Annotated in this window: 92 protein-coding genes and 1 riboswitch (2 of these 93 cut by a window edge); of the genes, 64 read left to right on the top strand and 28 right to left on the bottom strand. The window is 41.6% G+C overall.

What is annotated here, in order from left to right:
• From K7X70_RS09900 to K7X70_RS09890, 3 genes are all read left to right on the top strand, one after another.
• A protein-coding gene (locus tag K7X70_RS09900; RefSeq protein ID WP_222536903.1) for an alpha-L-fucosidase crosses the window boundary here: on the top strand, nt 1-1047 show its 3' portion. Its footprint begins 336 nt before the window's first position; the window shows 1047 of its 1383 coding nt (coding positions 337-1383); the start codon falls outside the window, past its left edge; its stop codon occupies nt 1045-1047.
• 101 nt (nt 1048-1148) lie between these two features.
• Nucleotides 1149-1487 (top strand): hypothetical protein, encoded by a 339-nt coding sequence (locus K7X70_RS09895; RefSeq protein ID WP_222536902.1) that lies wholly within the window; start codon nt 1149-1151, stop codon nt 1485-1487.
• A 389-nt stretch (nt 1488-1876) separates the two neighbouring features.
• The gene (locus K7X70_RS09890) at nt 1877-2170 is read left to right on the top strand and encodes a hypothetical protein (RefSeq protein ID WP_222536901.1); all 294 of its coding nucleotides are present in this window, start codon (nt 1877-1879) and stop codon (nt 2168-2170) included.
• A gap of 34 nt (nt 2171-2204) precedes the next feature.
• Here K7X70_RS09890 and K7X70_RS09885 read toward each other — a convergent pair whose 3' ends face one another.
• From K7X70_RS09885 to K7X70_RS09875, 3 genes are all read right to left on the bottom strand, one after another.
• A complete protein-coding gene (locus K7X70_RS09885; RefSeq protein WP_222536900.1) occupies nt 2205-2384 on the bottom strand; it encodes a hypothetical protein in 180 nt (59 codons plus the stop codon).
• Between the two features lie 79 nt (nt 2385-2463).
• Nucleotides 2464-2856 carry a response regulator transcription factor gene (locus tag K7X70_RS09880; protein WP_222536899.1) on the bottom strand — a complete coding sequence of 131 codons (393 nt, stop codon included), beginning with the start codon at nt 2854-2856 and terminating at the stop codon, nt 2464-2466.
• Nucleotides 2857-2942: 86 nt separating this feature from the next.
• Nucleotides 2943-3530 (bottom strand): YciE/YciF ferroxidase family protein, encoded by a 588-nt coding sequence (locus tag K7X70_RS09875; RefSeq protein ID WP_222536898.1) that lies wholly within the window; start codon nt 3528-3530, stop codon nt 2943-2945.
• Between the two features lie 269 nt (nt 3531-3799).
• On the opposite strand from K7X70_RS09875, the gene K7X70_RS09870 reads away from it, so the two are divergent.
• The gene (locus K7X70_RS09870; protein ID WP_255607057.1) at nt 3800-4735 is read left to right on the top strand and encodes a transporter; all 936 of its coding nucleotides are present in this window, start codon (nt 3800-3802) and stop codon (nt 4733-4735) included.
• A gap of 75 nt (nt 4736-4810) precedes the next feature.
• On the opposite strand, the gene brnQ is transcribed toward K7X70_RS09870, so the two are convergent.
• The 5 genes from brnQ to K7X70_RS09845 form a co-directional block, all read right to left on the bottom strand.
• Nucleotides 4811-6124 (bottom strand): branched-chain amino acid transport system II carrier protein, encoded by a 1314-nt coding sequence (gene brnQ, locus K7X70_RS09865; RefSeq protein ID WP_255607056.1) that lies wholly within the window; start codon nt 6122-6124, stop codon nt 4811-4813.
• 121 nt (nt 6125-6245) lie between these two features.
• Nucleotides 6246-7451, bottom strand: a complete 1206-nt coding sequence (locus K7X70_RS09860) for an FAD-dependent monooxygenase (protein ID WP_255607055.1) — start codon at nt 7449-7451, stop codon at nt 6246-6248.
• Nucleotides 7452-7574: 123 nt separating this feature from the next.
• A complete protein-coding gene (locus K7X70_RS09855; protein ID WP_222536897.1) occupies nt 7575-8243 on the bottom strand; it encodes a MarR family winged helix-turn-helix transcriptional regulator in 669 nt (222 codons plus the stop codon).
• Between the two features lie 93 nt (nt 8244-8336).
• Complete coding sequence (locus K7X70_RS09850) at nt 8337-9734, bottom strand: PAS domain-containing sensor histidine kinase (RefSeq protein WP_222536896.1); 1398 nt, start codon at nt 9732-9734, stop codon at nt 8337-8339.
• Between the two features lie 78 nt (nt 9735-9812).
• Complete coding sequence (locus tag K7X70_RS09845; RefSeq protein WP_222536895.1) at nt 9813-10259, bottom strand: BLUF domain-containing protein; 447 nt, start codon at nt 10257-10259, stop codon at nt 9813-9815.
• Nucleotides 10260-10506: 247 nt separating this feature from the next.
• Between K7X70_RS09845 and K7X70_RS09840 the strand changes: the two genes are divergently transcribed.
• From K7X70_RS09840 to K7X70_RS09810, 7 genes are all read left to right on the top strand, one after another.
• On the top strand, nt 10507-11097 hold the full coding sequence (locus K7X70_RS09840) for an RNA polymerase sigma factor (RefSeq protein WP_222536894.1): 591 nt from the start codon (nt 10507-10509) through the stop codon (nt 11095-11097).
• A 64-nt stretch (nt 11098-11161) separates the two neighbouring features.
• Nucleotides 11162-12418, top strand: a complete 1257-nt coding sequence (locus K7X70_RS09835; RefSeq protein ID WP_222536893.1) for a FecR family protein — start codon at nt 11162-11164, stop codon at nt 12416-12418.
• 186 nt (nt 12419-12604) lie between these two features.
• Nucleotides 12605-16261 (top strand): SusC/RagA family TonB-linked outer membrane protein, encoded by a 3657-nt coding sequence (locus tag K7X70_RS09830; RefSeq protein ID WP_222536892.1) that lies wholly within the window; start codon nt 12605-12607, stop codon nt 16259-16261.
• Nucleotides 16262-16269: 8 nt separating this feature from the next.
• Nucleotides 16270-17610, top strand: coding sequence for a RagB/SusD family nutrient uptake outer membrane protein (locus K7X70_RS09825; RefSeq protein WP_222536891.1), 1341 nt, complete (start codon nt 16270-16272; stop codon nt 17608-17610).
• 4 nt (nt 17611-17614) lie between these two features.
• A complete protein-coding gene (locus K7X70_RS09820; protein ID WP_222536890.1) occupies nt 17615-18829 on the top strand; it encodes a TlpA disulfide reductase family protein in 1215 nt (404 codons plus the stop codon).
• 29 nt (nt 18830-18858) lie between these two features.
• Complete coding sequence (locus tag K7X70_RS09815; RefSeq protein ID WP_222536889.1) at nt 18859-21789, top strand: M16 family metallopeptidase; 2931 nt, start codon at nt 18859-18861, stop codon at nt 21787-21789.
• Between the two features lie 259 nt (nt 21790-22048).
• Nucleotides 22049-23266 (top strand): GAF domain-containing sensor histidine kinase, encoded by a 1218-nt coding sequence (locus tag K7X70_RS09810; protein WP_222536888.1) that lies wholly within the window; start codon nt 22049-22051, stop codon nt 23264-23266.
• 67 nt (nt 23267-23333) lie between these two features.
• Here the strand turns inward: K7X70_RS09810 and K7X70_RS09805 are convergent, their stop codons facing one another.
• Nucleotides 23334-23792, bottom strand: coding sequence for a MaoC family dehydratase (locus tag K7X70_RS09805; RefSeq protein ID WP_222536887.1), 459 nt, complete (start codon nt 23790-23792; stop codon nt 23334-23336).
• A gap of 58 nt (nt 23793-23850) precedes the next feature.
• Nucleotides 23851-24312 carry a helix-turn-helix domain-containing protein gene (locus tag K7X70_RS09800; RefSeq protein WP_222536886.1) on the bottom strand — a complete coding sequence of 154 codons (462 nt, stop codon included), beginning with the start codon at nt 24310-24312 and terminating at the stop codon, nt 23851-23853.
• Nucleotides 24313-24486: 174 nt separating this feature from the next.
• On the opposite strand from K7X70_RS09800, the gene K7X70_RS09795 reads away from it, so the two are divergent.
• The 6 genes from K7X70_RS09795 (at nt 24487) to K7X70_RS09770 (ending at nt 29329) form a co-directional block, all read left to right on the top strand.
• Entirely contained in the window at nt 24487-24675 is a 189-nt protein-coding gene (locus tag K7X70_RS09795; protein ID WP_222536885.1) for a hypothetical protein, read from the top strand.
• 13 nt (nt 24676-24688) lie between these two features.
• A complete protein-coding gene (gene xth, locus K7X70_RS09790; protein ID WP_222536884.1) occupies nt 24689-25474 on the top strand; it encodes an exodeoxyribonuclease III in 786 nt (261 codons plus the stop codon).
• Nucleotides 25475-25521: 47 nt separating this feature from the next.
• Nucleotides 25522-27285 carry an ATP-binding protein gene (locus tag K7X70_RS09785; RefSeq protein ID WP_222536883.1) on the top strand — a complete coding sequence of 588 codons (1764 nt, stop codon included), beginning with the start codon at nt 25522-25524 and terminating at the stop codon, nt 27283-27285.
• Nucleotides 27286-27487: 202 nt separating this feature from the next.
• The gene (locus K7X70_RS09780; RefSeq protein WP_222536882.1) at nt 27488-27994 is read left to right on the top strand and encodes a hypothetical protein; all 507 of its coding nucleotides are present in this window, start codon (nt 27488-27490) and stop codon (nt 27992-27994) included.
• Between the two features lie 14 nt (nt 27995-28008).
• A complete protein-coding gene (locus K7X70_RS09775) occupies nt 28009-28536 on the top strand; it encodes a hypothetical protein (protein ID WP_222536881.1) in 528 nt (175 codons plus the stop codon).
• Nucleotides 28537-28540: 4 nt separating this feature from the next.
• Nucleotides 28541-29329, top strand: a complete 789-nt coding sequence (locus tag K7X70_RS09770; RefSeq protein ID WP_222536880.1) for a hypothetical protein — start codon at nt 28541-28543, stop codon at nt 29327-29329.
• 9 nt (nt 29330-29338) lie between these two features.
• Here K7X70_RS09770 and K7X70_RS09765 read toward each other — a convergent pair whose 3' ends face one another.
• A complete protein-coding gene (locus tag K7X70_RS09765; protein WP_222536879.1) occupies nt 29339-29596 on the bottom strand; it encodes a hypothetical protein in 258 nt (85 codons plus the stop codon).
• Between the two features lie 137 nt (nt 29597-29733).
• Here K7X70_RS09765 and K7X70_RS09760 point away from each other — a divergent pair, with 137 nt between their 5' ends.
• Entirely contained in the window at nt 29734-30021 is a 288-nt protein-coding gene (locus K7X70_RS09760; RefSeq protein WP_222536878.1) for a hypothetical protein, read from the top strand.
• A 23-nt stretch (nt 30022-30044) separates the two neighbouring features.
• Here K7X70_RS09760 and K7X70_RS09755 read toward each other — a convergent pair whose 3' ends face one another.
• The gene (locus tag K7X70_RS09755) at nt 30045-30638 is read right to left on the bottom strand and encodes a DUF4136 domain-containing protein (protein ID WP_222536877.1); all 594 of its coding nucleotides are present in this window, start codon (nt 30636-30638) and stop codon (nt 30045-30047) included.
• Nucleotides 30639-31134: 496 nt separating this feature from the next.
• On the opposite strand from K7X70_RS09755, the gene K7X70_RS09750 reads away from it, so the two are divergent.
• From K7X70_RS09750 to K7X70_RS09705, 10 genes are all read left to right on the top strand, one after another.
• Entirely contained in the window at nt 31135-34203 is a 3069-nt protein-coding gene (locus K7X70_RS09750) for a SusC/RagA family TonB-linked outer membrane protein (RefSeq protein ID WP_222536876.1), read from the top strand.
• An 18-nt stretch (nt 34204-34221) separates the two neighbouring features.
• Nucleotides 34222-35574, top strand: coding sequence for a RagB/SusD family nutrient uptake outer membrane protein (locus K7X70_RS09745; RefSeq protein ID WP_222536875.1), 1353 nt, complete (start codon nt 34222-34224; stop codon nt 35572-35574).
• 46 nt (nt 35575-35620) lie between these two features.
• Nucleotides 35621-38782, top strand: coding sequence for a SusC/RagA family TonB-linked outer membrane protein (locus K7X70_RS09740; protein WP_222536874.1), 3162 nt, complete (start codon nt 35621-35623; stop codon nt 38780-38782).
• A 5-nt stretch (nt 38783-38787) separates the two neighbouring features.
• Nucleotides 38788-40275, top strand: coding sequence for a RagB/SusD family nutrient uptake outer membrane protein (locus tag K7X70_RS09735; protein WP_222536873.1), 1488 nt, complete (start codon nt 38788-38790; stop codon nt 40273-40275).
• Between the two features lie 26 nt (nt 40276-40301).
• The gene (locus K7X70_RS09730; protein WP_222536872.1) at nt 40302-41081 is read left to right on the top strand and encodes a DUF4843 domain-containing protein; all 780 of its coding nucleotides are present in this window, start codon (nt 40302-40304) and stop codon (nt 41079-41081) included.
• A 16-nt stretch (nt 41082-41097) separates the two neighbouring features.
• Nucleotides 41098-42771, top strand: coding sequence for a PKD-like family lipoprotein (locus K7X70_RS09725; RefSeq protein WP_222536871.1), 1674 nt, complete (start codon nt 41098-41100; stop codon nt 42769-42771).
• A 62-nt stretch (nt 42772-42833) separates the two neighbouring features.
• Complete coding sequence (locus tag K7X70_RS09720) at nt 42834-45326, top strand: zinc-dependent metalloprotease (RefSeq protein WP_222536870.1); 2493 nt, start codon at nt 42834-42836, stop codon at nt 45324-45326.
• A 33-nt stretch (nt 45327-45359) separates the two neighbouring features.
• Nucleotides 45360-47882 (top strand): zinc-dependent metalloprotease, encoded by a 2523-nt coding sequence (locus K7X70_RS09715; protein WP_222536869.1) that lies wholly within the window; start codon nt 45360-45362, stop codon nt 47880-47882.
• 70 nt (nt 47883-47952) lie between these two features.
• Nucleotides 47953-49353 carry a TlpA family protein disulfide reductase gene (locus K7X70_RS09710; RefSeq protein WP_222536868.1) on the top strand — a complete coding sequence of 467 codons (1401 nt, stop codon included), beginning with the start codon at nt 47953-47955 and terminating at the stop codon, nt 49351-49353.
• A 34-nt stretch (nt 49354-49387) separates the two neighbouring features.
• Nucleotides 49388-51169 carry a TlpA family protein disulfide reductase gene (locus tag K7X70_RS09705; RefSeq protein WP_222536867.1) on the top strand — a complete coding sequence of 594 codons (1782 nt, stop codon included), beginning with the start codon at nt 49388-49390 and terminating at the stop codon, nt 51167-51169.
• An 89-nt stretch (nt 51170-51258) separates the two neighbouring features.
• On the opposite strand, the gene K7X70_RS09700 is transcribed toward K7X70_RS09705, so the two are convergent.
• Together K7X70_RS09700 and K7X70_RS09695 are read right to left on the bottom strand one after the other, a co-directional pair.
• Nucleotides 51259-52242: an AraC family transcriptional regulator gene (locus tag K7X70_RS09700; RefSeq protein ID WP_222536866.1), complete on the bottom strand. Its 984-nt coding sequence runs from the start codon at nt 52240-52242 to the stop codon at nt 51259-51261.
• A 213-nt stretch (nt 52243-52455) separates the two neighbouring features.
• Complete coding sequence (locus K7X70_RS09695; protein ID WP_222536865.1) at nt 52456-54141, bottom strand: tetratricopeptide repeat protein; 1686 nt, start codon at nt 54139-54141, stop codon at nt 52456-52458.
• Nucleotides 54142-54420: 279 nt separating this feature from the next.
• On the opposite strand from K7X70_RS09695, the gene acpA reads away from it, so the two are divergent.
• Both acpA and K7X70_RS09685 read left to right on the top strand, forming a co-directional pair.
• Nucleotides 54421-55767 (top strand): acid phosphatase, encoded by a 1347-nt coding sequence (gene acpA / locus K7X70_RS09690; RefSeq protein WP_255607054.1) that lies wholly within the window; start codon nt 54421-54423, stop codon nt 55765-55767.
• 6 nt (nt 55768-55773) lie between these two features.
• Nucleotides 55774-57636: a cytochrome-c peroxidase gene (locus K7X70_RS09685; protein WP_222536864.1), complete on the top strand. Its 1863-nt coding sequence runs from the start codon at nt 55774-55776 to the stop codon at nt 57634-57636.
• A gap of 101 nt (nt 57637-57737) precedes the next feature.
• Here the strand turns inward: K7X70_RS09685 and K7X70_RS09680 are convergent, their stop codons facing one another.
• From K7X70_RS09680 to K7X70_RS09655, 6 genes are read right to left on the bottom strand one after another with little or no spacing between them, the layout of a single operon-like run.
• Nucleotides 57738-58409, bottom strand: coding sequence for a cytochrome b/b6 domain-containing protein (locus tag K7X70_RS09680; protein ID WP_222536863.1), 672 nt, complete (start codon nt 58407-58409; stop codon nt 57738-57740).
• 50 nt (nt 58410-58459) lie between these two features.
• Entirely contained in the window at nt 58460-59680 is a 1221-nt protein-coding gene (locus K7X70_RS09675) for a DUF3570 domain-containing protein (protein WP_222536862.1), read from the bottom strand.
• Between the two features lie 8 nt (nt 59681-59688).
• A complete protein-coding gene (locus K7X70_RS09670; protein ID WP_222536861.1) occupies nt 59689-59919 on the bottom strand; it encodes a DUF4266 domain-containing protein in 231 nt (76 codons plus the stop codon).
• A 1-nt stretch (nt 59920) separates the two neighbouring features.
• Nucleotides 59921-60856, bottom strand: a complete 936-nt coding sequence (locus K7X70_RS09665) for an FAD:protein FMN transferase (protein ID WP_255607051.1) — start codon at nt 60854-60856, stop codon at nt 59921-59923.
• Nucleotides 60857-60862: 6 nt separating this feature from the next.
• Nucleotides 60863-61285 carry a thioredoxin family protein gene (locus K7X70_RS09660; protein WP_222536860.1) on the bottom strand — a complete coding sequence of 141 codons (423 nt, stop codon included), beginning with the start codon at nt 61283-61285 and terminating at the stop codon, nt 60863-60865.
• Between the two features lie 4 nt (nt 61286-61289).
• On the bottom strand, nt 61290-61715 hold the full coding sequence (locus tag K7X70_RS09655; protein WP_222536859.1) for a QcrA and Rieske domain-containing protein: 426 nt from the start codon (nt 61713-61715) through the stop codon (nt 61290-61292).
• Nucleotides 61716-61895: 180 nt separating this feature from the next.
• Here K7X70_RS09655 and K7X70_RS09650 point away from each other — a divergent pair, with 180 nt between their 5' ends.
• The 4 genes from K7X70_RS09650 to K7X70_RS09635 all read left to right on the top strand — a co-directional run bounded on the left by K7X70_RS09650 (nt 61896) and on the right by K7X70_RS09635 (nt 65368).
• The gene (locus K7X70_RS09650) at nt 61896-62738 is read left to right on the top strand and encodes an Fpg/Nei family DNA glycosylase (protein ID WP_222536858.1); all 843 of its coding nucleotides are present in this window, start codon (nt 61896-61898) and stop codon (nt 62736-62738) included.
• 236 nt (nt 62739-62974) lie between these two features.
• Entirely contained in the window at nt 62975-63286 is a 312-nt protein-coding gene (locus tag K7X70_RS09645; protein WP_222536857.1) for a hypothetical protein, read from the top strand.
• Nucleotides 63287-63467: 181 nt separating this feature from the next.
• Nucleotides 63468-64472, top strand: coding sequence for an aldo/keto reductase (locus tag K7X70_RS09640; protein WP_222536856.1), 1005 nt, complete (start codon nt 63468-63470; stop codon nt 64470-64472).
• A gap of 8 nt (nt 64473-64480) precedes the next feature.
• The gene (locus tag K7X70_RS09635) at nt 64481-65368 is read left to right on the top strand and encodes a helix-turn-helix domain-containing protein (protein WP_222536855.1); all 888 of its coding nucleotides are present in this window, start codon (nt 64481-64483) and stop codon (nt 65366-65368) included.
• Nucleotides 65369-65395: 27 nt separating this feature from the next.
• On the opposite strand, the gene K7X70_RS09630 is transcribed toward K7X70_RS09635, so the two are convergent.
• Nucleotides 65396-65563, bottom strand: a complete 168-nt coding sequence (locus K7X70_RS09630) for a hypothetical protein (RefSeq protein WP_222536854.1) — start codon at nt 65561-65563, stop codon at nt 65396-65398.
• A gap of 126 nt (nt 65564-65689) precedes the next feature.
• Here K7X70_RS09630 and K7X70_RS09625 point away from each other — a divergent pair, with 126 nt between their 5' ends.
• The 5 genes from K7X70_RS09625 to K7X70_RS09605 all read left to right on the top strand — a co-directional run bounded on the left by K7X70_RS09625 (nt 65690) and on the right by K7X70_RS09605 (nt 68305).
• Nucleotides 65690-65980: an inositol-3-phosphate synthase gene (locus K7X70_RS09625; protein WP_222536853.1), complete on the top strand. Its 291-nt coding sequence runs from the start codon at nt 65690-65692 to the stop codon at nt 65978-65980.
• Nucleotides 65981-66034: 54 nt separating this feature from the next.
• Nucleotides 66035-66430, top strand: coding sequence for a DUF1801 domain-containing protein (locus K7X70_RS09620; protein WP_222536852.1), 396 nt, complete (start codon nt 66035-66037; stop codon nt 66428-66430).
• Nucleotides 66431-66582: 152 nt separating this feature from the next.
• Complete coding sequence (locus K7X70_RS09615; protein ID WP_222536851.1) at nt 66583-66933, top strand: DUF2200 domain-containing protein; 351 nt, start codon at nt 66583-66585, stop codon at nt 66931-66933.
• A gap of 72 nt (nt 66934-67005) precedes the next feature.
• Complete coding sequence (locus K7X70_RS09610) at nt 67006-67236, top strand: hypothetical protein (RefSeq protein ID WP_222536850.1); 231 nt, start codon at nt 67006-67008, stop codon at nt 67234-67236.
• Nucleotides 67237-67390: 154 nt separating this feature from the next.
• Nucleotides 67391-68305, top strand: coding sequence for a carbohydrate kinase family protein (locus K7X70_RS09605; RefSeq protein ID WP_222536849.1), 915 nt, complete (start codon nt 67391-67393; stop codon nt 68303-68305).
• Nucleotides 68306-68388: 83 nt separating this feature from the next.
• On the opposite strand, the gene K7X70_RS09600 is transcribed toward K7X70_RS09605, so the two are convergent.
• Nucleotides 68389-68850 (bottom strand): Lrp/AsnC family transcriptional regulator, encoded by a 462-nt coding sequence (locus K7X70_RS09600; RefSeq protein ID WP_222536848.1) that lies wholly within the window; start codon nt 68848-68850, stop codon nt 68389-68391.
• A gap of 186 nt (nt 68851-69036) precedes the next feature.
• Nucleotides 69037-69228, top strand: a riboswitch (cobalamin riboswitch).
• Nucleotides 69229-69374: 146 nt separating this feature from the next.
• Here K7X70_RS09600 and metE point away from each other — a divergent pair.
• Both metE and K7X70_RS09590 read left to right on the top strand, forming a co-directional pair.
• A complete protein-coding gene (gene metE, locus K7X70_RS09595) occupies nt 69375-71681 on the top strand; it encodes a 5-methyltetrahydropteroyltriglutamate--homocysteine S-methyltransferase (protein ID WP_222536847.1) in 2307 nt (768 codons plus the stop codon).
• Between the two features lie 132 nt (nt 71682-71813).
• A complete protein-coding gene (locus K7X70_RS09590) occupies nt 71814-72788 on the top strand; it encodes a methylenetetrahydrofolate reductase (protein WP_222536846.1) in 975 nt (324 codons plus the stop codon).
• On the opposite strand, the gene K7X70_RS09585 is transcribed toward K7X70_RS09590, so the two are convergent.
• On the bottom strand, nt 72774-73949 hold the full coding sequence (locus K7X70_RS09585; RefSeq protein WP_222536845.1) for an adenylate/guanylate cyclase domain-containing protein: 1176 nt from the start codon (nt 73947-73949) through the stop codon (nt 72774-72776). The two genes, K7X70_RS09590 and K7X70_RS09585, sit on opposite strands and share 15 nt — an antisense overlap.
• Before the next feature lie 45 nt (nt 73950-73994).
• Nucleotides 73995-75410, bottom strand: coding sequence for an alanine/glycine:cation symporter family protein (locus K7X70_RS09580; RefSeq protein WP_222536844.1), 1416 nt, complete (start codon nt 75408-75410; stop codon nt 73995-73997).
• A 124-nt stretch (nt 75411-75534) separates the two neighbouring features.
• On the opposite strand from K7X70_RS09580, the gene K7X70_RS09575 reads away from it, so the two are divergent.
• The 6 genes from K7X70_RS09575 to K7X70_RS09550 all read left to right on the top strand — a co-directional run bounded on the left by K7X70_RS09575 (nt 75535) and on the right by K7X70_RS09550 (nt 84449).
• Nucleotides 75535-76089, top strand: a complete 555-nt coding sequence (locus tag K7X70_RS09575; RefSeq protein WP_222536843.1) for a sigma-70 family RNA polymerase sigma factor — start codon at nt 75535-75537, stop codon at nt 76087-76089.
• Between the two features lie 92 nt (nt 76090-76181).
• Entirely contained in the window at nt 76182-77204 is a 1023-nt protein-coding gene (locus K7X70_RS09570; RefSeq protein WP_222536842.1) for a FecR family protein, read from the top strand.
• Nucleotides 77205-77301: 97 nt separating this feature from the next.
• Nucleotides 77302-80751, top strand: coding sequence for a SusC/RagA family TonB-linked outer membrane protein (locus K7X70_RS09565; protein WP_222536841.1), 3450 nt, complete (start codon nt 77302-77304; stop codon nt 80749-80751).
• Nucleotides 80752-80763: 12 nt separating this feature from the next.
• Nucleotides 80764-82236 carry a SusD/RagB family nutrient-binding outer membrane lipoprotein gene (locus tag K7X70_RS09560; protein ID WP_222536840.1) on the top strand — a complete coding sequence of 491 codons (1473 nt, stop codon included), beginning with the start codon at nt 80764-80766 and terminating at the stop codon, nt 82234-82236.
• Between the two features lie 23 nt (nt 82237-82259).
• On the top strand, nt 82260-83546 hold the full coding sequence (locus K7X70_RS09555) for a purple acid phosphatase family protein (protein ID WP_222536839.1): 1287 nt from the start codon (nt 82260-82262) through the stop codon (nt 83544-83546).
• A gap of 66 nt (nt 83547-83612) precedes the next feature.
• Nucleotides 83613-84449 carry a glycerophosphodiester phosphodiesterase family protein gene (locus K7X70_RS09550; protein WP_222536838.1) on the top strand — a complete coding sequence of 279 codons (837 nt, stop codon included), beginning with the start codon at nt 83613-83615 and terminating at the stop codon, nt 84447-84449.
• Between the two features lie 83 nt (nt 84450-84532).
• Here the strand turns inward: K7X70_RS09550 and K7X70_RS09545 are convergent, their stop codons facing one another.
• Nucleotides 84533-84913, bottom strand: a complete 381-nt coding sequence (locus K7X70_RS09545) for a DoxX family membrane protein (protein ID WP_222536837.1) — start codon at nt 84911-84913, stop codon at nt 84533-84535.
• Nucleotides 84914-85218: 305 nt separating this feature from the next.
• Between K7X70_RS09545 and K7X70_RS09540 the strand changes: the two genes are divergently transcribed.
• The 17 genes from K7X70_RS09540 (at nt 85219) to K7X70_RS09460 (ending at nt 113721) form a co-directional block, all read left to right on the top strand.
• On the top strand, nt 85219-86952 hold the full coding sequence (locus K7X70_RS09540) for a DUF4091 domain-containing protein (RefSeq protein ID WP_222536836.1): 1734 nt from the start codon (nt 85219-85221) through the stop codon (nt 86950-86952).
• 410 nt (nt 86953-87362) lie between these two features.
• Nucleotides 87363-88202 carry a DUF6266 family protein gene (locus K7X70_RS09535; protein WP_222536835.1) on the top strand — a complete coding sequence of 280 codons (840 nt, stop codon included), beginning with the start codon at nt 87363-87365 and terminating at the stop codon, nt 88200-88202.
• A gap of 238 nt (nt 88203-88440) precedes the next feature.
• Nucleotides 88441-88854: a hypothetical protein gene (locus K7X70_RS09530; RefSeq protein ID WP_222536834.1), complete on the top strand. Its 414-nt coding sequence runs from the start codon at nt 88441-88443 to the stop codon at nt 88852-88854.
• Nucleotides 88855-88925: 71 nt separating this feature from the next.
• Complete coding sequence (locus K7X70_RS09525; protein WP_222536833.1) at nt 88926-89414, top strand: DUF3347 domain-containing protein; 489 nt, start codon at nt 88926-88928, stop codon at nt 89412-89414.
• A 110-nt stretch (nt 89415-89524) separates the two neighbouring features.
• Nucleotides 89525-91828 (top strand): multicopper oxidase family protein, encoded by a 2304-nt coding sequence (locus tag K7X70_RS09520; protein WP_255607045.1) that lies wholly within the window; start codon nt 89525-89527, stop codon nt 91826-91828.
• Between the two features lie 153 nt (nt 91829-91981).
• Nucleotides 91982-93799, top strand: coding sequence for a right-handed parallel beta-helix repeat-containing protein (locus tag K7X70_RS09515; protein ID WP_222536832.1), 1818 nt, complete (start codon nt 91982-91984; stop codon nt 93797-93799).
• Nucleotides 93800-94089: 290 nt separating this feature from the next.
• On the top strand, nt 94090-94683 hold the full coding sequence (locus tag K7X70_RS09510; protein ID WP_222536831.1) for an RNA polymerase sigma factor: 594 nt from the start codon (nt 94090-94092) through the stop codon (nt 94681-94683).
• Between the two features lie 121 nt (nt 94684-94804).
• Nucleotides 94805-95980: a FecR family protein gene (locus K7X70_RS09505; RefSeq protein ID WP_222536830.1), complete on the top strand. Its 1176-nt coding sequence runs from the start codon at nt 94805-94807 to the stop codon at nt 95978-95980.
• A 191-nt stretch (nt 95981-96171) separates the two neighbouring features.
• Entirely contained in the window at nt 96172-99624 is a 3453-nt protein-coding gene (locus tag K7X70_RS09500; RefSeq protein ID WP_222536829.1) for a SusC/RagA family TonB-linked outer membrane protein, read from the top strand.
• An 11-nt stretch (nt 99625-99635) separates the two neighbouring features.
• Nucleotides 99636-101081, top strand: coding sequence for a RagB/SusD family nutrient uptake outer membrane protein (locus K7X70_RS09495; RefSeq protein ID WP_222536828.1), 1446 nt, complete (start codon nt 99636-99638; stop codon nt 101079-101081).
• 18 nt (nt 101082-101099) lie between these two features.
• Nucleotides 101100-101858 (top strand): DUF4397 domain-containing protein, encoded by a 759-nt coding sequence (locus K7X70_RS09490; RefSeq protein WP_222536827.1) that lies wholly within the window; start codon nt 101100-101102, stop codon nt 101856-101858.
• 63 nt (nt 101859-101921) lie between these two features.
• The gene (locus K7X70_RS09485; RefSeq protein WP_222536826.1) at nt 101922-102845 is read left to right on the top strand and encodes an ABC transporter ATP-binding protein; all 924 of its coding nucleotides are present in this window, start codon (nt 101922-101924) and stop codon (nt 102843-102845) included.
• Between the two features lie 14 nt (nt 102846-102859).
• Entirely contained in the window at nt 102860-105169 is a 2310-nt protein-coding gene (locus K7X70_RS09480; RefSeq protein WP_222536825.1) for a Gldg family protein, read from the top strand.
• On the top strand, nt 105169-107838 hold the full coding sequence (locus K7X70_RS24410) for a MutS-related protein (RefSeq protein ID WP_255607041.1): 2670 nt from the start codon (nt 105169-105171) through the stop codon (nt 107836-107838). Before K7X70_RS09480 ends, K7X70_RS24410 begins: the two co-directional genes overlap by 1 nt.
• Nucleotides 107777-110629, top strand: a complete 2853-nt coding sequence (locus K7X70_RS09470) for a M16 family metallopeptidase (RefSeq protein ID WP_222536824.1) — start codon at nt 107777-107779, stop codon at nt 110627-110629. The genes K7X70_RS24410 and K7X70_RS09470 overlap by 62 nt, the downstream gene beginning before the upstream one ends.
• A 10-nt stretch (nt 110630-110639) precedes the next feature.
• Nucleotides 110640-112928, top strand: coding sequence for a Gldg family protein (locus tag K7X70_RS09465; RefSeq protein WP_222536823.1), 2289 nt, complete (start codon nt 110640-110642; stop codon nt 112926-112928).
• A gap of 1 nt (nt 112929) precedes the next feature.
• A complete protein-coding gene (locus tag K7X70_RS09460; RefSeq protein ID WP_255607040.1) occupies nt 112930-113721 on the top strand; it encodes a sterol desaturase family protein in 792 nt (263 codons plus the stop codon).
• A gap of 113 nt (nt 113722-113834) precedes the next feature.
• Here K7X70_RS09460 and K7X70_RS09455 read toward each other — a convergent pair whose 3' ends face one another.
• The 3 genes in view from K7X70_RS09455 to K7X70_RS09445 are tightly spaced (at most 34 nt apart) and all read right to left on the bottom strand, a layout consistent with a single transcriptional unit that may run on beyond the window.
• Nucleotides 113835-114326: a cupin domain-containing protein gene (locus tag K7X70_RS09455; RefSeq protein ID WP_222536822.1), complete on the bottom strand. Its 492-nt coding sequence runs from the start codon at nt 114324-114326 to the stop codon at nt 113835-113837.
• 1 nt (nt 114327) lies between these two features.
• Nucleotides 114328-115044: a carboxymuconolactone decarboxylase family protein gene (locus K7X70_RS09450; RefSeq protein ID WP_222536821.1), complete on the bottom strand. Its 717-nt coding sequence runs from the start codon at nt 115042-115044 to the stop codon at nt 114328-114330.
• Between the two features lie 34 nt (nt 115045-115078).
• Nucleotides 115079-115343: the 3' portion of a nuclear transport factor 2 family protein gene (locus K7X70_RS09445; protein WP_222536820.1), read on the bottom strand. Its footprint extends 182 nt past the window's final position; 265 of the gene's 447 nt are visible here — the last part of the coding sequence; its start codon lies beyond the right edge, outside the window — the gene reads right to left on this strand; its stop codon occupies nt 115079-115081.

Genomic DNA, 115343 nt, shown 5'->3' with positions numbered 1-115343 from the left:
AACCCCGATAAATGGGCTGATCTGATACAAAGATCCGGCGCAAAATATGTGGTGCTGACATCAAAACATCATGATGGCTTTTGCCTTTGGCCAAGTAAAGAGAGTCCGAAATGGAATAGTGTGGCCATAGGCCCCCACCGGGATATCATCGCTGAACTCAGCAATTCGGTACGAAATAAGGGATTGCATATGGGGTTGTATTATTCTTTACTGGAATGGAACAATCCGCTTTATAGCCCGGCTACCATGAATAAATGGGTAGATGAGCATATGATTCCGCAAATGAAAGACCTGGTTACCAGTTATAAACCAGAGGTGATTTTTGCGGATGGGGAATGGGATTACCCCAGCAATCAGTTTAAAAGTGAGCAGTTCCTTGCCTGGCTTTATAATGATTCTCCTGTAAAACAGACGGTGGTTGTGAATGATAGATGGGGGAAGGAAACCAGGAGTAAACATGGGGGTTATTATACGACAGAATATGATGTGGTACATAATGGAAAGGGAATTGCTGAAAAGGCGGAACATCCTTGGGAAGAAAGCCGCGGCATCGGGATGTCTTATGGATATAACCAATTTGAAACCGCTGATGACTATTCCAGCTCCAAGAAGATAATTGATTTACTGATCAATAAAGTTGGGAACGGCGGTAATTTATTGTTGAATATTGGTCCTGATGCTAAGGGCCTTATACCAGTAGTGATGCAGGAAAGGCTGATCGATATTGGTAAATGGTTAAAAGTGAATGGAGAGGCGATTTATGGGAGTACTGCATGGGATAAACGCCCTCAGTTAAGCGATAAATCTGTGTTTTTCACGGTGAATCAAAATCAACTGTATGTCATCTGTACAAAATGGCCCGATCAGCCGATTACAATTAGCGGGATAAAGCAGGTAGGGAAAGTTAGTATGCTTGGGGTAAATAACACGATAAAAAAATCATTTAAAGGGAATAGCCTGACTATTATACCACCGGTTTTAAGTCCTGGAAATTTGCCTTGTGAACATGCCTGGGTATTTAAAGTGGAAGGTTTTGTTTCCATGTAGTGGTTTAGTAGCACAAATCCTACCTCTGAAAAACTTCAGAAACTAAATCTTTTCTGGGCTGTTATTTATTGAGCAAGAAGGTATGGCTAAAAAAATAGCTTATGAAACCGTTTTATTTCTCAATCGAAGACAATGTGCAGGTGATGGTTATTCCTGATGCCAGTGCGCATATGGATGGTCATCCTGTGCTTACGTATAGCTATATCTTGTATAAAGTGCTTCATGGAGCTGAAAAAAAACCAACCGAGAACATTGATGCACTGCTGACGCCGGAAAAGAGAAAAGATCCCGATTACCTGGGTACGATTTTTTTTGATCAGCCTGATATGTTATATACCTATGCCAGTGATGGAGTGAACAAACTGAGCAGGGATCAGGTGGAGGAAATCATTGACAAAATCACTCACTACCGAAGTAACCCTACGTTATGGAGGGTCTGAGATGTACTTCTACTTTTTATTTATCAGTGGCGAATTCAAATCTTTGATCGAAATCCCTGGAAAAGTGTATGCTGTAATCTATTTTAGATTGATTGCTGAAATTTTGTGCCTGGAATATCAAAGAAAAGCAGTGCTTATATTAAACTAAATTTTCCGTAATTTGAGAATGAGGGAAGTTGAACCACCATTTGACCTGGAATTGGAAGGAGCTGCTATGATCAAGTTAGGCAGGATGGCCATGAGGAAAAATCCGAATTGGGATGAAGACTATAGAGCTCGAATAGATAATGGATCACAGTGCGTACTGAAAAACTTATATATATTTAGCCTTTAGTAATGACTATTGGAGAATACCAATCAAGAAGATTCTAAACGCTTAGTATTAATTTATGAAAAAACAGTTCTTCAATAACCTAACCATCTTCTATGTTTTAAGCCTGATCGCATTGCTGGGAATAATTGTCTCTTCCATAATTATGGTCAATCAAAATGGAATGAATCAAAGATTACAAGGCTGGGTGAACTTACTTTGGTTACCCTTACCGATAGTCACCTTGGTCATTGACAGAATTTGGCTGAAGAAATCCGGCCTAAAAAAGACAAACAAAATTCAACTCTATATTTTAGGTGCCTTCATCTTAATCGTTGTCTTAAATGTAATCAGAATACAAATACAAGTATAGTGCATCCTAAACAACAATCTTATACCATACGTAATTACATGGAGCCAATTAAATTCACTTTCTTTACTGGCTTAGGATTTAACAGTTCTGCAGATTTGGTTTTACCCCAAGTATGATCTTCTCTGAAATCTTCATCTGGATGAAAATAATAATTTCTTTTTTTGAACCCTCGGTTTGCCTTAGCACTGCTCTTTTCATTAAACTTCACTTCCATAGTTTTGAATTTAAGTACTCATGATCAGTAGTATAACATTTTGATCTACAACAAGTTTTGTTTATGGGTAATAATACTTTTATGCCGCTGGTAAATGGTGCTTGATTTTATCTATTAAATACGTTAAATCAAAAGGCTTGGGAATGAATTCGTCTGCATGGCAGGTTTGAACTGCGGTAATATCGGCATTGGCCGACATGATCAATACCGGGAGCTGTTTTGAGCGGATGTCTTTTTTGATTTGATCGCAAAGTTCAATTCCACTACCATCGGGCAGCATCACGTCCAGTAAGAAAATATCTGGTAATGCAAGATGGAAGGCCTTTGTGAATTCTGCTGCGGAACTGAGCAGTTTAACTTGAAATCCTTCTTCTGTAAGTACATATTCTAAGATAAAACCGATGTCCTGGTTGTCCTCAACTACGTAAATTTCGGGTCTTTGTTGCGATGGTCTGCTGCTGCTTAAGCTCATAGTTTCATGCATTTACATAACGAATAACCAATTAGATAGCAAATTGTTTAACGGCAAGGCCCAGTTACACTGAGCCTTGCCGCTTTTTATTCTGAAACTGCCTGCTCATTGATAAAGCTTTCGGCTACTTCGGTTAAAGCAACATCTGTTGCCTTTTCATTGTCCAACGTACTTTGCAGCAAGTCGGCAACTGCGGTATGACCCATGTTTTGCGCAAACACCACTAGTGTTCCGTAAGTGGCAATCTCATAATGCTCTACCTTTTGGGCAGCAAGGATTAATCCTGCATCGCGAATCATGGTTCCTGCATCGGTATCTTCAATGATACTATCTGCCTCTTTTAAGAGTCCTTCCATCGCATCACATTTTTTTGCTTGTGGTTTTTCTTCCAGTAATGCGAACGCCTGCTCCAACGTTGCAATGTGCGTATTGGTTTCTTCGGTGTGTTTCTCAAATGCGCTGGCCAGCTCAGGACTGGTTGCTGCTTTTTTCATTTTCGGTAAGGCCTTTACCAGGTGCTTTTCTGCCCAGTAAATGTCTTTGAGTTCATCAACAAAGAATTCATGAAACTCAGAGTGCTCCATTTTTCCAGTTTTAGCACTTGGCTTTGAACCTGTCTTTTTAGCGCTTGTTTTCTGTGCGGGCTTTGCCGCTGTTTTTACTGTAGTTGCCATAATTATTGTTTTTTATAGGGGTATGTAAATTGTAATCTTTTTTAAAAGGCTATTCTGGTAGAATCCATTCATAACCAGATGCTTTAAATTGTTCAATATGCTCGGAAGAACCGCCGGGAAGTTGGCTTTGTTTCACTAAGGCTTAATCTTTTTTAATTATTTTTTTTTATGCGAAACCTAAAACATTTTCCTGATACGGCTGGTTAATGCGTTGCTTCTAATCGGATATTTGATGCCCATTTATTCGAATATTATTAAAGATCTTGACCATGAGTAAAAGAAATAAAATACTGATGATGTTGTTTTTTGGAGCTCAATGCTCAATCCAAGGTTTCGCGCAGCAGGGAAATTCAGAGGAACAGAGAAATCCAGAGAAACTGAGGAATTCAGCGAAAGAGCGCAGTTCCAACCAGAACAAGACCGCTAATCAGCAGAAGAATTCTGATAAGTATTGGTTATTTCATCCTACACCAAAAGATCAGATGCGGGAAATGGAAACAGATCGGCCAGACGTAACTGAATCTCCTTTTACTGTAGATGCTGGTCACTTTCAATATGAAACGGATCTGGTTAGGTTGAACCATGAACAATCAGATGATAAGAAAATTCATACGATGCTGATTAACCAGGGAAACCTTAAGATAGGAATCACCGGATCTACCGCGATTCAGATTGGTTTTCAAAGTTTCGGTCGACAAGTGGAGCAGGATCAGGTTACAGGAGCGCGGAAAGTCAGTTACGGAGTCGGGGATTTGACTTTCAGGATCAAGCAAAATTTGATAGGGAATGATGCTGGTAATTTTGCACTGGCAATTTTGCCTTATATCAAGGTTCCCACTTCCAAATATGATGATCAAAGCAGATTAGAAGGTGGTTTAATCCTTCCTATGCAATTCAAATTACCGGGTGATTGGAAACTGGGAGTACAGGTAGAAGCCGACAGGCTTAAGGATGTAGATCAGCAGGCCATGCATACGGAGCTTTTACAATCTTTAACCATTAGTCATGAGTTATGGAAAGGATTAGATGGCATTGCCGAAACCTATTATACTTACGACTTTAAGGCGCATCAATGGTCAAACTTTATAAACGCTTCGGTTCAGGTCGATGTTGCCAAAGACTTTAAACTGGATGCAGGTTTGAACTATGGAATTCAGCACACTGCAGCCAAACAGTACTTTATCGGCGCTTCCTGCAGGTTTTAAAACAATAAACAACCAGGTTTCAATGGTCTGTCAAAACCGGTTTTCACTTACACTATTTAAGCTTTTTACTATACTTTATCCGAGAGGCTGTTCAATTTGCTGCTGCTTTCCTGAGCCACCAATTGCCCAGGTTGCAAAGAAGCATATCGCAGATGGGATCACCCAGCCTAATTCATATTGAAAAAAAGGAATGTAATTAAATGCTTCAATACTACTCTCGCTAAGCAGCGAGAAGTGCTTGAGTAAGTATAATACAGCAACGACCGTTGAAGCCAGTAGCGCATAAATATATGGTTTTCGGTTTTTGACAATGGCGCCAAAGAAAACTGAATAAAGCACCAGCGTGATCGTAATGGGATAAACGAAACTCAAAATCGGATAGGCGAAACTAATGATGTTATCTACCCCGGTAATGGAAAGTACACAAGAAGCTATACAGCAAACGGTCACCAATAGTTTATAGCTTAATTTTCCTTTGCTGAGCGCAGAAAAGAAGGTTCCAAAAGCCGCAACCAGTGCAATCGAAGTTGTCAAACAGGCCAGCGCAATGGAGATCGCAATGGCAATGTTTGCATATGGCCCTAAAATGGAATGTGAAATGAGCAGCAAGAGCTCAGAGCGCTTGATCGAAGTGTCTGCAATTCCCGAAGTGGTACCCAGGTAAATGAGTCCTCCGTAGACAATAAACAGGAAAGCGGAGGAAAGTGCGCCAGCGGTAATCACCACCTGCATTTTTGAGCGGCTGTTCTGATAGCCTTTTGCTTTAGAAGCGGTAATAATAATCCCGGCGAAGATTACGGAGGCCAGGACATCTAAGGTTTGATACCCTTCAATAAAACCTAATCTAAACGATTGTCCAGCGCTGAGTGCGGATTCATGATAGCTGGCCGTTGGTGAAAATATACCTGTCAGTATCAATACAATGAGTAAAATTAAGAGCAAGGGGGTAAGTATATTGCCGATAATATCTATGACGCGAGAAGGCCGGATGGTTAAAAGCCAGGTCACGATAAAAAAGATAATGGAAGTCAGGATTGGACCAGACGATGGAAAGGAGGGTAAAACACCAACTTCATAAGTCGTGGCCGCTGTTCTCGGAATGGCAATCAGTGGACCGATGCAGAGCATGATTACAGTTCCTAAAATGGGCGACAATAGCGGATGGATCCTGGCTGCCAGGTCTTCGAATTTGTCTCCTGCATTAACAACGGAAAGGATTCCGAGGAAAGGGAGTAAAATACCGGTTAGCCCGAATGCCAGGATGGTGACCCAGACATGGTCTCCTATCTGTATGCCGATATAAGGAGGGAGTAATAAATTACCTGCTCCGAAGAACATGGCGAATAAAGCAAAGCCTATGGTGAGGATGTCTCTTGTTTTTTTATTCAAACTCTTGTTTTTTAATTGAAGATTCGGTTCAAAAAGTTCGCAAAGTAGTTAAATTTTCGTTCCTTTTATAGCACCTTACCCTAAATATGCCCAAGAGGAAACCCAAAAGCAGAAGACTGACCTAGTTGTTTTTAAAGTCCGGCAATTCAATCCCATGATCTGTGGATTCCTTTTGTTTACCGCTAAAAAGCTTACTGATTTTTTTGACAAAATTGCTGGCTACAATTCCTGCTACCGCATTCAGCACGGACACCCCAAACTTTGTTTTTGGATGCGCAAGCCAAGGTACTCCTGGAGGAAGCTTCTGAACCTTTTCTACAAATGGACGCATGCGTTCTTCATAAGCTTTAAACGCATCTTCATGTTTTTCGTGCCTGGAGAGTTCGCCTGCAAGCAGGTAAGCACCAACTATCGCCAGCGTGGTGCCCATACCAGTAAGCGGAGTAGGACAGTAAGCTGCATCTCCAATCATACCGGCTCTGCCATTGAACCATTTTGGCGCATGTATCTGGCTGATGCCATCGAAATATACATCATCATTTTTATCAATTTCTTCCATCAAACGGTCCGCTTCCCATCCGGCTCCTGATAGTTTTTCTTTGAGAATGGATTTCTGTTCTTTGCTGGATAGGTTTTGATAACCTTTATCCTCGGAAAGAAAGCTGAACGATGCCCTTGTCGTCCCTTGATTATCCGGTCGGATTAATATTACTCTGGAGCCAACTGCCGTGTACCAGCGCGCCCATTTCGTATCTGTTTTTGCTTTTGGAATGGTATACCAGGCATTGTACAAGCCGGTAAACTTAACTTTCGGCTCCTCAGCAAACAGGATTTGCCTGGTCGTAGATCGTACGCCATCGGCTGCAATCAGCAGGTCGAAAACCTGGGTTTCGCCATCGCTAAAGGTGACATTCACGCTGTCTTTTTGCTGATCTATGCCAGTGATGTATTTCCCAAACACATATTTTACCTTATCTTTTGTGTGTTTGTAGAGTATATTGACCAAATCGCCTCTCAGGATCTCTGCCTCACTGGTAAAGTTGTTTGCGCCCTCCCTGGGAAAAGCAGCGGCTACTTCATTGTCCTTATTGACAAACTGAAGGCCGATTTCTCCTGTATTTGCGGCCAGGATTTCTTCTTCTATGCCCATCATCTGAGCAATCGTTCGACCAGCATCTCTAACATCCAGGTTTTGTCCACCCAGCCTCAATGCTTTTGAACGCTCCACAACGGTTACATTGAACCCGTATTTTGCAAGCCAGAAAGCCAGTGTCGGACCGGCAATGCTGGCTCCGGAAATCAGGATGTTTTGATTAGCGATTTTCATATTCTTTAATTATTTATTATTTAACCGTTGCAATTCAGGTATGGCATTTACCAATGCAATTCACCAATTGATTTGTAATGTATCTTGGTTTATCGAAACTGCCCTCCGGGAGAAATATTGTGCTTATTTATAATCCAGCCTTTCGCTGAGCGCTTCCAGACTTAAATTTCGATGATTTAAAAAGATATCATTGTGGTGATGGTCCAGCTTCCGCAATAGAAACGACAAAGCGGTGGTTTCTGCCTGACTGAGATTGCCTACAACTACGCTTCCTACCAAACCCATTCTTGGCAATAAATCCGATATTTCCTTTTTCCCCTTTGCGGTTATAGCCACCAACACACTTCTCTTATCGGTAGGATGAGCAAACTCTTCAATCATCTCTTGTTTAAGCAGACGTTTGATCACCTCCATACCGGAAGTTTTTTCCATGATTAGCTTATGAATCAACTCGGTTTTACTCAGAGACTGATAAGTCATCAATACGATCAAAAATGAAAACTCATCCAGCGTATGGATGTTTCCTTCCTTTAGTGCCTTTTTGAAATACATTGCTGCATAGCGATAGATAAAGACAAGCATGGTCGCTATTTGAGTATGGTCGTCCTGATGGTCCCGAACCCACTCTTCCTGATCGCCCGCAAGGTTTCTATGCTCAGAAAGCGGTCCGCCCTGGTTCGCGTTCAGATAGCCGACGAAGTCAGCCATTGTATAGCCCGTTTCAGCCTGATGCTGACTGTCAAAGGCGAACAGATGTTCGACCAATTCATGTAGAATTTCTTTCTTACCCATTGCATATGGAATGTTTTCGTATCAAAAGTAGGAAATAAAATTCTAAAACATCATAAATTTTGGCAATTTAAAATGTTTACGTACTAAATCTTATTAATCCAGCTCATTGCTCAGGTTTAATGGAATCTTAACTTCTATACTCGTTCCTGCTCCGGGCGAGGAGGAGATTTCAAAGTTTCCATTTAAAAGTGCCGTTTTTATACGGATTGAGGACAAGCCAATGCCGGAATGTGGCGGTTTTTCAGTTGAAAAACCCAGGCCATTATCCCTTACTCTCATAACAATCTGATCATTTTCAATCACAACTTCTATGGATAATACCGTTGCATGGGCATGTTTCATGACATTGAATACTAATTCCTGAACGATTCGGAAGACGGCAATTTCCATAAACTTATCCAAACTGACCTCATCCAATTCCACACGGCAGTCATAGCTGAACGGCTGGTTCATCTGACTGCATAAGTCTGATAAAGCTACTTTTAAACCAAATTCTGCCAGTAAGGTGGGCATAAGCTCATGGGAAAGTGTTCTACAAGCCTTAATTGCATCATTGAGTAAACTGTAAGTATAGTTTTTAGCATTATCAAATTTTTCAGGCGTATCATTGGCCATTTTAATGCTCAGGTAATTTATTGACAATTTAATCGCATAGAGCAACTGTCCCAATCCGTTATGAAGACTTTCTGAAACCCGACAGCGTTCTTCTTCCTGGGTATTTAATGTTACCCGGAGAATCTCCTGTTGCTGACGTGTCTCCAGACACCGGATTTGTCGTTCCGCTTCCCGGATTGCAGTCAGGTCTTTAGCCGTTCCAAACCATTCTATAATTTCACCCTCCTTATTCAAAACTGGTATTGCGCGAGAGCAGGTCCAGCCAATACTGCCATCTGCTACTAAAACTTCATGTTCAAGCTCGAAGGTAGTTTTATTGTCGATGGCTTCTTTTATGGCTTCTAAAACCCTGGACTGTTCTCTTTCAGGGATATAACGCTGAAGCCAGTCGTCGGTCACCTCTTTAGTATCAGTCAGAAATTCTTTGCCATCCAGCTGATACATCTGAGACCAGTCTGCACTCATCTCATAGATCATGTCAGAACTGGCATCAACGAACATTCGAAATCGTTTTTCCGATTGCTTCAGTTCCAGACTGTCGCCATCCAACTCCCCGGTGGGGACGAAAGGGCTGAATATTAAAATGATTCCATTTTCATCAGGCGCAGCGGTTAGCCTGACCCATTCAGACGTTGGAGCTGAAAAAAATTCATAAGTAGTCTGTTGTTGTTCAGCGAGGATGTTTTCCAGTACCTGGAACATTGGACTCGATTTCCAATCGGGGAATACCTCCCAGAAATTGAATCTCAATAGTTCCGTTCTTTTTATGACAAAAAGATGCTCTGCATGAAGGTTGACATAATCAATGCGTCCCTTTTCATCAATATGGAAACAGGCAACGGGAATAAGTTCTAGTATTTTTGATGATAATGTCATTTAATTGGAAAAATAATACAATTTAATAACAGTCCTAGAACTTTTCGGTTATAAATGGCAAGTATTTTTTTTCTGAGCTTAAATGTTCATGTCGTAAAAAGATTGTAAGAAGTTCAAGGTGTGGTTGGCATCCAACAACTCTCTAGGATGAGCAAAGATCTTCTCTGGGCTAATGTAATCAGGGTAAACGATATGCTCATCTAAACATCTAAAACCCATAGCCCAATTTTCAAAATATCTGTTTTTCAAAACACCTTCATTCAATACAATTAATCCGAAATGTCTTTCATCATTTTTGATGATATGATATACTTCAGTCACGTCTTTTTTTTTGCCTTCCAGAACTTGAATAAAGCGGCCTGCAAAGGAATCCAAAAAGAGACTTTCCAGGTAAAGCAGCATACCCGTGATATTTCTGGCTGCATTATTTCTTTTAGACTGATCAAGTAAAAAGATAAGATGATCTTGCTGCATCAATGATTTTGATTTACTTAAATACACTAAATAATAGAAGTCCTCGTCCATATATACCGTTTTTCTGTAAGGTATTTTAATTCATGTTAGGTGGTTAATGCCCAATTCATTAATGAAATTATACAACTTAATATAGGTATTATCTCTACCTTTCCGATACTTTAATTCAAATAATGTGAATGGCAATTTAAAAAGCATGCCATATCTACCAGAATGTCTGATTGCTGAGCCCTGGAAATTGGAATGGATTATGCGCCATCCAAAAGAATTTCATAAGTTTAGGGCTTAAAAAAAAGCATTGTCACTAAATTCTATTCCCAATGAAATCTTTTTACTCCGCAGAGTGGCTGCCGGAGACGAAGATGCTTTCTCGAAGTTATTTGATGCTTACCAGCAGCAGGTTTCGGGATTTGTATTTTCTATAATAGGCTCTAAGGAACTGACTCAGGAGATCGTACAGGACATCTTTATCAAGGTATGGCAAAAAAGAGGGGAGCTGCTGGAAATACAGAAATTTGATGCTTACCTTTTTGTGCTGAGTAAAAATTACACCTTAAACTGCATTAGAAAAATTCAGCGGGAGCAGAAAAAAGCAACAGCTTATAATATGTTATTGCCTGATGTGGAACAGGAGCAGAGCGATCTTGACCATGATGATTATTTGCAGCTGATTGAAAAAGCCACCTCAACGCTGCCTCCTCAGCAGCAGCGTGTATTCCGACTTCGCATGGAAGGACTCAAAAACCATGAAATTGCCGCTCAATTGATGATCAGTCCGGATTCTGTGAAAAAATACCAGCAATTGGCTTTAAAGAGTGTGGCTACTTTTGTCAAAATGCATCTTTCCTATCTCGCACTTTGGATGATGATGGGTTTTATGCAAAAATAATTTTCTGACCTGACATCCACTTTTCTATAATTTCGGTGTCTTTATGTTTAGATACCGACAAATAATGAATTTACGAATCGTTTATTTAAGGGCGCGACAACGCGCGAATACACTTAGCGACCTACAAAAAAAGGAACTGTTCAGCTTGCTGGCAGATCCCGCCAATGAATCCTCTTTTGAGGAGTTAACGGCCGAAACCTGGGCAAATCCCGAAGAAACAACGCCTGTTTTTAATGCGGAAGAAAGTCAGGCCATGCTCAGGAATATACTGTCAGCAGTCAGGATCGCTCCTGAAAAAGAACAGAAAACCATCCAGCTGAAGCCGAATTCAAGACCGTTATGGCTAAAAATAAGTGCTGCGGCAGTGCTGATCAGCTTGTCGACCATCCTGTTTATTTACGTAAATTCTTTAAATCAGCCCCAAAAACAAGAAGTCCTTTCCGTTGTGAAGCCTGGAACTGAAAAAGCTTTTCTGACCATGGCAAATGGTACCAGGTTTAGCCTGGCAGAGCTGGAAGCTGGAGATGAAGCAAAATATCGGTCAAATGGGATTTCTAAAACCAAAGATGGTTTTCTCTTATACCAACCTGTAGAACAGCAGCTCAATGCCCGGATCAAAGGTTCGAATGTACTGGTCACACCTAGAGGCGGTCAATATAAAATCATGCTGCCAGATGGCACAAAAGTATGGATGAATGCCGCCAGTACCCTCAGGTTTCCTTTGGCATTTGAGGGGAAAGTACGCATGGTAGAATTAGAAGGGGAGGCTTATTTTGAAGTGGCGAAAGACAAAAATAAAGCTTTTAAGGTGCGCAGTCTGAACCAGGTGGTGCAAGTATACGGTACACATTTTAACATTAACAGCTATCCGGAAGAGGCCAGGGTAGTCACCACATTGCTGGAAGGATCGGTGGGGGTAACGGATCTGAAATCCGGGAAACACCTGATGCTTAAACCCGGACAGCGCGCTTTGCTGGCCAATGCCAATACCAATCCAGATGCGAATTCCAATACCAACGCAGATGCTCAGGTAAATGCGAACAGTAATGGTTTATCGCTGGCAGCAGCCCAGATCGAAGAAGCTGTGGCCTGGAAAGAAGGCTATTTCCTATTCGAACATGAAGAATTGGGCAGCATCATGCGTAAACTATCCCGATGGTACAATATTGACACCAAATTTAAAAATGAGGCGCTCAAACGCGTACGTTTTGCTGGAACGGTAGACCGTTTTCAGGATCTGGCCGACGTATTAAGAATGCTGGAACTCACCGGAAATGTGAAGTTTAAAATCGAAGGAAGAACTGTTACCGCTTATAAATAATTATTAACCAAACCAAACAACAAATGACAGAAGAAATTAGCGAATCTGGGCCTTAAATGGTCGAGGCTAAACAGCTCTATAGAAACAGAGGCGCTTCCGACGCCTCCGTTCTGATGCTTGTTTAGCCTGATGGCTACGCGCCGGAAAAAATTACTGTAGAATTTTTCACGAAAAACAAGATTATAAATGTATAAAATTTATACTAAAATCATACTGCCCTTTGCGCCGGTTTTCCGGCGGCTAATGGTTGCAGATAAAACACAAATAATTATGCGCTTGAAGCTGATGAGCGTAATTCTGCTGGCCACTTTTATGCAGGTGAGTGCCAGTGGTTTTGCACAAAGGGTATCATTAACAAAGAACAACATCTCGCTGGAACAGCTGTTCACCGAGATTAGAAAACAGACGGGCTACAATGTGCTGTGGTCTGTGGAACAAGTAGATCAGCAATGGAAAATGAACGCCAATTTTAACAGTACGCCAATTGAGGAAGTGCTGGAGAAATCGCTTAAAAACTACGGGCTGACCTATGTGATTGACCAGAAAACTATTGTCATTAAGTCAAAACCAGGGGGGAAAGCTGATGTTGCTACTGTGCTTTTAGAAGTAAAAGGCAAGGTGACTGACGAGTCCGGTAACCCTCTGCCAGGTGCGGTTATTCGCGTGAAAAACAGCAGTATTGGATCAAGTTCGGCTACAGACGGTTCCTTCCTGCTGAAAGGTGTTCCGGAAAATGCATTCCTCTCCATTTCCTACATCGGTTATCAAAGCCAGGAAGTAAAAGTGGAAGGCTCAAAGTTCATTCAGGTCTCGCTAAAACCGAGCATGGTGAATTTGGACCAGGTACAGGTGGTTAGCAATGGTTATCAAACCATTAAACGCCAGCAATTGACTGGTGCTTTTGCGACTTTATCTGGTGATGATTACAAACAGAGTATTCCGGTAAACAGCAATGTCCTGGAAAACATGGAAGGTAAACTGGCCGGATTGGTAATGAATGTGAATGCTTCGGGCAGTGAAGACAGCAGTCCGATCAGCATTCGTGGCGTATCAACTTTCAATGCGGTAAAATCACCATTAATTGTGTTGAACGGCTTCCCAACTGAAATCAGTCTGGAGTCAATCAATCCATACGATGTGGTGTCGGTAACGGTGTTAAAAGATGCAGCGGCAGCGGCTATTTATGGGGTGCGTGCCTCCAATGGTGTGATTATCATTATGACCAAGAAGGGGATTGAAGGCGCTCCAAAGTTTCAGCTCAATTCTACCGTATCCTTTAAACCAAAACCTAATTTTAATAAGCTGGACTTATTATCTGGTCGCGGATTTGTTGATTTAGAAGGTAGTCTGGCGAAGAACAACATCGTCAATAACTTCATGACCAAGGAGAATTTTGACCTGGAAGGTGGAACTTATACGCCGGTATATGCTGCAGTGGATGATTTATTGAATGGGGTCATCACGCAGGAGGAAGCAAATGCGATCTTTAACCAGTACGCGGCTTACGACAATACCAAAGACTACCAAAAGCTATTTCAGCAAAACCGTTATTTAAGGGCATTGGATTTAAACGCCAGCGGCGGAACAAAAAATGCGACCTATTTCTTCGGTGTAAACCGTGTAGACAACGACCAGCTGATCAAAGGTGCGGCCTTTAATAAAACGACCTTAACCTATCGTGGTTCAATGGATTTCCTGAAAGTACTGAGCCTGGATGTTCAGGGAGTATATTCCAACACCAATGACCATAGTCCAAATGTTCCTGATTATATGGCGATAAAACCTTATGAAGGCTTTTTAGATGCTAACGGAACCCCAATTGCTACTTTTCTGAGACCTTACAGCAACAGTCCTTATTTCGGATATGATGGCAGTTATGGCAGTATAAACGCAGAGAAAAACCAGCAGAATATCGCAATGGGGCTATATGATGGTAACTATTACCCTTATAACGACTTTGTAGATTATTCGAATGAAACTAAAGGCAATAACTTCCGTTTTCAGGGTAACCTTAAAGCGAAAATTACTAAAGACCTGAATATCGAATTTGGTGGTGCCTTTGAGAAAGGTTTAAGTACCAATAATTTCATTTCTTCTGAGTCTGCGTATGAAAACAGAATGCGCTTAAACTATTTTGCTAAAGCCGGACAGAACGGGCCAGAATTTAGGATTCCTAAAGGAGGTTCTAAACAAACCAATAACTACACCACCGAGGCTTACACGATCAGGGCACAGGCAACTTACAACAAGTTGATCAATGATAACCATGATTTATCACTCCTGGCAGGTGTAGAACAGCGAAAAATGACTTACCGTACCGAGCGTAACACCTTATTCGGTTATGATGATCGCTCCCTGACCTCTAAACCTTTCGATGCCGGGCTATTAGGAAACTATAACTTTGCTCCGGATTACATGTATGAGCTGATTCCGCTTTCTGGTTACCTGAGCGACTATTCTTCTTACAGCGACTTTTTTAACCAGACTTATCGCGACGATCGTTTTGTGTCCGCTTATGCAAATGGCGCTTATACTTTTAATAAGAAATACAGTGTGACCGGTAGTTTAAGAATCGATCAATCCAATTTATTTGGTTCTGATCCAAAATTCAGATACACCCCATTATGGTCGGCAGGAGCTGCCTGGAACATCAAAGGAGAAGATTTTCTGCAAAATGTTTCCTGGTTAGATGAGCTTAAACTAAGGGTGGCGACTGGTTACAATGGTAACATTATCAAATTAAGCGGCCCTTATAACATTCTGAACAACAGGATTAATAGTCAGGCGCAACCGGAACCGATCCTCGGTTACTATGTACAGACCCCTGCAAACAGCGGTTTAAGATGGGAAAAGACGATCAACTACAACTTCGGATTGGATTTCGGACTGGGTACAAATCGCGTTTCTGGAAGTGTGGATTACTATATCAAACATGCGGAAGATGTGTTTTCTTACCTCGCTACCGATGCCACAAAAGGTTTCTCCAACCAATTGGTAAACAATGCGGAAATCATGAATAAAGGATTGGAGCTGAACCTGAGAAGTGTAAATATCTTGAACGACCGTTTCTCCTGGAGTACGCAGCTTACTGCTTCTTTCAACAAGAATGAGGTGTTAAAATATAGAGTAAATACTTCTCCAACTACCTTTAATCAGGTAAACGGCGGACAAAGTGTAGAAGGATACCCACTAAACGCCATCTTCACCTATAACTATAAAGGATTGAATGAACTGGGACAGCCGATGGTGGATGATGGAAATGGCAATAATGTAATCCTGAGAAACAATTTTGGGGATGTGGTGGATATTCCTTTATCTGCACTTCACTATGCAGGAACCACAGATCCTAAATATGTTCTGGGTTTAACCAACCAATTCAGACTGGGTAATTTTGACCTGTCGATGCTGTTCATGTACTATGGCGGCCATGTAGCCAGGATTGCTCCACCAAACTACAATGCCTTCAGGCCAATCAATGGCGCACAGGATTTCTGGAAGCAAGCAGGGGATGAGCTGAATACCCGTATGCCAGGTATCCCTGTTTACGGGACCGAAAACTATTTCGATTATGCGGCAATCAACGGCTATACCTATGCTGCTGAGTTTGTGAGAAAGATGGATTTCATCGCCCTGCGCAATGTAACCCTGACGTATAAACTGAAGCCGGAATTCTCTAAAAAATTGGGCTTAGACCAAACGAAACTGGCTATTCAGGTTCAGAATCCATATAAATATGTGTTTAGCGGAAACGACGTAGATCCTGAAACCATCGACTTCAGAAGTGGCATCCGGAACTTTGGTGTGGTCCCTGCTTATACTTTTTCTTTAACCACTAATTTTTAATGATCGCTATGAGAAAGATATATACTTTAGTGCTCTTTTGTACTGTGATGATCAGCGCCTCTTGCAGCAAGTTTCTTGATGTAAAGCCTGTAGGAATTATTATTCCTGAAAAAACCAATGATTATGAGCTGCTGCTGGATGATATTAACATTACCCGATCGTTTTATTCAAGTACGATTTTTACGTATGATGACATCAGCAATGTGACTTTTACTCCGCAGACGGAAACTTCAATAGATGCCAATCTTTATTTCTGGAAAACCTATTTAGATGTAAACTCACAAAGCAGACCTGCAGCATGGGCGGATTACTACAATAACATCAGCAACCTAAATGTGATTTTAGAAGGCGTCCTCAGTGCTACAGACGGTACCCCGCAAAAACGCAAGCAGATTTATGCGGAAGCATTGGTGGCGCGGACTTTCCCATATTTTCATTTGCTGAGCCTTTTTGCACCGGCTTATGATGCACAAACTGCCACATCAGACTTGGGATTGCCATTCGTAGTCTCTACAGATCAGAACGCTGCGCTGCCAGATCGTCCAACCTTAAAGGCTCATTATGATCAGTTAATTGAAGACATTCTGAAAGCAATCCCGGATTTACCAACTCAGAATATCAATAAAACCAGGATCACTAAAAATGTCGCTTATGGAATGCTGTCGCGCATTTACATGAGCATGCGCGATTATCCGAATGCCTTAAAATATGCGGATCTGGTGATTGCCAGTGGAAATGCAGTGTTGCTGAATTATAACGATTACGCCTCTTCTAATGACCTTCCACAAACGAATGTGAGCCCGGAGGAGCTGTTTCTACGCTACTCTACGAATTCCAGATATAGGTTTTCAAATGAGCTGTTGGCGAAGTTCGACCAAAGTGCAGACTTGCGCATGAAGCTTTTTACCGCAACTGATGCTGGTGTGGTTAGTTTTCAAAATGCCAATTATAATCCAAACCGAGGCATTACTTACGCTGAAATTTATTTGAATAAAGCAGAGTGCCTGATCAGAAGCGGAGCGATCGATGAAGGGATGGACATCCTGAATCACAGCATTCGTGTAAATCGCATTGCAGCAGAAGCTTACGAGCCACTGGAAGCAGCAACCCAGGAAGAGGCGCTGAATATGATTTTACTGGAACGCCGAAGAGAATTGGCTTTCAAAGGTTTGAGGTGGAGTGATATGAAACGCCTCGACAAAGAAAAAAGAATGCAGCCAGTGCTTCGCTATGCGCCAAATGGCACTACAGTATTTGAAACCCTAACACCAGGAAGCGGGAAATATACCTTCCAGATTCCTTTACAAACCCAGCTGTTTAATCCAAACATGAAGTTAAATCCAAGATAATAAAATGAAAAGAACGATCATATATAGTCTGTGTCTGCTGCCAATCATCTCAGCAGCACAGGCACCATTTACGCTTAAAGGAAAAATCGGGAATTATTCAGCGCCAGCTAAAGTATTTATCAGCTATGCTGGAGGACCTTCAGGAAATAAGTTGGTGAGAGACTCTGCAGTCTTAACTAATGGCGTATTTACCATCAAAGGACCTGTAATTAAAGAACCTAAATCTATAGAACTTCAATTCAGCCCTAAAGGTTATAGCAGAAATAAGTTGGTGATGGAGTCTTATAAGAAGTACAACGATCTGGAACATATTGATAAATTCAGGATGTTAGTGCAAGCTGGAAAGAATGAAATCAGCTCGAAAGATTCCTTGAAGAACAGTGTGATTGGCGAAAGTCAGATTGAATTGCAGCGCAGGAAATTTGAAGCTTTTATCAAGCCTGTCTCTGAACCATTAATGGAAGAGGAACGTGTGTGGACTGCGATGGCGGAATTAAGAGCTCAAGGTAAGGCAGTCGATGAGAAAGCTTTCCTGGCCTCACTGGAAAAAAGAATGGTTTTGGAGCGTGCCTATAAATTAAAATTAGCAGACTTTGTTCGTGCCAACCCGGACGATTATTTCAGTGCCGTTGCACTAACTAAATTGTTATCAGCAGGTACACAAGTAAGCGCTGTTGATCAGCAGAAAGCCGAAGATCTGGTATTTGTAAAGGAACTGGTAAAGGTTTTAACACCAAAAGTAAAGCAATACCAGGTTTTCGCTGGTGTTCAATATTATATCAGTGAACTGGAGAAAAAACCAGTGGATATCGCTTATAAAAACTTCAGTCAATTTACACCAGAAGGGAAGTCTGTCAGCTTAGACGACTTTAAAGGAAAATACCTGTTTGTGGATTTTTGGGCATCATGGTGCGGACCTTGTCGCGGGGAAAACCCAAATGTATTAAGGGCTTACAATAGCTATAAGCAAGATGGACTGGAGATTTTAGGGGTTTCTTTTGATGATAAAAAGGAAGCCTGGCTGAAAGCTATTGAAGAGGATAAAATGCCATGGACACAGATTTCTGTACTGAAAGGCTTCCAGAATGAAGCTGCAGACTTATACGAGATTCAGGGTATTCCTGCCAGTATACTCATCAATCCAGATGGGAAGATCATTGCCTATGACCTTCGTGCGGAAGATTTAGAAAGAAAATTACTGGAAATATTTAAACACTAGTTAACCTAACAGGTAAACCTGAAATTTACATGAACACACCTAACTTTAAAATTAGCCTGATTATCGGGCTAATTTTTTTTACGGCTTTATCGGCCGGAGCGCAAAATAAAACAAACAAATACCAGTGGAAAACAGCATCATCGGCTGGCTATTCTTATAAATACATTACAAATGATCCTGCGAAGGCCAGATTTTATACGTTAAAAAACGGCCTTACCGTCATCTTAAGTGAGAACAAAAAAGAACCAAGGATTACTTCCAAAATTGCAGTGCGGGCGGGCAGTAATACCGACCCGAAAGAACATACAGGATTAGCGCATTACCTCGAACATTTGCTGTTTAAAGGGACGGATAAATATGGTTCTTTAGACTGGAAAAAAGAGCAGCCCCTGATTCAGGAAATCGAAGAACGCTACGAACAATACAACAAAACAACAGATGTGGCGAAAAGAAAAGCCATGTACAGAGGGATAGACTCAGTGTCTGTATTGGCCTCAAAATATGCCATTGCGAATGAATATGATAAGTTGATGGGCGCAATGGGTGGCCAGGGCACGAATGCGCATACCTGGGTAGAAGAAACTGTTTACGAAGAGGATATTCCTTCCAGTGCGGTAGATAAATTCCTGACCGTACAGGCAGAGCGTTTCCGCAATCCGGTGTTCAGGTTATTCCACACTGAGCTGGAAGCAGTTTATGAGGAGAAGAATGAATCCCTGGACAATGATGGATGGAAAATCCAGCAGGCGATGCACCATTATTTGTTTCCAACGCATAATTACGGTCAGCAAAGTACCATCGGCACGATTGAACATTTGAAAAATCCTTCTTTGAAAGCGATTAGGAAATATTACAACGATTATTATGTGCCTAATAATATGGCGGTGATTATGGTGGGAGATTTCAAGTCGGACGAGCTGGTGAAAAAGATCGATCAGTATATGGGCTATATGAAAGCGGCGCCTGTTAAGGAATATAAGCCTGTAGCAGAAAAGCCATTGGCAGGACCGATTGTACAGGATATTTATGGCCCCACTTCTGAAAGTCTGGCTTTAGGCTATCGCATTGCGGCCAACGGAACCAAAAACGCATTGATGGCTGGTCTGGTGGCTGAAATCCTTTCCAATGGAAAAGCTGGTCTGCTGGACTTAAACTTGTCGCAGCCACAAAAGGTATTGCAGGCTGGAGCTTACACCCGACAGTATAAAGATTATGGGATATTCTCCATTTATGCAGCGCCGAAGGAAGGGCAGAGCCTAAAAGAAGTCAAAGATTTAGTATTGGCACAAATTGAGTTGCTGAAAACCGGAAACTTTAGCGACGCACTGCTGAAGGCCATCGTGGCCAATCAGAAGCTGACTGCCTTAAATAATATAGCAGATAACGCGTCAAGAGCAGAAGATTTGATGAGTGATTATATCAAGTCGAACAGCAAAAACTGGATTCAGGAAGTTTCCAGAATTGATGATTTAGAAAAAGTAACCAAGGCTGAAATTGTTAGTTTCTCAAAAGCGTTTTTCGCAGACAACTATGTGGTATTAAATAAGTATCAAGGAGAGGGACCTCAGGTGGATAAAGTAGAAAAACCACCGATTACTGCAGTAGAAACCAATGCAGGTTCACAATCAGATTTCCTGAAAATGGTTGGACAGATTCCAGCGGAAACCATTGCTCCGAAATGGCTCGATTTCCAAAAAGACATTCAGCATGGAAAATTTGGAGCGGCGGAAATTTATGCAGTACAAAACAAAGACAACCAGCTGTTTCGTCAGTATTTTCAATTCGAAATGGGGAAATGGAATAGTAAACTTTTACCAGTCGCAGCAGCGTACCTCAGCTTTTTGAGTCACGATAAAAAGTTCTATGAACTGGCTTGTAATTTCTTCCTGAATGTAGACAATCAGGTGACTACCATCGGCTTAACTGGATTACAGGAAAACTACAGCAAAGCGATGCAATTGCTGAAAGAAGTTTTATCAAATGGCCAGGTAGATCAGTCTGCATTTACTGCAATGAAAGAAAACCTGTTAAAAAATCGTCAGAACAACAAGCTAAACAAGGGAAGTATGATGCAGGCCATGTTAAGCTATGCGGCTTATGGCAAAAACAATCCTTATAATTTTACCATGACGGATGCTGAAATTAACAACCTGAAACCAGAAGAACTGATCGCGGTACTTCGGGATCTTTTTCAATATAAATACAGCGTAATTTATTATGGACCAGCAGGATTGCCTGAGTATAAAGTATTGCTTCAGGCAGATCATCAGGTACCAACGCAGTTTAAGGCTTATCCTGAGGCGATGGCCTTTAAAAAGCTGGAGCAAAATGAAAATAAGGTGCTGTTTACAGATTATAATATGCTGCAGGCCGATGTGAGCTGGTATCGCAATGCGAATGTATATGCACCAGCACAGGAAGTAACTGCCGACTTGTTCAATAACTACTTCGGTTTTGGCATGGGTTCTGTCGTTTTTCAAACCCTGCGCGAATCGAAAGCTCTAGCTTACAGTACGAGTGCGGTATATGGAAAACCAAGAAAAAAAGAAGACCAGTTTTACGTGACTGCGTTTATCGGCTGTCAGGCAGACAAGGTAGATGATGCCATTAAAGGCATGAATGCTTTACTCAACGATTTGCCTTATAATGAAAAGGCATTCCAGTCTGCAAAAATGAGTCTTGCCACTAACCTGGAAACAGAAAGAATCATGGAAGATCGAATTATATTCAGTTATATCGATGCAAAGCGCAAAGGCCTGGATTATGATTTAAGGAAAGAGGCTTATGCAGCGATTCCAAAGCTCTCCTTTTCAGCGATTAAAAAGCTGCACCAGGATTATTTTGCAAACCAGGCCTACACATATTGTATCGTAGGCTCGCAGAAAAACCTACCGCTTTCTCAACTGTCGAATTATGGAAAAGTGGAAAGCTTATCCTTAGAAACGCTGTTTGGCTATTAAAAAATTAAAAACCTCAAGGCTGGTGCAATGAAGTGCCCCCAAAAAGTTAGACACTTATTGGGGGCACTTCAGCAAACCGGCCTTTTTTTTCAGAATGAAGGACCAATATCTTTAACTTCATGCTCCAGTTAAGTGATCTGGAGGTCGGAGACATGCTGAAATGATGCATTTGACAGGATCTCTGGAATATAATAGGTAATTTTAGCTCTAAAACTTGATACTATTAGTAAGTATACTAATATTGTGCCGTTATAAAGAAATGATGCTAAAAGAAACTTTTCCCTTGCCTCAAAATGAGATGCAAAGACTATTGAGCTTATCTGAGCTTGACCTGGATTATTCCGAACTATCTAAAGAATTTAAAGATTTAGCCATGCTCGCTGCTAAAGTAGCGGGAACCGGAATTTCGCTGATCAACCTCATAGACTCCTATACCACATGGACGATTTCCGGTCATGGGCTGGAAATACAGCAAGTGCCTAGAGAAGAATCACTATGTCAATATACCATTATGGGAGAATCGCAATTTGAAGTCTGCGATTTATCAATTGATAAGCGATTTGAAGATAAAGATTTTACCAAGCCACCGATGTCACTGAGGTATTATTTGGGGGTGCCGATTACAGATCCTCAGGGGTATCAGATAGGTTCTTTATGTGTCGTAGACACTCAACCTAAAAATATGAGCCCTGAGAAGATTGAAATGCTGAAAATTATTGCCGATCAGGTGATCAACCGCATTCAAACTTATCAGGCAATAAAGGAATTGAAAGGGCAGGTGAAAAATGCCAATGAAATAAAAAGTAAAGTTGCGCATGATATTCGTGGACCACTGGCAGGCATCATTGGCTTGTCTAGCATCATCGTTCAGCAAGGCAATGAAAACAACCTGAGCGAAGTACTGGAATTTATTCAATTGATTCACAAAAGCAGCAAATCACTGCTGGAATTAGCCGATGAAATCCTGACAGAAGATGAGCAAGGGAAAAAATTGGCACAAAATGAAGTCAACCTGAATGTATTTAAATGCAAATTGGAAGACCTTTATGGCGGCCAGGCTAAAAATAAAGGCATTCGCCTGAACATACAGCTGAACGAAGGGGATGCCTTATTCGCTTTCCCGAAAAATAAACTGCTGCAAATTGCAGGTAATCTGATTTCCAATGCGATCAAATTTACTCCGGAAAGTGGCCTGGTTAAAGTAGATATGAGTTTAATCGAACAAGAAAACCAGCATTTACTGGACTTGATGATCTCAGACACAGGTGCGGGCATCAGCGAAGAGGCGCTTCAGCACCTCGAAGAGGGAAGCCTTTCCAGTACTAACGGAACCTGTGGTGAAAAAGGCTATGGCTTCGGACTGGATTTGGTGAAGCATCTCGTACGAGGTTTAGGTGGGACCATGCACATTTCCAATCTGGAGGGATCAGGCGCTTGTTTTAAGCTGAGCATACCTTTTCAAAAGATTCCCGCTTAACGGAATACAAAATAAAGAAAACCTCAAGAAATGCATTTCTTGAGGTTTTTTCATCTGTAACGCGTAATTAAATAAAGTGATAAAGAAAAACGACATTACCGTTATAAGCCGGCTTAGCCTGCCCATTTATGTTTAAGGTAGCCTCGATGACGACCTTGGTTACGCCTCTTAAATCCGCAATTGAAATTAGTTTTGCCTTTAATTGCACCTCACTATTTACCAGAACTGGCTGTCCAAACTTGAAACTCTCAATGCCATAATTGATTTCCATTTTGATGTTACGCACGTCGGCAATCTGCTTCCAGAGGTAAGGTATTAACGATAAGGTTAAATAACCATGGGCGATGGTACCCCCGAATGGACCGTCTTTCACCGCTTTCTCCGGATCTACGTGGATCCATTGATGATCAAGCGTGGCATCAGCGAATTTGTTGATCTGCTGCTGATCAATCGTATGCCAGTTGGAAATACCTATTTCTTTCCCTAGGTAGGATTTGTATTCTTCGAAACTGTTAATAATTTTCATTAAGTATGAGCGGTTTGTCTGTAATAATTATCAAAATTGTAGCATTAGCAATATATCATTATTTGCTGAGGTAATAGTAAAACATTGCCTTTACAATCTGGCTCATTGATCTTTTTCCTGATACCCAGTCTGCAATGCTTTCGCGATCTACACCGGTATCAAAAGCGATCTGCTTGATACGTACTCCTTTCTCTTCCATCTTTTGTTCCAGCCATTTAGGATTAACTACACTGGTTGGGGAGGGCATATAGGTTGCTGGAATGACCTGGATATCAAATTTAGGGAGCCATTTGTCAAAAACCTCATGGGTTCTTTTCACCAGGGAAGCCTCTTTGGCGTATTTTCCAGATCGGTTTTCTGCCTGACTGGTTTCAATTTGTATCGAATCCGCTTCCACAACAAGGATGCAGAAAGTAATGTTTGACTGCTGTTTGTGAATTTCGGCAGCCTGTTCTAATAAGTCGAGCTGCTGCTCATCTAACTGATTTTTAAGTTTTTCTATTCCAAGGATTACGCTCATTTTCTATCGTCTGAATGTTGGCTGATTAATAACAGCTAAATACAGGTCTTGTTTTTCAAAAAACCTCGCGGTTATGGATTTGCTTGATGCCCAGTTTAATAGTTTGTTTGTTATTACCTGGCTAATGAAAAACTATTGTTTCCCATGGGATGTTACAAGTTAAACAAATAAGATATGGAAGAGCAAAAAAATACGGGCAACAAGCCAGGGATCCCTGAAGAGGACAAACGACCAGGAGAAATCATTTCGGAGTTGATGCAAAAAGAAAATGTCGACGAAAAAGCAATTGCTGAAGCTCGTGGGATAGTCGGTGATGATGAGTTAAAGATCAAGGAATACCTGATCAACAACCGGGGCTTGTAACATTAATTTATAAATGAAGATTGCAACTTATAACATCAATGGCATCAAGGGGCGCCTGAGTAATTTACTTCGCTGGCTGGCTCAGGCGCAGCCAGATGTGGTGTGCTTACAGGAACTGAAATGTGAACAGCAGCATTTTCCGGAGTCCGCGATTCAGGAGGCTGGCTATCATTCGATTTGGAAAGGCGAAAAAAGCTGGAATGGGGTAGCGATCTTATCAAAAGAACCAATACGGCAATTGCGGGATGATTTGCCTGGAGCGGATGACTCCTTTACGCACAGCCGATACCTGGAGGGCTTCACATTCGGAATGGTCATAGGCTGTTTATATCTGCCCAATGGCAACCCTTACCCCGGACCTAAGTTTGAGTATAAGTTGCGATGGTTCAAGCGCCTTGCAGCGCATGGAAAAACCTTACTGGCGACAAAGTTACCTGTGATGTTAATCGGGGATTACAATGTCATCCCTACTGAATTGGATACCTATAAACCAGAAAAATATGTCGACAATGCATTGTTCAGAAAGGAGATCAGAGCTGCTTTTGCCAGGCTTGTTGCGCAAGGCTGGACAGATGCGCTTAGAGAGCTGTACCCTACAGAAAGGATTTATACGTTTTGGGACTACATGCGGAATGCTTATGGACGGGATGCCGGATTGCGGCTCGATCATTTTTTATTAAATCAGGCAGTGGCCGACAGGCTATTGTCAGCTGGCGTGGATAAAGAAGTGCGTGGCTGGGAAAAGTCAAGTGATCATGCACCAGTTTGGATTGAATTGCTGGAGAGCAGGAAAACGTAATTAGAACAAAATATATTGCAGCCTGTTATACATGAAATTTTCAACAGATGTTCAGCTTCTTCTTTAAAAGATATGATGCAATTTTAAGAATGGAGCACACGCTGCTCAACAGAGCAAGGATTGCGATTCTGGTGCAGTTACTATCTGCCTTTTCTATTTTAAGTGTACTGCTTTTTGCCTTGTACTTCTTCACAGAGCATAATATCCTGTTATATAGGATCAGTATTTTAATGATGCTTTTCATTTTCGGACTGGTGATGATCTTTATGAAAGTCCCCTGGAAAAAGGTTGGACATTATTTCATCTTTTGCTTAACGTGCTTCATTTTGTCGAACTTGCTTTTGCTTAAAAATGGGATCAATATTGTGACTGTTCAATATGTGATGATGATTGTTACTGGGGGATTTTATATCCTTGGTGCAGGCTGGGGGCTGTTCTATTCCTTGTTAAATACTTTGCCGCTGGTGATTTTATTTACACTCCAGCAATTTTACAGGCTTGAACTTCCCTTTGCTACACAGTCCATAAATATTTACTCTTATAATTTTTCCATCATCATTAATTTCCTGATGCTGATTTTTATCCATTACTTTTTTTTCAGGGCATTTAAAAGTACGAGCCAGAAAGAGCAGCTGCTGACCGCCAATTTGAAAAATGCTTTGGTGTCAGCGCAGAAAATTGCGGAAGATAAAACCAACTTCCTCTCCACCATGTCTCATGAGCTTCGTACGCCTTTAAATGCAGTGATTGGAATCACCAATGTGCTTTTGGAAAATGATCCAAAATCCGAGCAAAAGGAAAACCTTGACATTCTACATTTTTCCGCTGAAAACCTGATGTCAACTATAAATGATATTCTGAGTTTTAATCGTCTGGATTCAGGAATGGAAAAGCTAGAGCTCCATGCTTTCCGCCTGGATCAGCTATTGACAAATGTTTACGGGGCATTAAAATATAGGTCTTCCGCAAAAGGTCTTGATTTTTCCCTGGTGATAGATGATCGTTTGAAAGGAATTTTGCTTTTGGGTGATAAAGGCCGATTAACGCAGATCCTATTTAACCTTGCCGGTAATGCCATTAAATTTACAGCTCATGGATTTGTTAAAATCAATGTTCATCTCGAAGAACTGAACCAGGACGTCTGTACCATTAAATTTGAACTGAGCGATTCTGGTATTGGTATTCCTAAGAATCAAATTGGGTATATTTTTGAACCCTATTTTCGTGCAAAACATGATAATAACAGGCAATATCATGGCACCGGACTTGGGTTAAGTATTGCCCGCAGACTGGTGTTTCTACATGGTGGAGAATTGACTTTTCAAAGTCAGGAAGGACACGGGACTACTTTTAAGTTTCAGCTCAGTATGAAGAAGGTTGAAAATTCTAAGGAGCAGGAAAATCCAGGTTTGAAACCTGCGGATATCGACATCAGTCATTTGCGGATTTTAATTGCAGAAGACAATGAAATCAATGTGATGGTTTTGCAAAAAACACTGGCCAGGTGGAATTTGAAAGGTGATGTTGCCCAGGATGGCCAAAAGGCTTTGAGGGCTGTGGAAAACGGGAATTACGATGTGGTATTCATGGATATTAATATGCCGGTAATGGATGGGTTTGAAGCTTCCAGAAGAATCCGGCAATTAAATGATCCGGTCAAAAGCCGCAGTTATATCATCGCTTTAACGGCTTCAATTGATATTTCTGTGGAGCTGCATCCTGGATCCCAGTATCTTGATGATTTTATGCTGAAACCTTTTTATCCCGATGAGCTCAGAGAAAAACTGGAAAAGGTGGCCATGCGCCGTTGATTTAAAACCTCGATAAAATACACATTTCATCGAGGTTTTTGAATTGATATCCATTCATAATTGGCTGAACTAAATCTAGCGGTAACCCTGGAATTCAGGTATAAAATCTATAATAAATAGTACTTTATGAATGAATCTGGCATCAGGTGGTTAGATGATCATACTTAAAAAAAAATAACTATTATAGCGCAAGCATAAACTGATGATAAATACAAAATTACTAGCAAATTTTTCCACTCCAAGAAAGGTGATACTGATCGCAGGGATTTTTACCCTCCTCATCAGTACCTGCGTTATTTTCCCCATCCAAAAAGAAGAAAGTAATTTCCTGGAGGATTTTACCTATACCTTTCTCGGCCTATTCCTGGCGCTGTTGCTCCTGATGATTGGTCTGTTGGGTAAAGACTTTTATAAGGGATTTTTACTTCTTTTTTTAAGCGCTATTATTGCGCCTGTCGTGTTTTATCTGGCTTATCCTGCTGCCGCATTTGCGAGCATTATCGCTGTTTGGGTAGGTGTCCCTTCAGGTGTGATTACCGCGATCGTATTTATGCTCTTTAATTTTTTCTTTTTAAAGGAAGTCAAGAATTACAAGCTGCTTAAACAAATCATTGCTTATGCCATCATCCTGTTCATTGTTTGTGTGCTATTTGCTTATGGTGGAGATTGGATGTTTGAAATCAACCAATATTTTAATAATAAAAATTAGCCTGAACCATCAACATGAACAAGCTGCCCTTATTTCTTTTCCTGCTCGTCATTTTTGGATGTGGTGATACTCAAAAAAAGAACGCCACTACATTAGCAGATACATCAGGCTCAACTAATAACAATCAGGTAGAATCCATAAAAAGAGATTCCGTTAAGCCTGCTCCAACGAAAATAGAAAAAACTGAAGCGGATGTTCAAAATGAAATTAACGAAGAGTTTATTCAAAAAGCGATCATCTACAGAAGCGACAGTTCGTTAAATATTTTCGGAAATATCAGAGCCGACTATAAAATTTTTGGCTATCAGAAGCCCGATACGAATTCAAGGAAACTGCTATTGGTATCCGTGTTTACAAGTGATGTAAAAGACAATCCTTATCGCTGTGAGTATGGGGCTTATTATTCTTCTAATGAAATGGAAAATACACGCCTGAAATATGTTAGAAAGTCTGGCGACTTTATAGAGGCAAATTTAATAAAGGATGAGGTCATATTAACCCCCATTTTTTTTCATAAAAACTGGGTAGAATTTAAAGATTAATATCATGAAGAGATTGTTTTTCTTATTTGCTTTCCTCAGCATTTTAGGTGTAGTAAAAGCATCAGACAGCATTGGTAAAACCAATTTGGCAGAGGTCGATTTTAATAAAAATTTTATAGGTAGCATAAATCGTAAAATTGATGTTGTTTTTAGCTTGAAAAGCATAAACGGTAAAATAACTGGCTTCTATTATTATAATAAAATAGGCGTAGAGATCAACTTAATTGGAACTATTCATAATGGCGATGTGCTGCTATATGAGTTAGATGACCAGCAGAAAAAAAAGGCAAAAATTAGCGGGAAATTGATAGGTAATACTTTTCTTGGCAAATGGGAGGATCTATCCATAAAAAAAACCTTTCCAATCCAATTAAAGCAGACCAATAAAAGCATTCCCACTTTGCCTAAAACGCTGGTTGGCACCTATAAATTTGATGCTGAATCTGGTTGTCCATTAACTATAAAAATCTCAAAAGTTAATGGTTCGTATGTTTACCATTTTGTAAGTCCGGTCAGGACCTTAAAAGGAAAAGTTACTTTTAGCAGAAGCCTGGATGAAAAATTGGTTTATATAAATTTCAACGGAATTGAATGGGAAGACAATACGGGGGCAATCAGCGATGACGACCTTGATGCGGAGTCAAAAGAAACACAGGCGCTGCCGACATCCATTGGCGGCCTTTTAAGTGATGGAGAAATTACCATCCAGAATTCAGGTAATTCCATGAACGCTTATACCAAAATTGGAGAATGTTCGGCAAAGTTTATTCAGCTTAAAAGGATTGGTGGATAATCTTTTAAATTATCCATAATGTGCGTCAATAGCCAGGCCAACTGCGTTGACATCTTTTTGATCTAATTTGCCTTCCAGCTGCTGCCAGGAATGAGGCTGATCGGATTTAAGGATCGCCAATGTTTCTTTGTCTCTCGTGACTTTAAAACTTAATGCCCCTTTATTACTGAGCGAAGCATCATCTACAGGAATAATTGTGAAGGTTAATGGCTCCAATCCCTGATTGATTTCTACCGATATGTTAAAGCTTTCTTCCTGATGATCCATGATGAACGTGTTGTTTGATCAAATAAACAACCCGCAAGCTAAATTGTTAGTTCGCTAAAGGTTCCTTGCGCGTTTAATTTTGAGGTGCTGAAACTACTTGCTGCTAAGATTGTTTTTCTAGTACCAAAAATAATATCATGGATCCATTTAATATAATGATCACCATCGGAAATGAGAAACTGGATTTAAACATTCATCCAGAGGAAGCAGGCAGCTATAAAATAATCTACCATGGCGCACTTGTTGGAGAGATTTTTATGGGGCAGGGAGAAAGTTGGGAGGCCATCTCCGCGGATGACCTGGATCCCTTTCCGCATCCAATTTATAAATATGATGAAACCTCAGGACATGCGGGGATTTTGCTGGAACAGGACGTGGTGCAGCAAATCGGCGAGCAAATCAAAATTGCAACCAATAGAATATAGTAGGATGAATCAACTGCGGACGACTAACGAAATTCTGAGGGAAACTTCTTGAATATATTGCTGACTACTTGCGGCAAGTCATTCACTGCCTTCTCAGGATTATCTACCAGTCCCTCAGCCCAGCCTCTCCAGATGACCTTAGATGTTTTACGATCTATGAGATCAATGATAATGCTGCCTTTTTTTACAGTTATTCTTCTTGGACTGCTGCCAACATATATTGGAAAAGGGCTGTAGTAGTTGTAATAGTAAGCTGACCTGCCCCAGTAATAGCCCATTCTAGAACCGATTCCCCATGGGGAATAGTAATAAACAGGCTCGTCATATATCCTGGTTTCCCGGTTTACAATCGCTGTATATCGAACCAATAAGTCGGGTTTTTTATTGTTCATTGTTAAGCCCCTTTGGTTCAGTTCCTGACTGGCTGTTTCTACAATCCGGTCCGTAGCAATGTCGTTATTATAGACGTTTGTGGTTTTAGACTGGCCTTCAGGAATCCAGGCATAGGTTTTATAACCTGTGTTCAGTGGTTGATTACTCACTGAATAGTAGGTGTAAGGCGAACAGGCAGTCAGCACGGCCAACAATGCCAGTACTACAAATAGTTGCTTTTTCATTTTGATGTGTATTTAAATAAAGTAGAAAATACCCATGCCTGATTTTTACATTAATTTACGAAATTTTTAGGGCTAATTAGGAAGCTGAAAGTAGGAATTACATAGCAATGACGGTAGGGAAAACAAAAGGAAGGCCAGAAAAAAACGAGACCCATTTATAGCGGCTTCGTTTCTGTTGTAGGTCAAAGGATGTCCCTGCTGTTTTGTGCTTAAAATTATATGATAAAGTGTAATCGGTTGCCTCATAGTGTACTGAATATATCATATTGATAATTTCTGTAGATAAATTGGATTTTGAATAAATTCAGTGCTATTTATTGCTTTAAAGCATATTTGAGACTGCCGGTATAGCCTGTACTTTATCCACTGTTTTCAAAGTATAATCCAGTCATTTCCCGTGATTCTCCATTCCATTTTATTGTCTGGTAGTATATTTTTGGTATTTCAATAGTGTTTTAAAACCTATTCAAACTAACCTATACCAACCAACTATTCAATGAAACTAAAAGTGTTTGGCTTGTTCACTTTGGTAAGTATTTACCTGAGTCCTCAAACAAGTTTTGCTCAACAGCAAGATCCAAAAATCGCGAAAAAAGTTGTGGACAACTCTCCGCAAAATCCAGAGGTCGTTATTAGTGTGAAGGACCTGGACAACCTGACTTTAGTGGATAGCGTGAGGGTACGGATCGGTTTACAGACAAACTATACCTATAGCGGGATTACCGTTTTTGAAAATCTTGATAAAGATTCAGTCGTCGTTTTCAGTAAACCTGGCTATTATGGATTAGTGAAAAAGCTGAGCAGGGGCACGATGTCTGTTTTTCTGCAGAAAAGTACCGAAGCAGCAGATGGTTCCATTGTAAACACTGGTTTTTACAGCAGACCGAACGCCTTGTTCTCAGGAGCTGCAGTTACCATTAGCGGAGAAGAGCTGCGCAGGGTCAATGTCATTAATGTATTTGACGCCTTGAAGTATTATGTGCCCTCACTGGTGGTTTCCAGAAGTAACCTGCAGGGCGGAGATCCAAATGCAATTCCTGAAATTAGGTTAAGAGGCACAAATACCTTTCCATATGCGGCTGCTATTGTCAACAATGGAACGGCTAAGGCTGGCGTACAGCTAGCGCCATCTTCAGGGGATTACATCGCCGCAAATATACTTTCATCGGGTAGCCCGGTAGTGATCATGGACGGTAATCAGGTGAGCCTGCAAACTGCCTTGGATTATGACATCAACAGAATCCACAGTGTAACTGTGCTAAAAGATGCGGTGGCCACTGCAAGTTATGGGATGCGTGGAGGAAACGGTGTGATTGTAATTCAAACCCTAAAGCCTCAAAGAGGACTTTTAAATGTAGGCATCGTTTCGGAGCTGCAAATTGCCTCAGCAGATCTCTCTTCTTACAAGCTCCTAAATGCTAAAGAGAGACTTGAACTGGAAAATAGGGCAGGTTTTTATGCCGGCGACCTACAGCCACTGTATGAGAAACGCTATGATCAGGCCTATAATAAAGGGATAAATACCAATTGGTTGGAAATTCCATTACGAGAGGGGATTGGAATGAAACATTCCCTGAACCTTAGTGGTGGAAATGATGATATGGTATACAGTGTAAGTGCTGCTTATAATGATAAACAGGGGAGCATGAAAGGTTCCTTTAGAAAGACTACTGAATTGGGCGCTTACTTTGGAGGCCGTTTCAAATCATTCTCTTTTAATAATCAATTTTCTTACCTCTCTGCGTCGGATGCAAATTCAGCCTATGGAACTCTAGCTAACTATGCGAAGCTGAGCCCATATTGGAGTCCATATGATCCGGTTACTGGGAAAATGCAAAAGGTTTTAGAGCAGGTGGCCATCGGAAAGCTGGATACGAGTTATATGAATCCGGCATACAATACTACGCTTGCGACCACAGATGCCGCAAACTATTCCAGGATTAGTAATGTCACCAATATGAGTTTTGTGTTCAACGAAAAATTACAGTTGAATGGAGTGATTGGTATCAATAAACAATTAGATGAACTGAATCACTTTTTACCGCCCAATCATACTGCTTTTGCGGAAGTAGCGGTAGACAACCTCTTTACCAGGGGCTCCTATGATTATACCTCCAATGCATTTTTAAATGTAGAAGGTGGACTGCGCTTACAATACCATAATAAGTTTGGACAGCATGAAGTATTTGCAACCGCAGGTCAAAACCTAATCCAAACCTCGAGCGAATCTACCGGACTAATTGTACAGGGCTTTAATGTGGACCGATTAGCAGATATTGCTTTTGGAATTGGCTATTTAAACAAGAAACCTGATGCAGGTAAAATTGTAACGCGCTATGCTTCCAGCTTTGCCAACTTTGTATATAGCTATGCTGAGCGATATCAGTTAGACCTATCCGGAGCCAACGACATGCATTCGGCAATTGGGGGAAACAGCAATGCCCGCTTCTGGGCTGCCGGTCTTTCCTGGAATGTACAGCGCGAAAGCTTTATGGAACAGCTGACCTGGATCAACCGACTTAAAATCAGAGCGAGTCTTGGCCTGACAGGCAATCAGTATTTTCTTTCTTACCTGAATAGAACTACCTATAATTACTATACCAATCAGCAATACATCCCTGCTGGTAGTGGTTCAGGCATCATTGGTCGTGGTCTGGGCAATTATTTAACAGGTTATGCAAATGATAATTTGCAATCTCCACAAACGCTTAAACAGAATATCGGTTTAGACCTCGCGATGTTTGACAACAGGCTTGCGCTGAGCGTAGATATCTACCAGCAAAAAACAAGCAAACTGATTCTCCCTGATGTTTCTGCGCTTTCTACTGGTTTTGTAAACTATACTTACTATCAGAATTCCGGCAGCATCGCCAACAAAGGGCTGGAGTTTAACGCAGTCGCCAGGATTTATAAATCGACCGCAAACAACCTGAACTGGAACTTCCGCTTAAATGGAATGTGGAACAAGGATAAGGTAACCAAAGTTGCTCCTCATTTATTGCTGCTGAACAAGAATAACAATACCATTGCTGATCAAACCCAGCCTCAGGCTCAATACCTGATCGGTTATTCTCCAACGGCCATCTGGGTCGTAAAATCATTAGGCATCGACCCGCAAACCGGGCAGGAGGTATTCCAGAAAAAGGATGGATCAAGTACCACCATCTGGGATGCAAATGATAAAATCCTGGCAGGGGATCTGCTGCCTGAATTAACAGGTTCATTTGGTACCGATGCCACCTTCAAACAGTTTTCAGCAGGCCTCTATTTTAATTACCAATTGGGCGCAAAAGTATACAGCCAAACGCTGGCAGACCGGTTGGAAATGAAGCGGCCAACCCATGCAAGTACCAGAATGGTACAAAAGGACGACCGCCTTCAGTGTGGCTCCATCATGTTGGGTTACGCCTTGCCTAAAACGCTGGCAAATAGAATCAAAGCTAAAAACATTGGCCTTAGATGTATAGTAAACAATGCTTTTGAATTGGGCGGTGCAGAAATGGAACGCGGGATTTACTACCCCTTCCAGCGCAACTATACTTTCTCTTTAAATGCGAATTTTTAAATGTTCAACATCAGTTTCATGCAAAATTTAAGAACCAAAATAATAGCCATGGCAGGGGTATGTATCCTGCTCAGCACTGCGTCCTGTAAAAAATGGATCAGCAATACACCAGAGCCATTGCAGGTGGATGAATCTGTTATTTTTTCTACAGAAAAAGGATTTCAGGAAGCATTAAATGGAGTGTATCTGCAAATGGGAGCAGAATCCCTTTACGGACGGGATTTGACGATAGGCGTATTGTCCGTACTGGGCAGAAGTTATGACGCAAACCTCAATGAAAATATCGGTGATTTGTTTTATCAAAGTGCCCGCTATAATCTTCAGGATCCATCTTTAAAAGCTTATGCGACTAAGGTCTGGATAAATATGTACCAGTCGATTGCCAACCTGAATAACCTGCTGGTCAATTTGGAAAGTAAGAAAAGTCTGTTTACCGGAAATAATTACCAGAAAATTAAAGGAGAAGCATTGGCTTTGAGAGCGTATTTACATTTTGATTTACTGCGCTTATTTGCTGCAGCCCCGGCTGCCGGAACGCTTTCTGCAGTTGGGATTCCTTATGTCACCAGTATCAGCTCCACAAATATAGCAGCAGGGACAGTAGGGGCAGGATTGGATCAATGCCTGGAGGACTTAAATGCTGCCGAGACTTTGCTGGATCCTAAGGATTTAACCAATTATCGAATCAACAATCTGGTGGTGAAAGGATTGATGGCCCGATTATACTTGTATAAAGGGGATTATAAAAATGCAGCCGCATATTCCAATACGATCATCAAGAGCAATAAGATCGCATTTGCTAAAAATAGTACAGATCTGTTTTTTCCTACTGAACAGCTGTTTAGTCTCTACATTTCTCAGGCACAAACTTTTCATAAAGCCGTATTGGGTGGACAATTAAAATTTGGCCTTTCTGCTGCAGGGCAGACGGAACTATATGCAACAGGGAGTGGCGTAATTGCAGATTGGAGAAAGTCATTTGTGGATCCTTTAACCTCATTAGGAACAGGCTTCCCTTTCATGCCAAGGAAGTTTTCAGCGCTGGGCTCGAAAACCTCATTTCCCATGATGCGTTTAACAGAAATGTATTATATCGCTGCTGAATGTGCCGTAAACGCTACAGATGCAGTAACCGCTACCGCCTTGCTGGATTCGGTAAGAATCCATAGGAACTTACCGAAATACACCTTAACTGCATTGAACTTCGACAGTTTAAACGTAGAGATCAGGAAAGAATACCAAAAAGAGTTTATCGCTGAAGGACAACTGTTTTTCTTTTTCAAAAGGAAGAATATGCCATTCCGATCCTTGCCATTTACCACTGTTCCGGTAGATGCCAATGCTACTTATGTTTTTGTGAAGCCTGAGTAATTTTTCTAAGCCTAAGATTTCAAAAATAACCTGACAAACGATCCATATGATTCGCAATTCTAAAATATTAAATAACAGCTACAGCGCTAAAAATCTGTTCTTGCTGCTGTTGCTAAACCTGCTGTCGACAGCCATTTTTGCACAAAATGTGGCGGTACGTGGTACGGTAAATGACGAAACCGGAAAGCCAGTCCCAGGCGCAATTGTGCAGCTGATGGGGACAAATAACACCACACAGACGACAAAGGAGGGGACATTCGAACTGAAAAACGTTCCAGCGAAATCTACCCTGAGAATTTCATATGTGGGTCTCAAGGCAGAATATGTGCTCTTAAAACCCGGACAAAAAACAGTCACTGTAAACCTGAAACCTGTGATCACTAATTTGGCCGAGGTCACGATAAATAACGGTCTGTATAAAAGACCAACTGGAAACTTTACCGGAGCTGCCAAGGCTTATACTGGTGAGGAATTGAAAATGGTGAACCCCCGTAATGTAATACAGGCGCTGGCAGTTATTGATCCATCGGTTAGGCTGACTGAAAACAACATCCTGGGGAGTGATCCCAATCAACTGCCCATCATCCAGATCCGTGGACAAAATAATTTGCCGGTAACTGGTGCATCAGGTTCCACACCGGTATCTAACGGAGATATGATGTCCAGTTATTTGTCTAATCCAAATGAACCCCTGATCATTTTAGACGGCTTTCAAACCACCATGCAAACCATCTACGACATGGATATTAATTTAATTGCCAGCATTACCGTATTAAAAGATGCCGCTGCAACGGTTGTGTATGGTTCAAAAGCTGCAAATGGGGTCATTGTGGTAGAAACCAAACAACCGGTTTCAGGGAAAATCAGAGCCACCTATTCCGTGAATTTCAATATTGAATTACCGGATTTGTCCTCCTATAATTTACTGGATGCAGCAGGTGTCCTGGAAGCGCAGCGCCTTGCAGGGATCTATTCCGATGAAAATCATTTTAATGACCTCGCAAAGAAACAGTGGTACAATTACCGCTTAAATAACGTGAAAAGTGGTGTCAATACCGATTGGCTCGCCCAGCCTATACAGATAGGTGTAGGTACAAATCACAGTTTGTCGCTATCAGGAGGTGCAGGGTCCCTGCGCTATGGCCTGAGTCTGAACTACAATAAATCTGAAGGGGTGATGAAAGCATCCACCCGTAAGCGCTATTCCTTAAATTATAACCTTTCTTATTCAGTTAAGAAAATCAAATTTGACAATAGGATTTCCCTTGGCTATTCCAAAGGAAATAACACTCCTTGGGGAAGTTTTAGAGATTATACCACGCAATTTCCTTATTTCAGAAATAGAGATGAAGCTGGAAACCTGATCAAGATCCTGGAACCAACCGCTATAGATTTAGGTTTTGATGGTTCAGCACCAGGTGGAATTATGACCAATCCAATGTACAATTCTACACTGAACTCCAGGAGTTATTCTGCCAATCTGAACATCACCAACAACACCAATGTGGAATGGACAGTGACCGATGATTTTCAAATCAGGGGTAGTTTAGGCTGGACCAGGAACCTGCCGGAGTCAGAAACCTTTTACCCTGCAGACCATACTATATTTTCGGGTAGCCTTGCTACATTTCCAGAGTTAGGTACCTATACTCAATTGAGGGGGACAAATGATGCTATCGATGGTAAGATCAATGCGAATTATCATAAAACATTAGGTAAACATACCATATTTGCTTCCCTGGGCGGCGCATTACAGAAAACAACCAGTATAAGCACACAGGTAGGAGTGGCCGGTATCCCAAATGATTACCTGGACGAATTAGGAATGGCCAATGGCTATGGTTTATCCAACCTGAAGCCAACTTCCATTAAGAATCTTACCAAAAGTCTTTCCAACTACCTGAGTTTAAGCTATAATTATGCAGATCGGTATACTGCCGAATTTACGATCAATCAAAGTGGTTCTTCTCAGTTTGGTACCAATAATAAACTAGCGCCATTTTATGGTGGTGGTCTGGCCTGGAATATCGGAAAGGAGTCCTTCTTTAAACAGAATGACATCATTCAGTCTGCAAAATTACGAGCAAGTATCGGGATCACAGGGAACCAAAACTTTTCCCCTTACATGTCTCAGCAGGTGTATCAGTATAGCTTTACCAATAATTACCGATTGCAATTGGGTAGTTTATTGAACAATTATGCCAATCCTGATTTGAAATGGCAGCAAACCCTGAAGAAAAACCTAGGCTTATCATTAGGATTGTTGAATGGTAAATTAAATGCTTCCGTAGAGTTATACCAGGAAACAACAGACAATTTGATTTTGCCTCTAGAGGTGGCACCTTCCACAGGATTTGTGAATTATCAGGACAACCTTGGGGGGACAAAAAATCAAGGTTATGAGGTGTCAATTTCCGCACCGCTGATCAAGAATGTGAAAAGAAATATATTCTGGACCGTAGGGTTCAATACCGGACATTATACCAATGTCATTACCAGATTGTCGCCGGCTATTGATGCCATCAATAAAGCCAATAACATCACAAATGATCCTAAGATTTCTCAGAAATCACCATTGCCACGCTTTGTAGTCGGTGAATCCATGACCAGGATCTGGGCGGTTCCTTCACTGGGGATTGATCCGGCAACAGGTAAAGAGGTATTTGTGAAATTAGATGGCAGCAGAACTTTTGTCTGGGATGCCTTAGATAAAAGACCTATCGGTGATGCAACCAGCAAATTTAAAGGGGGCATGTCTTCCAACTTTACCTATAAAAATTTCGTGCTGAACTTCAACCTGCTCTTCCAAACGGGAGGCTATATGTACAATCAGACGTTGATTGACAAGGTTGAAAACGTTGATCTTTTATTTGGTAATGCCGATGCAAGGGTATTGACAGAACGCTGGAAACAACCCGGTGATCATGCCTCTTTTAAATCACTGATTTCTGGTCCAAATGCCGGACTTCAGGTCACCAATGCGACTTCCCGTTTTGTTCAGAAAAATAATTACCTGGAAATCTCCAGCATCACTGTAGGCTATAATTTCCCGGCAACTTTAAGCTGGGTAAAAGCATCGCGACTTTCTGCACCACGATTAATGATCACCCAAAACAATTTAGCCCGTTTTGCCACCATAAAAACAGAGCGGGGAACAGGCTATCCCTTCTCCAGAAGTTTCAGTTTTGGCCTTTCTACTAATTTCTAAATATTATGTCCAACCATATGATTACTCCACAAAAAGACCGTCGGAATACATTGCTGAATTACAGTGGTGTTGCTTTGTTGCTGCTCAGCTTATTGGGCATGAGCGGATGCGCAAAGTTTCTGGATTTACCTCCAAGGGATAAATTCCCTCAGGATGTGTTGTTTAATGATGAACAGGGATTTATTGATGCACTTACCGGAGTATATCTGGGCATGGATAAACCTAATAATGGGGGGACACAAGGTTTATATACCAATAACCTGAGCCTCGGAATGTTGTCGGTCATGGCAAACAACTATACCAATGCCCAAAATTCAACTTTAGCCAGTAGTCTTTATGCCAATACTTCCCGCTATAGTTATACCGATGCCGGAGTGAAAGCAGAAATTGCCGGGATCTGGGGAGGAATGTATAACAATATCGCCAATATCAATAATTTGTTGCTGCATATCGATAAAAAAAAATCATTGTTTACCAGGGATAATTTTTCCCGGGTAAAAGGAGAAGCATTAGCACTGAGGGCATTGTTTCATTTTGATCTGGCGCGTTTGTACGGTCAGCCGCCCCTAACAGGAGCAACAGAAAAAGCGATTCCTTATGTCACTGAATTCAATATTCAGTCCAAGTCATTTGTGACCTTGAATACCGCATTGGATTCCTGTATCGCAGACCTTCAGCAGGCAAAATCTTTGTTGGCTCAAACGGATACGACCGCCTTAAAAAAGGGGTCCTATGATTTGTTTTCTTCCTATACACAGAACCACATGAACTTTTGGGCCACGCAGGCCTTACTGGCCCGCGTGTATCAGTATAAGGGGGACATCCCAAATGCAAGAACAAATGCAATGGCAGTTATCGGAAGTGGCAAATTTCCTTTAATCGATAAAGATGTAGCGGGGGTTGGAAACGCAATCAGAGACCGTATGTTCTCTCAGGAACTGGTGTTCTCCCTATACAGTACCAGTTTGGCCAAGATAAATGTGAGTACGTTCGATTTACAGAGCGGTTCTTTGCAACTTTCTGCAGCAGGTAAAACCTCACTCTACCTGGGAACAACCGGAAGTGTAGAAGACTTTAGGTATAAATCCTGGTTTGATGCCAATGCTGCCGGCTTGAATGTGCCTTCTAAAATCTTTCAGGATGTTAATTTACCCTATGTAATGCAAAATATCATGCCCCTGATCAGGGTTTCTGAACTGTACTACATCGCGGCTGAATCTGCTGCAGACTTACCTACAGGTTTAGCTTACTTAAATCAGGTGAGAATTAGCAGGGGCCTAAAAGCTTTGACAACCGCCAGCATTACCGATGCGGAAACGCTTTCCAATGAAATCATGAAGGAATATCAAAAGGAATTTATCCAGGAAGGACAGACTTTCTTCTATTATAAACGATTGAATAAAAACCTTTCTGCAGTCACTGGAATCGCTATTGTGCCGCCAGGTGCCTATGTTTTTCCTATCCCGGACAAAGAACAGGAGTACAATCATTAATCGCTGACCACTAAATCAAACAAGATATGCAATCCTTAAAATCTTATTTATTATTATCATTTGTGCTGCTCTTTTTTTCAGGCTGTGAGAAAGATCCTGCTGTTTTTGTGGAAGAAGATGGGCTTTATTTCGCCGCAACTAATGGCAGCTTCTATTATACGTTTGCCAAATATCCCCGTAAACTGGTAGATACCATTCAGATTCCCCTAAATGTTTTTGGAAATGCTGCTCCGGTAGACAGAGTAGTTTCCCTGGAAAAGATAACCTCAGATGAGTTCAATGCGGTGGAAGGCAAACATTTCAAATTTGCTGATCAAGTGATCATCCCCGCGAATGCTTTCAAAGGCACAATTCCGGTAGTCTTTTACCGTACACCAGATTTAGAACTGAACAGCGTAAAGTTTAAGCTGTCGATCAATAAAAATGCTGCTTTTCCAGGTTCAGGTATTACCAGTCAGCAAAGTATAACGGTTAAACTGGGTTATCTCCAGCAGCCAGATACCTGGGGGACTTTAGCCGGGTCGCCTTTTGCAGGGTTTTCAGGCAATTTTGGAACCTGGACCAAAACGAAATATAAATTGATTCTCGATGCATTGTATGATGAGGAGAAAGGAGAGACGATTGCAGAATTTCCGGAAGGAAGTCGTTTTGTAGGTCAGCATCCACCTATTTATGACCAGTACGTAGCCATCGTCAGAAATTATATCCGCATCCATTACCCAGGTAATTATGGAGGAACCGGTGCGGTATTAAGAGATCCGGATGCCAATAATCAACTCATCCTAGTTGGTCCCGCAAACTATTAGTGAAAAAATGAAACACATGAAAAAGACAACCATCACGTTTTTGACTGCCATGATCGCCGCTGTATTTCTCCTAGGCTGCGCTAAAGATAAAGGGAATTATAAGTATCAGGAGCTTAATATACCGAAGATTTCTGCTGACCTTGAATATGTAGACCGGAATGTTTTCATCACCACCGACTCGATAGACCTGAATCAGAATGATAGCCTGAAAGTAAAGCTCAAACTGAGCCAGACCATTGGTACCGCTAATGATTTTGATTACCAATGGTTGATCACTCAATACGTAGCCTCAAATCCGAACCCTCCAGCTTACCACATTGGGAATGGTCCGGAACTCCGTACGAAAATCATTCTGCCCCCGAATTTATATCGGTTGGTGGTGCAGCTAAAAGACAAAAACACAGGTGTTTCCCATTTCAAACATTTTGCCCTTAATGTTTCTGCAGCGCCATGGGGCAATGAAGGCTGGGTCGTATTGCAGGAGCAAGCGATTGATGGTACTGCTGATATTTCGGTAATTACCACCAGAGATGGGGCTGTAAAGGGTAAGGTGTACGACAATGTTTATTCTTTATTTAATCACCATAAACTCCCAAAAGGAACTTTTAAAGTAAATGTAATCAATCATGCCACGGCAACACGTGCCCAAAAGGTGTCTTTTTTCTATCCAAATGGTGGTCAGGAGGTGAGAAATACTGACTTTGCAGATTCTGCTAAAGCGGAGAACTGGTTTTTTGTGGCACCAAATGCGATGAATTTTCAATTGAATGGTTCTGCGGGAGGCAGCGCTTCAGGATGGGAATACCTGATCAATAACAACCAGTTTTCGTACCGACAGGTTTCTGCAACTTCGCTGAAGAATCCGCCGATTTACTTTAATCCGCCTTTTCTCGGCAGCTTTACCTTAAGTCCTTTTGTGATCAATTCCGCCAACAGTGATTCCTATTTTACGCTGTACGACAAAGCCAACCGTTGCTTTTTCCTATTTCGTGTTGAAACCGGAGCATTTGTTCCTTTGCTTCCTGATGTACCTAATCAGCATTTTGTGAAATATACAGGTACAGCAGCTGATTTACACCCTACAACCGGATCAGGCTTTGATTTAAACAACATGAAGCATAATCTAATTTATGCAGAAAATGCACAGCCAATGACAAGTTCTAATGGGTATTGGGATTGCTTTTTCAGAAATGACACCAGAGATAGTACTTTTCTTATTCAGTTTCAACGGTCTACGGTCTATACCAATAATTTTAAAACCGGTCGCTACTTCCTGAAGGAGGCCAATTGCCCGGGCATCAACTCCGCCACTTTATTTGCCATTCCAACCTTTTTGCCGCTGCCCGGAGGCGCATTTTACTATGTGAATAAAAACACCATCTATACCTGTAATGTGAAAAATCTAGCCAGTTCCACTGCCAAGCTGGGATTAACCTTCCCTGCCGGGACGGAGATCAAGGTCATGAAAACATTCAACTCCGGATATGCTGCGGCAAATATCCCTTCCACAGAGGGTAAAGTGCTGATGGTGGCCACGGATGAAAGCGCCAGTGGAGGAGGGCATAAGGTTTATTTCTTTAACCTAAACTCAACAGGTGACATCACTGGATCTCCGGCAAACCCTGCAGACCTGTATACGGGTTTTGAAAAAATTACTGATGTCGTCTTTAAAAAAGCATTGGGCCGATAAATAATAAACACACGATATATAAAACCATAATTAGAATTATCACCATCAATAACTTAAAACTTATGAAGTTAAAATTTGTTCCTTTCCTTTTTGCGCTATTTGCATTTGAGACAGGCTTTGCGCAGGATTCTGCCGCAGTGAAGAAACCGGCAATCGCTAAATTGAAAGCATATAAAGATATCATTTCGGGCAAAGCCATCTCCAAATCAGGTCTGTTTAAAGTTCATAAGGTGGACGACCGCTATTATTTTGAAATTCCTGATTCGGTATTGAGCAGGGAGTTTTTATTTACTACCCGCTTATCGAAAGTGGCAACAGGAAGCCCAAGGTTTGGTGGTGAAATGATGAATGCCATGATTGTCTCTTTTGAGAAAGCACCAAATGATAAGTTATTCGTACGTGCCATCACTAACGTCGCACAAAGTAACGGAACGGATATGATTTCCCGCGCCTTAAGAAATGCGACGATTGATCCGATTATCATGGTGCTGGATTTGAAAGCACGTTCTGTAGACAACCAATCTTCTGTAGTAGAATTTACAGACTTTTTCCTGAAAGACAACTTGATTTCTGGATTCAATGCAGAAGCGAAAAAACAAATGGGAACAGGTGCGCCTGCAGCGGATAGGTCAATGATCCTGTCAATGGATGCCTTTCCAGAGAATATTGAGGTTAAATCCCTGAAAACCTATAGCATGGGTGCAGCAGCACCAAAACCTGGAGAAGGAGCGGAAACAGCAGCACCATCGGCAAGTGTTGGGGTGACTTTTGAAATTAGCAACTCCGTTATGGTGATGCCTAAAAGCCCTTTGGCAGTACAGGCTTTTGACCCCAGGGTAGGTTTCTATTCAGGAAGCTATCAGATCTTTGCTGATGACCAGCAAGAGGTAGATGTGAAGCGTTTTATTGTGCGCAACAGATTGGAAGTGAAGCCCCAGGACATGGCTCGCTATAAAGCCGGAGCCCTTGTAGAGCCAAAAGAACCACTCGTCTATTATATTGATCCGGCTACGCCTAAACAATGGCGCAAGTACATCATTGCAGGGATCAATGATTGGAATGAAGCCTTTAAATCAGCAGGATTTAAAAATGCGATTGTGGGTAAAGAATGGCCGGAAAATGATCCGACAATGAGTTTAGAGGATGCACGTTATCGAGTAGTACGTTATTTCCCCTCAGCCAGTCCATTTACGGTAAACCCTAGATTGAACGATCCCCGTACCGGAGAAATTCTGCAAGCTTATATCGGTTGGTCCCACAGTCAGATTAAAACTTTACATGATTGGTATATGGTTCAGGCAGGAGCCGCAGATCCTAATGGCAGGTCGATGAAGTTTAGTAATGAGCTGATGGGGGCATTAATTCGTGCGCAAATTTCTCGCAACATCGGTTTTACCCTTGGGCTGCGTGAAAACCTGGGCAGCAGTTCTACGATTCCTCTAGCCCAGTTAAGAGATAAAAAATGGTTAGAAAATCATCCGTTTAATCATTCTATCATGGATGTCAATTATTACAACTATGTGGCTCAGCCGGAAGATCAGATTTCAAGAAAAGGATTGATCCCTGGAATTGGCGACTATGATAAATGGGCCATCAAATGGGGCTATACCTATACCGGTGCTCAAGATTTTGAAAGTGACAAGAAAATCCGTCTGAAATGGATTCTTGACCATGTAAAACCTGGTGGTAAATTATGGTTTGGACCAGATCAGAATGTCAATCCAAGTGATCCTATCGATCCGAATGTACAATGGGAAGATTTAGGAAATGATCCGATTAAAGCCAGTGAATATGGCCTGAAAAACTTAAAAGTAGTGATGGCTAACCTGTTAAAATGGACCACCACCAATGACGCTACCTATTACAATACTTCGGATTTGTATTATACTTTATGTGATCAGTTCGCCCTGATCACCCGTCGCGTGTATTCAAATGTTGGTGGCGTTTATACGACCATTAAAAGCATAGAGCAGGAGGGTGATGTATACGCACCAGTGCCGAAAGCCACACAGAAAGCAGCCGTAGAATTTTTAAATAAAGAGTTGTTTAATACGCCATTATGGATTTTTGATCAGCATGTATTGAACAAATTTAGAAAGCCGGCTAAGCGTGAGCAATATCAAAAAATGCAGGACAATGCCTTGAGCTATTTAATCAGTCCTGCCCGTCTTTTCAGAATGAATAATGCAGCGATGCGTTATGGTAAAGCACAGGTATACAGCATCGATGAATTGTTCAGCGATTTAAACAAAGGAATGTGGGCAGAAGTTAAAAACCAACAGCCTGTGGATAGTTATAAACGTGCTTTACAGAAGGCTCAGATCGGTTATATGATTAAATCTGCTCAGGATGGCGATAAACTTCCGGATTTAACTAAACCAGGTTTGGAAGAGTTGGCAGGTACCGATGTACCGGTCATCTTGCGCGCGCATTTGAAAACCATTATGGACCAATGTAATGCTGCTTTACCTGCTTATAAAGATCCTGAAATGGTTGGACACTTAAAATACGTATCGGCAAGAATCGATAAGTTTTTAGATCTGGATAAGAAGTAATTAAATAGCTATTAGAACGATAATATACTGGTAATGAGAACAAAAATAATATATGTTGGCTTATTGGCATTGTGCTGTAATACCTTAATGGCACAAGAAGGCAAGTCCAAGCCTGCCAAGGCGGATACCCTGAAAACCGGGCCTAAGCCAATTAGCTCGATTGTAACGAAAGATACGGAGAGTAAAAATGGAATGATCAACATCCATAAAAACGGAGATAAGTATTACTTTGAGATTCCTGACGCCCTTTTAAAAAGACAATTATTGGTCACCAATTGGTTGGTGACCGTACCTGGTGGCAGTCCTAAGTTTGGCGGTGAGCTGATGAACACGAAGACCATTTGTTTTGAAAAAGGATTTAATGGAAAGTTGCTGCTGCGGGTGATCAGTAATGTGACCCCGATTGATTCGAGCAGCACGATTTCAACCGCAGTACTCAACTCCAATGTGAACCCTATTGCCATGGTTTTTGACATCAAAGCCCAAGGGGAAAAGGGTAAAAGTTCCGTAATTGATGCTACAGACTTTCTGCAAAAAGAAAACTCTTTTACCATGCTGAGTGCTGAGGTGAAATCCAAAATGTCGGTTGGTGCTATGGCAGCAGACAGAAGTTACCTGAAAAGTGTGGCTGCTTACCCTACCAATGTAGAATTGAAAATGCTGCGTACCTATTCGGCTACAGCGGCACCTAGTAAGCCAGGTTTACCAGCGGCATCAACAGAAGCTGCTAAAATTGGTGGAGCGATTACGATGGAGGTTTCTACGTCGATCTTCCTGATGCCAGAAAAACCAATGATGCCTCGCCAGTTTGACCTGCGCGTAGGGTATTTTGCAAACGTATATCAACCAATTTCTGATCAGCAGCAGGATTTTGGAGCGACGACTTTTATTGTGCGCTATCGATTGGAGCCAAAGGCCGAAGATATGGCGAAATACAAGAGGGGAGAATTGGTAGAACCGAAAGAACCGATTGTATATTACCTTGATCCGGCCACTCCAAAACAATGGCGTCCGTACTTAATTGCCGGTATTAACGATTGGAATGAGGCCTTTAAAGCTGCAGGCTTCAAAAATGCCATTATTGGTAAAGAATGGCCTGAAAATGATCCTACCATGAGTTTGGAGGATGCCCGCTATAAAATTCTGCGCTATCTGCCTTCAGATGTTCCTAATGCTTATGGACCGAATATCCATGATCCAAGGAGCGGTGAAATTCTACAAAGTTATGTAGGATGGTACCATAATGTGATGAGCTTAGTGCATGACTGGTACATGGTGCAGGCCAGTCCAAATGATCCTAGAGCTCGTAGCATGAAGTTCAGCGATGAACTGATGGGAGAACTGATCCGCTTTGTCTCTTCTCATGAAATTGGACATACCCTGGGTTTAAGACACAACATGGGCAGCAGCAGTCTGACTCCAGTTGAAAAATTAAGGGATAAAAATTGGGTAGAAGCTCATGGACATACCAATTCTATTATGGATTATGCCCGTTTTAATTATGTGGCTCAACCAGAAGATAATATAGGTCCGGCAGGCATCATGCCGCGCATCAATGATTATGACAAATGGGCCATCAAATGGGGATATACCTATACCGGTGCTAAAAATGACCTGGAGGATAAAAAAATTGTTTCCAAATGGGCAACAGACAGCCTGAAAGCAAATCCAAGGTTATGGTTTGGTGGTGAAGGATTCAACAATGACGGCCGCTGTCAGGCAGAAGATTTGGGCGACAATGCCATGAAAGCCAGTGAATACGGGATCAAGAACCTTAAATATGTATTGGCACATCTTGCGGAATGGACAAAAGAGGACAATGATTTATACAACAATCAAACGAAAATGTACCTGCAGGTGGCCAGTCAATATGGTCGTTATGCCAACCATGTGGTGAAAAATATTGCCAGTGTAGAGGAAACCTTTAAGAATCCTGAAGAGCCTGGTGATATCTATGCATCAGCCCCTGTTGAAAAACAGAAAGAAGCAGTGGCATTTCTAAATCAGCAGGTTTTTGAAACACCCTACTGGTTACTGGATCAAAAGCTGCTCAATAAAATCGGCAGCCCTATTCGTTCCGGTGGCGTGCACACGGTTCAGGATCGCGTAATGGCGCAGTTGTTAACGGATCGCGTGTTCAATACCCTGAACATGATGGAGCAGCGTTTTGGAAAAGAGAAAACCTATTCAGTAAGGGAATATCTGTCGGATTTGAAAGCAGGAGTGTGGTCTGAATTGAAAACAAATAAAGCGATTGATGCTTACCGTAGAGATGTACAAAAAGGATATGTTAATGGCCTTTTACGGTCAATTAAAGAAGCTGAGCTGGGTAATAATCTTTTGGGATTGTTATTTGGTGGCCCCGCTGCGGAAGAGCAGGCACCGGTAACGATCAATACAGATATCGGTTCTGTTTTAGCACTTCATCTGGAAAATCTACGCGATGAGATCTTAACTGCCGCTGAACAGGCTGCCGATCAGGATTCCAAAGCACACTTGTTGTATGTGGCCAATCAAATTAATAAAGGCTTGAAAACCCGTTTTGATGGGAAATAGTCTTAATCGATAACCGCTCAATTTATGCCCTGCCTTTTGGTAGGGCATAAATTAGCTAAAAGAAAATATCATGAAAAAATTACTAGTGTTTTTATTGCTTTGCAGCAGTTGTTTTCTGGAAGTTAAAGCCGCTCCTCCGGCTAAGGCAACTTTAAATTGTACGGTTTATGGGAACAAACAAAGTGGCCTGTTCTTATACGAACTGAAAGATGGCGAAGCACAGAGCCTGGGCTTTGTACGCCCGGATGAAAAAGGAGCGTGTAAATTTACAGTGGAGGTAAAAGAAGGGATTTATTTTTTAAGAAAAGCAGGAGGGAAAGGCTCTACCTTTAACCATAGCATTTACCTGAAAGCCGGAGACCAAAAAAAGGTGGACTTGTATGCCGGCCCACTTTCTTTGGATTACGACAGCTGTATCATTGCACAGCCAAATGCAGAAACACAAGTGCTGGGCCATTGGATGAAAGCATTTAATGACTATGAATACTCTATCATGAATAAAAGCAGGACAGCCGCTCTAAAGTACCGGAGTTTTGAGCAATTCGCAGCTTCTTTTTTGCAGAAAAACAAAACTTCAAACCCCTATTTTAATGCCTGGCTATCGGATAAAGTAGGCACAGATCTTCAATTCCTGAGGGCAGGGAATTTCTTTAATTTTGGAAAAAGGTTAAATGCAGGCTACGACAGCACTGCAGCAGTTCAGGCATTTTATCAGCCATTACAGGATAAAAAGATCATCAATAACCCCGCTTTACTGCGCTCAGAAAATGGAATGCAAATGCTCAATTATGTGTTTGCTTACTGGAAATTTAATCAGGTTAAAAGTGGCAAAGATTTAAACCCTTTCTATTTTGCCGAAAACACAAAATTGATAGGGAATGATGTTGTTAAAGTGGCTTATCTGGCATACATGATGAAAAACATCACGAAGTATGAGGATTTTGTAAAGAATGTACAGCCCTATAAATCGCTGTTTATATCTCCCGATAAGAAAGCGGCTTACCAGAAGCGCTACGAAGACCTTTACCTCTTTGCAGAGGGAACTCCAGGCTATAATTTCGAGCTGAAAGATGTCAATGATCAAGTCCATAGATTATCTGATTTTAAAGGGAAAGTGGTGATCATTGATATGTGGGCCATGTGGTGTGCACCTTGCTTACAGGAAAAGCCTATTATGGGGAAAATCGAACAGGGCTACCATGACCGAAAAGACATCGTATTTATCGGAATTTCTGTAGATGGTTTAAATCGGAAGGACATCTGGAAAGGATTTGTGAAGAAACAAGGCTGGACCAATTTAGAACTTTTGTCGGATGGTTCAAGCTCTATCCATCAGTATTATAAGATTGCAGGGATTCCTCGATTCCTGATTTTTGACAGGCAAGGGAAAATTGTAACTGTAGATGCACCAATGCCTTCAAATCCAGGGTTTAAAAAGTTAATAGATCAGACGCTCGCAGCAGCAAACTAACAGGACAGTCATGAACAGTATTAAAAATAGAATTATGAGACATTGTTTAAGGGAGGGACTCTTTGTCTTTTTTTTCCTGATGTTATCACTGAACGCTTCGGCGCAATCGGAAATGGTAAATATTGCAGGGCTACTTACTCAAAAAAAGAATGCAGAAATTTCCATCTGGACTAAGACTGCAACATCACAACGGATGCTGGCAAGCTATATGCTGGCACCTGAAAGTAACCAGTTTTCTTTTGCAATTCCCTATGATGCCCAGGTTAGTTATCAATTGAGAGTTACCATTTTGAAAATGGGGCATCTGCGGTTAGAAAAGGATTTTGTGGCCAATTTTCCAATCCAATTGAGCCCAAAGCAAAAGCTTCAGTTGAGTCTGAACCCAGCTCAGTTTGTAGATAAAACATCAAAGGGCCTGCTGATTGAAAAACAAAGTCCTAAGTTCTCTACCGCATCCCTTAGCGGAACGCTGACCAATTGGAAACTTGGCGGAGAATTGTCAATTGCAAAAGTAGAAGAAGGGGGGCTCAAAAAAGTTGCCGTCTTTAATGTAGAAAAGGAAAATCCGGCTTTTAGCTTTTTGATTCCCGTAGAAACCGCAGGGTTCTATTATCTGTCGACACCCAGATGGAATAAGCGATTGTACCTGAAGCCAAACGATCAGCTTGCTTTAAGTATTGATGGCGCATTGGGCCAGGAAACAGCATGGACAAAAAACACAGCAGAAAATAAGGTGTTATCTGATTGGGCAGAACTCCTACTTCCCGCTACCGGTTATGGTTATAATTTGGAACAACGACACAAAGCTATCGTTAATCCTGAGGCATTCAGTACCGCTTATCAAGCCTTACAGCCAAAAGTACAGCAGTTTCTAGCGGGTATAAATACCAATAATGCGCAGTTCAATAAGCTGTTCAAAACAGCCGCTCAAATGGACAATAGTTTGCTTGCCTTGCGCTCATTACTCAATCAAGGCGGTCGTAAGCATTTGTTCTGGATGGCTGCTAAAGAGTTTTCAAATGTACCAGCCAGTTACAGCCAGGTCTTGAATCAAAACAAAGTGAATTCAGTTGATTTGTTAGCATTAGGAGAAGGAAATGAATACCTGAACTTATATGCTAAATATAGTCTGAATGGCATGGATGAAGCAAAGAGACGGCAATTGGGCGATGAAGGGAAATTACAAGCCATGATGTCCGCGATTCCAAACGAAACCTTAAAGTCTTTTTTACTAAAGTCTCAGCTGGAAGAACTGAATGTTGCAAATTACAGTGAATTTAAGCGTGTTTTCGAACCCTATAAAAAATACGCTAAGCCACAATCTGTAAAATGGAAATACAATAACGTATTGGAGCAGTTTGCCCCTGATACCGCTTTTATTGGGAAATCAGCTTATGATTTTAGCTTACCAGATGTAAATGGTAAAACAGTATCAATGAAAGACTTTAAAGGTAAAGTGGTGCTGATAGATGTTTGGGCAACCTGGTGCGGTCCTTGTAAAGCACAGATGCCCTTCCTGAAAGAAGTGGAAGAAGCCTACAAAGGAAACAGCAATATCGTTTTTGTGGGCATCTCGGTAGACAGTGAATCTGTAAAACAAAAATGGCTGGACATGATCAAAGACAAAGGTCTGGATGGAATTCAGCTGTTAGACAACTCAGGAAAGTCTTTCGCTAAAAAATACAAGATTGCCGCAATTCCCCGTTTCCTACTGATCGATAAGAAAGGGAACTGGGTGGAAGTGCGCTGTCCTTTACCAGAAGATCAACTTAAACTGAAAGCTTACATTGATCGAGAATTGAATAAAGGAGTTTAATCCCTAATCATAAGCAGCGCTTAAAACAAATGGCCTATATCAGATCTTGATACAGGCCATTGTTTTTTATAGTAATTAGGGGAGGGTATTTAGTAGATCTGGTAATTCTGCTCGGTTTTGAATTTGGAGAGCAGGTCGTTAACAGACCAATTGGAATTGCTAAAGGCAGCAGCTGGTTTTGTGCTTTTAATCTTCAATCCTGCTTTGTATTCTACAGGCGATTTACCTGTAATCTTCTTAAATATTCTGGAAAAGTAAAAGGGATCATCATAGCCCACTTTTTGTGCAATTTCTTTAATGATTAAGGTGTTCTTATTTAACAGCTGACAGGCATACTGGATTTTTAGCCTAATAAAATAATCGATAGGGGAAAGACCAGTCTTTTGTTTAAAAAGCGTTGAATAATGGGAGGAAGAATAATTGAGCTCCTTTGCGATACTCTCCACTGTAAGTGACCTATGTAAATTATCCTTCATAAAGGCAATAGATTGTTCCAGTTGATCCTCATCCTTCTGCACGTTTTGATTCCCTTTATTGAAAAATAAGAGTAGAGAGATCAGGTGGTATAAATTGAGGTTGGCATAACCTATGTTTTCTAATGCGAAACCATCTGATAAACTGGCGTAGATTTTTTGCCAGGTGTTGGTGACCTGATCAGTAAAAGGAAGTGAGGTCGGCTTTTTATATTGCTTTAAATCGAAGTTTGTTTTTAATTCATTGGCCATATGTCCGCTAAAATGTAACCACTGGATAGCCCATGAATGTCCTTGCTCTGCCTGGAAATGATGGGATTGCTCAGGAGACAGCAACATGAACTGATTGGCCTGGAGGCTAAAGACTTCATTTTGTGTTTCACATTGTCCTTTTCCTGCCAGGCAATAAACCAGCACATAATGTGGACAATGGATATTGTTTATGTCATAAGGTTGGGTGCTGGTTGAAAGAGAACCTATTTCCGTAATATAAAGCGCATTCCTAAAAAACTTATTTTTAACATATTCATTGATCACTGTTTCAGGAATGGCAATATGTTTTTTCTCAAAGAAGTCATCTTCGTGTTTAATGTTTCCCATGGTTCTTGAATCTTGTTTGCTGTGGTTTGGTTGGATTTGCTGACCGCTAAATACGGGCTTTAATTTCTGAATCAGCAAAAAACGACCATTACAAAACCACTACAAAACCGCTTTTAATAGGTGTTTTGAGGTGATATTGACACTGCTGCTCGAATTTTCTGAAGAAAGTAGCAATAAAGCGTTCAAGGATGGAATGATATTTAGCGCGGGATGCTATGCCTGATCTAGCTGCGCTAAGAAGATGACTAAGTTCGTATCTGTCCCTGTTAAATTTAATTTTTTACGTAAACGGGTACGGGCAATTTCTATCGACTTTGGACTGATATTCGTAATTGCTGAAATCTCTTTAGTAGTCAGATTCAATTTTAAAAATGCACATAGCCTGAGCTCACTTGGACTGAGATTAGGGAATTTTTCATTCAAAGTAGTAAAGAAATCATTATGGATGTGCTGGAACCTCAGCTTAAATTCATTAAGCAGTTCAGGTTGTAAGTTAGACTGAAGATCCATAATTACTTTCTGAACAGCAGCATGTGACTCTATACCCAGGCTCTCTTTGATGTCTAGTAATTTTTCGGAAATCACATTGATGAGTTCATTTTTTTGAACTAAATGAAGCACCTGTGTGGTCAGCTCTTTGTCTTTTAATTCAATATCCTTTTCGAGGCTCTGTTTCTCTAATTGTAAATGAGCTTGTTTAAGCTGTGACCTCCGTGCTTTGTTTTTTTGCAGAAAATAAAGGAGGGTGATAATCACCAGAGACAATGCAAGGCTGATGGCTATTAGCCAGCTGTATAGGTCCTTCTCCCTTTGCTTGGTTTCCTGCTCGTTCTGCATACGGTCATATTCAAATTGCATTTCCAGCTGGGCAATTTTGCGCGTCCGGGCTTCGTTATAGAGGCTGTCGTTGGTTTCTTTATTGAGCTCTAGGGCAGCCAGTGCTTCTTTAAATCTTTTTTGTTCTTTATAAATCCTGTATAAGTATAAAGAGGATTGGCTGACCATATTCAATGAGCCTAAATTCTGATTTAAACTAGTGATTCTTTTCAAGTAGCTTTCTGCAGCGGCATAGTTTTTCTGGTGGTAATAGTATTGCCCAAGTCTGAAGTTAGAACCTATCAGACCTATCGTATCATTGCTTTTTTTTCTGATCTCCATTCCTTCCAGGAAATGCTGAAGCGCCAATTCATTTTTACCGGTTTTCTCATAAACCAGCCCTTGGTTGTTTAATACATTGGCAATAATTCCCTGATTATTGATTTGTCTACTCAACTTTAAAGCGTCGTTTAGATAAGCCATGGCCTTATCATACTCTTTTATCTCTTTGTAAGTGCCTCCGATGTTATTGAGTAAACCGGCTTTTCTTTCCAGGTTCTTTTTTGTATTTGCAGCTAAATACTCCAATGCCTTGGTATACTTTGCAATGCCATTTTTATAATCACTCTGCAGGATGTTGATATTACCAGCGTTGATGTAAGCGGTAAAAAGTAAGTCAGGATCTGGATTTTTTTGAAGATCATGAATCACTTTAAAGTAAAGCTGTAATGATTTAGGATAGTTTTCGAGGCGGAAATAAACAGTTGCCAGGTTTAAATTTGCCTTATTGATTAAAGAATCTGCGTTTATTTGATGTGCCAGCCGAAGTGATTCCTCGGCGTAGCTTAGTGCTAAGGTAGGTTTGGTCTTGTTGATGAGCTTGGTAAGCTCAGTGGTCATCCGGTATTGATCCTCAATTTTAACGGCAGATTTCAGCAATTTCTTTAGGCTGTCCTGCTTGGATATCTGTGCATTAGTAGTTAAAGAAATACAGGAGAGTATGGCAATAACAACAAAATACCTGCTGAACAAAAGCTGTAGTTTTTCTTTGAGAAAGGCCGTAGAGGGAATTGTAAAAGTCACTAAGTAAAGTTTGGAACTCCTAAAACTACGAATCTTAATTATATTATCCTGACAATAATTTCATTAGGCTTTGAAGTTTTTTGGTTTCATTGATCTCTTATTTAAATCATCTGTTTTTTTATCACATTGTTTTTTTACCTAAGATTCAGATCCCTAGCTAACGAAATTTTGACGGAAACATTGGCACTTAAAATCTTATGTTTGTAACCTAAATAGAGATTTTGAAGGCGATGAAAACCGCTTAAAAGGCTATTTAACTGAACCTTAAACACAAACAGAATGAATTTACAGCGATCTTTTTATATGTTTCTTACCGTTTTACTGATCAGCAGTTGTAGTGTCAGTAAAAAAGCGCAGCAGCAGACCAGCTCTTTTGATAATGGTATCGGGAAGGTGAAGCACTTGGTGGTGATCTATATGGAAAACCGCAGTTTCGACAACTTGTATGGAGAGTTCAAAGGGGCAAACGGTATTAAAAATGCTAAAAAAGGCAAGTTCATACAGGTAGATGAGAATGGGAAACCCTATCAGTACTTACCTGAGATTCCTAGAAATAACGCTTTCCCTACAAACTTGCCGAATGCAATGTTTAATATAGACCAATATGTACCTTCGGATAAGGCTACGCCTGATGTGACGCACCGTTTCTTCCATAACAAATTGCAGATTAATGGCGGAAAGATGGATAAATTTGCGGCCTATAATGATTCGAAAGGATTGGCAATGGGCTATTATAACACGGAAAAAATACCATTGTTCCCTTTTGCCCAGAAATATACCCTGTGTGACAATTTCTTCCAGAGCGTATTTGGTGGTTCCTATTTTAACCACGTTTATATGATTTCTGCTGCCGCGCCGGTTTGGCCGAATGCACCAGAATCATTGATTGCGAAATTAGATGCAGATGGCAAAATGATCAAAGATGGGATCGTTACGCCTGATGGCTATGTGGTGAACCACGTAAATTCAAGAAATGCGCCTTATCCTGCAAAATCGGATACTTCCAAACTATTACCTTCTCAGAACATGCCCACTATCGGCGACAAGCTCACTGAAAAAAATGTATCCTGGGCCTGGTATTCTGAGGGATGGGATGATGCAGTAGCTGGAAGGAAAAACAACTTTGCTTATAACCATGAACCTTTTCTTTATTTCACTAATTTTCAAGAAGGTAAAGAAGGCAGGACACACATGAAGGATCAAAATGATTTCATCAAAGCCGCTAAAGAAGGTGCCCTGCCAAGTGTTTCCTTTGTGAAACCAGGTGGTGGAAATGACGAACATCCAGGTGGTTCTGCAGTCTATTCTTCAGAGCAGCTTGCCGTAAACCTAATCAATGCAGTATTGGACGGTCCTAATGGAAAGGATGCCTTAGTCATCTTAACCTACGATGAGTTTGGTGGTTTTTTTGACCATGTAGCGCCACCAGTTATCGACAGATGGGGGCCAGGAAGCCGTATTCCTGCAATTTTGATCGGCCCATTCGCAAAAAAAGGTTTTGTAGACCATACGCAATATGAGACGGTGAGTATTCTTTCTTTTATAGAACAGAGATGGGGAATTAAACCATTGGCAGAAAGAGATAAAAATGCGAACCCATTCAGGAACGCTTTGACATTTAAATAAGTAAAATTGATCAGGAAGCACGTAGGGTATGTTAAGGTCAGCGGAATAATAGCATTGCTGTTTGCGGGGCTATTTGCTGCAGGTTTCACCTCCGCTGATTCGAATTCTACTAAAGATACATCCGCCAATTCCCGGGAAATAAAGATTCAAAAAGAAGTTTACAGTCAGCTGGTATCCTTCCAGAACTATGTAAAAGATACCCTCTTAATTGAGGTCGGTAAAGCCAGGCCCGACGAACAAAGTGTTCGCCAGGCCTTTTTAAAATCAAGGCTGCTGTTCAAAAAGTTTGAATGGGCTTCAGAGTATTTTACTGCCGACCTGAGCAGGAGGTTGAATGGTCCTCCAGTGGAGGAAATTGAGAATGCGGATTTATTAGATCCTTCTTTAGCACGTGCTATTGATCCGATTGGCCTGCAGGTGATCGAAGAAATGATTTATCCAGAATATGATCAGGAAAGTAAAGAAAAACTTCTTACTGAAGTCAGGCATTTAATCTCCAATACAGACTACCTGATTTCTTATTTCCATGACCAACAGTTTGCCGATTGGCGGATCTTAGATGCGAGTAAGCTAGAAGTATTTAGGATCATCACCCTGGGGATTACCGGCTTTGATAATTCGATTGCCTTAAACAGTATTCCAGAGGCTGCTGAGTCCCTAAAAAGCTTACGTGATGTCATTTCCCTGTATGCAAATAAAAAAGGAAACCGCGCTTTATTAAGCGATCTCGATGCTGCCATCACTTACCTTGACCGTCATCCCGATTTCAACTCCTTCGACAGGGCCGTATTCATTACACAGTTTGGAAATAAGGTCAGTGCCGGAATCGCAAAGTTGGAGCAGGATTTACCAGGTCCTAAGATTAAATATAACCGAATGCTGAGGCAGGAGGCAAAAACATTGTTTGATGCCAATGCATTTAATGCAGATGCATTTGCTCCGGGACCTGAATTTCAGCGTACAGCAGCAAAAGCCAGCCTAGGTGAAAAACTGTTTTTTGATGCCGCATTATCTGGTAATGGCAGCAGAAGCTGTGCAACCTGCCACAATCCTAATCTGGCCTTTACGGACGGAATAGCTAAGCAGACAGAGGTTAATGATCCAATAAAATTGCTGACGAGAAATGCACCAACGCTGCTCAACGCAGCTTTACAGTCCAACTATTTCTATGATATGAGGGCCTTAACACTGGAAGATCAGGTACGTGATGTCATCAGCAGTAAGCAGGAGATGGATGGTTCGATGGCCGCGATTATAAAGTATGTTGCTGCGGATAAATCGTACCCATCGTTATTTGCAAAGGCTTTTTCTGGAAATATAGAGAAGGGAATCAGCGCCGATCAGGTGACGAATGCCCTCGCTGTTTATATTCGAAGTCTGGTTAAACTCAATAGCCGGTTTGATGAATATATGAGCGGTAATGAAAATGCCTTGTCAGCGGAGGAATTGAAAGGATTTAACTTATTCATGGGAAAAGCGAAATGCGCCACTTGTCATTTTGCCCCTTTGTTTAATGGCGTGACGCCACCTAAATACATCACAAGTGAATCGGAAGTTTTAGGTGTCCCAGTATCCCCAGCAGATGCTACGCTGGACGCGGATGTAGGTTATTATGGGGTGATTGGGATTGAAGCCTATAAACATGCTTTTAAAATCCCTACGATCCGGAACATCAAAAAAACAGCACCTTATATGCACAATGGAGCATACCAGACTTTAGACGAGGTCATGGAATTTTATAATAAAGGGGGAGCTGCGGGACTAGGAATAAAACTACCAAATCAAACGCTTCCGGAAGAAAATCTCCAGCTCAGTGATAAAGAAAAAAAGGACATCATCGCTTTTATGGAGAGTTTAGAAAGTAAATAAGCTAGGCTTGGTGCGTTTTATGCATTGCAAAATAAAATGCCGTAGTAGCTATTAAGTAATGTATCATGAGGTAATCCATCAGGATGTTTTATTAAAAGAATTTAGGATTTCCCTCCATTGATCATGTCTGATACGATGCCTTTGCTTTCTTTTCTTTCGGCCAGGAACACACCTACAATATGTAACACAATAAATATAAGAATCAAATACATGCAGAAGCCATGGAATTCTTTGATACTATGACTGGTTGCCTTGCTGATTCCTAATTCCTGGTCGAAAGCCATAGATAATCCTGTGAGGGTCATGATGCCCAGGAGTAAGTAAAAGAAAAGGTATAATGATTTTACGGTAAGGTCATGCAGCGCTAAAGTTGACTTTTGACTTCTTGTACGATAAGTTCGGTAAGCACTTTTTAGTCTGGAAAAAAAACGCTGTCGCCCAGGCTGAAAAAATTCAGCAATTAATCTGAACACAAACAGCGCCGCCAGTGCATAACCAACATAGATATGGATCGCCCAGACCTGATCTTCCAGTCCAATTGCTACACTTTTAGCCTGCGCTGAGCTGAGGGATACTCCTGATTCCTGCAGCTGCTGCTGCACATACCTGGTATTGCTTTTTACGTCAAACAAGGTAGAGTTTAACAATACGGTCAATAAGGAGCCGGTGATGACCAGCAGATTTAACCAATGCCATAGCCTCAGGGCGGCACTATGTTTTTTAATTTCTCCTGGATGCTCAATATCTTTTCTTAGTGGTTCAATGGTAGCCATCTGTAAGCGTTTTAAAGCATCTGGAATTGATGTTCCAGATGCTATGGTTTTTATTTTACTTTTAAATTTAAACTAATAATGTCAGAAACCAATCCGGTAGATCTGCTGTAATGTCCGTACCTCAGTTCCAGCATGTTTAAATGCTGCCAGCCAAAAACGCCATGTGGTGGTGCGAGTCTGATGCCAGCACCATAGAAATCGCTGTTTAAGGTAGAGAGGTCATAATCGCTGCTGAAATATTGAGCTGATGGATCATGCTGCCCATAAGGAGCAAAATATTTTGTTCCAGTTTGGTGATTGTATCGGTAAAATGGGCTTAAAGAAATGAAAGAGGTCAGTTTTACCGGCACTTCAATTTCTGCAGTATGTGCCCTGATGCCCCAGTTGTCCATGAAATAGCGGTAATATGCGCGGATGATGACCTGATCGGTTGCAAAATAGTTTACTCTTGCTGCAATAGGCAGTTTGTAACGTTGGTCAGGTAAATTTTCTGCCCTTAAAGAGCCATCGGTAAAATAAACACGCTGATATTTGGTCGCCAATAGCCCTTTTTGGTAGGCGGGCTCAACAATGATCATGGCCTGCAGCTTCTGATTAATGACCTGCGAAAGGGAGAAGGATGCACTGAAGGAATTCCGCGGACTAGAGCCTTCGCTTCTCGACTCATGACCGTTGCCGAGACTGGCATTGGATCTCAATTCAATCGGGAGAATCACCTTCCAGGTATCTAAAAATGCCTGCAGTTTGAAATCAAACTGCGTGTTTTTATCTTTCGATAAACGGGTAAGGTTAAACCCTGCACCTAAAGACTGGTAATCATATTCTGTGGAATAAGATCCTGTAAAACCGAATGCATTTCCTGTTTTTTCATTACTATGTGTCCAGTTTAAAGAAGGGTAGACGCGCGTGTCTGCCATAGAAGCCGAGGAGATGGTACTCGGGTCTATTTTATCAGATGATGCAGAAGTATAATGGTCTACACCCAGCTCAAACAGAAAAGTGTTTTTATTTCCTGCCTTGTTCAGCTTAGACAATTGCAGGTCAATTGTGTTTGCAAAGTCGCTGAGTTTCTCTGTTCCAATTCCTCCGGTTACGGCAGAATTATTGCCATTCTGATGATAGTAAGCAGATACCAGATTGATTTCATCGATCTTTAGCTTGCGACTTTGGTAACTGGTCGTGTCTGAAGGTGTAGGTTTAATCTTAATTTGCCCTTGCGCGCCCAGGACGCCAGCGAACAGCATGAGTACATGCAGATAGATTTTTCTCATGATTTCAGTTAATTACAACCACAGCCACCACCACTTTTGCCACCATTGGCACCAGATCCGCCTTCCCGGTACAGCTGGAAGCTTTGCTCAAATTTCTGAACCTTTCGGGAGGACAATGCCATTTCGGAATCGTTCAGCTTGCTTTTTTGATAAGGTTTTACTGTAGCGCAGGCGCTCAGCAGGCTCAGGGCGAAAAAGCTTACACCCAGTAGTACTGTTCGGTCAAAGGACGTTTTCATATCAGTGTTTTACATTAATATTCTTAGAAGTAAATAACCTGTCCTGGTCGTCAATGATGATACAGGCTACTTGTTGTAACTGGTTGATCAGATCAAGCCCAACTTCAACCCCCATCACGATGACAGGAGTAGCGAGTGCATCCGCCAGTTCAGCGCTCGGACAAAGGATACTGACACTTTTAATTCCACTAACCGGCAAGCCAGTTTTTGGATCTATAGTATGCGAATACCTTTTGCCATTAATGGTGGCGTATTTTTCGTAATTACCGGAAGTAGCAATGGCCATATTGCTGATGTTAAGGGCAGAGAAAGGACGGTCCCTTTGATCCGGATCAGCTATGCCAATCGTCCAGTTTTTATCATCCGGCTGGCTGCCCCAGGTCACAAGGTCGCCCGCAGCATTAACAATACCACTTTTGATTCCAAGATTTTGTAGTACCTGTTTGGCCCGGTCTGCCGCATAGCCTTTTCCTATGCCACCAAATCCAATGCGCATGCCTTCGTGTTTTAACATCACAGTAGCATGTGAGGCATCCACAATCACATTCCGGTAGTCAATTAAGCTCACCGACCGGGCTGCAGTTTCGGCATCAGGCAGGGAAGTCATATTGGTATCAAAGTTCCATAGGCTTTTATCAATAGCGCCATAGGTGATGTCAAATGCACCTTGGGTAATTTCTGATATTTTTAACGCACGCTGAATCAGCTGAATCATTTCCGGATCAACCTTTACTGGTTTGATTCCTGCATATTGATTGATCAGACTAGTCTGGCTGCTTTCTTTAAAGGTGCTGAATAAGGCCTCGATCCGGCTCACCTCTGCTATGGCAGCATCAATGGCTTTTTGCCCTGAATCCTCCTCGTCAGCGATGACGGTGAATTCAAAACGGTTTCCCATCAGTTTTAACACGCGCCTATAGGCTCCCATGGTTTTCATAAAGCCTTACCTGTTTTTAATCTCCGATACAAATTTCTCGGCGGATTCATTTGGATAGCCATCCCATGTTTTGAGTACTTTTCCGTTTTCATCCAGCAATAGGGTGTAAGGGAATTTTCCATCAGGGTTATATTGCTCAGCCAAAGATTCATTCCTCTTGATTTGTGCAGCAGGTAACTGGTTTTTCTTTTGTCTGGGGAAATCCGCTCTTACCAATATCAGCTCCGCTTTGGCATAGGCTTCAAAAACTTCAGATTCCAGGATTTCTTTTCTTAAACGGATGCATGGCCCACACCAGTCAGATCCTGAAAAATTAATTAAGAGCTGCTTATGGCTGTCTTTAGCCTGTTGCTGTGCCTCATTGAAGTTTTCATTCCAGATTAAAGTGCTGGGAATAAATCCTAAGAAAAAAATTAATAATAGTTTCATCGTGTTAGCTGTAAATTCTGAGTGAAGTTCCTGTAAGTTGGGTATGATAAGTCATTAATGCCCTGGAAGCAGGGCCATTAGTAACGGTTCCACTCTCTGAAAAAGTAGAACCATGGTTGGCACAATAAAATCTGGAGGCACCGGGCTGATAGATTAACCCATAACTTTCATGGGTACAGGATCGCTGAACAGCTACAAATGAGCCTGATGTAGTACGTGCCACAATGACTCCATTAGCAACCAAATACCCACCATTATTACTGAGCACTGCATTTTCGGGTAAGTTCAGGTCTAAAGTAAAGTTAATGCCTGTAGGGCCTGAAGTGTCGCCCGAAGGTGCATTGGAACTTTTTGCACATCCTGCACAATTGATCAATGCAAATGTTGCTGCTGATAATCCTATGCTGGCTAAAAAATCTTTCCTATCCATGTGCTGATCTCTTTAAATGATCAAGCTAATATCCAGGGCAATTCTGAAGAAATTATGAAGATCGAGCTTAGGTTATGTTAAATAATGTTAATTTATTCAAATCGTCTGTTTATTTAGGGATTCTTTCCAACCAATTTAATGGCTTTCATTGATTTAGATCAATGCTGAATTACATAAAGCTTGAAAAGAACGTCCGAAGACAGCGTACCTTTAAGCCCTACCTCATCAAGTTCTGGTTCAATTATGTTCAAGCTACCTTATTTAGAGATTTGTGCCGATATCTTCGATAAAAGATATAGAAATAGAGTGCTGCAAAAGCTGGATATGAAGCAGGATAAATGCATTAATGTTGCTATTGGGACTTTAAACGAATATCTGGTTGGTCATGAACTGAAGAAAGTCTGGCGTGAAGGTTTTTCTTTGTGGTTTCAATTTAAGAATTATGCGGTTTTGGAAATCAATTTATCCGCTTCGGCTGAATTTCAGATGATCCTACAAAATCAGGAGGGTACTGCTGGTTTATTAGCGCTTAATTTTAGTGGGGGACAAATTCTTAGTGTTAAAGATTCTCAGAAGTTGAGCCGATTTAACCTGAATCCAGAGCCTTTGGCGATTCCTGACGTTTTATCTAAAGAAATGTCTATTGACTACCTTATGAACTTGTTTGCTGAGACAGAACAGGAGATCAAATCCCTGTTGATAGACCAGCGTGTAATCAGGGGAATTGACCCGGCTTATGCGGATGAAATTCTTTGGTTTGCAAATATTTCCCCTTTTTCAATCGTAAGTAGAATTCCAAAGGCTGAAGTCAAAGTTCTGCATAAAACAATTAGATATGTTTTACAGGATGCCATCAAGCAAGCAAGGAAACTGGATTTGTTGAACGATCGACAGAAAGCCCCTGATGTATTGATGATTCATCATGCCAGGAAAAAGTATAGCCCAACTGGGAAGGTCATTCAAATGAAATCAGCTCATAATATCACAACATATTATACCGAGGAGCAAATACTGTATGTGTAAAATGTTGATTTCAATCTAAGCTCAGCCTTGCAGAACGCAGGCAAAGATAATTTTAGAAAATAGCTAAAGGTTGCTTCCTTAAACCACAAAGTGTGGCACATCTCTACAGGTAAAATTACCGAATATTTCATAACTACCTCTTTTTCAGTTGGGTGCCAGAAATGATCATTCCTGGCACCATTATGAACCATCTCTAAACATAATTCACAAGAATATTTAACAGTAATATATAAGTTATGAAAAAGATCATTTTATCAGCAGCATTTTTAGCATTCGCATCCATCACAGCAGTAAACGCATCAGAAGTAAAAAATCCAGTAGCTATTACAGTGAAACAAGATAGTACTACTAAAGTTCCGGTTGAATTGAAAGATCTTCCAGAAGCAGTAAAAACTACTTTGCAAAGTGAACCAGTTAAAGCATGGACTCCAGTAGCCGCTTTCCTGGTAACAAATGCAGACAAAACTAAATATTACCAAATCGATGTGAAGAAAGAAGCAGAAGCGGCTTCTATCAAAATCGCAGAAGATGGTAAAGTAGTTCAATAGTCTTATTGAATCCCTAGTTGTCTAAAATAAAGGCTGTAAAGCCAATCAGGAGGCTGTATCATAAGTAATGATGATCAGCCTCTTTTTTTATTGATGCCTTTCTTCCTTTTTTCCTTGATTTGCTTACAAGCTTCAGGGCTTTGCATACATTCGCAGGATTTGTCTCACCGACCTTTGGATCATGGAAATAAAACAAATAGCATTGGGCAACCAGGGTTTGGTTGTGCCAGTGATCGGCCTGGGTTGTATGGGCATGACAGGTTTTGAAGAGGCCCACATGTATGGTCCTGCTGATGAGCAGGAAGCCATCGCAACGATTCAGCGTTCGCTGGAGTTAGGGGGTAATTTTTTAGATACTGCCGATCTGTATGGCCCATTTAAGAATGAGCAGTTGATCGCTAAAGCGATCCGTGGTAAACGTGATCAGTATATTTTGGCGAGTAAGTTTGGCTGGGAGATCGATGATCAAGATAACGTAACCTGGGCCATCAATGGTAAGAAAGATTACGTAAAGAAATCTTTGGAGCGTTCACTCAAAAATCTGAATACGGATTATATCGATCTGTATTACCTGCACCGCCTGGATAAAAATACGCCGATCGAGGAAACAGTTGAGGCGATGGCTGAGCTGGTTCAGGAAGGTAAAGTGGGGTATATCGGTTTGTCGGAAGTTTCGTCTGAAACGGTTAAGCGGGCACATGCTGTACATCCAATCACTGCCGTACAAAGCGAGTACTCTTTATTCGAGCGTGGGGTGGAAGAACGTGGGGTTTTGGCAACATTAAAGGAACTCGGTATTGGTTTTGTAGCTTACTCACCGCTGGGCCGTGGATTCTTATCTGGACAAATCAAAAGTATTGATGATCTGCCTGAAAATGATTTTCGCAGAGCAATCCCGCGTTTTCAGGGCGTACAGTTCGAGAAGAATATTGAACTGGTAAAAGCGATTGAAGTGATGGCTGAAGCCAGGCAGGTCAGTTCTTCACAGCTGGCTTTGGCCTGGATCATGAGCAAAGGCATCCTCCCGATCCCAGGAACGAAACGCCGGAAGTACCTCGAGCAAAACATTGCGGCAGCAGCTATTGTATTCAGTCCCGAGGATTTAATACAGCTGGAAAGTATTGTGCCTTTAGGTACGGATACCGGGGCACCCTATGATGAGTTTAGTATGGGTTTAATTGATTAATTTTGTTTATGAACGCCATTCACTCTGTATCGGAATTTCACCGTTTGCTATCCTTAACTGAACCTCGCCATCCGCTGGTGAGTGTGATTAATCTGGCAGAAAGTGTTTTTTTGGAAGACGAGATCTGGAAAGGTTTCGTTAACCGCTTTTATTGCGTGGCGCTCAAACGCGAGGCCAAAGGCAAGATCAGGTACGGGCAGCAGCATTATGATTACGATAAAGGAGTATTGAGTTTTACTGCGCCTAACCAGGTGCAGCAACTGGACCTGCATAATATGGAGTGCGGGTCCGGTTATCTCCTAATCTTTCACCCGGACTTTCTGTTGCAGCATGCTTTAGCGAACAGCATTCATCATTACGGCTTTTTCGATTATGCGGTGAACGAAGCGCTGCATTTGTCGGCGGAGGAAGAAGATGACCTGATCGCTATCCTCCATAAAATTGATAAGGAGTGCCAGCATATCGATAAGCATACCCAGGAAATCATTCTGACGCAAATCGAGAGCCTGCTAAAATACTCCAACCGTTTTTATGAAAGACAGTTTCTGACCCGTAAGAATAATAATTCAGCGTTGCTGATCAGGTTCGAGCAGTTGATTGATGACTACTTTAAAAGTGAGGTGCAGGGGTTGCTTACGGTACAATATATTGCTGAACAGATGAACCTGTCGCCGAACTACCTAACTGATTTACTTCGGGTGCATACCGGGCAGAACACGCAGCAGCATATTCATGAAAAACTGATCGCGAAGGCCAAAGAAAAGCTTTCCACAACCAGTCTTTCGGTCAGCGAGATCGCCTATGCTTTGGGCTTTGAGCATGCGCAATCCTTTAGTACACTTTTCAAAAAGAAGACGAATTTATCGCCGCTTGAATTTCGTCAGGCATTTGTTTGATGAACAGGTGTATAAAGCATTTTTCTGTTAGTACAGAAAGCCAAACAACCACAATGGGATTTTATTATTAATACCACTTTCCAGATTATCCATTGCTATATATCCTTGATGAACACCTTCAATCTGTTTATTGGTTTTGCCTTTCCCACCGACTTCAAACGTATAAGTATCGTCTATTAAAAAGTCGCCCTTCAAAGGCAGACTAATGATTATTGCTGTAAATAAATAGCATAAATATATGGGCTTGGAGCTCCTTTATGTACTATAAATTTTAACGCTTTGTTCTTATATTTAAGATAGGTTTGTCCTTATATTTGAGATATGATGGATATAATAAATTTCAAACAGTCGGTAATTGATCAGCATTTACCTGATAATTTACCCTCGTATTTGAAGGCGCTTTGGTATGATGGAACAGGAGATTGGAAAACTGCTCACGATTTAATTGACCATTTAACAGATCCTCGGTCTGCCCATATTCATGCCTATCTGCACCGCAAAGAAGGCGATATTTGGAATGCAGATTATTGGTATAAAAGGGCAGGGAAGAAAAGACCAGAGGTGTCATTAGAGAAGGAATGGGAAATGCTGGTCAAGGAATATGGTCAATAGCTAGGTAAAGCAGCAATTTCAATAAACAGGAAGATCAGCATCAAAATTACGGTCATGAATAAAGACATACAAGCTTATAACGATTCGCAATCGGCCGCAGAACGGGAAATCTGTGAGGTTTTATCAGCGGAAATCAACCGCAGACTACCGGAAGAAGAAAGTAAAATCTGGCATGCACACCCGGTTTGGTTTATAGATGGCAACCCAATTGCTGGCTATAGCAAACTGAAAGCGGGTATCCGCTTGATGTTCTGGAGCGGCGCTGATTTTGAGGAAGCACAGCTGAAAATAGGCAGCGGAAAATTTAAAGACGCTTCAATTACCTATACTGCTCCGGAACAGATCAACACAGCTGACCTGGGACGCTGGCTTGAAAAATCTAAAACCATACAATGGGACTATAAAAACATCATCAAAAGAAAAGGTGTTTTACTGCGTTTACCTCATTAAATCAATGTCAGCCCCCGCTTTAAATTACTGCTGTCGCCTCATCAAATTCAACAGCCATTAATTCAAAACTATCATATTCGAAAACCATTATATTCAACCATCCTCAAATTAAAAATCATCAAATTCAGTAATCATTAATAGAACCAGTCAGAATGAACAATACAAGGGTATTTAAAATGTCTTTTGCGAGTGTCTATCCTCATTACATTCAAAAAGTGGAGAAGAAAGGACGCACAAAGGAAGAATTAGATCAGGTCATATTTTGGCTGACAGGCTACGATCCCCAAAGCCTCCAGCAAATCATCGACAATAAAACAGACTTTGAAACCTTTTTTGCCCAGGCACCACAATTAAACCCTAATGTTTCAAAGATCACAGGTGTCATCTGCGGTTATCGTGTAGAAGAAATTGAAGACAAGCTAATGCAAAAGATCCGTTATCTGGATAAGCTGGTGGATGAATTGGCAAAGGGAAAAGCCATGGAAAAGATTCTGCGGAAATAAAATAAAGGAAATATATTCAGGTAAATCATCGGAAACACAATAAAAGCGCATTTCTTACGCTATAATTGCACTATGAATTTACCAATGCGCATCACTTTTGATGAAAGAGACTATACCTACGTTGTTTTAACGAAGGGAATAACGAAAGAAACTAATGCAATCCAGATTAACCTGAATGATACGGAATACGAATTGGTTTGCAATCCAAAAGGAGATTGGGATGTGGCTGATGCAACTGTAAACAATCATCCGGGACTACTTAAAGCGATAGGAAGAAACATCAAACTTCGTTATCGGTTATAAAAAAAACGCCAGGCCATCTTCCTGGGGCTTCGCTGTCTTTGTCGGCGCCCATGATATGGGCAATTCTTTTTCGTCCGTATCCAGCAAATGCTCGATCATAGGAGAACTTTTGTGTTTCCCGGCTAAAGACCTTATCAATTAAATCTTTAATCAAATGGAAATAAAGAAAATAAAAATAGCTTGTTTTGGAGAAGTCCTATGGGATGTTTTTCCCGGAGGTCAGCGAAGGGCAGGAGGAGCGCCATTTAACGTGGCGTATCACCTTTTCAAAATGGGCGTTGAAGTCAACATGATCAGTAGTGTTGGGCAGGATGCACTTGGCGAAGAGTTATTGACTAAAATTAAAAACTGGAACATTTCAACTGCGGGGATTCAGGTTGATCCTGACCATCCAACCAGTACGGTGATCGCTTCTTTGGACGCAAACAATGATGCACATTATGAGATTGTTGAAAACGTGACCTGGGATTTCATCAAAGTACGCCCGGAAGATCAGCAGATGTTAAGCACGACCGATGCCCTGGTTTTTGGAAGTCTGGTGACTAGAAATGAAAAGTCGAGGAATACCCTGTTTGAATTAATGGAAGCCAGCACTTATAATGTATTTGACATTAACCTCCGACCACCTCATTACGATGTAAATGTGATCAAAGACTTGCTGCACAAAACACAATTGGCCAAGTTCAATAAAGCAGAACTGCGCATGATGTTAGATTTTCTTGGTAAAAACTACAGCACGGAAAATGAGGCAGTCAGGTATTTGCAGGATACCTTTGACTTGCGGGAGATCATCATTTCTAAAGGGAGTAAAGGTGCGCTTTATGCCAATGCAGATGATGTCTACTTATGTCCGGCGATCGCAATTGAGGTCAAAGATACCGTAGGCAGCGGCGATTCCTTTCTGGCTGGATTTCTATCTAAAAGATTTGAAAAGGGTGCTGATGCGCAACAGATCATGCAGCAGGCAGTTTCATTAGGCGGTTTTATTACCGCAAGTGAGGGCGCTTGCCCTGAGTATACATTGGAAGATTTCTTGCTTTTCAGAGATCATCATGATGCGAAGAATTAATCAGCAACCACGTTTTAACAGGCTATTGCTGGAGTAGAGTAAACATAAATGATGCAGCCCGGTTTTCATACCGGGCTGCACGATTAAAAATTAATATTATAAGAGTTCTTAATCTCTGCCATGGCAAAAGTACTATGCGTACTGCCTATACTTTTAACCGATCCCAATTTGTTAAAAACAAAATCCTGGTAGTGTTTCATATCCCTCGCATAGACTTTTAATATGAAGTCAAAATCCCCGGAAATATTGTAACACTCTACCACTTCATCAATCTTCAAAATATCCTCTACAAAGCGGTGGCCTATCTTTCTGTCGTGCTGCTTGAGTTTAATATTACAAAAAACAATAAAGCCCTGGTTGAATTTCTCCGCATCAAGTACCGCAATGTATTTTTTGATATATCCTGTACTTTCCAGCCTTTTTATACGCTCAAAAACAGGGGAGGTAGAGAGGTTTACCTTAGCGGCAAGCTCTTTTACAGTATAGTTTGAGTTCTCACCTAATATCTTTAACAGCAGTAAATCCGTTTCATCCAATTCTTCCATAGCATATTTTTCTTTTATGCCGGTAAAAATAGGAACTTAAAAGTGTATTATGCTTTAAATTTTATATAAAAAAGCTGATTATGCTTATTTAATAATAATTATGAAGGCATATAGTCTGCATAAGTACATTTGTTTAGAATTTAGTCCCGGTATGGGGCTGGATCTTAAACAATAGTTCTTTTCTATACTTTATCTACCAGAAAAGGTTTTCGATGAAAATCGGAATTAAAAGGGAACCGTGTGAAAATCACGGACTGTCGCGCAACTGTAAATAACCTCCAAAGTTTCTGCCAAATTAGGTCCACTGTTTTCTAAAGAGATGGGAAGGACGGCAGAAATGTTATAAGTCAGGAGACCTGCCCATTCTGGAAAGACAATGCTTTCGCGAATTAATTAAAGGGTCTGATGATTCTTTCAGATGGGAAATCAGCCATCTGGAGTATACAGTATGCCTTTTTTTGTGAAGCATGTTGAAGTCTGGCAAAAGCAATTTAATAGTTTTTCTAATTAAATCTTTTTAAGAAATGTTAACACAAAACCTCGGCTACCCGCGAATTGGTAACCAAAGACAACTAAAAAAAGCCTGCGAACAATATTGGGCAGGAAAAATAGGTAAAGATGAACTGAATGCGGTAGCCCGCAAGATTAAGGAAGAAAACTGGCAGACCCAACTGGATGCGGGAATCGACCTGATCCCTTGCAATGATTTTAGCTTTTATGATCAGGTATTGGACACCAGTTTCCTGTTGGGCGTGATCCCTCAGCGCTACTCACCGGTACTTTCGCAAGTGAAATCAAACCACGAAATTGACCTTTACTTTGCGATGGCACGTGGTTATCAAAAAGATGGACTAGACATTACTGCCATGGAAATGACCAAATGGCTGGATACCAATTACCACTATATCGTACCTGAATTTACCGCCAACCAGGAGTTCAGAATTTTTAATGAGAATATTTTTAGTGAATACAATACGGCAAAACTGCAGCTTGGCGAAAAAGCGAAACCTGTACTTTTAGGCCCGGTAAGTTACCTTTTACAGGGTAAAGAAAAAGAGCAGGGATTTGAACGCATCGACCTGATTAAAAAATTAGTACCGGTATATGTCGACATCATCAATCGCCTGAGACAGCAAGGCGCGAAATGGATCCAGCTGGATGAGCCTTGCCTGGTACTCGACCTTTCGAAAAAAGAGAAAGAGGCCTTTGATTACGCTTACCGTGCGATTTCTAACCGGGTAAGCGGGGTTAAAATTCTGGTGGCTACTTATTTTGATGCCTTGCTGGACAATACACATCTGGCAGTAAACCTTCCTGTTGCTGCGCTGCACATTGATCTGGTACGTGCAGCAGAACAGCTGGATGAAGTACTGGCCTTGATTCCTGATGGACTTCAGCTTTCCCTGGGTGTGGTAGATGGCCGTAACGTATGGAAAAATGATTACAAAAAATCATTGGCCCTGATCCAGAAAGCCCTTGATAAGCTGGGCGCAGATAGGGTAATTATTGCACCTTCCTGCTCCTTATTGCACAGTCCGATTGACCTGGACCTGGAAACCGCTATCGATCCTGAAATCAAGAACTGGATGGCTTTTGCCAAACAAAAATTAACTGAAGTAGCAGAATTAAAACAGATTGCCGAAGGAAATGAAGCTTTGTTAAGCGCTAATCAGGCAGCGATTGAAAGCAGGAGATCTTCGAAAAAAGTGCACAAGCAAGCGGTTAAAGACCGCGTTGCTGGAATCACTGAAGCTGATGCCACACGTTTAAGTGCTTTCCCTGTACGCCAGAAATTGCACCATGAACGTTTCCAATTGCCTTCCTTCCCTACAACTACCATTGGTTCCTTTCCGCAGACGGACGACATCAGACAATTGCGGGCAAGGTTTAAAAAGGATGATTTAACACTTGAACAGTATGAAACCGCAATTGAACAAGCCACTGTAGAGAGCATCCGCTGGCAGGAAGAAATTGGCCTGGATGTGCTGGTACATGGCGAATTTGAGCGAAATGATATGGTGGAATATTTCGGCGAGCAGCTGGATGGTTTCCTGTTTACTAAAAATGGCTGGGTGCAGAGTTATGGCAGTCGCTGTGTAAAACCGCCTGTAATTTATGGTGATGTAAGCCGCCCAAGAAACATGACGGTACGCTGGAGCGAATTTGCTGCGGCGCAAACCGATAAACCAATGAAAGGAATGCTGACTGGCCCGGTCACCATTTTGCAATGGTCCTTCGTCCGCGACGATCAGCCTAGAGATGTGACGACCAACCAGATTGCTTTTGCCATCCGTGATGAAGTGGTCGCGCTGGAAAAAGCAGGCATTGGCATCGTTCAAATCGATGAAGCGGCCATCCGTGAAGGATTACCATTAAGAAAAGCCAAACACCCACATTACCTGGATTGGGCGGTGAAAGCTTTCCGCATCACTGCAAGTGGGGTACAGGATAAAACACAAATCCATACGCACATGTGCTATAGCGAGTTCAACCACATCATTGAGCACATTGCGGCAATGGATGCAGACGTGATCACGATTGAGACTTCGCGTTCACAAATGGAATTATTGGCAGCCTTTGCCAACTTTGAATACCCAAATGAGATTGGTCCAGGCGTATATGATATCCATTCCCCACGTGTACCAAGTACCGAAGAAATGGCTTCCCTGTTGGCAAAAGCAGCAGATTTGCTGCCAGCGCGTAACCTTTGGGTAAACCCGGACTGCGGACTTAAAACACGTAAATGGCCGGAAACTAAAGCTGCATTGGTCAATATGGTCGCCGCCGCTAAACAAGCGAGAGTGCAGATCAGTGTAGAAAGCATACTTTAATTCCTCAAACTACGGGTGTCATCAGCCCGTAGTTTTTCAGCTATTCCATCCGGGAGAGGAAGCTGGACTAAGGAAAGCAGCTATTAACGAATGAGGTAGGAAAACCAATTGTATACATAATAATCATAATTAATGTTCTTAAATAAAATCAAATCCGGCGCTTCCGGAATTTTAACCTACGGGATCACTCCTCCAAAATCAGAAACTACGAAGGAACGAATTGCCGAAATTGCGGAAAAGACGATGGCCAGATTAATCCCCTTAGATATTGATGCCTTAATTGTGTATGATGTTCAGGATGAATCTGCGCGTACCTGCGAAGAAAGGCCATTCCCTTTTTTGAAAGCCCATGATCCTTTTGATTTTGCGGCAGGATATCTTCAACAACTCGATCTTCCTAAGATTATCTACCGCCCTGCGGGGAAATTTTCTGGAGAAGAGCTGTCGGATTGGCTGGAGGACCTTCATCAGCATGATTTTTATCCGGTTTTTGTAGGGGTACCCGCACCTGATTTTCCGGTTAAAATCAGTTTACCACAGGCTTACGGAATTTGGAATAAATATAAAAACACTTCTGTTATGGGAGCGGTTACCATTCCTGAAAGGCATGAGGTATTAAAGGACGAAGACCAACGGATCCTGGACAAGGCCAGCTGTGGGGTGAGCTACTTTATTTCCCAATGTGTGTTTGATGTCAGTTACGCGAAAAAAGTTGTAGAAGACCTCTGCAAGACTTGTCTGGAACAGCAAAAGAATGCACCCACTATCATTTTTACGCTTACCGCCTGCGGATCTGCTAAAACCTTGTGTTTTATGGAATGGCTGGGGATTCATATTCCGGCTTCACTAAAGGAAGAGCTCAAACTTGCCGATAATATGCTGGAAAAATCAGTGAAGGTCTGCCTGGATATTGCCGCTGAGCTGACCGCATTTTGTGCAGAGCGCTGTGTGCCTTTCGGGTTCAATATTGAAAGTGTAGCAATCCGAAAAGACGAAATCGAAGCATCGATCTTTATGGTCAATGAAATTGCAGAAATGTTGTATGAAAAGGGAATTAGAAAGATGGAACCGGCCAGTACATCCGTTAATTTATTAGCACGTGTTTGATTCGATTCCCTCCACACTAAAAATCCCCACTTTTACTGATTTTCCTCTGAGCAGAATGTCGCCTATAGCTTCTGTTTTGAGTTGTTGATGCTGGTCTAAGGAGTTCAGTGCATGTGCTGAAATCAGGAATTTTTTATGGTAGTCATTACAGACGCTTTGAATTCTTGACGCTGTATTTAATGTGTCGCCGTGATAAGCGATGTCTCTTTTGATGTCGCCAATCTCTACTGCAGTCACTTTCCCCAGGTGGAGACCTGCTTTAAACTGCGGTAAAATCCCATAGTTGGTGAGGTAATAATTGGCGTTGTCCTGAAACTGTTTTTCACAGCCGAAAAAGAAGCGGATGCAGGAGAGGTCTCTCTCTCCATCAGCTAGCCTCCAGGTGACGACAATTTCATCTCCTACATATTGGTAAACATCTGCATTGAACGATAACAGGATCTTGTTGATGTCTAAAAAACTATCTCTGATAAATGAGCTGTATTTGAAGTGTCCCAGCTTTTCTGCGATGGCAGTGGAGGATTTTAAGTCCATGAACATGAAAATCCGTTCCTCTTCCTTTGGCGTTTTATACTTCCCAAGCAATAGGGGAACCAATACACCTGGCCCATATTTTCTGTTCACCTGGTTGATGAAACCGATGATGAAGGTCATGAAGAAATAGTAGATCACCAGGATAAAAAACATGTATTCCCATGATTTATCCTTGACCATAAAGCTGGGCGCATAAAGGCTTGGATCGACAAATAAATTGAAGAAAACACGCTTGGTGAAAACCAGCATCGATACAATCAGTACGAGGGACAGGATGGATTTGATCAAAATGATCCTGCCCATTGATTGTCTTTCCTTGAGATTCTTATCCAGATAATGATCGGTTAAGCCAAGGATCACCCCATAAAGAAATCCAAAAAGTACCGCCAGGATTAAGGTGGTGCCCAATCCGCCAGGTCTATGGATCTGGTAAGTTTCACTGATGGATAGTAACTGTAAATGCAGGAGCACACACAGAAAAACATTGGCAATGATCCAGAAGTTAATTTGTATGCCCAGATAACTTAAGACTGGGAACCTGGCGGTGAATTTTCGCGCAGAACTGGTATAATCCCATTTTTTGGACACCTTATTCAACGCTTTTTTGGAGTTTTGTTTAGCATTCATCCAGTAAATAAAAACATCCGCAAGATAATACAATCTGGATCTCTTTTACCATTCAGTCGTGTTTTTGATGCCCAATTCCTTGGCATTGAATACCGGATCTTTACCTGCTTTACGCTGCTGCTGGTAGTCTTTAAAAGCGATCATCGCTGGTTTTCTCAGTAAAAGTATGGCCACAACATTTAACCAGGCCATCACACCTACACCAATATCGCCCAATGTCCAGGCTGCTTCAGCAGTTTTAATCGATCCATAAAATGTAGCCACAAGAATCAATATACGTAAGGTCCATAAAGCCCATTTCCGGCCTTTTTTGTCCAGGTAACTTAAGTTAGTTTCTGCGATGTAATAATAGGCCATGATGGTGGTAAAGGCGAAAAATAAAAGGGAGATCGCGACAAATCCAGAACCTAAACTAGGGAAATGGGCATTTACCGCATGCTGGGTATACTCAGCGCCAATTTTGGCTCCGGGTAAGTTTTCTACGATAAAACCACCATCAGGATTGATCACGTTATATTTTCCGGTGAAGAGGATCATGAAAGCGGTTGCGGTACAAACAAACAAGGTGTCTACATATACAGAAAAAGCCTGTACCAGGCCTTGTTTTACCGGGTGACTTACTTCTGCTGCTGCGGCTGCATGAGGTGCAGTTCCCTGACCAGCTTCATTGGAGTAAATACCTCGTTTTACGCCCCAGGCAATAGCCATACCAAATACACCGGCAAAGGCAGGTTCAAGCTTAAATGCGGATTTTACAATCAGCATAATCATTGAGGGAATCTCTTGAATGTGCATGGCCATGATCACGATCGCCATTAAAATATAGGCACCAGCCATAAAAGGGACTACAATTTCCGCTACTTTCCCAATTCGCTTTACACCGCCAAAAATGATCAGTCCTAACAATACTGCAACGCCAATACCAGTATAAGCAACAGGTACATCAAAGGCATTATGGATACTCAGGGCGATGCTGTTACTTTGGACTCCTGGTAAAAACAGGGCGGTACTCAATATGGTGGCTACAGCAAAGATAATGGCGTACCATTTTATCCCTAATCCTTTTTCAATATAGAAAGCAGGGCCTCCACGGTATTGTCCGTTATTTACTTGTTTATAGATCTGACCTAAGGTGGCTTCAATAAAAGCGGATGCACTGCCTAAAAAAGCAATCAGCCACATCCAAAATACAGCACCAGGACCTCCCATAGCAATGGCTGTGGCCACTCCGGCAATATTTCCAGTTCCTATACGACCGGAAATAGCGATGGCAAAAGCCTGGAAAGAACTCACGCCTTTATCGGAACTGCTGCCCCCAAAAAGGAGCGCAACCATTTCTTTTAGGTAGCGGAGCTGTACAAAACGTGTAACTACTGAAAAATAAATACCAGCTCCCATACATAGGAGAATAAGGGCGTTTGACCAGATCAGGTCATTTATTTGATTGATGATTTGTTCCATTCGGGCGTAAAATAACGGTTTTTTTTAAAGTATGTGGGTATCTTTTCGATTACTTTTCTCTGTTTCATTTAACACTTTGTTAATATCCGCGTCATTTGCTTAGTCTAATTTCGCTTCATATTCTATGGGCGAAAACACTACTGTTGGATTTAATCGGGACCTGAGCAATGACTTCGATGGAAAAGCATTTGAGGATCTTTACCGTCGGATGTTTCCTACGCTTAAAAAGTACGCGGTGTATCTGGTCAAAGATGTGGAAGATGCACAGCTGATTTTAAATGATGTGTTTATCGCGATCTGGAAAAATAAAGTCCTGCTGGTCAATGAAAAAGCTTATCTGTTTCGGGCAGTAAAAAATGGCGCCAGCAATTATCATAAAGCTTCAAAATTAAGCTATCAGCAAATTGAGGAAGAAGAAGTCCAGGGAATTGTAGACCTGAAAGCCGATCCTTTTCAAACTTATGAGCATAAAGACAAAGTGCGGATGCTTTACGACCTGATTGATCAAATGCCGGAGCGCAGACGCCTGATCTTTTATATGTATAGAATTGAAGGTTTCAGTTATAAGGAAATTGCAGCCCTGCTGGATATTTCTGTTCGGACTGTAGAAGACCATTTAGTTAAAGGCTTTCAGTTTTTGCAGGAAAAAGTCTTGAAAAACAGGGCCGAATTCCAATAAATTGCAGTTAACAATTTCTTAATGGATACTTAACGTTTTTGGGCCCGTAATCCTTCTCCAAATCTTGTCTTCTAGTTATAAAAAGCATCACAATGGAACAAGAAATCTGGAAACTGGTACTCGAATATTTAGCTGCGAAGGAGCGGGGGGAATGGAAAGAGGCGGCAAATTTAGAGGAGCGTTTACAGGACTGGCTTCGTAAAGATCCACTGCACCAGCAGGAACTGGATCAGGCAATCTGGCTTTGGGAAAGTACCGCGGTGCAGCCCCAATCGGATGCCTGGAAATCTGGGTTTGCAGCAATTCAAAACGCGCTGGAAACTGAAAAACCTGCACAGAAGAAACCTACATTTAAAATCTGGCTGGGCGCAGCAGCTGCTGTAGTCGCAGCCATGTCCATCTTTATCTTATTTAATAAAAATAGACCGGTACTGACTGAAGTGGTTCAAACGGCCTGGACTACCAAAACTTCGGCGCCCGGAAAAATCACCAATATCATACTGCCCGATAGTACGGAGATTTTGTTAAATGCAGGAAGCAGCATCAGCTTCCCTAATAACTTCAGACAAGCCTCCATGAGAACGGTGAAACTGGTAGGAGAGGCTTACTTTAAAGTGAAGCGTGACCCAAATCATCCTTTTGTGGTGCACAGTTCAAACATCCAAACCCTGGTTTTAGGAACCAGCTTTAACATCTCTGCATGGGGCAAATCGAGTCCTGAAGTAACCGTGTTGACGGGTAAAGTGGCGGTTTCCAGGGATTCTGCGGGGAAACAGTCGGCAGCCATTCAGCTGCTGCCCAATCAAAAAGCAGGTGTTGATCTGACATCCGGACTGCTTTATCGTAAGCAGCTGGAAGATGCCCGTACCGCAATTGGCTGGACCGAAGGGAAAATGACATTCGATCAGACTCCAATGGAAGAGGTTTTTGCCACTATAGAACGGCGGTACGGAGTTCAGGTGGTCACAGACAGATCCTTTAAAGATTGCAAGCTCAGCGCCAAATTTGGCAATATCAATATCAAGGAAGTTTTACAAACCCTTCAAATGACCTTAGACATCCATTACACCATTAACAAACAGACAATCTATATAAAAGGAGGTAAATGTAACTAGACTATGTACAAAAAAATAGCCGAAGCATGTTGACGCAGGCTTTCGGCTAAGAATTTCAATTTTATTTTAACCCATCACGATTAAAACACTCAAAGTTATGAAAAAGTCCGCAGTGACTAATCAATTAATTTTTAAAGTAATGCGTTTTTTTACCCTGATCTACATTTTTCTTTCTGTAATGCTCTTCGCAGGGCAGGCCTCGCCTTTAAAAGCACAGGAACTCAACAGCAGAATCAGTTTCAGTTTTAAACACGGCACCTTAACCGAATTACTTAAAAACATCGAAAAGAAAACCAACCTCTCTTTCGTTTACACGAATAAAGATGCCGTCTTAAACCGGTACGTAAACACTGTTAAAGCTGATAATGAAATGGTCAGCACCTTGCTTCAGCGTATATTAACCCCAATGCAGCTGACTTACCAGGTGCAGAACAACCAGATCATTATTAAAAAAGCAATCCGGGTAAAAGGCAGGGTAACCGACGAAAAGGGCCTGCCGGTTCCTGGTGTGAACATCATTGAAAAAGGAGTAGACAATGCTGCTGTAACCGATTTTAACGGGGAGTATAGCTTAAATGTAAAGGACGCATCTGCAGTACTGATTTTTAAAATGATGGGTTATCAAACCCAGGAAAAAGCGGTAAAAGGGGAGTCGGTGCTGAATATCAATCTGGTACCTGATCAAACTGCACTTTCCGAAGTGGTGGTCACGGCATTAGGAATCAAACGCTCCGAAAAAGCATTGGGTTATTCCATTGCAACAGTCAAAGGAAAGGAGGTAAGTACTGCTCCTGAAGTGAATGTGATCAACTCCCTGGCCGGAAAAGTGGCTGGGGTAAATGTAGTGAGCACTGGTTCTGATCCTGGCTCTTCGGCTTTCATCACCATCCGTGGTCAATCTTCTATTGCAACCGATAATCAGCCGCTTTTTGTGGTAGATGGTGTTCCTGTAGCACATTCTTTACGGGCAACATCTGAGTTTGGACGCTCTTCAGTAGATTATGGAAGTCCGATTGCAGACATCAGTCCGGATGATATAGAAACGATTACCGTTTTGAAAGGCGCCAGTGCAGCCGCTTTATATGGCAGCAGGGCAGGAAGCGGTGTCATACTGATTACCACAAAGAGTGGTGCCGCCAGCAAAAAAGGTTTAGGAATAAGCTTCAATTCCAGTGCCCAATACGATAAAGCCTATCTCTTTCCTCATTTCCAAACTGAGTTTGGCGCTGGTGATTATACCGATGATCCGGCTTCAACAAGTTCAGCATGGGGCCCTAGATTGAATGTAGGCACCAAACACCTGCAATGGAACAGTCCGCTGGATGCCAATGGAAAGCCAATTCCTACTGATTGGGTATCCTATCCAAATAATGTGAAAGATTTCTATGAAACTGGTTCTACCTATACCAATAACATCGCCATTACCGGCAAAAATGAAGCTGGTAATTACAGACTTTCCTATACCAATCTGGAGAATAAAGGGATTGTTCCCAACACCGATCTCAGCAGGAATACTTTAAACCTTGCTGCAACTTATGTGCTGCATCCTAAACTGAAAATCAGTACGAATTTCGGTTATGTAAATAATAAAAGTGACAACCGTCCATCGGCTTATAGGGAAAGCGTTACCCAGATGCTGTATTCCATGCCTGCCAATATGAACATCAACGATTTGAGGAATTATTGGAAACCAGGGCGTGAAAATCTGGAACAATTCTCACCGGATGATTCAGATAACCCATTTTTTGTGGCTTATGAACATACCAATGGTTACGATAGAAACCGCATCACCGGGAACGTACAGGCAGTAATTGACCTGACCGACGACCTGAGTTTAATGGCGCGTACCGGCCTGGATATGTACAATGAACAGCATGAAACCAAACGTCCTTTCAGCTCCAAACGATTCAAATTCGGTGGTTATGGGGTAGACAATAGTTTCTTCAAGGAGCAGAATACAGATTTCCTTTTGAGCTACAAGAAAACCTTAAATGAAGACTGGTCTTTCAGCCTTTCTGCAGGAGGAAACCAGATGGATCAAAGGGCAAGAAGTACCGCGCAGCGTACCGAAAGTTTAAGTATCCCTGGGATTTATAACATCAACAATGCGCAGGCGGGAACAATTACCAATTCGCAATACAGTTCCCGTAAACGGATCAACAGTTTGTATGGAATGGGACATGCTGCCTATAAAGACATGGTGTTCCTGGATGTGACCGGAAGAAATGACTGGTCCAGCACACTTCCTCCAGAAAACAATTCTTATTTCTACCCTTCTGTTTCCTTCAGCACTGTATTGACAGATGTGTTTAAAATCAAGTCTAATGTGCTGTCTTTTGCCAAAATCAGGGCCAACTGGGCACAGGTAGGTAGTGATACAGATCCTTACCAATTGTACAACACCGTTCCTTTTAACCAGGATTGGGGTGATGTGAAAAGAGCTACGATAGAGTTTAACCTTAAAAACAACTTCCTAAAACCAGAAATTGCTACTTCTTATGAGTTTGGTGGAGATTTACGCTTCCTCGACAGCCGTTTAGGGCTGGATGTGACCTGGTATAAAACAAATAAAAGAAACCAGATCATCAATATTCCTACTACCGTTGCCTCAGGTGCTTCAAACCGATTGATCAACGCCGGTAACATCCAAAACAGCGGATGGGAAATTGGCTTCTTCGCCGTTCCGTTAAAATCAGCCTTTAAGTGGGAAATGAATGTGAACTTCACAAAGAATGAAAACAAAGTGATCTCCCTGATGGAAGGTTTACCCGAATATTCTATGGGCAGTGCCGATGGTGATAATATTCGTTACCTGATTAAAGAGGGCACAAAAATCGGAGATTTCTATACGCCAAGTTATACCAAGGTACCAACGGGACCAAATGCTGGTGCCGCTTTATTAGATAAAACCGGACATTATATCCGCAACAACAGCGAATACCTAAAGGTAGGTAATTACAATCCTGATTTTACAGTCGGTTTTAACAACACTTTCAGTTATAAGCGTTTTACGCTTAATGTTTTGCTGGACTGGCGTAAAGGCGGTAATTTCTATTCTTACGTAGTTAAAAGTTTGATTAATGCTGGTTTAACGGACAATACACTGGTAGGCAGAGATGCTCAAAGCGGTGGTTTGCCATGGGTAGATTCTCAAGGAAGAAGTAGAAATGACGGAATGATTATTCCTGGTTTTATCGCCAATAACGATGGTAGCTATGCTGAGAATAAGGTCATCATTGCCGCTTCTGATTTTTACAACAACACCTATAACAAATACTATGAGCGCTTAACCTACTCGGCCACTTTCCTGAAGTTAAGAGAAGCTTCACTGACTTATTTATTTAATCCGCAATTGTTACGAAAACTACCCATCAGCAACCTTTCTATTTCCCTGATTGGTAGAAATCTGTATACCTGGACGGCCAATGGATTGGGCTATGATCCGGAAAGCACGATGAGTGTGACCGAAGGATTCAAATTGGGCGTTGGTCACTGGACGCTGCCAGGAACACGCTCTTTTGGCTTTAAATTAAGTTGTAATTTTTAATGACTATCAGAAATGAAATTCAAATATAAAACCATTCTGGTGCTGGGTGTGACGCTATTGGCTGCCTGCACTAAAGATTTCCAAGAAATCAATACCAACCCGAATTCCCCGGAAACCACCAACACAGAGTTTCTGATGTCGGAAGTGGTGCTTTCTACCGCTTATGCCTATCAGGAAAATGCTGTGGGCAGAAGACCTGCATCGGCAGCACGTTACCTGACCCTGGTTCGCAATACCGGCTATGATCTTTTCGATTGGGGGCCAGTGGATTGGGATGACATTTATGCCCGTTTATCTGTCAACAAAACTTTCATGGAAACGGCACAGAAACGTTCTGAGAATCAATATGTGGCGATCAGCAAAATTATCAAAGCCTTTAACTTCGGTTATTTAACGGATTTATATGGTGATGTTCCTTATTCGCAGGCCTTGAAATCTAAAGAGAGTAATTTGATTTATCCGGAGTACGACCAGCAGCAGGTGATCTATCCTGATTTATTGAAGGAACTGCGTGAAGCCAATGATCTTTTAAAAGGCGGAGCACCGGATATCAATGTCAAAGCTGATGTGATGTTCAAAGGTAAGGCTTTGCAATGGAGGAAATTTGCCAACAGCCTGCGCTTAAGAATGCTGCTGCGCATCTCGAAAAATTATGGCCCGGCCTTTACCGAGATGCAGGAAATCATCAATGATAAAACGAACTTTCCAATTTTTGAAAGCAGTGCTGATAATGCGGAAATCCCTTATTTAGGAAATCTGGCTGGCTATAGCTGGCCTGGAGGACCCCTGGCAATGATTGATTTTGATTACCAAAAAACAAAAGTAAGCAAGGAACTGGTGGATCGTTTACTGCAAAGAAATGATCCTAGGTTGGCGGTATGGGTTGAACCCGTTAAAAGCACGGTAGGATCAACAGTCGATCTAAACAGATATGTTGGTGTACCGAATGCAATTGATGCCCCTGCGGCGTACAATGGCGGTGAGGATCATGTCTCGGTGTTTTCGTCCAGCTTTTTCAGAAAGAATGGTGCCTCTTCAAACCCTTTACTGAAAGCAAGTCTGGTGACCTATACTGAGCTCTGCTTTATCCTGGCAGAAGCCATGCAGAAAGGCAAGTTAACTGTGCCTGGCGAAAGCGCCGAATCCCTGTATTATAAAGGGATTAAAGAATCAATGAGCAGTTACTCGGTTACTCCACCTGCCAGTTATTTTGACCAGGCGATCGTGAAATATGATGGTACACAAGAGCAGCTGATGACCCAAAAATGGATGGCGATGTTGTTCAAAGGTGCCGAAGGCTGGTTTGATCAGCGTCGTACAGGATATCCTGCTTTCGTCACAGGGCCGCTTGCTGCTGGCCGAGGAATCCCAAAACGTTACGTTTTCCCGGATTCTGAAAGCGCTAAAAATAAACTGAACTACCAAAAAGCAGTGTCCGCCTTTGGCGCCGATAAGGAAACTACATTGATGTGGTCCTTGAAATAAATTATAAACAGCACAAATTCAAGATGAATAAATTTAAACGTTCAATTGCGCTCATGGCCATGCTGGTAACAGCTGGCCTCAGCGAAACCAATGCCCAGGACTTTAATCCTAAACCTTTTCCGGATCGCGTGATTTTAACCTGGACCGGAAATCCTGAAGTGAGTCAGACGGTCACCTGGCGTACAGATACCACAATTACTGCGGCTAAAGCACAAATTAAAGCGGAAGATGCCAGCCCTGCGCTGGAAGAATCGATGACCAATTATGATGCAGGATCCCGTGTTTTATCCGGCGGAAACAACTATGCCACCGCAAAATACCATCAGGTTACTTTTAAGAACCTGAAACCAGGAACGGTATATGCCTACCGTGTAGGCGCAGGGGAGCATTGGAGCGAGTGGTTTCAATTTACCACCGCTTCAAATACCAATAAGCCTTTCTCTTTTATTTATCTGGGCGATGCGCAGAATGACATCCGTTCCAAATGGTCACGCGTGATTAGAAAGGCATTTTCGCAGCAGCCGGATGCCCGTTTCATTATCCATACCGGCGACCTGATCAACCGTTCCAATAATGATAAAGAATGGGGAGAGTGGCATTACGGAGGCGGTTTCATCAATGGGATGATTCCTAGCTTACCTTCTCCAGGAAACCATGAATATGTGAGAAATGAGCAGAAAAAGCTGGTCCTTGATCCGCACTGGGGCGTACAATATACGTTGCCGGGTAATGGCCCAAAAGGGTTGGAAGAATCGGTTTATTATGTCGATTATCAGAATGTCCGCATCATTTCTTTAGACTCTCAGATGATTATCCTGGATGAGGCCGCGGCTAAAACTCAATATGAATGGCTGGAAAAGGTATTAAAAGAAAACCAGCAATTGTGGACGGTAATTACTTTTCATCATCCTATCTTTTCTACGGCTAAAAGCAGGGACAATAAAGATTTCAGGGAACGCTTTAAGCCATTATTTGATCAATACCACATCGACCTGGTATTGCAGGGACATGACCATACGTATAGCCGCGGACAAAATTTGCCGCGTGGATTATCGGGCAGGGAGGCCAGCGGACCAGTTTACCTGGTTTCTGTAGCCGGTCCTAAAATGTATAAAGTGGATGGTGCCAAATGGATGAATGTCTCTTTGGAAAATACACAGCTTTTTCAAACCATCCATATTGATGGCCAGAATTTAAAATTTGAAGCCTATAAAACTTCTGGAGAATTGTTCGACGCTTTTTCCCTGAAAAAAACAAGCAGAGACCATGCCGCTGAATTTACAGACCTGAATCCGGCTGCAAAGCAATAACAGCTGTAAAACAATAAAAGAACTCAGGGCACAAGAAATAAAATAATAACCATATAGATGACGATCATGAATAGGAAAACGGTTTTTTTTACACTGATCTTGATGAGCTTCATTTCTATTTCATTTGGACAGCGGACATTAGCGCCGCTGCCCAAATCTAAAAATGGATTTATCGTGATTGCCCATCGGGGAAGCCATTTGGTAAAACCCGAAAATAGCATCGCCGCAATTGAGGAAGCCATTGAACTTGGCGCTGATTATGTGGAAATTGACCTTCGTACCACCCGCGATGGTCATTTGGTTTTACTCCACAATGAAAGCCTAGATGGAACGACCAATGGGAAAGGCCGAGTTCAGGATTTAAACCTGGATGAAGTTCAAAAACTAAGTTTGAATGCAAAAGATGGTAAACTGTATGCTGTGCCAAGCTTCATGGAGGCCTTAAAGACCTGCAGGAACCGGATTAACATTTACCTGGATTTTAAAGCAGCCGATGTTTTGAAGACCTACCAGGAAATTCGGGCTGCTGGTATGGAAAATCAAGTATTGGTTTATATCAACAAAATGGAAGATTATAAATCCTGGCGCGAATTGGCACCGCAGATGCCATTGATGTCTGGCTTGCCAAAAAACATCAAAACAAAAGATGAGCTGATCTCCTTTTTGAAAGAAATGCCTTTGGAAGCGACCGATAATATTCCGAACGCAGCACTTGTAGCTGCGATGAGGGAAAACGGATTGTCGGTGTTTTTGGATGTACAAATGGCAAACGAGAATCCCATAAAATGGAAAATAGCCATGGAAAAAGGGGTTCAGGGGGTACAAACGGATCACCCAGCCGCACTGATTCAATACTTAAAAACAAATCAGCTGCGGAATGGACTAAAAGTTTCGGAGCGCTAACTCCGCAATTTCTTCATTTTTACAGCGATAATAACTTTTGAAATGACACCTTCCTCTGATCAGAAGAAGGTGTTGTCATGTCCTTATTTCCTGATTAAGGGCAGGTACTTTTCTTTGTCCTCAATAATTACCCAAAGAATAACTGCGGTCAATACGAGTACAATAGGTAGGCCTGATGGAGCCATAATGATGTTGGTTAACAGGATGCCTGCTAAAACTGGTAGAATAACGATCACGCCAAGGGCCCTGGTTCTTGGGAAAATCAATAGCAAACCACCTGTAATTTCAGCACAAGCCACCAATGGCATGAGCCAGCCAATTTCCATAAATGCTTTTCCTGCTTTTACCATTTTCTCCGGCATATCCTTTGGTATAGGCATGTAATGAAAGAATTTATCTAATCCTGCATTGATAAACATTAGGCCGGTCAATAGGCATAAAACAAAGAGAATTTTACTTTTCATAATTATTATTATTTAATAAGAGATAAATTGATAGATAAATATACAGGCAACAACTCGGTTTTTCAATTAGTTTGATAGATTTTTTCTTAAAGAAGTCGCGCTTAAGTTGCTCTAAATTAGAAGGATAGTTAAGGAAATGGAGTCGTGTGCTTTATAGCTCATAGGATTTGATGTTTCAATTTACCTTTATTATTTTTCGTAGGTGATGAAATCTATCCATATTGTTACATTTAAACAAACGCTTGCGTAACAGTCCTGATACAATAGCCGTTTTTCCTTCTTCCCTAATTGGCTAACTTAGAGCTATGAAACAGCTATTTTTTATTTGTCTATCCTTCTTATGTTTGAACATTAAGGCTCAGGATGCCAGCTTAGCGCTGCAAAAGAAGCCCTTGATAAATCCTCAGGTGCTCAAAGCGGAATGGGCTAAAGTACCCAATGGGTTAAATGTAAGTTTTGCGTCTTCTAATGTGCGTTTTGCAAGAGAATTGCCAGCAAAAGTAACGCTGGAAAAAGCCTGGGGAGCAAAAGCCTGGAAAGGCGAAAAAATACACACACAAATACTGGTTTGGGCTAACAAAGATTTGAATAATATCAGCGTACAATTTAACGACTTGAAAGATGCACAAGGCCATTCGATTAAAAAAGAAAACATGACAGCTGGCTTTCTGGACTTTGTCATCACTGATGAATTCAGAGATGGCTGTGGCCACCGAAAACCACAGGATTTCGATTCTTCTTACGTAGCTGATGCCATCGATACAAAAACTAAATCAGTGTTACTGAAGAAGAATACGACCCAGCCAATTTGGTTGAGTATCAAAGTACCAGCCAACACTATTCCTGGAAATTATAAAGGCACGATTAAGGTAAAAGGGGATAAAGAGTATGCTTTAGCTGTAACGGTTCAGGTATTGGACAAGACATTGCCAGCGCCTAATAAATGGCAATATGATTTAGATCTATGGCAGCATCCAGCGGCTATAGCCCGCGTGCATCAGGCAAAACTCTGGAGTCCTGAACATTTTTCATTGATGAAAGATTATTATACGATGCTGGCCGATGCAGGCCAAAAAACGATTACTGCAAGTATTGTAAATGAACCTTGGGGGCATCAAACTTATGACGACTATCCGAGTTTAGTAAAATGGACCAAGAAAAAGGATGGTAACTGGAGTTATGATTACAGCTTATTTGATAAATATATCTCTTTTGTGATGGATTGCGGCATTACGGAACGCATCAACTGCTACAGTATGGTACCATGGAAAATCGCTTTTACTTATTATGATGAAGCGACACAAAAAGAAGTGGTGTTTACAGATGCAATTGGTACACCTGCTTATAATGCTTTTTGGAAGACGATGCTGCTGGACTTTACGCAACACCTGAAACAAAAAGGATGGTTCAGCAAAGCTTATATTGCCATGGACGAAAGACCAATGGAGGCCATGAAATCGGTCATCAAATTATTAAAAGAGACGGATAAAAACTGGAAAATCGCCTTGGCTGGAGATTTTCATCCGGAAATAGAGCAAGATATTGATGTGTATTGCATTGCTTCAAGATGGGAGTTTCCGGCAGCTACTTTGGCCAAACGTAAGGAAAAAGGTCAGCTGAGCACCTGGTATACTTGCTGCACGGAGCCTTATCCAAATGGTTTTACTTTCTCTTCACCAGCAGAAGGCGTTTGGATCGGCTGGTATACCGCAAGTAAAAATATGGAAGGATACTTGCGTTGGGCTTATAACAGCTGGACTAAAAATCCGCTGAAAGATAGCCGTTTTATCACCTGGCCAGCTGGCGATACCTATATGGTTTATCCAGGCCCGCTGAGTTCTATCAGGTTTGAAAAACTGGTGGAAGGAGGCCAGGATTTTGAAAAAATCAAGTATTTAAGAGCGGCTTATGCTAAAAATAAGCAAACTAAACAGCTAAACGACCTGAATAAGGCCCTGGAGGTTTTTGACATCAAATCATTGTCGAAGACCACAGCTGATGACATGCTGAAAAAAGTAAAACCACTGCTGAATCAATAATTCAGCTTGCAGCAAATAGCTGTCAATTAATAAATTGTGATTTCCTTCATCCTGAGCTGTTTAAAAAAGAAAGGTGAAGGAAATCACAGTTGCAACGGATCTTGCGAAATTTATAATCGATGTGCAGGCTACTTTAAAGGGAGATAGCCAACTATGGAATAGGTATCAAAAAATACCAATTTTACAGCTTTAGTAGTCATCATACTTTTTCAGCCTTTTCATCGGCGTATCGTGTAGGTTGCTAGGGCTTTTACTGGCTTAGTAGCTTCGGAACGGGGATTCGTCAGCTCCTCAATATACATCTATTGAATACTAATATAGTTAGTATTTATAATGATTATCGTAGTTTTTTAGTGTTGTTTATTAGTATATTGCTGAAATATTAATTTAACTCAATAAACCACTTAATCATGGCAAAATGTACTGTAGGGCCTTATGGCCACCCATCCGGGAAAATAGGAAACGTAGTTTTTTATATGTTAAATGGACAATTGATCTCTCGAGGGATCGGAAAACCAGGGAAACCAAGCTTGAAACAACTGGCCAATCGTCAGGCAATGTCTATGACCATGGAATTACTGAGACCGATGACTGATTTTATCAATGTCAGCTTTAGTCTGGAATCAGCAGGGACGATTCGCAATCCCCATAATCTGGCCACTTCTTATAACAAAAAACAAGCTTTAATTGGTGAATACCCTAATTTAAAGGTAAACTATGAAAAGGTGGTACTCAGTAAAGGAAGTCTGGAATCGATTAAAGATCTGGACATCAGCAAAGGGGAGAAAGGACTCAATTTAACCTGGAATTCTGACTATACTGAACACGCGGACACGGATGACATCCTGATGGTACTCCTCAGCCATCCGAGTAAAAATAAGGCAAGCACCTTCCTGAATGCGGCCAAAAGAGTGGATGGGAGTTGTTTTATCCCGCTCAGTAAGGAATGGATGATGACCGAGCAGATGGAAATCTATGTCTGCCTTAGGTCAGCCAATGGCAAATTAATTTCCGATAGTCTTTATGGAGGAAATCTAAACGGTGCTCCTGAAAGTGCCGCTCAAAAAGCGGAAACAGCGCATTACTACCTGACTAAAATGCGTTTCGATCAGGTTGCTGCAGATTATCACAAGAAAAGAATGGATGATGCGGAGGGCGTTCACAAAACAAAGGCATTCCGGCATTTGGAAAGGGAATACCATGTTTTAAAGGATAAATTGACCCGTCTGCCAGGAAAGCCTGTGTCTTAAAATTAGACCTCAGCTATCTTTTCTTCATTTATTTTTCCTTGTTCCCGCCAATCGGTTTATGCTGATGAATGGCGTCGGAATGATGGGTGCCGATTTCCGCTTCCAGGATATCGGGCTGCGGAGCTGTGGCCTGGCAAAATACCTATGTTGTATCATCCTGGATGGCTTGGCTAAATATAAAAAAATTACGGAATTGTGTAAAAGTGTTTTAGCACCTTTATACTAGATTTGTATTGAAATGAAAAGCAAAGCTATCTTTCTATTGGTGATCTTCCTGCTCAATACGCTTGTGGGTTTTGGCTGTGCACTAGGAATGAATGCGAACCATCATGAAGCCCAGGGTACACAAGATCGTGCACAAAGCCATAAACACCGTCATGTGCATAAAACCAATACTGCATCAGGTCTGAGCTTTTCAAATGAAGACCTTTGCTGTAAGATTTTAGTAGATGATTTGCTGATTCAAAGTAAATTAATTCCTGAAATCAGCAAGCTGCCGGTGCTGACGCCTATGATGTTAGTTTCAGCTAACGCCTATGACCTATTCGTTGCTGTAAGTGCTGTTGAACTCAATCAAAGTGCTGAGGTAAACCATAGAGAAAGACCGCCTAATTCAGACATCCGTATAATTATTCAAAGTTTTCAGATATAAGATTTAATGAGTACGTAAGTATAGCTATTGCTATGACCTGAAATAAGTATAAACATTAAAAAAATTACATCATGAAAAAGATATTTTTAGCGGTTGTTTTAATTGCAACTGCATGGATCAATCCAAGTTTTGCTCAAAGCAGCCAAACACCATCCTTACTAACGGCTTACTATGACATCAAAAATGCGTTAGTAAACGCTGATGCTGCAACAGCAGCCTTAAAAGCGACCGAATTCTCTAAAGCATTGACAGGCATAGATACTAAATCAATGACTCCATCGGAAAGGACGGTTTTTATGGGCCTTCAGGAAAAACTGGCATTAGATGCAGAACACATTTCAGATACTAAAGACATTGCCCATCAACGTGATCATTTCGCTGATTTTTCTATCCATATTTTTAAACTGGCCAAAGCTGTGAAGCTGAGCAACGGGATCATTTATTACGACTATTGCCCGATGAAAAAGAGCTATTGGCTGTCTGATAAAGCCGAGATAAAAAACCCTTACTATGGAAAGCAGATGTTAACCTGTGGAGCAGTAAAGGAAACTTTAAAATAATACTGCAATTTGGTGAGGAGTTCTTCTTTTCATCAATAATTCCTGTAACCTGCCTGTAAGTAATAAACGGGCAGGTTACCTTGCTAAACTAAGCCTTAATTATCAAGGAAATGAAAAATATATTCAGCATCATTTTATTGATCTTCTATACTGCTGCCGCTGCTGCTCAGGAGAGGAAGGAAATGAAAATGCCAGCACATCATAAGATGGACATGCCCATGAAGGATCCTTCCAAAAATAAGGAGGAGATGCGGATGGAGGACCATAACCCGACTATAGAAAACATCAAAATAGCAAAAGCTAATTTAGGGCCGATTAAAACTATGGTAAATCAGCAGCTCGCCCGGACCGTACGATATGATCTTTATGTTGCAGATACTACGGTAACTTATGGCAAGAAAACAAAGCGTGCCATCGCTGTAAACGGACAAATTCCAATGCCAACACTGACTTTCACCGAAGGGGATACCGCTTTGATTTATGTCCATAACAGGTTAAATGAAGAGACTTCGCTGCACTGGCATGGGCTATTTTTACCAAACCAAATGGATGGTGTGCCCTTCCTGACGCAAATGCCCATTAAACCGCATTCCACGTATGTGTATAAATTCCCTATCATTCAGCATGGCACACATTGGTACCATAGCCATAGCGGATTCCAGGAACAAATTGGGATGTATGGGGCCTTCATTATAAACAAAAGAAAAGAGTGGGACATCCCAACTATTCCAGTCGTTTTGAGTGAGTGGACAAACATGAAACCTGAGGAAGTTCATCGTAGTTTGAAAAATGCCAACGATTGGTTTGCCATACAAAAAGGCACCACTCAAAGTTATGCGGAAGCCATCAGATCCGGTCATTTCAAAACCAAGCTCAGCAACGAATGGAAGCGTATGACTGCAATGGATGTGAGTGACGTGTATTACGATACCTTTCTGGTCAACGGTAAAAACCAGGATCTTCATCCTCAGTTTAAAGCAGGGGACAAAGTTCGTTTACGTATAGCCAATGGCGGGGCATCTGATTATTTCTGGCTGACCTATTCCGGTGGAAAAATAACCGTAGTCGCTGCCGATGGAAACGATGTGGAGCCGGTAGAAGTGGATCGGTTCATCATCGCCGCATCTGAAACTTACGATGTCGTCATTACCATCCCGGAAAATAAAAATTATGAATTTCTGGTCACACCGGAAGACCGCAGCAAATCAGCCTCTATGTGGTTTGGTCAGGGAGAAAAAATACCTGCTGCAAAATTACCGAAACTGAAATACTTTGCCGGAATGAAGATGATGAACGATATGATGGATATGCGGGGAAATATGATAGAGATGGAGGGGATGAAAATGCAGAATCAGGAAATGGATATGAATGCGGTGATGTATCCGGAGGCTGATGATCCTGGGGATATCGTGACTTTAAACTACGGCATGCTTCGCGATCCTAATAAGACTACTTTACCTTTAGGTCCATGGAAGGAATTAAAGTTTGACCTTACTGGAAACATGAACCGCTATGTTTGGAGTTTAGACCATAAAACGGTGTCAGAAACCGATAAAATACTAATTAAAAAGGGAGAAAATGTAAGGATTATTCTTTTCAATAACAGTATGATGCGTCACCCGATGCACCTGCATGGTCATGATTTCAGGGTGTTGAATGGACAAGGAGAAAATGCACCTATGAAAAATGTCCTGGATATTATGCCGATGGAAAGGGATACCATAGAATTTGCGGCAACAGCAGCTGGCGGGGACTGGTTTTTTCATTGCCATATTTTGTACCACATGATGAGTGGTATGGGGAGGGTGTTTAGTTATGAAAACTCGCCTCCAAATCCGGAATTACCTCAGCCGGAACATGCCTATAAAATGCTTAAAGCAGACGACCGCATGCTTCATCCTATGGCTAGAATTGGAATTGAAAGTAATGGTTCTGATGGGGAGATCATGCTGTCCAATACGCGTTATCGTTTTACTACGGAATGGCGTGTGGGATTTGATAGGAAAATGGGATATGAATCAGAAAGTCATTTTGGACGATACATTGGTAGAAACCAATGGTTATTTCCTTATGTGGGTTGGGATTTTCGCAAAAGAACGGTGGATCAGATGGACAAGAATATTTTCGGACAAGGCAATACCAAAAACCTCAGACATGTATTTCATGTAGGGCTTCAGTATACTTTGCCGATGCTGGTAGTTGCCGACGCTGCTGTAGACCATAAAGGAAATGTTAGGCTGCAGTTGATGAGAGAAGACATTCCGATTTCAAAACGACTGCGTTTTCAATTTATGGTCAATACAGATAAGGAGTACATGGCAGGATTTAGATATATTGTGACTAAATACCTGGGCTTATCTACTCATTATGACAGTGATATGGGCTATGGTGCCGGACTTACTTTTAACTATTAAACTGCGGGTTATTACGGGTTCCTATTGTTAAGTGGTCAATGATGAGTTCATTGTTGGCAGTTGCGCTGTATTTGTTCCAAAAGTCAACTTTTTACGGCTAAAATCGTAGTTTTAGAGTTCTAATATTTTATAAACACAATTTAACCGAACCACTTGAAGAAAACTATTTTACTGGTCTTATTAACGTTTAATTTAATACGCCCATTAACCGCACAAACTACCACAAAAGTCTATCAGTTATCCGCTTATGGCATCAAGCCAAACACTGGACAAAACATTACCCCTCTATTGGGGAAATTACTGAAAGAAATTAAAGCTAAAACGACTGATCAGGATGCCATTGTGATTCAGTTTCAAAAAGGAAAGTATCAGTTTTATCCTGAAGGAGCCGTAAAAAGAGAGTTATATATCTCTAATCATGATCAGGTTAACCCAAAAACTATAGGTATTGAACTAGATAAATTTAAAAACATTACGCTGGATGGCCGTGGAGCTGATTTGATGTTTTATGGGCGCATGCTTCCTCTGGCATTGATTGAAAGCAGTAATGTGAAGATCAAAAACCTGAGCATTGATTTTGAAAAACCACAAATTACTCAGGTAAAGATTATAGCCAATGATGCCGCAGAAGGAAGTATCACTTTTGAAACCGCCCCTTGGGTAAAATATAAAATAAAAGACAGTACTTTCTACAATTTGGGCGAAGACTGGGAGCTGCAGCCGAACTCGGGGATTGCTTTCGAAAACGGTACTAAACATATTATTTTTGATAGCGGCGACATTAGAGTTGGGACTAAAGGTGTAGCTGAGCTTTCTCCTGGAAAGATCAAAGCATTCCATTGGAAGAACAAAAAACTGATTCCCGGCACCGTCATCGCAATGAGAGGCTGGGGCCGTCCTAATCCAGGTATTTTTGTACATAAAGGCAAAGACATCAGTTTGGAAAATGTGAAAGTTCATTATGCAGAAGGAATGGGCCTTTTAGCACAGCTGACGGAAAACATTTACATGGATGGTTTCGGTGTATGCTTAAGAGGGAAAAACGATCCTAGATATTTTACTACGCAAGCTGATGCCACTCACTTTTCTGGATGTAAAGGGACAATTGTATCGAAAAACGGTTTATATGAAGGGATGATGGATGATGCGATCAATATCCATGGCACCTATCTGAAAATGATGAAAAGATTGGATGATCATACACTGATCGGCAGGTATATGGAAGGACAATCTTTTGGTTTCGACTGGGGCAATGTACAGGATACGGTTCAGTTCATTCAATCTAAAACCATGGATCTATGGGATGCAAAGAATACTATTGCTTCAATTACTCCGATAAGAACTCATCCGCAGGATCCGATTAAAGAATTTAAGATTGAGTTTACCAATGCGCTGGACAAGGGGATTGATCCTTCGAAAACAGATGTAGGCATTGAAAATTTATCATGGACACCTTCAGTAGTTTTCAAGGGCAATACCATCCGTAACAATAGGGCGAGAGGGGCGTTATTCAGTACCCCAAAACCAACACTGGTAACAGACAATTTATTTGACCATACTTCGGGTAGTGCGATCGTACTTTGCGGCGATAGCAATGGCTGGTATGAAACCGGATCTTGTAGAGATATCACCATTCGTAACAATACCTTTATCAATGCTTTGACCAGTATGTATCAATTTACCAATGCGGTCATTTCGATTTATCCGGAGATCCCTGATCTTAAAAATCAAAAGAAATATTTTCATTCTGGTATCAAGATAGAAAACAACAAGTTTGATACTTTTGACCAGCCCGTTTTGTACGCGAAATCGGTAGATGGCATCACTTTTAAAAATAATAACATTACCACAAATAAGGCGTATCCTGCGTTCCATTCCAATAAAAAGCGAGTGCTTTTTGAAAGGGTAATCGGAGCGGAGTTAGGGAATAATAAGGTAGATGGGAAAGTGACTGATTTGCTGGCTAAATAAGAGCTGCAATTCTATACTGACCAACCACTGAAGACCGCTGATCGCAAATTGTGGTCAGCTGGCTTCAGTGGTTTTCTGCGCCTGGCTCATTTCGACTCTTTATTGGAGGGGATTTCGAAACTTAGGCATCCAGCTCAAATCAAATTCAGTTGTGATCGTAAAAAATATTTATGTACGTTTGTTAAGAGGGGATGATGATAAGGCTAGCTAATTGCTAAGCGCCTTCCCCTAATTCTCAAATCTTGTTTTATTCTTTTTAAAATGCTGGGGGGCATGGAATACCGGTTATAATGAAAATGTATTCTGAATTTACGGATTCTGAATTGGTCCGTCTTTTAAAAGACAGGAACCACGAGGCCTTTGCAGAAATCTACAATAGATATGCAGTGCTGATGTTTTACAAGGTAAATCAGATGTTAAGGGACGAGGAGCCATCCAAAGACCTGGTACAGGATTTATTTGTGGGCCTATGGGATAAACCGGAACTGGTTCAGGAAGACAATAACATTGCCGGATACCTTTACATCGGGGCCAGAAATCGAGTCTTAAAATTCATACAGCGCAACAAGCTTAAAAACGACCACATTGCTTCTCTAGCAAAATATGCTTCAGAAGTGAGCATGGAAACGATAGAGGACATTGATGAGCGTGAACTAAAAATCATTGTACAGCGCGAGATTGATAATCTGCCTCCTAAAATGAGGATCATCTTTGAAATGAGCCGTAAGGACAACCTTTCCCATGCAGAAATTGCAGATAAACTAGGTCTTTCTAATCAAACTGTAAAAAAGCAAGTGAACAATGCCTTGAAGATCCTTCGTTCAAAACTAGCCGTATATGCCCCAATCGGACTAATTATCATTGAACTTTCCAAAAGAAACTAAAATATTTGGCGCTGAAAATCAGTCTATTATAATTATTTTCTATTTTTTGTCATTTCCATCTACCCCCTGAGGGCTTTTCATGGCTATTACTATAAATCAGTGCTAAAACTGATACACGTAGATGAATAACGAACAGGTAATAGAATTGATCAGGAAGTATAATGAAGGCATTGCCTCCAAGGAAGAAATACGCCTGGTCGAAAACTGGTTTGTTCAGCAATCTGAGCTCCAGCAGCAGCAACCTGAAAACCTGGACTATCTGAAAGTAAAACAACAGATGTGGCTAAATATTGACCAACAAATTGAACGCCCTATAATTGAACGCACTGTCGGTTTCCCCCCTTCAAGAAAATCAATCTGGCGTTATAGTATAGCTGCTGCCGCTGCTGTAGTACTGATTTCGACAACGGCAATATGGTTCTATGGCAATGATAAACATGCTGCTGGGCCTCAGATTGTTAAAAATGACATTCATCCTGGTAAAAATAAAGCGGTGCTGACTCTTTCTGACGGACGGAAAATCAGCCTGACTGATGCGCTGAATGGACAGCTGGCACAGCAGGAGGGCGTAACCATCAGTAAAACTGCAAACGGACAATTGATCTATCAGATTGCTCCAAATGCTTCCGGTAAAAGCAGTTCGGAATACAATACCATTGAAGCACCGCGTGGCGGCCAGTGGCAGGTGATTCTGCCAGATGGCTCGAAAGTATTTTTAAATGCTTCTTCCAGTTTAAAGTACCCTGTAAGTTTTGCCGCTAAAGAAAGAAAAGTAGAATTAAAAGGAGAGGCCTATTTCGAAGTCTTCCACAATAAAAAATCTCCATTCCGTGTCCTTGCAAAAGGGCAGATGGTGGAAGTATTGGGGACTCATTTTAACATCATGTCTTATGACGATGAGAAAACCGTAAAAACCACTTTGCTATCTGGAAGTGTGAAAGTTTCGGCCAATGCAGGCAGTTCGGCTAAAGGGATCGAATCTCTGATTCTCAAACCTGGCGAGCAAGCACAGGTTGCTCCGGGAAATATGAAAGTGATCAATGATGTAGACCTCGAAGATGTACTGGCCTGGAAAAATGGTTATTTCAAATTCAATGAAAACCTACAGTCTATCATGACTAAAGTTTCCAGATGGTATGATGTGGAAGTGGTTTATGAAACCCAGCCAGATCCTGACTTTAAATTCAAAGGCGAGATTTCCAGGGATAAAAATGTCTCTGAGTTATTGAATATGCTTGATTATACAGGGAATGTCCACTTTAAAATTGAAGGAAGGAGGATTATCGTTAAGAAATAGATACTATTTAAAACGTAATCCAAAAAAAGAGGCCAGAAGTGCTGGAAACACTCCTGACCGATGCTGGAATACGTTCATAAAAATTTGAGATCCTATCAACTAAACCAGACAAACAAACTTAGCAAATATTGTGAGTTAATACAATGTTACGGTTTCATCGGCCGCTAAGAATTTGTCCTAAACCAGATGAAATGTATAAAACCTATACGAACAAACCCGTACTGAAAAAGTATGCGAATAAGATTTTATTAATGATACGATTCACCACCGTTATTTTAATAGCTACAATGATGCAGGTAAGTGCAAGCAGTTTCGCTCAGCGCATTACCCTGAATACTAAAAATACCCAGTTGGAGAAGGTGTTAAAGGATATTCGGTCGCAAAGTGGTTACGATTTCCTTTTTAGTGAAGCATTGATTAAGTCCAGTAAACCCATCTCTGTTTCTGTGAGAAACGCATCGATAGAAGAGGTGCTGGAAAAGTGTTTTAACGACCAGCCGATCACTTATAAGATTGAAAATAAAACCGTTTTACTCAAGGCAAAAGCACCCACAATTCTGGATCGTGTTGCAGCAATTTTTGCAGGTGATATAGAAATACGTGGAAATATCGTCAACAAAAAGACGAATGAACCTTTAAGTGGCGTCACCCTTAAAGTTAAGAATAGAAAAATAAACATCGGTTCTAATGCTAAGGGGGAGTTTTTCTTGCCTAAGCTAGAAGAAAACAGCAGCATTACCTTTAGTTCAGTAGGTTTCGATTCCGTACAGGTAAGGCTGGGAGAATTTGAAAAAATGCCTCCAAATACGAGTTCATTCTCTAAAGATGTGAGTGTGGTGAAAACAGCTGCAGGCTTTTATCTGACCATCATGCTAGAGCCCTCAGTATCCTTTTTGGATGAAGTGATGGTGCAGGCTTATGGTACCACAGATCGTCGTTTAAGCACTGGTAACATCTCCAAAATCACTTCCAAAGAGTTAGAGCAACAGCCGGTAATGAATCCACTACTGGCTTTACAGGGCAGGATTCCTGGCGTGATCGTGACCCCGACGAATGGCTATGCAAGCAGTCCGGTAAAAGTAGAAATCAGAGGCAGGAAATCCATTAATCCTAATTTTGTTTCAGATCCTTTGTACGTGATCGATGGGGTACCTCAAAATAACCTGGAAGTAGGTGGAATGTCCAGTTACGAGACAGGATCTACTGGAATTACCCAAAATATTCATTCCCCTACAGGAGGTCAAAGTCCGATGTTTAACATCAATAGTAAAGATATTGAAAGCATTGAAGTCTTGAAAGATGGTGATGCGACCGCGATTTATGGTTCAAGGGCGGCGAATGGGGTCATCCTGATCACGACCAAAAAAGGCAGACCTGGAGCAACTAAGTTTTCAATAGGCGTAGAGCAGGCTTTTAGTGAAGTGACAAAACACTGGGACGTACTTAGCACGCCAGAATACCTGCAAATCAGAAGAGAGGCGTTTAAAAATGACAACCTTATTCCTGACGTTGCTAATGCACCTGATCTGGTGCTTTGGGACCAGAATAAACATACCGACTGGCAAAAATTACTTTGGGGAAATATTGGCAAACAGTCTAATGTGAACATGAGTTTAACCGGTGGAGATGTACAAACCCAATTTCGCCTTGGAGCTAATTATGGGAAACAAACCGAAATCCTGACCAGTACAGGAGGCAATCAAAGAGCGGGATTAGCCTTTAATCTGGGACATAAAACTGCAGATAGAAAGTTTAAAGTAGATTTGGGAGGGATGTATACCTATACGACAGTGAATACTACTGGTATCCCAAGTATGATTACATTACCACCTAATGCTCCCGATATTTATGGACCTGATGGCCTGTTTAATTTTGGCCCATGGAGAACTACTCCGGATTCAAAGGTGACTTTTCCTTTTGGCGTATTGGATAATCCCTACTTTTCTGATACCCACATGGTCACCAGTAACCTGCGATTGAGTTATGAGATCCTGGACAACCTGAGTTTTTCTACCAATTTTGGATACAATTATAGCAACAATACCAATAAATATCTGAGCTATATTCGGGCACAGGATCCGCTGACTAACCCAACAGGATCTTCGTTTTTTGGTGGCAATACCAATATGAATGTGCTGGTGGAACCACAGCTTGATTATAAGATGAAAATTAGCAATGGACAGCTTTCCTTACTGTTTGGTGGATCTTTGCAGAAAAATATAACCAGGTCAAATTCGATAACCGCTATTGGTTATGAGAGCGATGATTTTATAGAATCAGTTTTTCTGGCACCTGCCACTTTTAATCCTACGGGAGATGTTGGTTATTATAAATATGCTGCTGTATTTGGCAGGATCAATTATAAATGGGAAGAAAAGTATATCCTTAACCTGAACTTCCGCAGAGACGGATCCTCCCGATTTGGTCCAGGTAACCAGTTCGGTAATTTCGGCTCTGTTGGTGCAGCATGGATTTTAACTGAAGAAAAAGGCATTAGAAAAGCGCTTCCTGAATTTATTAGTTTCCTGAAACTGAGAGGAAGTTATGCCTTAACGGGCAGCGATGCCATTGGCGATTATAAGTACCTGGCACAATGGGCTAAAAATAAAGCTTATGCGGATGCATTGCCTGACTATGATGGTTCTAGTTCCCTCACCAGCATTTTGGCCTTAAACCCAAATTACCAATGGCAGGTGAATAAAAAAATGGAAGGGGCTTTGCAAATTGGGTTTTTAGACAACCGGATTAATGTGCAGTTCGATATGTACCGCGAGCGCTGCGACAACCAGCTGACCCAATTCCCTATACCGCTTTATACTGGTTTTCCAAGTGTAATTTCCAACTGGCCTGCAGTAGTAGACAATAGGGGCTGGGACTTAACGCTGAATGCAGATCTGGTTAAAAATGAGAAGTTTAACTGGTCGGTCGCATTGTTCGCTTCCAGAAACAAGAATCTATTGGTTTCTTATCCGGACATTGCGCATTCCCCTTTTGCGAATACGTTGAAAGTGGGCAAATCTATCAATACCAAATATCTTTTCCATTATTTAGGCGTAGATCCGCTGACTGGTATTTACAAAGTTGAAGATTATAATCAGAACGGCAACATCGAGCAGAATTCTGCGGGCCTAGCCGGCGAGGGTGACCAATATGTGGCCTTAGACCTTTCGCCAAAACTTACTGGCGGTTTGACTAGTAATTTCAGTTATAAAAACCTAAGTCTGAGTACCACGTTCAATTATAATAATTTTATAGGAGCTGATCCCAATTTCACCGCAGACGTATATGCTGGAAACCTAGGTAATCTTCCAAGGCAGATCCTGGGAAATTATTGGAAAGCACCGGGTGACCATGCCCTGTATCCAAGAGCAACCACGATGTTCAATGAGGGAACAAGTTTGTTTGCGAATTCTGATGGTAGATATAGAACGGTTTCTTATGTGCGCCTGTCTAACCTGGCCCTTTCTTATACCCTGAATCAAAATTGGGCGAAAAAATTAGGCGCAGAATCACTGAGGATTTATATGAATGCTCAGAATTTATTTGTGATCAGTAATGTCAAAGGTTTTGATCCTGATGTACAGACGTTTGGAGCGCTTCCTCCAGCCAAAATCTATTTGTGTGGCCTTTCCGTAACTTTTTAATTCCTATCGAGATGACAATTAAAAGAAATTTAAACCGATATATTTTAGTCGCTGCAGTAATCCTGATGTGTGCTTCCTGTAAGGACATGATCGCTATTCCTGATCCCATCAATACCGTTACTACGGATAAGGTTTTTGAAAATGACACTCAGGCAAATTCTGCGATGACGGGTTCCTATTCACAATTAATTAATGAGGAAGGAGGACTTAGTTTTGGAAACGGCTTAACCACTTCATTAGGTAGTATGGGTGCTGATGAACTCAGCCTGTCCAGCATTAGCCCCAATCCATATTACACCAATAAAATACCAACAGAAGACTACACCACTCGCTCATTATGGGTTAGTGCTTATAGAAATATTTACAATGCCAATGCCATTATTGAAGGGATAAGTGCTTCTACTTCTGCTAAATTACATACCGAGGTAAGAATCAAGCTGACTGCGGAAGCTAAATTTCTGAGGGCCTACAGCTATTTTTATCTGGTGAATCTTTTTGGAGATGTACCATTGGCACTCTCCGCTGATTTTAATAAGACGGCTAAAATGACCCGTTCACCTAAAGCTGAAGTGTATGCACAGGTAATTAAAGATTTGCAGGATGCCAAAGCAAACCTGGCCGGGGATTTTTCAGGATCAAAACTCGGAGAACGTATCCGTGCCAATAAATGGGCAGCAACAGCAATGCTGGCCAGGGTGTATCTTTTTACAGGAGATTATAGCAATGCCGCTGCAGCAGCAACAGAAGTAATTGATCAAAGTGGGTTATTTCAATTGAGGCCGGATCTAAATGAGGTCTTTTTAAAGAACAATACTGAAGCCATCTGGCAAGTACAGCAGAGCAATCTGATCATTCCCCGTGGAAATGCTACTCCTGAAGGTTATGCTTTCAGAGCTTTCCCCTCAGTCATACCCGGACAATATTATGGTTATCGTGTAGCAGATGAGCTGGTGCAGGTTTTCGAAAATCAGGACCAAAGAAAGTCTTCCTGGCTGATGCCGATTGATATCGCAGGTACAACTACTTATTATGTGAATAAATACAAAATTGGATTAGGGAATTCTGCTGTGAATGCGCCAATAACAGAGTATTACACCATGCTCAGATTGGCCGAACAATACTTAATCAGGGCGGAAGCCATCACCCTTGGGAACCAGCAACTGGATCCGGCAATTAAAGATCTAAATGTCATTCGTGCCCGTGCAGGTCTCACTGAGCTCCCTATGGGACTTTCCAAAGCAACGGTTATGCTTGCTATTGAGAAAGAAAGAAGAACAGAGTTTTTCTTGGAATGGGGACACCGCTGGCTTGACCTGAAAAGAACAGGAAAAGCACACGATGTGCTTTCTGTTATTCCGGTTAAACAGCCCTGGGCAGGAGATCACCAATTGCTGTATCCGATTCCTGTTTCTGAGATCCAGTCAAATAATAACCTGACTCAAAATCCTGGTTACTAATCACCTAAACTGAACCACATGAGAACTTATAAATTTCAACATATCTTATTCATCAGTCTGCTGTGCTTTGCTTTTGTTTCCTGCAAAAAAACGGAACAGGCACCCGTGCTTACACACCTTACACTGTTTAATGCGATGCCTGGAGAGTTAAGGCTATTGCCTAGCTTTAGAGGAACTGAACCTTTAGATCCTTATCGTCTCGCTACGATGTTTCATTATGGGGTCTTTAATTTAGTTGGGAAATACGCCATTACCAATGAGGATCAACCTCTGGCGATTTACAGCTACCCGGATACCCTGTCGCCTGATAAACCGCTATTTGACCTCCATCTTAAATTAAAAAAAGGCAGTATCAATACGCTATATTTTTTAGGAAAAAAGGAAGATCCTGACTATTTGCTGGATACCTATCTTCCACCCATTCATCAAGCAGCCGACAGCACATTTGGCATTCGGTTTATCAACCTCTCTTACGGAAGTAAACCCGTAAATGTATACCTGATTAAAGATGGGGAACGTAAAGAAGTAGAAGGATTGGCTTACAAAGGAATTACTGACTTTAAAAGCTATGCTGCAACTTTAAAAACCGGCAACTACACTTTTGAATTCCGGGATCAGGCCACACAGCAGCTTCTTGGCAGCTATACAACGACAGAACTGGAAAAGCCCTCTGAAAATAAATGGCGATTCAGGAATTTTACCATTGCCCTGATTGGCTTACCTGGGGAAAGTTCCGAGCTGCTGAAACAAAAAACCTTTTTGTTCGACAACTATTAACACACAAAAGCAGGCTTAAAAAAGCCTGCTCTCCAATACATTTTCTTAATCCAATATTTAACTATGGAACCAATCGTTCGTATTAGCGGTTTGTCGCATCGTTATAGTACCAGCTGGGCTATACGTGACATCAATATAGAGATCCCAAGGAGTGGGATTGTAGGCTTATTAGGCTCTAATGGAGCGGGTAAATCTACGACGATGAATATCCTTTGCGGCGTGCTGTCACAAACCGCAGGAGAAGTCATTATCAATGGGATCGACCTGAGCAAAGCGCCTGAACGGGCGAAACAGGAGATCGGTTTTTTGCCGCAGACTCCTCCCTTGTATATGGATTTAACGATAGATGAATACCTCAGACATTGTGGGATTTTACGTTCTATTGATAGCAAAAACCTGAAATCTGCTATGGATGATGTGAAAGAACGCTGCGGATTGACACAGATCAGCAAGCGATTGATCAAGAATTTATCCGGTGGTTTTAAACAAAGGGTAGGAATTGCCCAAGCGATTATTCACCATCCAAAATTAGTAGTATTCGATGAGCCAACTAATGGATTGGATCCCAATCAGATCATTGAAGTCCGCGGACTGATCAAAGACATTGCCACAGAACGTGCGGTTATTCTTTCCACCCATGTGCTGACCGAAGTGCAGTACCTGTGCAAACAGATCGTCATGATCGAAAGCGGCAGGATTGTGTTTTCAGATACCATGGAAGCTTTCGACAATTATGTGGCACCGCATAGCATGATCGTCCTGATGGAAAATGCGCCTGCGGCTGATGCGCTGCTGGCTATTGAAGGCATTACCAGAGTAGAATTCCTGACTGAAAAACAGCTCAGACTCTATTTTAATGGCGATCGCAGCATTTCTGAAACGCTCGTACTGGAAAGTGCAAAGCAAGGATGGCGATTGCGCGAGCTGAATATGGAGAAGAGTTCATTAGATGAAACCTTTGCCCAATTGTCCAGATTCTCTAATTAAGTACGACCACACAAATGAAAAAAATAGTACAAATAGCCAGACTGGAATTGAGCCTGCTATTTTATTCTCCTATAGCCTGGCTGCTCATCATGATCCTGTTCCTGCAAATGAGCTTTGACCTGATTCCGGCGATAGACGAAATACAGCATATCCAGCAATTTATTCCTGCTTTTTCTTTCCTGACGGATAAGTTTTTTACCATCAGCATCAAAGTAGGCAATCTTCCTTATGGAATCTTTTTTGGCATTCTTTCCAGTTTGTATCTCTACACTCCGCTCGTAACGATGGGAATGATCAGCCGGGAAACCAGCAGCGGAACGATTAAATTGCTGTATTCTTCGCCGGTAAAGCTGAGTCATATGGTATATGGGAAATTTCTCGCCATGCTGGTGTATAACCTGGTGATCATCGCTTTAATGGGGCTTTTCCTGATTGTTGGAGTTTTATTTATTGATAATTTCGATTATCCACACCCCTTGGTGGCTTTACTGGTTACTTTTTTACTGCTGAGTGCCTATGCCGCAATTGGGATATTTATGTCCAGCTTAACCACTTATCAGGTGGTGGCAGCGATCTGTACTTTTGCCGTACTGGCTTTTATGAATTACATCGGTAATTTCGGACAAAGTCTGGATTTTGTGCGCGACCTGACTTACAGTCTTTCTATGCCAAGCAGGGCGGAACGCATGGTTGCCGGTCTTTTAAACAGCCGTGATGTGATCTATTACCTTGTGGTTTCAGGGATTTTTATCGGCTTTACAATTGTTAGATTACAATTGGGGAGGGTCAGCAAACCTTTCCTTTACCATGCGGGCAGGTACCTGCTGGTATTGATCATTGGCTTGTCGGTCGCCTACCTAAGCTCCCGTCAGCCGTCAATTGTCTATTATGATGCAACTTATACCAAAGTAAATACGATTGTTAAAGCGACTCAGGAGATTTTAAAAGAGATGGGTGAGGAGCCGCTGGAAGTGACCGCTTATGTGAATGGCTTACATGGTTCTTATAGTTTTGCAGCACCTGTGAGCCGTATTCCAGCCACCGCCCGATGGGAACCTTACCTCCGTTTCAAATCTAACATCAACCTGAAATGGGTTTATTATTATGATTATCGGGATCCTCAGTTCTATATCATGAACCAGGGGAAAAGCTTAAAAACATTATTCTCAGAACGTGCCAAGGCCTTCGAAATCGATACTGCTGGGTTTTTAAATCCACAAGAGATCCGTAAACAGGTAGACTTGCGCGGCGAAAATGACAGGTTGGTTTTTCAGCTGAAATATAAAGGGAAAACTACTTTCCTGAGGACTTTTGACGATGCTACTTTCTGGCCGAATGAGCCTGAAATTGCAGCAGCGATGAAACGTTTAATTGTAACTCCTCCAAAAGTTGTTTTTGCAACAGATGGGTATCAGCGGAGCATGGATAAATTGGGCGACAGGGATTATAAGATGCTGGCCAACAATAAATCTGGCAGGTCTTCGATGATCAATTTCGGTTTTGATATAGACAGTATTTCTCTGGAGAATGGCCAGATTCCAAACGGCATTGCCGCATTGGTAATCGGTGACCCCAGAGTTCAGTTTAGTCCAGCTGCAAGAGCTAAACTACAGCAATATATAGCAGATGGTGGGAACCTTTTGATTGCTGGAGAGCCAGGTAAACAATCTATAGTGAATCCTTTACTGGATTCCCTGGGCGTAAAAATGCTGGAAGGAACGCTCGTACAAAGCAGTACAGACTTTTCTTATGGATTGGTGACGCCAACACTAGCTGCAGGGGCTGTGCTGATGGCACCGGATTTAGAAAAAGCTTATAAAGAAAAAGCGAAAATAGCGATGCCTGGCGCAGTAGCATTAAGCGATCACCCTACCGGGGCCTTCAACGTTCAGCCGCTTTTAATGACCAATGAAAAGACTGCCTGGATTAAAAAGGGACAGTTTGTACTGGATTCTGCGGCTTTGGTATTTGATGCCAAAAATGGTGATCAAAAAGGTGCTTTTCCTACTGCATTGATGCTGACCAGGAAATTGAAAAATAAAGAGCAAAGGATTATCGTAGCTGGTGATGCCGATTTCTTTAGTAATAAAGAGTTGACCAGAAGTAATATAGAGGTGCTGAACGGCAGTTTTGGTGTCAGTATTTTTAGCTGGTTTGTTCATCGGGAATTCCCTGTAAATATGTCCCGTCCAGAATCCAGAGATAACAAATTACTGCTGAGCAAAACTGGTGTCAGCACTTTAGAAATATTGTATTATGGACTGATTCCAGGCACCATATTCCTGTTTGGAATGGTGCTCCTGATTCGCAGAAAACGTAAATAATGATGAGCTTTATAACTGATAAACAAACGATCGATGATCTGAATATCTTCTCCAAATCGGGGAGTGATTCGATCTACCATATTTTTAATAAAACCTATACCCAAGGTGGGGCTTCATTACTGGAAGACCTGTTTCGGAATCCGCTTTCCGACGAGAAATTAATCAATGAAAGGGTGGCCATCCTGCGGTATTTTCAGGGAAATAAAGCTGTTTTTCCTTTACAGGGAAACCGTTTTGAAGAAGCAGAAAGATACCTGGCCAATACCGATCCCCGGAGCCGCCTTTCTAATCAGGGCTTCAGTATGGCAGATTTTAAAGCGGCCGGAGAAAGCGTCACCGCATTAACGGAAATTCTTCAAGGATTGAAAAGCTTTATGCTGGAAATTCAGCCAAAAGTTGCAGACCATCCTTATGGAAAAGAAGTAGAGAAAATCCTGGAACTTGTCAATTCCAGAGCATTGGAAATCATCTTTGCAGACCATGGAAAAGGAAAAATCTCTTCAGGTAAAATTGTAGAGTACGACAATATTTTACGCTTTCAGCAGCGTCCGCTGATGGAGAAAATCCTGCAGCATATTTACCACCTGGATGTATATATTTCTATCGCCAGGGTAGCTGAAGAAAGAGGCTATTGCTTCGCTACAGCATTAAAGCGTGATGCCAACCGCTTAAAGCTGGAAGGTCTGGGCCACCCCTTGCTAAATAAACCGGTGACCAATGCTTTGGAGATGAGCCCAGACAGCAATATTGTGTTCCTTACAGGGGCCAATATGGCAGGGAAGTCTACCTTTATGAAATCACTCAGCATTGCGATGTATCTGGCACACCTTGGCTTTCCAATTGCGGCAAAGCAAATGGAGTTTTCCGTATGTGATGGCATGTACACCACCATTAACCTGCCGGATAACCTGGCCATGGGCGCCAGCCATTTCTATGCAGAAGTGCTGAGGGTGAAAAAAGTAGCGGTTGAACTTGGTGCCGGAAAGAACCTGTTTGTCGTTTTCGATGAGCTGTTTCGTGGAACCAATGTGAAAGATGCTTACGAAGGCACCATTGCCATCATGGAAGCTTTTGCCAGTAAGCCACATTCCTTATTTGTGATTTCTACACACATTATGGAAGCGGGTGCAGTATTACAGCAGAAATGCAGCAATATGATTTTTCGCTATTTGCCTACCCGAATGGAGAATGGCAAACCGGTTTATACCTATACGCTAACAGAAGGGATTACCGACGATAGACATGGGATGATCATCATCAATAATGAAGGGGTACTGGAGCTGATCAGTGATCAAAAAGAAGCTAAAAAGATACAACAAAATCTAACTGCCGATCAGCAAACTATTGAGGATCTGAATTTGCAGGGGAAGTTTAAACAGCAATCTATTTACAGCCTGTTCAATCGCCTGCAAACGAGGGGTGGAGAGCAGGTATTGGAAGGAATGTTTGCCCAGCCTTTGAACCAGCCGGAACTGATTAATAAACGCAGTGCTTTATTCGCGTTTTTCCAGCAGCACCGGGTGATTTTTCCAGTGATCCGCTCGCAGGTGGAGTCGATGGAGGATTACCTGGCTGGTGGAGCAGGGGCAGCATTGCCAAGTGTGGCCTGGGGCATCTTTACCAAGAAATTCCAGCAAACGCTTTTCCATAGTGCAGAATTACTGCAGTTACAAGCCGGACAATCGGTGACGATTGAAGTTTTACAGGCATTTCAGGAGTTCTTCTCGGAGCTGAAAGGAAAAGCTGGTGTTGGCGTATATCAACAATATCTGGACACTGCCCTGAATATCCTTCAGGATAGCAGGTTACAGGCTATCCTTAGGAAAGGAGCCGAGCAGCCTTCCTTAATGCAGCTGATTAAAAACGATCATGTGATTCGTCATGCGATGATGAACCAGATGGAAACGTTGCTGAAACTCATTTATGAGCTGGATGTATTTATAGGTGTAGCCGCAGTTGCCGCCGAAAATGATTTTGTGTATGCCACAGCATTACCTGCCGATCAAATGGTGCTGAATATGCAGGCTTTCCGCCATCCCGGATTGAGAAATGGGATCGCGAATAACCTGCATTTAACGAAGGACCGCAACGTCCTGTTTTTAACCGGTGCTAACATGGCTGGGAAATCTACTTTCATGAAGTCTATGGGAATTGGGCTTTATCTCGCCCATATGGGCTTCCCCGTAGCGGCAAAATATATGGAGTTTTCAGTGAAAGATGGTTTGTTCTCTTCGATCAATGTTTCTGATAACCTGGATATGGGCTACAGCCATTTTTATGCGGAAGTATTGCGTACCAAAACTGTGGCTAAAGCAGTGAGTAAATCCCTGGATCTGTACGTTTTGTTTGATGAATTGTTTAAAGGAACCAATGTAAAAGATGCTTATGATGCCACACTGGCCGTCACAAAAGCTTTTGCAGCAAACAGGAACAGTTTCTTTGTGGTCTCTACACACATTATTGAAGTTGGGGAAGCTTTAGGGAAACAATGTGATAATATGCAATTCTCCTTCCTGCCTACCCTGATGAAAGATGGGGTACCTACTTATCCGTATACGCTGGCTTCCGGTATTACTACCGACAGACAAGGTATGATCATCATTGAAAATGAAAAGATCGTTGACATCATTAAAGGAAATCATCAGGTCATTCAAAAATCTTCTTTATAACCGCATCATGTTCATCAAATATAAATATTTAAGCTTTTTATTTCTTGCGGCGCTTTGTATTCCTTTTGCCTGTAAAACCAGTCAGGATGCACAGCCATTGCTGCTTGATCCAGAACTAAGAATGGGTAAACTCCCTAATGGTTTTACCTATTATATCCGCAAAAATAAAACACCGGAAAAAAGGGTCACGATGTACCTGGCCAATAAAGTAGGATCTATTCTGGAAACAGATCAGCAAAGGGGCATCGCCCATTTTGTGGAACACATGAACTTTAATGGAACCAAACATTTTCCTAAAAAAGAGCTCTCCAATTACCTGGAAAAATCAGGGGTGCGTTTTGGAGCAGACATCAATGCCAATACTGGTTTTGATGAAACGGTATACCAGCTTCCATTACCTTCGGATGATCCGGAATTACTGGACAATGGCCTGCAGATCATGCGCGATTGGGCGCAGGATGCCAATATGGAGGCGGAAGATGTGGAACGTGAGCGTCATGTCATCCTGGAAGAAAAACGTTTCCGTCAGGGAATTGCACAGCGTTTACAGGAGAAAAGTCTGCCTTTTTACACCAATAATTCCCGTTATGGTTCGCGTTTGCCGATCGGAACAGCAGAAGTATTGCTAAAAGTGACACCGGAAGAAATCCGAAGTTTTTATAAAGAATGGTATCGCCCAGATCTTCAGGCTATTTTGGTGGTCGGAGATGTGGATGTAGAGCAGATGGAGAAAGACATCAAGGCCAAATTCTCAGACTTGAAGAACCCGGAAAAATCAACAGCGCGTCCGGCTTATCGCGTCAGCCTGACCGGTAAAAACCAATATATGCAGTTCATAGACTCAGAATTTTCCGGAGTCTCTTTAGAGATCATGAAGAAACAGTTGGCGGATACCATCAGGACAAAGGCAGATTACCGTGCAGATTTGAAGCAGAGATTGCTGGCAGAGCTGGTGAGTATCCGGTTTAGAAGACTGCCTATTGTCGGTTTTACACCGCTTTCTGGTGGATTAACTTCCTTCTCTGTGAACCTGAGCACTAAGCCAGGAGAGACCGAACAGGCTTTGAAAAGTGTATGGCTGGAACTTCGTCAGATGGAAGAACAAGGCTTTACAAAATCAGAATTGGAAAGGGTGAAAAAAGCCTATCAGTTCCAAATGGATGAAGCTCTGAGAGAAAAAGACAAGACCAGTTCTGAAGTACTGATCAAACCTTATCTCCAGCATTTTTTAACAGGGAATGCCGCTCCAGGAATCGTTCAAGAGGCAGAACTGGCGAAAGAATTACTTCCTGAGGTTGCATTGGATGAAATCAATAACCTGATGAAGTCGTACATGAAAGCTGAGGATCGGGACATCATTGTGAAATCTTCTGCTTATAATAAAACGTTTCTTCCGGATGAAGCGACCCTGCTGAAATGGATAGAAAGCGTATATGCGCAAAATTTACCTCCTGTAGAAGAAGAGGAATTAGACCTTCCGCTGCTTAAAAAAGAACCTGTTTCAGGAAAGATTACTGCTATTGAAGAGATTAAACCAGCTGATGTTCAAAAGATCAAACTGAGCAATGGAATGACGGTCTTGTTGAAAAAGACAGACTTCCAGAATGATCAGCTCCTGATCAAAGGCTTTGCAGCAGGGGGAACCTCTTTATCTGGCGATGCAGATTATGAAAGTGCCCTGAATGCGGCAAATATTATTGCTGCTGCGGGCGCTGGTAATTATAATGCCTTGCAGCTGGGGAAAATTATGACCGGAAAAAAGGTTCAGCTGAGCCCTTTTATGCTGGATCAGTACCAGGGATTTAATGGCAGTACCACAAAAGAAGACTTGCCAGCTACGCTGGAGCTGCTGCATGCATATTTTATGGAACCCCGCAAGGACGAGGAGTCTTTTCAGACCCTGATCGGAAGAGCAAAAGAGCAGCTGCTCAATAGAGAAGATAGTCGATCACAGGTGTTTATGGACACGGTAAACCTGGTTTTGGGAAATTACAGCAGTCGTAAAAAACCACAAAGCATCAGTCGCCTGGAAGCAATCCGGCTAGACCGCGCTTTTGAAATTTATAAAGCACGTTTTGGCAATGCTGCAGCTTTTACCTTTCTTTTTGTAGGAAATATAGCAGCCGAAAAACTGAAACCATTATTGGAAAAATACCTGGGCTCCCTGTCTTCGACAGGAGCGGTGGAAAAGGCAAAGGATCTTGGTATTAACATTCCTGCCGGAAGGATTGCTAAAACCGTGTATAAAGGCACAGAACAGAAATCAAGTGTAATTATGGCATATTCAGGCGACTTCGATTACAATTTTGAGCACACAATTAAAATGAATGCCATAGCGGATGCTTTAACTATTAGTCTGACGCAGCGTCTTCGTGATCAAGAGGCTGGAACTTATACCCCAAATGTACAGCTCAGTTTATCTAAATATCCGAAAAGCAGGTTTGCATTGGTCATCTCTTTCGACTGTGCGCCTAAGAATGTAGAAAAACTGACTGCATCAGTACAAGATGAACTCAACAAAATGAGAACATCAGGTCCTTCCGCAGAAAACCTGCAGAAGTTTAAAGCCGCACGTAAAGTCGGACTGGAAACAGGGGCCAGGAACAATGAATTCTGGATGGATTACCTGGCTTCGCAAGTGATGAACAATGAATCTCTGAACCAGTTTTTTGAGTATGGGAATGCTTTAAATGGCATCAGTACAAAATCTGTTCAGGAAGCAGCTGCAAAATACATTCAGGATAAAAACTATGTGAAACTGGTTTTAATGCCTGAAAAAACTAACCCTTGATGATAACCCTATGAAGAAAATTATACAAATAGCCAGACTGGAACTTAGTCTGCTATTCTATTCACCAATTGCCTGGCTCATGCTGTTCATCTTATTCGTGCAGATGAGTATGGATTTTACCCCCAGGTTACCTGATTTGGCCCGTGGAGCAGGACTCAGCGCGCTCACAGATAAGCTATTTATCAATCCGGAATATTTCGGTGTACTTAGTGTGATTCTGGATAAATTGTACCTCTATATTCCCTTGATTACCATGGGCATCATCAGTAGGGAAACCAGTAGTGGAAGTATAAAATTGCTGTATTCTTCTCCGGTGAAATTAAGCCAGGTGATCTACGGAAAATTTCTGGCCATGATGGTGTACAACCTCATGATCATCGCTGTAATTTGCCTGTTTGTACTGGTTGGCGCGATTTATATCCCTCATTTTGACTACCCGCATATTTTAGTGGCATTACTAGCCATTTATTTAATGCTCAACACTTTTGCAGCGATAGGGATTTTTGTATCCAGCTTAACCACTTATCAGGCGGTAGCCGCGATCAGTACTTTTGTGGCGCTGGCTTTTATGAATTATATTGGCAGAGTAGGACAGGGGATCGATTTTATCCGTGACCTGACCCATAGTCTGTCTATGCCGGATCGTACGGCAAGAATGATGTCTGGATTGCTGAATAGCCGCGATGTCATCTATTACCTGGTGATTTCCGGGATGTTTCTCGCTTTAACGATTACTAAACTGGAATTGGAGCGGGTGTCGAAAACCGTATGGCAGCAAGCAATGAGGTATGCATTGATTCTATTGGTCGGTTTGACGATTACTTACGTCAGCTCCCGTCAGCAGATGATTGGGTATTACGATGCCACGGCCACCAAGCAGAATACGATTAGCAAAAATACGCAGGAAATCCTTAAAAAGATGGGTGACGAACCTGTGGAAATGACCGAATATATCAACGGTCTCGAAGATTCTTACAACCAAGCTAAGCCGAATCAGCGGATTGCTGATATTGCCCGATGGGAACCTTACCTGCGCTTTAAACCCAATATAAAGTTGAAATGGGTGTACTATTACGATAGCATTCCCGGGATCACCGAACAATTGAAACAGCAGAATTTTACTTTTAGTCATTACGTAATGTTCATGTCTAACCTGAATAAACTGGACCTGCGTAAGTTTTTCGCACCTGAAGAAATCAAGAGAAAAATCAATCTGGAGGGTGAAAATGCACGTGTGGTGATGCAGCTAAAGTATAAGGGTAAAACTACTTTCTTACGTACCTTTTCTCCAGATAGTTATTTCTGGCCGAAAGAAGCGGAAACCGGCGCAGCCCTAAAACGACTGATTGTGAATGCGCCTAAAGTTGTTTTTGCAACAGACGGTTATCAGCGCAGCATGAATAAAGTAGGGGACAGAGATTATAAAACTTTGGCTAATACCAAGCTAAGCAGAGGCTCAATGGTGAATCAAGGATTCGATGTAGACAGTGTTTCTTTAGAAAATGCAGAGATTCCTGCAGGTATCGCAGCATTGGTGATTGCAGATCCTAAAGTGGCTTTTAGTCAGCGGGCTATGGCTAAACTCCAGAGATATATCGATCAGGGAGGAAATTTGATGCTTGCCGGAGAGGCCGGTAAACAAAGCGTGATCAATCCCTTACTGGATTCCCTGGGAGTTAAAATGCTGGAGGGAACCTTGGTTCAGGAGAGCAAAGATTTCTCAAATGATCTGGTCACGCCAAATTTATCGGCTGGCGCAGTGGCGATGACTCCGGAATTACAGCCTTATTATTTACGGAAATGGGTAGTTTCTATGCCAGGAGCAGCAGCTTTAGCCTATAATCCTGAAGGATCATTTACCGCTCATCCTTTGTTGATGACCAACCCGGAAAGCAGCTGGCTGAAAAATGGCAAACTGGTATTGGATTCGGCAGCCGCAGTATTTAATTCGCAAGCGGGAGATCAGAAAGGAAGCTTTCCTACTGCTTTGATGCTGACCAGAAATCGCAACAATAAAGAACAAAGAATCATGGTTTCTGGAGATGCCGACTTTTTAAGCAATGCGGAGTTGTCAAGGATGAATATGCAGACCATCAATAGCGGTTTTGCTTTAGGTATTTTCAAATGGTTCGCCTACGGAGAATTTCCGATAGATACGAGCAGGCCTGATCCAAAAGACAATGCTACAACACTGACTAAGACTAGTGCAAAAACCTTACAAATACTTTATTATGGCGTAATCCCAGGAGTAATCTTCCTGCTTGGACTCGTGATCCTGATTCGCAGAAAACGTAAATAATATGAACCAATTGTTTGAAAATATTAGCTGGGCATTTCTCCTCACTATAGGTCGATATTTTACCATCGCAGGCATCTTTTTTTTAGTTTTTTACCTGCTTTTTCCCAAAAGATTACTGCGAAATAAAATTCAGGGCAAGCTGGCGGGTAAGGCTGATTTCCTGCGGGAAATCCTGCATTCTTCGGTATCTAGCTTGGTGCTGGCCATCATGGCCATCATCGCGCTCTCCGAAGGAATCCGTGGATATACGTTAATCTATACCGATTTACAGGCGTACCCAATATGGTGGATTCCGGTAAGTTTATTGCTGACCTTATTGGTTCATGACACTTATTTCTACTGGATGCACCGGATTTTACACCATAAAAGGCTGTTTAAGGCCACACATCTGGTCCACCATCAAAGTACCAATCCTTCTCCATGGACTTCCTATTCTTTTCATTTTCTGGAAGCCATAGCGGAAGGATCAGTGATGATTGTATTGGTTTTTGCCTTGCCTTTGCATCCGATCACCTTGGCGCTGTTCGCCTTTTCCTCTTTTATAATCAACGTTTACGGACATTTGGGCTATGAAATTATGCCTAAGGGTTTCCGAAATACTTTCTTATTCGAAATCGTAAATACTTCTACTTTCCATAATCTGCACCATCAGAAGTTTAAAGGGAATTATGGATTGTATTTAAGGGTATGGGACAGATGGATGAAAACGGAACATCCGGATTATGTGAAAGATTACGACCGGATGCAGGAGCAGCGATTTGGGAAATTGCAAAGGGGTCCTTCATCTGATTAAGAATTAAACAACCAAATTAAACCTAACCCGCATGCTAAATTTTAGATGCGGGTTTAATTGTAAATGTATTAGCCTACTTGTTTAAAGACCTTGAAGTATAATGGATGATTTTATTATTTGCGGTTTAAACTCTTATAATCTTCCTCGGTCACACTTTCCAGCCATTTTGTAGGACCATTTTGTCTTCCCGTAATCGCTACCTGGACAAATGCAGTATCTGCATTTGCCCCATGCCAATGGGCTACATTTGGTGAACATTTGATCACGTCTCCTTTGCGCAGTATGATTTTCTGCTGTCCTTTTTCCTGATAATAACCAACTCCATCAGTGGCGAGTAATATTTGTCCGGCGGGGTGTAAATGCCATTTGCTTCTTGCGCCAGGAGCGAAAGTCACATTGCCAACAGCATTCTCATTTAAGCTATCGGCATCGATCAGGGATTTCACCCATACTTCACCTTTAAAATTATCAGTTGTATTTTTATCTCCCTGAGGGAAAATAAGTGATGTTTTTTTCGTTTTGGCAGTGTTTTCTATGGAGCTGCAGTTGCAGGAATAAAATAGGGCCAATAAGCAGGCTAGGTTGATTTTTATGACATACTTCATTTTACTTTTTGTTTTTAAGTACATTGTTTAACACTGTTTTGGCTGATTCAAATTCATTTTTCCCAATGTTTGATTTGATCACATTCAAAAATCCCTGCAGCTGGCTTGGGGTTAAACCCAGGTTCAGACAAATATTCAAATGAGAATTTAACATCGGTTCAACTCCAGCAATACTGCTTAGAACGGATATGGTGACCAATTCTCTTTCGGTGTAGCTGAGTACATCGCGTTCAAAAATATCGGCAAACAAATGTTCTTTAAGGAATATCTCTATTTCAGGAGCAAAAGCGGCATAACCGGTTTTTTTAGCGGGTTCAGTTATGCCGGTCAATTCTTTCAATATGGCTTTACCGCGCACGTACTTGCTGCGTTCATCATGGGTAGGTGATGCTTCAGCGCCGATTAGATCATTGATGCCCTTTTTTTTGCGCTCTTCTAGTACCGCCATGAAGGTCTGTAAGCCACGAATACTGCGTGGAAAACCGGCATAGGCATAGATATGGATCAGGCTTTCTTTAATCTGGTTGACGGTTAGCCCTGCTTCTAGTCCTTTGTTCAGTTCAGTCTTGAGCTTTGTTAAATCACCTTTTCCCGTTGAAGCCGCAATGCGAATGATACTTTTCTCTTTCGAATTCAAACTCATATTTTGAGCTTGCAACATCAGGGAAAAAGCACTTAATATGAGGATTAATGCGATGATGATGTGATGTTGTTTCATAGTTGATCTCTTTGTTTTTTGCACAGTTAAGCTCTTATTTTCCCCCTTGGCTCATCAACTTTGTAAACGATAGGGAGCCCAGTTTCCATGTTCCCTCTTGTTTGATATACACTTCGGTCACCATAAATGGGTTGGTCACTTCATTTCCACCGACAACGGCCAGCAGATCAATCCTATTTAAAAGAATGGCGGTGTTTTCGATGATGTTGAGCGATACCTCATGGATGTCCGCTTTTTTGTACCAAATGTTTCCAGATTTTATGACGTTGATTTCCTGCTGTTTCCCCCAGGATCCGCCC

The sequence above is a fragment of the Pedobacter polysacchareus genome (genome assembly GCF_019802255.1).
GTDB classification, from domain to species: Bacteria; Bacteroidota; Bacteroidia; order Sphingobacteriales; family Sphingobacteriaceae; genus Pedobacter; species Pedobacter polysacchareus.
This window is presented reverse-complemented; position numbering and strand designations above follow the sequence as displayed.

What these genes read in the sequence shown, in the direction of transcription:
- K7X70_RS09895 (WP_222536902.1), top strand. Translation starts at nt 1,149, where the DNA reads ATGAAACCGTTTTATTTCTCAATCGAAGACAATGTGCAGGTGATGGTT.
- K7X70_RS09890 (WP_222536901.1), top strand. Translation starts at nt 1,877, where the DNA reads ATGAAAAAACAGTTCTTCAATAACCTAACCATCTTCTATGTTTTAAGC.
- K7X70_RS09885 (WP_222536900.1), bottom strand. Translation starts at nt 2,384, where the DNA reads ATGGAAGTGAAGTTTAATGAAAAGAGCAGTGCTAAGGCAAACCGAGGG.
- K7X70_RS09880 (WP_222536899.1), bottom strand. Translation starts at nt 2,856, where the DNA reads ATGAGCTTAAGCAGCAGCAGACCATCGCAACAAAGACCCGAAATTTAC.
- K7X70_RS09875 (WP_222536898.1), bottom strand. Translation starts at nt 3,530, where the DNA reads ATGGCAACTACAGTAAAAACAGCGGCAAAGCCCGCACAGAAAACAAGC.
- K7X70_RS09870 (WP_255607057.1), top strand. Translation starts at nt 3,800, where the DNA reads ATGAGTAAAAGAAATAAAATACTGATGATGTTGTTTTTTGGAGCTCAA.
- K7X70_RS09860 (WP_255607055.1), bottom strand. Translation starts at nt 7,451, where the DNA reads ATGAAAATCGCTAATCAAAACATCCTGATTTCCGGAGCCAGCATTGCC.
- K7X70_RS09855 (WP_222536897.1), bottom strand. Translation starts at nt 8,243, where the DNA reads ATGGGTAAGAAAGAAATTCTACATGAATTGGTCGAACATCTGTTCGCC.
- K7X70_RS09850 (WP_222536896.1), bottom strand. Translation starts at nt 9,734, where the DNA reads ATGACATTATCATCAAAAATACTAGAACTTATTCCCGTTGCCTGTTTC.
- K7X70_RS09845 (WP_222536895.1), bottom strand. Translation starts at nt 10,259, where the DNA reads ATGGACGAGGACTTCTATTATTTAGTGTATTTAAGTAAATCAAAATCA.
- K7X70_RS09835 (WP_222536893.1), top strand. Translation starts at nt 11,162, where the DNA reads ATGAATTTACGAATCGTTTATTTAAGGGCGCGACAACGCGCGAATACA.
- K7X70_RS09830 (WP_222536892.1), top strand. Translation starts at nt 12,605, where the DNA reads ATGTATAAAATTTATACTAAAATCATACTGCCCTTTGCGCCGGTTTTC.
- K7X70_RS09825 (WP_222536891.1), top strand. Translation starts at nt 16,270, where the DNA reads ATGAGAAAGATATATACTTTAGTGCTCTTTTGTACTGTGATGATCAGC.
- K7X70_RS09820 (WP_222536890.1), top strand. Translation starts at nt 17,615, where the DNA reads ATGAAAAGAACGATCATATATAGTCTGTGTCTGCTGCCAATCATCTCA.
- K7X70_RS09815 (WP_222536889.1), top strand. Translation starts at nt 18,859, where the DNA reads ATGAACACACCTAACTTTAAAATTAGCCTGATTATCGGGCTAATTTTT.
- K7X70_RS09810 (WP_222536888.1), top strand. Translation starts at nt 22,049, where the DNA reads ATGATGCTAAAAGAAACTTTTCCCTTGCCTCAAAATGAGATGCAAAGA.
- K7X70_RS09805 (WP_222536887.1), bottom strand. Translation starts at nt 23,792, where the DNA reads ATGAAAATTATTAACAGTTTCGAAGAATACAAATCCTACCTAGGGAAA.
- K7X70_RS09800 (WP_222536886.1), bottom strand. Translation starts at nt 24,312, where the DNA reads ATGAGCGTAATCCTTGGAATAGAAAAACTTAAAAATCAGTTAGATGAG.
- K7X70_RS09795 (WP_222536885.1), top strand. Translation starts at nt 24,487, where the DNA reads ATGGAAGAGCAAAAAAATACGGGCAACAAGCCAGGGATCCCTGAAGAG.
- xth (WP_222536884.1), top strand. Translation starts at nt 24,689, where the DNA reads ATGAAGATTGCAACTTATAACATCAATGGCATCAAGGGGCGCCTGAGT.
- K7X70_RS09785 (WP_222536883.1), top strand. Translation starts at nt 25,522, where the DNA reads ATGTTCAGCTTCTTCTTTAAAAGATATGATGCAATTTTAAGAATGGAG.
- K7X70_RS09780 (WP_222536882.1), top strand. Translation starts at nt 27,488, where the DNA reads ATGATAAATACAAAATTACTAGCAAATTTTTCCACTCCAAGAAAGGTG.
- K7X70_RS09775 (WP_222536881.1), top strand. Translation starts at nt 28,009, where the DNA reads ATGAACAAGCTGCCCTTATTTCTTTTCCTGCTCGTCATTTTTGGATGT.
- K7X70_RS09770 (WP_222536880.1), top strand. Translation starts at nt 28,541, where the DNA reads ATGAAGAGATTGTTTTTCTTATTTGCTTTCCTCAGCATTTTAGGTGTA.
- K7X70_RS09765 (WP_222536879.1), bottom strand. Translation starts at nt 29,596, where the DNA reads ATGGATCATCAGGAAGAAAGCTTTAACATATCGGTAGAAATCAATCAG.
- K7X70_RS09760 (WP_222536878.1), top strand. Translation starts at nt 29,734, where the DNA reads ATGGATCCATTTAATATAATGATCACCATCGGAAATGAGAAACTGGAT.
- K7X70_RS09755 (WP_222536877.1), bottom strand. Translation starts at nt 30,638, where the DNA reads ATGAAAAAGCAACTATTTGTAGTACTGGCATTGTTGGCCGTGCTGACT.
- K7X70_RS09750 (WP_222536876.1), top strand. Translation starts at nt 31,135, where the DNA reads ATGAAACTAAAAGTGTTTGGCTTGTTCACTTTGGTAAGTATTTACCTG.
- K7X70_RS09745 (WP_222536875.1), top strand. Translation starts at nt 34,222, where the DNA reads ATGCAAAATTTAAGAACCAAAATAATAGCCATGGCAGGGGTATGTATC.
- K7X70_RS09740 (WP_222536874.1), top strand. Translation starts at nt 35,621, where the DNA reads ATGATTCGCAATTCTAAAATATTAAATAACAGCTACAGCGCTAAAAAT.
- K7X70_RS09735 (WP_222536873.1), top strand. Translation starts at nt 38,788, where the DNA reads ATGTCCAACCATATGATTACTCCACAAAAAGACCGTCGGAATACATTG.
- K7X70_RS09730 (WP_222536872.1), top strand. Translation starts at nt 40,302, where the DNA reads ATGCAATCCTTAAAATCTTATTTATTATTATCATTTGTGCTGCTCTTT.
- K7X70_RS09725 (WP_222536871.1), top strand. Translation starts at nt 41,098, where the DNA reads ATGAAAAAGACAACCATCACGTTTTTGACTGCCATGATCGCCGCTGTA.
- K7X70_RS09720 (WP_222536870.1), top strand. Translation starts at nt 42,834, where the DNA reads ATGAAGTTAAAATTTGTTCCTTTCCTTTTTGCGCTATTTGCATTTGAG.
- K7X70_RS09715 (WP_222536869.1), top strand. Translation starts at nt 45,360, where the DNA reads ATGAGAACAAAAATAATATATGTTGGCTTATTGGCATTGTGCTGTAAT.
- K7X70_RS09710 (WP_222536868.1), top strand. Translation starts at nt 47,953, where the DNA reads ATGAAAAAATTACTAGTGTTTTTATTGCTTTGCAGCAGTTGTTTTCTG.
- K7X70_RS09705 (WP_222536867.1), top strand. Translation starts at nt 49,388, where the DNA reads ATGAGACATTGTTTAAGGGAGGGACTCTTTGTCTTTTTTTTCCTGATG.
- K7X70_RS09700 (WP_222536866.1), bottom strand. Translation starts at nt 52,242, where the DNA reads ATGGGAAACATTAAACACGAAGATGACTTCTTTGAGAAAAAACATATT.
- acpA (WP_255607054.1), top strand. Translation starts at nt 54,421, where the DNA reads ATGAATTTACAGCGATCTTTTTATATGTTTCTTACCGTTTTACTGATC.
- K7X70_RS09680 (WP_222536863.1), bottom strand. Translation starts at nt 58,409, where the DNA reads ATGGCTACCATTGAACCACTAAGAAAAGATATTGAGCATCCAGGAGAA.
- K7X70_RS09675 (WP_222536862.1), bottom strand. Translation starts at nt 59,680, where the DNA reads ATGAGAAAAATCTATCTGCATGTACTCATGCTGTTCGCTGGCGTCCTG.
- K7X70_RS09670 (WP_222536861.1), bottom strand. Translation starts at nt 59,919, where the DNA reads ATGAAAACGTCCTTTGACCGAACAGTACTACTGGGTGTAAGCTTTTTC.
- K7X70_RS09665 (WP_255607051.1), bottom strand. Translation starts at nt 60,856, where the DNA reads ATGAAAACCATGGGAGCCTATAGGCGCGTGTTAAAACTGATGGGAAAC.
- K7X70_RS09660 (WP_222536860.1), bottom strand. Translation starts at nt 61,285, where the DNA reads ATGAAACTATTATTAATTTTTTTCTTAGGATTTATTCCCAGCACTTTA.
- K7X70_RS09655 (WP_222536859.1), bottom strand. Translation starts at nt 61,715, where the DNA reads ATGGATAGGAAAGATTTTTTAGCCAGCATAGGATTATCAGCAGCAACA.
- K7X70_RS09645 (WP_222536857.1), top strand. Translation starts at nt 62,975, where the DNA reads ATGAAAAAGATCATTTTATCAGCAGCATTTTTAGCATTCGCATCCATC.
- K7X70_RS09640 (WP_222536856.1), top strand. Translation starts at nt 63,468, where the DNA reads ATGGAAATAAAACAAATAGCATTGGGCAACCAGGGTTTGGTTGTGCCA.
- K7X70_RS09635 (WP_222536855.1), top strand. Translation starts at nt 64,481, where the DNA reads ATGAACGCCATTCACTCTGTATCGGAATTTCACCGTTTGCTATCCTTA.
- K7X70_RS09625 (WP_222536853.1), top strand. Translation starts at nt 65,690, where the DNA reads ATGATGGATATAATAAATTTCAAACAGTCGGTAATTGATCAGCATTTA.
- K7X70_RS09620 (WP_222536852.1), top strand. Translation starts at nt 66,035, where the DNA reads ATGAATAAAGACATACAAGCTTATAACGATTCGCAATCGGCCGCAGAA.
- K7X70_RS09615 (WP_222536851.1), top strand. Translation starts at nt 66,583, where the DNA reads ATGAACAATACAAGGGTATTTAAAATGTCTTTTGCGAGTGTCTATCCT.
- K7X70_RS09610 (WP_222536850.1), top strand. Translation starts at nt 67,006, where the DNA reads ATGAATTTACCAATGCGCATCACTTTTGATGAAAGAGACTATACCTAC.
- K7X70_RS09605 (WP_222536849.1), top strand. Translation starts at nt 67,391, where the DNA reads ATGGAAATAAAGAAAATAAAAATAGCTTGTTTTGGAGAAGTCCTATGG.
- K7X70_RS09600 (WP_222536848.1), bottom strand. Translation starts at nt 68,850, where the DNA reads ATGGAAGAATTGGATGAAACGGATTTACTGCTGTTAAAGATATTAGGT.
- metE (WP_222536847.1), top strand. Translation starts at nt 69,375, where the DNA reads ATGTTAACACAAAACCTCGGCTACCCGCGAATTGGTAACCAAAGACAA.
- K7X70_RS09590 (WP_222536846.1), top strand. Translation starts at nt 71,814, where the DNA reads ATGTTCTTAAATAAAATCAAATCCGGCGCTTCCGGAATTTTAACCTAC.
- K7X70_RS09585 (WP_222536845.1), bottom strand. Translation starts at nt 73,949, where the DNA reads ATGAATGCTAAACAAAACTCCAAAAAAGCGTTGAATAAGGTGTCCAAA.
- K7X70_RS09580 (WP_222536844.1), bottom strand. Translation starts at nt 75,410, where the DNA reads ATGGAACAAATCATCAATCAAATAAATGACCTGATCTGGTCAAACGCC.
- K7X70_RS09575 (WP_222536843.1), top strand. Translation starts at nt 75,535, where the DNA reads ATGGGCGAAAACACTACTGTTGGATTTAATCGGGACCTGAGCAATGAC.
- K7X70_RS09570 (WP_222536842.1), top strand. Translation starts at nt 76,182, where the DNA reads ATGGAACAAGAAATCTGGAAACTGGTACTCGAATATTTAGCTGCGAAG.
- K7X70_RS09565 (WP_222536841.1), top strand. Translation starts at nt 77,302, where the DNA reads ATGAAAAAGTCCGCAGTGACTAATCAATTAATTTTTAAAGTAATGCGT.
- K7X70_RS09560 (WP_222536840.1), top strand. Translation starts at nt 80,764, where the DNA reads ATGAAATTCAAATATAAAACCATTCTGGTGCTGGGTGTGACGCTATTG.
- K7X70_RS09555 (WP_222536839.1), top strand. Translation starts at nt 82,260, where the DNA reads ATGAATAAATTTAAACGTTCAATTGCGCTCATGGCCATGCTGGTAACA.
- K7X70_RS09550 (WP_222536838.1), top strand. Translation starts at nt 83,613, where the DNA reads ATGAATAGGAAAACGGTTTTTTTTACACTGATCTTGATGAGCTTCATT.
- K7X70_RS09545 (WP_222536837.1), bottom strand. Translation starts at nt 84,913, where the DNA reads ATGAAAAGTAAAATTCTCTTTGTTTTATGCCTATTGACCGGCCTAATG.
- K7X70_RS09540 (WP_222536836.1), top strand. Translation starts at nt 85,219, where the DNA reads ATGAAACAGCTATTTTTTATTTGTCTATCCTTCTTATGTTTGAACATT.
- K7X70_RS09535 (WP_222536835.1), top strand. Translation starts at nt 87,363, where the DNA reads ATGGCAAAATGTACTGTAGGGCCTTATGGCCACCCATCCGGGAAAATA.
- K7X70_RS09530 (WP_222536834.1), top strand. Translation starts at nt 88,441, where the DNA reads ATGAAAAGCAAAGCTATCTTTCTATTGGTGATCTTCCTGCTCAATACG.
- K7X70_RS09525 (WP_222536833.1), top strand. Translation starts at nt 88,926, where the DNA reads ATGAAAAAGATATTTTTAGCGGTTGTTTTAATTGCAACTGCATGGATC.
- K7X70_RS09520 (WP_255607045.1), top strand. Translation starts at nt 89,525, where the DNA reads ATGAAAAATATATTCAGCATCATTTTATTGATCTTCTATACTGCTGCC.
- K7X70_RS09510 (WP_222536831.1), top strand. Translation starts at nt 94,090, where the DNA reads ATGAAAATGTATTCTGAATTTACGGATTCTGAATTGGTCCGTCTTTTA.
- K7X70_RS09505 (WP_222536830.1), top strand. Translation starts at nt 94,805, where the DNA reads ATGAATAACGAACAGGTAATAGAATTGATCAGGAAGTATAATGAAGGC.
- K7X70_RS09500 (WP_222536829.1), top strand. Translation starts at nt 96,172, where the DNA reads ATGTATAAAACCTATACGAACAAACCCGTACTGAAAAAGTATGCGAAT.
- K7X70_RS09495 (WP_222536828.1), top strand. Translation starts at nt 99,636, where the DNA reads ATGACAATTAAAAGAAATTTAAACCGATATATTTTAGTCGCTGCAGTA.
- K7X70_RS09490 (WP_222536827.1), top strand. Translation starts at nt 101,100, where the DNA reads ATGAGAACTTATAAATTTCAACATATCTTATTCATCAGTCTGCTGTGC.
- K7X70_RS09485 (WP_222536826.1), top strand. Translation starts at nt 101,922, where the DNA reads ATGGAACCAATCGTTCGTATTAGCGGTTTGTCGCATCGTTATAGTACC.
- K7X70_RS09480 (WP_222536825.1), top strand. Translation starts at nt 102,860, where the DNA reads ATGAAAAAAATAGTACAAATAGCCAGACTGGAATTGAGCCTGCTATTT.
- K7X70_RS24410 (WP_255607041.1), top strand. Translation starts at nt 105,169, where the DNA reads ATGATGAGCTTTATAACTGATAAACAAACGATCGATGATCTGAATATC.
- K7X70_RS09470 (WP_222536824.1), top strand. Translation starts at nt 107,777, where the DNA reads ATGAAAAGATCGTTGACATCATTAAAGGAAATCATCAGGTCATTCAAA.
- K7X70_RS09465 (WP_222536823.1), top strand. Translation starts at nt 110,640, where the DNA reads ATGAAGAAAATTATACAAATAGCCAGACTGGAACTTAGTCTGCTATTC.
- K7X70_RS09460 (WP_255607040.1), top strand. Translation starts at nt 112,930, where the DNA reads ATGAACCAATTGTTTGAAAATATTAGCTGGGCATTTCTCCTCACTATA.
- K7X70_RS09455 (WP_222536822.1), bottom strand. Translation starts at nt 114,326, where the DNA reads ATGAAGTATGTCATAAAAATCAACCTAGCCTGCTTATTGGCCCTATTT.
- K7X70_RS09450 (WP_222536821.1), bottom strand. Translation starts at nt 115,044, where the DNA reads ATGAAACAACATCACATCATCATCGCATTAATCCTCATATTAAGTGCT.